The sequence below is a fragment of the Brevibacterium sp. XM4083 genome, from assembly GCF_006489205.2.
In the GTDB taxonomy this organism is placed as follows: Bacteria; Actinomycetota; Actinomycetes; order Actinomycetales; family Brevibacteriaceae; genus Brevibacterium.
Genome location: NZ_VFYR02000001.1, coordinates 343,786 through 459,128, shown reverse-complemented (window position 1 = coordinate 459,128; position 115,343 = coordinate 343,786). Strand labels below are relative to the sequence as shown.

The window sequence follows — 115,343 nt, the reverse complement described above, 5'->3', positions numbered from 1 at the left end:
GCTGACGCAGGAGCTCGGCGGCGAGCACATCGTCGTCATCCCCGACCTGTGGCGCTCCGACGCCACGAGCGAAGTCCTCGAACCGCGCACCCTCGACACCGAGGGCTGGACGCGTCTGGCGGCCGGCCATGACCGCCTCGGGAAGGCTCTGGAGGAGGAGTTCGGCCTCCACCAGCAGTTCCATTCCCATGCCGACTCCCACGTCGGCACCCATTCGGAGGTCGAGCGGTTCCTCGAACTCACCGATGAGGCGTACACGAACCTCTGCCTCGACACCGGGCACTTCTCCTACTACGGCGGGGACAACCTCAAGCTCATCGCCGACCATCCCTCGCGGATCGGCTACCTCCACCTCAAACAGGTCGACCCGGTGAAGATCTTCGATGTCCTCAAGTCCGACACCCCGTTCGCCGAGGCGGTCGCCGACGGGATCATGGTCGAACCGAACCAGGGCATCCCTCCGCTCGATCCGATCATCGAGGCGATCGCCGGGCTGGCTCCGGACACCTTCGCGATCGTCGAACAGGACATGTTCGGATGCAGCGTCGACGCCCCGTTCCCGATCGCCGAGCGCACGCTCTCGACGATCCTCACCTCCACCCCGGCCGCGGTCACCGACCGCTGAGCCGACCCACGACTCTGCACCGCAGCAGACGACCCGACCGAACTCAAGGAGAACCCCACCATGGCACAGTTCGACCCCACTGCCGACTTCCGCGTCGGAGTCGTCGGCGCCGGGATGATGGGCGCCGACCACGTCAAGCGCCTCACGCACACGATCAGCGGGGCGACGGTCTCGGCCGTCATCGAACCCGATGAGGGGCGAGCGCAGGCCGCTGTCGCCAACGCCCCCGGAGCGCAGGCCTTCTCCCGCGTCGAGGATGCGATCGCCGCCGGCGCCGTCGACGGACTCCTCGTCGCCACCCCCGGATTCCTCCACGAGGCCGTCCTCCTGCCCGCCATCGAGGCGGGGCTGCCCACCCTGTGCGAGAAGCCGCTGACGCCGGACCCGGAATCCTCGTGGCGGGTTCTCGAAGCCGAGCAGGCGGGCGGGAAGAAGCTCATCCAGGTCGGCTTCATGCGCCGCTTCGACCCCGAGTACCGGCAGCTGCGCGAGCTGGTGACCTCCGGGGACAGCGGCGAGCTGCTCATGCTCCGGTGCGCCCACCGCAATCCGGCAGTGCCGGACTCGTACCAGCAGGAGTCGCTCATCACCGACTCCGTCGTCCACGAATTCGACATCGTCCCGTGGCTCGCCGGCTCCCCCATCGCTGCCGTCGAGGTCCGCTTCGCCCGCCGGAACCGGCTCACCCCGGACCGACTGCGGGAACCGATCCTCGTGCTCATGGAGCTGGAGAACGGCGTCCTCGTCGACCTCGAGATGAACGTCAGCGTGCAGTTCGGCTACCAGGTGACCACCGAGGCGGTCTTCGAGTCGGGAATCGCGCGGATCGGTGAGCCCACCGGCCTGCAGCGGTGGTCCGACCGTCGGTTCACGATGGGCGAGCACGCCGATTTCACCACCCGTTTCGCGACTGCCTACGACGCGCAGGTCCAGGCCTGGGTCGATGCCGCCCGCCGCGGGGAGATCGCCGGACCCTCCGCGTGGGACGGCTACCGCGTCGCCGTCGCGTGCCAGGAAGGCGTCGCCTCCCTGGGCGGGGCGGGCAGGCGCCCCCTCGATGTCCCCGAGATGCCCGCGTTCTACGCGTGAGGAGCCGATCATGAAGCTCGCCTACGACCCCACCCCGTTGCACCACACGCACCGGCTGCTCGACTTCGCGGCCGCGACCGCCGACCTCGGGTTCGAGCACATGCAGCTGACCCCGCATCCGGACTTCGCGACGCACTTCCGCTACCCGAAGATGGACCGCGACCTCATCGCCCGGTTCGCTCGCAGCGTCGACGCCGCCGGCATCACGGTCCCCGCCCTGCTGCCGGTGCAGCGGATCGCCTGGCCGGATGAGGCGAAGAGGGATGCCGCGGTGAGGAACTTCCTCCGGGTCATCGAGATCGCCGTCGACCTCGGGGTGGAGACGATCAACACCGAATTCAGCGGCCGCCCCGAGTCCTTCGAGGAGTCCGAGGAGTCGTTCTACCGATCGATGGATGAGATCCTGCCCGTCATCGAGCGGGAGGGGCTCAGACTCAACTTCGATCCGCACCCCGACGACTTCGTCGAGGACGGGCACGAGGCGTGGCGGGTGCTGCGCGGCCTCGACTCGGACGCGATCGGCTTCGTCTACGTCGCCCCGCACACCTTCCACTACGGCGACTGCCTCGACACCCTCGTTCCCGAACTCGGCGATCGCCTGCGGGCCGTCTACATCTCCGACGCCTTCGACCACCGGGCCTCACACGGGCTGCGATACATCGCGAACCCGCCGACCACCTCGGCGCGGGTGCACCAGCACCTCAAGGTCGGCGACGGGGACGTCGATTTCGAGGCCCTCTTCAGCCGCCTCGGCGAGTCCGGGTTCCTCGACCGGCCCGATGCGCTCATCGTCTCCAACGTCTTCGGGGAGAACGAGAACAACGACGCGGTCACCCGGTACCAGAAGACGACGATCGACGACCTCGTCGCCCGGCACGGAGGCGATGCCGACTGACGACCGCACGCACCACCTGATCGCCTCGGGCTACCCGCCGCAGCCTCGGCGCTGACCATCCGACCACGCACCACCTGACCCCATCAGCCCTGTTCCCTGCGGGACCGCATCCGCGGTTCCGTCCCCAACCATTGCTCGAATCCAGGCACGGCGCCGCACGGGCGCCGGGACGCACGTCATTCGAAGGAGAGTGATCGCCATGAGCGGACAACAGAAATCCCTGGTGGACCTGCCCCCGGACACGAAGGGGCCGCACACCTCGCGACTGGGCATCATCGCCGTCGTCGCGACGTTCGGCGGCCTGCTCTTCGGCTACGACACGGGTGTCGTCAACGGCGCCCTCGAGCCGCTCACCCAGGACTTCGGGCTGACCCCGCGCACCGAGGGTCTCGTCGTCAGCTTCCTCACGATCGGCGCGGCCTTCGGTGCGATCATCGGCGGCCGGCTCTCCGACGCCTTCGGCCGACGCTCGAACATCCTGCTGCTCTCGTTCTTCTTCATCGTCGGCACGCTGGCGTGCGCGCTCGCACCGACGTGGGAGTTCCTCGCCGGTGCCCGGTTCGTTCTCGGACTCGCCGTCGGGGCGGCATCGACGACAGTGCCCGTCTATCTCGCTGAGCTCTCTCCGTTCGAGAAGCGCGGTTCGCTCGTCACCCGCAATGAGGTGATGATCGTTTCCGGTCAGTTCGCAGCCTTCGTCATCAACGCGATCATCTTCAACATCTGGGGTGAGCACGACGGAGTCTGGCGCTACATGCTCGCCGTCGCCGTGCTCCCTGCGATCGCGCTGCTCATCGGCATGCTCTTCCTCCCGGAGAGTCCACGCTGGCTGATCTCGAAGCACCGCGACGAACAGGCCTTCGAGGTGCTCAAGCAAGTGCGATCGACCGAACGCGCCGAGGCGGAGATGAAGGAGGTCGAACTGCTCGCCGAGGAGGAGGAGAAGTCGAAGACCGGCGGTCTCTCCGACCTCGCCTCGAAGTGGGTGCTGCGGCTCGTCATCATCGGCGTCGGGGTCGGAGTCGCCTCGCAGTTCTCGGGCATCAATGCCGTGATGTATTACGGCACGCAGCTGCTCACCGACGCCGGATTCTCCGCTGACGCCGCGATCGTCGCGAATACTCTCAACGGGCTGGCCTCGGTCATTGGCGTCACCGTCGGCATTCTGCTCATCAACAAGCTGCCTCGGCGGAAGATGCTCATCGGCGGCTTCATGCTGACGACCTTCTTCCACATCCTCATCGGCCTCTCGGCCGCGTTCCTCCCGGAAGGCCAGTTCAAGGCCTACGCGATCCTCGCATTCGTCATTCTCTTCGTCTTCTCAATGCAGGGGACGATCGGGCCGCTGACCTGGCTCATGCTCTCGGAGATCTTCCCGCTGAAGATCCGGTCGTTCGCGATGGGCATCTGCGTCTTCGCACTGTGGATGGCCAACGCCGCTGTCGCTCAGTTCTTCCCGCCGGTCGTGGCATCGCTGGGGATCTCTGCGACGTTCTTCCTGCTGGCAGGCTGCGGCGTCCTCGCGCTCGTCTTCCTCATCACGATGCTGCCGGAGACCCGGGACAAGACACTCGAGGACCTCGAGGAGGAGTTCCGCACAAAATACGGGCAGTGAGCTGGAGTGTCGACGCCCAGTTCTTCCCGGGCGTCGTCGCCGGCAGAGGCCTTCGCATCCTCCGCGCGGACGGTTGACCACGTGCTGTTCCGAGCCGCTTCGGCGAGAATGAGCGAAGACACGATCTGCCGGTACTCCCCGCCCGGCGCACCCACCCCGATCAGACCCACTCCGATCAGAAGGAGAAGCCATGGCCATCATGGTGGCAGTTCCCGACAACCAGACCGCCGAGGCGGCGTTGACGGCGGCGATCAGCGAAGCCCGCCATTTCGACACCGGCCTCATCGTCATCCCGCTCGGCATCCAGTCGACGTTCGACACGACGACGCTCGACGCCTCCGAGGTGCCGTACGAACTCGTCGACCGGCGCGGGAGGGGTGACCGTGATCCCGCCGAGGCGGTCCTCGACGAACTCGACGACCGCTCGGATGTCTCCCGCCTCGTCATCGGCATGAAGCGCCGGTCCCGCGTCGGCAAGGCCCTCATGGGATCGGTGAGTCAGCGCCTCCTGCTCGACTCCCCGGTGCCGGTGCTCGCCGTGAAGATCGGGGAGGAGAGCTGAGGAGACGCGGCACGGACCGGGCTGACCGCCTCGGTGTGCGGCAGACCTACTCCGCGTCCCACAGCTCGCGGTAGTACCGGATCCTCGGCTCGTCCGGGGCGATGCCGTAGGCGTCCCAGAAGACCGCCTCGTCGAACTCGTCGTAGTTCCAGCCGAACGACATCGTCGTCACCGCGAGGTCGGCCCAGCGGTCGGCGACGCCGAGGCGCTGCATATCGACGTGCCCGACGAACGTGCCAGTCGCATCGAGCAGGGTGTTCGGGGCACACGGGTCGCCGTGGCAGACGACGAGGCGGTCGATCTCCGGGGCCGGGCCGAGAGTGCTCGCCCGCTCGGCCTCGGCAGTCTGCAGTCGGTCCGAGACGGACCACGTCCACGGGCAGTCGTCGACGGGCAGCTCGTGAAGGCGGCGCAGGCCTTCGCCGATGGCCGCGATCGCGGTGTTCGCCCGCGCTGTGTTCACGGCGGCGACCGCGTTGGCGCCGGGGATCGCCTCGGTGATGAGGAACTCGGCATCGCCTCGACGGACATAGTCGACGACGCGCGGGGCGGGATGCCGGGCAGTCAGCCACTCGAGCTTCTCCCCCTCGAGCGCGAGATCCTCACTGCTCGGCAACGGGTTGCGCTTGAGGTACCGGAGGCGGGTGCCGTCTCCCGCCGTGTCACCGTCGAAGCGCACCGTCACTCCCCCGGCCTCATTGAGCCAGATCGGTTCGGGGTCCGGACCGGTGAACTCGAGGATATCGACCGGCAGTGCGAAGCCGACGGGGATTGTCGAGGCGAGTGTCGCCGGAACCTGCCTCGAGGATTCCGGGCTGTCGACGTCACTCATGCGGCCTCCGTGAACACATCATCCGTGACTCCACCTCCATGTCGCTCAGGACCTGGCCGTCGATCTAGCTGCTGGGCAACCGCTGATCGAGTTCGCCCCATGGAGCTGATCCGGCTTCAGCCAAGGGAATCGACGAAGGCCCCTCACCGGATCTTTCTCCTGGTGAGAGGCCTTCTGCGGTGCGCCACGAGGGATTCGAACCCCCAACCTTCTGATCCGTAGTCAGATGCTCTATCCGTTGAGCTAGTGGCGCATGTCGACCGGACTTCCGCCCTGCAACTCGAACAACTATACACAGGATGTTCACCCGACCTCAAATCCCCGGCAGTGCCCTTCGCCACAGTTTTCGCCGGGCTCGAGATGCGCAGCGGCGGGAGCCGTCGCCCGGGATCCCCGGAGCCGAGCGTCCTGTGAACACCAGTCGATCCCCGCGAACCGATTCTGCTGGCAATCGTGACCCTCGAGTGACCCAACCGGCGGGAAACGCCGGACAAACGGGCGGGCGGACAACCTCGGCGAGGTGAACGGTGATGCAATTTTCAACGAAAGTCAGGATCTGCAACTATCCGTCATTGCTATGCAAAAACACGTCGGTCAAATGATGCATTCACGTCAGCGACCCCGTCTTTGTGGCCCAATGCACATCTTCGGTTGCCGAAAACCGGTGATGTCCGCCTCTGCCGCCACCCTACCGTGGTTGTGTAACCACCGCTCGACATCCTCCCCAATGTCGTCAAACCCCGATCGACCAGGAGACCACTCATGACAGTCCTCGACCATGACGTCGTCGCTGACCAGCTGAAGAACGCACCGACGAAGAACGAGAAGGTGCTCTCGTTCGTCAGCCGGATCGCCCACCTCACGACCCCCGACGACATCGTCTGGATCGACGGCTCCGAGGGCCAGAAGGCCCTCATCACGCAGCAGCTCGTCGACGCCGGGACGCTCGTGGCCCTCACCGGCACGAAGGACTCCTACTACGCAGCCTCGGACCCCGAGGACGTCGCCCGCGTCGAGGACCGCACCTACATCTGCTCGGTCGATGAGAAGGATGCCGGCGCACTCAACAACTGGGTCGCCCCCGCCGAGATGAAGCAGACGTTGGACGGTCTCTTCGAGGGCTCGATGCGCGGACGCACGATGTACGTCATCCCGTTCGTCATGGGCCTCGCCGAGGCGGACCAGCCGATGTTCGGCATCGAGGTCACCGATTCGCCCTACGTCGTGCTCTCCATGCTCATCATGGCTCGCTCGGGCAAGTACGCCCTCGATGCGATCGACGCGCAGGACGCGGGCTTCGTCGAGTGCGTCCACTCCGTCGGCGCCCCGCTCGCCGAGGGCGAGGAGGACGTCGCCTGGCCGAACAACTCGACGAAGTACATCACCCATTTCCCGGAGGAGCGCTCGATCTGGTCGTTCGGCTCCGGCTACGGCGGCAACGCGCTGCTCGGCAAGAAGTGCTACGCGCTGCGCATCGCCTCGGCGATCGCCCACGACGAGGGCTGGCTGGCCGAGCACATGCTCATCCTCAAGCTGACGAACCCGGAAGGCGAGGTCAAGTACATCGCCGCGGCGTTCCCATCGGCCTGCGGCAAGACGAACCTCGCGATGATCGAGCCGACGATTCCCGGTTGGAAGGCCGAGACCCTCGGCGACGACATCGCCTGGATGCGCTTCGGTGAAGACGGCCAGCTCTACGCCGTCAACCCCGAGTTCGGTCTCTTCGGCGTGGCGCCGGGCACCGGCTACTCGACGAACCCGACCGCGATGCACGCGATCGAGGCCGGCGGCAACATCTTCACGAACGTGGCGCTCACCGACGACGGCGACGTGTGGTGGGAGGGCAAGACCGACGAGAAGCCCGCGCACCTCACCGACTGGCGCGGCAACGACTGGACTCCGGACTCGGAGACCCCGGCCGCCCACCCGAACTCGCGCTTCTGCACCCCGATCTCGAACGTGCCCACGCTCGCGCCCGAGTGGCAGAACCCCAACGGTGTGCCGATCTCGGCGATCCTCTTCGGCGGACGCCGCAAGACGACGATGCCGCTCGTCACCGAGACCCGCGACTGGAACCACGGCGTGTTCATGGGCTCGGTGCTCTCCTCGGAGACCACCGCTGCCGCGACCGGCGCTGTCGGCGTCGTCCGCCGCGATCCCATGGCGATGCGGCCGTTCATCGGCTACAACGTCGGCGACTACCTCCAGCACTGGCTCAACATCGGCCAGACCGACGGAGCGAAGCTGCCGAAGATCTTCTACGTCAACTGGTTCCGTCGCGACGACGACAACTCGTTCTTGTGGCCCGGCTTCTCGGAGAACTCGCGCGTGCTCAAGTGGGTCTTCGAACGTGTCAATGGCACCGTCGACGCCGCTGAGTCCCCGCTCGGCTTCACCCCGGCCGAAGGCGGCCTCGACACCGAAGGACTCGACTTCACCGAGGAGCAGCTGCGCAAGGCGCTCGCGATCAAGCCCGAGGAGTGGGAGACCGAGCTCGCCTCGATCGAGGAATGGTACGCCGAACTCGGCGATTCGGTTCCCGCCGAACTCCGCGCCGAGGTCGACAAGCTCCGCAAGCACCTGGGCCTCGCCTGAGGCTGAGCTCCTGACGCCGTCGGCTGAGCGCTTCGGCCTCGCCGTCGCCTGAACCGACAGATCCCCCGATCACCGCCGAGGTGGTCGGGGGATCGTCACATTCACCCGAGGTTCGCTGCGGCGGCGAACGGAGCGGGTGGCAAGCGGAGTGGGAGCGGAAGTCGCGTATTGATGTCCCGCACTCGGAGCTCGATGAACACCGCCTGCACGGGGAGCATTCAGCGCTCCACCGAGGAGGTGGCGAGCCACGAGCAGTGCGTGCCGCTGTGGGTTGTGCGTGCGGCTGTTAGTTGTGTGTGCTGTTGCGAGGCGTGCGTGGGCGAACTGAGCGCACTTGGCCTCTGAGGAGCCAGCGGCCCGGCCGGGGGCGCCTCGGTGACGGTGTGCTCAGCTTCCGCTGAGTGCCGGGACGATGAGATAGACGCCGTAGAGGACGAGGAGGCCGCAGACCCCGAAGACCGCCCAGTAGCCGAGCTTGAGCAGCGGGTTGGGATGGCCCTCCGCGATCTGGTCGATGTGCACGGCGCGCATGCGCACGGCAGTCGAGAACAGTCCGATGACGACGAGCGAGGACACCCACGTCGCAATGGCGACGACGGCGAAGGAGCTCCATTCGATCATTTCGCGTCTCCCTTGTCGTTCGAAGCGTCCCGGCCGATGGCATCAGCCCCGGTCAGATCGGCGGCATCGGTGCCGTCGGTTCGATCCGCGCCGCGCGCTCCTGCGTCAGCCACGCCGACACCGACTCCGTCAGCACCGACTCCGGTACCGCTGCCACTGCCGTTCCCCGCGCCATTGCTTCCCGGGCCGCCGTTCCTTGCGTTCCCGCGTCGTGCCTGCGCCTTGCGGGCCTGCTTCGCCGCCGCTTTCTTCTCCATCGCCTCGGTGCGGGCCTCACGCTTGGCCGCGGCGCGCTTGCGGTTGCGGTCCTGGCGAAGTTTGCGCTTGCGACCGCGGACGTTGACCGCCTCGCCGACGGTGTCGAAGTTCGAGATCTCGGTCTCCTTCGCCCGCCGCGAGCTGAGGTAGATCCACAGCACGACGGCGACGGCCACGGCCGTGTCGACGAGGACGCCGAAGAGACCGAAGTACGCGACGCCCGCGGCGGCGGCCCCGACGATGCCGGCGGCCGGGATCGTCAGCAGCCACCCCGAGGCGATCCGCCCGGCCGTCGACCAGCGGACGTCGGCGCCCTTGCGACCGAGCCCGGACCCGAGCACCGACCCGGAGGCGACCTGCGTCGTCGACAGCGCGAAGCCGAGGTGCGAGGAGGCGAGGATCGCCGCGGCCGTCGAGGTCTCGGCGGACAGACCCTGGGCGGGCTTGACGGTGGTGAGCTTCGTGCCGAGCGTGTCGATGATGCGCCAGCCGCCCACGTACGTGCCGAAGGCGATCGCGAACGCACACGTGACGATGACCCAGAACTGCGGACCGGTGCCGCCTTCCTGCAGGTTCGCGGAGATGAGGACGAGGGTGATGACGCCCATCGTCTTCTGCGCGTCGTTCGTGCCGTGGGCGAGCGCGACGAGCGAGGAGCTGAAGATCTGCCCGTACTTGAACGGCGCCCGGTGCGCGGTCTGGCCGTCACCGTTGCGCCGCGTGATGTAGTAGGCCAGGCGCGTGCACATGTAGGCGCTGATGCCGGCGATGAGCGGGGCGGCGATCGCGGGGATGACGACCTTGGAGAGGAAGACGCCGAAGTCGACGGAGTTCACGCCCGCGCCGACGATGGCCGCGCCGATGAGACCGCCGAAGAGCGCGTGCGACGACGAGGACGGCAGCCCGAAGCGCCACGTCGCCATGTTCCAGATGATCGCGCCGATGAGGCCGGCGAGGATGAACTCGGGAGTGATCTGGACTCCCCCGTTACCCTCTCTGATGATCCCGCCGGAGATCGTCTTCGCCACCTCGGTGGAGAGGAAGGCCCCGATGAGATTGAGGATCGCGGCGAGGGTGACAGCGGCCTTCGGCTTGATCGCGCCGGTGGCGATCGGCGTCGCCATCGCATTGGCCGTGTCGTGGAAGCCATTGGTGAAGTCGAAGAAGAGCGCCAGTGCGACGACGAGCACGACAACGAAGAAGATTTCCACTCAGCGACCTTGGATGTAGACACTATGAGGACGGGAGACGGCCGAGCCGACGGACTGCGAGCTCAACCAGGTGCGAGTCTACAGCGTCCGAAGTCGGAACTTCACCCACTTTTCAGCGCCTGGCCACCCAGTTCACCCTGCGTTCATCTCCCAACTGGAGAAACAGCAGAGCAAACGGTCCGACTGTATCAGCTTTCACATCCAGGGAGGTTGTCGCCCCGACCTCGCCGAGGCGGCCGACCTCGTCCCCGAGCAGCGGCCCGGGTGCCCCCGATGACCTCGCCGAGGCGGCTCCGCGTGATCTCGACCGTGCCACCCCGGCGCAGGCCGTCATCTCAGGTCAGTCGACGTACCGGTCGGCGATGCTGAGCGCCTCTTCGAGCACCGCGAGGCCCGCGCGCACCTCGGCGTCCGGGGTGTTGAGCGGCGGGACGATGTGGATGCGGTTGAAGTTCGCGAACGGGAGGACCCCGCCGGCCTTGAGCGCGGCGATGACCTCGTTCATCTCCGGCGAGCTCCCGCCGTACGCGGCCAGCGGCTCCTTCGTCTCGCGGTTGCGGACGAGTTCGACGGCCCAGAAGCAGCCCATGCCGCGGACATCGCCGACGGACGGATGCCGGGACGCGAGCTCATGCAGGGTCGGTCCGATCACCTCGGCGCCGAGGCGGTCGGCATTCTCCACCATCCCCTCCTCCCGCATCGCGCCGATCGTCGCGACGGCCGCCGCGCACGCGAGCGGATGCCCCGAGTACGTCAGCCCGCCGGGGTAGGCGCGATCTCGGAAGGTCTCGGCGATCGCGGCGGAGATCGCGACCCCGCCGAGCGGCACGTACCCGGAGTTGACCCCCTTCGCGAACGTGATGAGGTCGGGGGTGACATCCCAGCGGTCGACGGCGAACCAGCGGCCCGTGCGCCCGAATCCGGCCATCACCTCGTCGGCGATGTAGACGATCCCGTGCTTCGCGGTGAGCTCGCGGACCCCTTCGAGGTACCCGGCGGGCGGACCGTAGATGCCGGCGGTGCCGGGCACGGTCTCGAGGACGAGGGCGGCAATGTTCGCCGGCCCCTCGAGGACGATGAGGTCCTCGAGGTGGCGCAGCGCCCGCTCCGTCTCCTCGGCCTCGGTCGTCGCCCCGAAGTACGAGCGGTACTGGTAGGCGGGCATGAAGTGGACGACGCCTTCGGCCGAGTAGTCGTTGGGGAACCGCCGCGGGTCGCCGGTGACGTTGACGGCGAGCTGCGTGCCGCCGTGGTAGCTGCGGTAGGCCGAGAGCACCTTCGTCCGACCAGTGTGCAGGCGGGCCATGCGGATCGCGTGCTCGTTCGCGTCGGCGCCGCCGTTGGTGAAGAACACGTGGTCGAGGTCGCCGGGGGTGAGCTCGGCGATGAGTCGCGCGGCCTCGGAGCGGGCGTCGTTGACGTGCTGCGGGGCGATCGTGCACAGCCGCGCCGCCTGCTCCTGGACGGCGGCGACGACCGTCGGATGCTGGTGTCCGATGTTCGTGTTGACCAGCTGCGAGGAGAAGTCGAGGAGCTTCCGCCCCTCCCCGTCCCAGACGTGCGAGCCCTCCGCCGCGACGACGGTCATCGGGTCGAAGGTGCCCTGTGCCTGCCACGAGTGGAAGACGTGCCGGCGATCGAGGTCGTACGCGCGGCGCCCGGCGGCGAGCTGATCGGCGGTGATCGCCGAGGTGGGGGCCGCCTCGGTGGGGGTGGTCGGGGTGTCTGCGCTGTCGATGGTCGTCGTCATCGTCGTGTCCTTGTCAGTCGTGGGTCGGGAAGCCGAGGTTGAGGCCGCCGTGGCTGGGATCGAGCCAGCGGGAGGTGACGACCTTGCCGCGGGTGAAGAAGTGGACGCCCTCGTCACCGTAGGCGTGAGTGTCGCCGAAGAGGGAGTTCTTCCAGCCGCCGAACGAGTAGCAGCCGACGGGCACGGGGATCGGGACGTTGACGCCGACCATCCCGACCTCGACCTCCCGCTCGTAGCGGCGGGCGGCGCCGCCGTCGTTGGTGAAGATCGCGGTGCCGTTGCCGTAGGGGTTGGCGTTGATGAGGTCGAGTCCCTCGTCATAGCCGGGGACCCGGACGACGGAGAGCACCGGCCCGAAGATCTCGTCGGTGTAGATCGACATGTCGAAGGTGACGTTGTCGAAGAGCGTCGGATTGAGGAAGAACCCGTCCGCGGGCAGGTTATCGCGCCCGTCGAGGACGACAGTGGCCCCCGCCTCGGCGCCGGCATCGATGTACCCGGACACCTTGTCGCGGTGGGCTGCGGTGATGAGCGGGCCCATGTCCGGCTCGTCCCGACCGTCGCCGATGCGCAGGGTCCGCGTGCGTTCGGCGATCTTCGCCACGAGCTCATCGGCGATCGAGTCGACGGCGACGACGACGGAGATCGCCATGCACCGCTCCCCGGCAGCGCCGTACCCGGCGTTGACGGCGGCGTCGGCGGCAAGGTCGAGGTCGGCGTCGGGGAGGACGAGCATGTGGTTCTTCGCGCCGCCGAGCGCCTGCACCCGCTTGCCGCTCGCAGTGCCCGTCTCGTAGACGTACCGGGCGATCGGAGTCGACCCGACGAAGGACACCGAGGCGACGTCCGGGCTGGTCAGCAGTGTGTCCACGGCTTCCTTGTCACCGTGGAGGACGTTGAACACGCCGTCGGGCAGGCCGGCTTCCTGCCAGAGCTCGGCGAGCCAGTTCGCGGCACTCGGGTCCTTCTCGCTGGGCTTGAGGACGACGGTGTTGCCGGCGGCGATGGCGATGGGGAAGAACCACATCGGCACCATCGCCGGGAAGTTGAACGGCGAGATGATCGCGGCGACGCCGAGCGGCTGTCGCAGCGAGTGGACGTCGACGGTCGAGGAGACGTTCTCCGAGAAGCCGCCCTTGAGGAGACCTGAGATGCCGCACGCGAATTCGACGACCTCCTGGCCGCGGGCGATCTCGCCCATGGCATCGGAGAGCACCTTCCCGTGTTCGGCGGTGATGATCTCGGCGAGTTCGGCCTTGCGGGAGTTGAGCAGCTCCCGGAAGGCGAAGAGGGTCGCGGTGCGCTTCGCCAGCGAGGTGTCGCGCCAGGCGGGGAAGGCGGCCGCGGCCGCAGCGATCGCGGCGTCCGTGGTGGCCTTGTCGGCGAGCGCGACCTCACCGGTGACCTGTCCGGTCGCCGGGTTCGTCACCTGACCGAGGCGGGTGTCCGCACCGAGGGTCTCGGGGCGGCCGTTGATCCAATGGGAGATGGCGGGCATGAGGGGGTTCCTTCGACGTCGACGGCAGAGGTGCGTCTTCTCATCTTCGTCGCCGAGGCGCTGCGACGTCAGTGTCAGAGTGTCAGTATCGGCGAAGCCAGATTTACACTGTGTCAATGACGATCGATGGCGGTGAACAGGGCGCGAGGGACACCGCGGGGACGGCGGAGGCCGACCGTGCCGGTGGCCTCGTCGTCGCCGACGTGCTCGACTTCGGGGAGATCCGCGCCGGCGGTCCCGAGGTCCTCTCCGGTGGCGAGCGTCTCGACCGCCCGGTCCGGTGGATCCACATCGCCGATGCGCCCGAGGTCGAACGGTTCCTCGAAGGCGGGGAGCTCGTGCTCACCACGGCGCAGACGTTCCGCCGGTCGGCTGCGGCGATGGCGCAGTTCCTCGATCAGCTCGCGCACGCCGGCGCCGCCGGAGTCGTCGTCGAACTCGTCAACGACGACTCGACGCCTGATGACGCCGCGGTCGCGGTGCTCCGCGCCGCCGCCGAAGGCCGGAGCCTGCCCGTCATCTGCCTGCGGCGTCGGATCAAGTTCGTCCGCATCACCGAACTCGCGCATCGGGCGCTGCTCGGTCTGCAGCTCGGCCGTCTCGAACGGGCCCGGGAGATCCACGAGACGTACACCCAGCTCAGTCTCGAGCGGGCCGAGGTCGGGGTGATCGTCGCGCGCACGGCCGCCCTCCTCGGTGCCCCCGTCATCCTCGAGGACGTCAGTCACCGGGTGCTCGCGCATGCCGGTGACGGATCGGAGGCCCTTGCCGCCCAGTGGAAGGATCTCGTCGTCGAGACGGGTGCGGGACGCACGGAGAGCCGTGACCGCGTGGAGCCCGGCGGCCGCCTCGGTGCGGGTTCGTCGGTGCCCGGCGGTCACCTCGGCGTCGACCGCCGTTGGCATTCCCTGCCCGTGGGCCTGCGCGCCCGCCGCTGGGGCCGTCTCGTCGTGCCGGGTATCACGCGCACCGCTGTGCCGGATGTCGAACAGATCGTCGAGCGCGCCGCCCAGGCGCTCACGCTCACCCGGATGGCCGAACGCGATGAGCGTGACCTCGTCCTGCAGGCGCAGAGCGGTTTCGTCCGGGACATCCTCGATGCGCGCCACGACGACGAAGGTGAGGTGCGGGTTCGTGCGCGATCGCTCGGCTTCGATCCGCCCGCCGGGGCTCGTCTCGTTCCGGTCGTCGTGCGCATCGACCACGATCCGGCGGCCGATCCGACGCGGATTCAGCTCTGGGAGCGCGCTGTCATCACGGAGGTCACCGAGGCGGCCGCCCGGGCCGACCTCGCCGTCGTCTCCGCCCAGCTGCAGTCGGGTTCGTTCGGCCTCATCCTCGCGCTGCCCGGCCGTCGCGACGAGACGAAGGTCCTCGACCGCGTGTTCTCCGCGCTGCCCGACCTCGATGTCACGTGGACCGTGGGCGTCGGACGCAGCGACGTGTCGCTCATCGCGGCCATCGGCAGACTCCCCACTGCCGCGCAGGTCGCCGAGGCGGCCTCGACGCTCGAGGTCCGCGAGCGGCTCTTCTACCGTTCCGCCGATGTGCGGCTGCGCGGTCTGCTCGCCGTGCTCGGTGAGGACCCGCGCCTGCGGGCCTTCGCCGAGGGCGAGCTCGGGCCGCTGCTCGACGGGGATGAACAGATGCTCGATTTCCTCGACCTCGCCCTCACCCACGGCGGCAACAAGTCGGCGCTCGCGCGGGCAGGATTCCTCTCTCGCCCCGCCCTCTACGCGCGGCTGGCGAAACTCGAGGAGCGCCTCGGCGTCTCCCTCGACGACGCCGAGTCACGCACCGCTCTCCACGTCGCCCTGCTGTGGTGGCGGATGCAGGCACGGTGAGCGTTGGGCGGGGCTCGAACGGCTGCGTTCAAGACATCCCGGTTGAACTGCAGACCGCGCACGGCCACCTGCAGGCAAATGATGACCAGTCATTCCCCAGCGAGGAGAGCCCGTATTTCCTCAGACATGGGAATACCGCGCGCTTCAGCCGCTGCCCGGTTGGCATAGCGGCGATCGGCAGGGAGTCGGTCCATTCCAGCCTCCCTGAGCATGTCGATGAAGGAGGCGACGCGCTCGGGATAAGACTCGTTTCCTCCGCGCCGCGGATCGATGACGATGTAGAGCTGTCCGGTCCGGAATGTGTGTGCACCCGTGGGAGCCTCCATGTCGACTTCGTAAGTGAAGCTGCCGCCGGTCAGACCGGCGGCAAGCGTCTCGATCATCAGCGACAGCAACGCTCCCTTGTGTCCTCCGAACGGCCGCAATCCGCCACCATCGAGGATCGCTTTCGGGTCCTCGGACTCGTTTCCTGCAGCGTCGACACCAGTGTGCGGCGGCACGGCGACTCCGTCGGAAGCCGCGAGCTGGAGGTCACCATGTGACATCGACGATGTCGAGAAATCGAATACGAGGGGATCCGTGCCCGCGACAGGCGTGGCGAAGCCGAACGGGTTCGTACTGAAGACCGGCCTGCGCGCACCCTCGGGGACGACAGCGAGCTTTCCGCTCGCGATCATCGCCATCGCTGTGCACCCGTCCCTGGCAAAGACCTCGAGATCGGGCCACAGTGCACTGAAATGGTGCGAGTCGCGCAAGGCGACCACTGCAACTCCAGTGCCCTCAATCGCTGCAGTGATCGCAGGTTTAGCTGCGGCGAGCGCCGGCTGTGCGAATCCGTTCCGGCCGTCGACGCGGATGAACGAGTCGCCTGCTTCCTCGACCACCGGCATCGCCCGGCCGTCAGCCCAACCGCGGGTGAGCGAATCGATGTAGCCGCGAACCCGGAACACCCCATGGCTGAGAGTGCCGTCGCGTTCACATGACGCGCAGTTAAGTGCCAGTATCCGGGACACTTCAGAACTTGCCCCGGCTTGAATCAGACGGTTCTCGATTGCGGTCGAGAGCGCCGCGAAACCGATCGTCTCGAGAGGCTCTTCCGCTTCGCCGCTGGTCATCGCAACCCTCATCTCCCATTGTGCAATCGCTCAACAATTGTCATACAACCTAAGACAGTCACGCAGATCACGGCGCATGGCAACACTTCTGCGTCGAATTTCATTTAATGTGTCGCACATCACATCAATCCGCTATAAGGTCGATTGTATGACATGTGCGATTCCGCACTGCCATTCCCGACGATCGCCGGGGAGCATTCGGACAACGCAGTCCAGGGCTCGACGAGGGAGTCGAGCATGACGGTAAGAGGCAAAGATGTCCAAGACAAGTCAGATCATCATCGCCATCGTCGCGGTCATCGTGCTGGCCCTCGCCGGCGGCTATTTCGGCGCCGGCTTCCGGTCTGGCGGAGCCGCTGGAGGCACCGAGAACGGCGCCTGGCTCCAGAAGATCCGGGACCAGGGCGAACTGCGGGTCGGAATCGCCTCGGCTCCACCCATGACAGGCGAGCAGCCCGACGGCACGATGGGCGGACCAAATGTCCTGCCACTGCAGAACCTGGCTGACGAGATGGGTGTGAAGTTCACTCCGGTCGCCGCTGAATGGTCGAAGATGGTGTCCGGCCTCCAGGCCGATCGATTCGATGTCGGAGCCTACCTTGACGCCACGTCCGAAAGATCTTTGGCCATCCAGTTCACCGATCCCGTTTATACCTATGAGGGCGTGTGGATCGTCAAAGCCGACTCGGGGCTGAAGTCAACCGACGACATCATCAAATCCGGTCAGGGCATCGCGGTTGCCTCGGGAACTTCGTACGAACGTCGCGTCCAGGAATTCGACGTCGACATCGTCAGCGCCGAAGCCATTCCGCAGTCGATTACGGCGATGGAGGCTGGGCGGGCGGTCGCGGCGTTCGGTGACCTTCCGACACTCGCAGATGCCGCTCAGAAGAACTCATCCCTGAAGATCGTCAGACCCAACCCGGTGATCTTCAAAAGCGACTCGAACTACGGGGTCAGTTCCGATATCGATGATCGCTCGCTCCAGGTCCTCAACATCGCAATCCAGAATGCAAAGAATGACGGCTCGTTCCAAGCCGCCCTCGACAAAGCCGGCGTCATTGACCCGTCCGACCTCGGCGATCTCGAAATGAAGTGAGCGATGTGATCGGTGAGGAGCCATCATGAATTACCAATTCGACTGGTCGGTGATCACGAACAACTTCCCCCGGCTGCTCGAGGGCCTGGGCATGACATTGCAGATCTCGGTCATCGTCATCGTCCTCAGCATGGTTCTGGCCGTACCGGTGGCACTGCTGCGGATGTCGAACATCGAGGTGGTCCGCTGGATCACGCAGCTCTACATCGAGATCTTCCGGTGCACGCCGTTGCTGGTCCAGCTGTTCTGGGTCTACTACGCTCTGCCGACGCTGACCGGCATCACGATTCCCGGGACGATATCGGCGATCATCGCCCTCACCCTCAATCTCACTGCATTCATGGCAGAGGCTTACCGATCCGGTTTCCAAGCGGTGCCGGTCGAGCAGATCGAGGCGGGGAAGATGCTGCGACTGACCCGGTTCCAGCAGATCCGCTACATCATTGTCCCGCAGGCCCTCAAACAGCAGTTGCCTGTCATCCTCTCGCTCGACATATCGCTGTTCAAGGACACGGCTCTCGTGTCGACGATCGCAGTGGCTGACCTCATGTTCACTGCGAACAAGATCGCCACTGAGTCCTATCGCGCTCTTGAAATCCTCAGCGTCGCGGCGCTGATGTACTTCGCGATCGCATTCCCCGCATCGCTGATCCTCAGCAAGATCGAGCGCAACCTGATGATGGGCAGCAGTGTGCGGAAGAAGAGGGGCCTGGCAGTGCAGATGCTGCCCGGCGGAAAGGTCAAAGTGAAGCCATGAGCGAAACCGGCACCGTACCAAGCGGGTCAGGCAGGCGGATCACCGCCGCAAAAGGTGAAGTTCTCGTCTCCTGCCAGGGCCTGCAGAAGAGCTTCGGAGACCGCGAGGTGATGAAGAGCATCGACTTCGACATGAGGGCCGGCGATATCACTGTGATCATCGGGCGCTCCGGATCAGGCAAGTCGACCCTGCTCCGGGCTATCGCCGGCCTGACCGATCCCGACGACGGTCGAATGGTTTTCGACGGTGAGGTCGTCTTCGAAGATCAGAAGCGCACGCCGGCGTGGAAACAGGTCGACTCCCATGTCGGCATGATCTTTCAGAGCTACACTCTGTGGCCGCACATGGATGTGCTCAAGAACCTCACGCTGGCACCGAGGAAGAGGCTGGGAATGTCGGAGGCCGATGCACTCGCGCGGGCGGAGAAAGCTCTCGCCGAGGTGGGAATGTCCGATCACATCCGGTCGAAGCCCGTCCAGCTCTCCGGCGGCGAGCGCCAACGCGTTGCTATCGCCCGTGCCCTCATGATGCAGCCGAAACTGCTGCTCTGTGACGAGATCACCTCTGCCCTCGATCCGCCAGTGGCAGCTGAAGTCCTCGATGTCCTTCGCCGACTCAAGGAGGAGGAAGGCATTGCGGTTGCTCTCGTCACCCATGACATGGCGTTCGCTTCGAAGGCCGCCGACCGCGTCGTCTTCTTCCACCAGGGTGAGATCGCCGTCAATTCCACTCCCGACGAAGCGTTCAACCACACTGAGGACCCGGAACTGAAGAAGTTCATCGAGGCGGTGAGGTTCTGAAACCGGGGCAGCCTTCCGGGTCAGCCGTGCTCAGCGGACGTAGTCGGCACCGGTGACGTCGAGAGTGGCTCCAGTGAGATGGCGTGAGCGTCCGCTTGCCAGGAATGCTACAAGTTCGGCGATGTCCTCAGGAGGCGTCAGCTCTCTCAGTGGCAGTGTGCCCTCTGCCTTCGCGTCGACCGTGCCTGCAACAAGTCCGGTGTCGACCCACCCGGGCGCAATCGCATACGCGAGGATGCCGAGATGCCCGAACGCGCGTGCTAAGCCCTTCGTGAGGGCGAGGACGCCGGCTTTCGCCGCCCCGTACGCGAGGTGGTCGCCATCATCACCGCGATGGGCCGAACGACTCGTGATCGTGATGATGGCCCCACCGCCCTGAGCTTCGAAGTCGTGCACGGCGAGACGGCACAGGTCTGCGGCAGCACGGAGATTGAGTTGGAGATTCTCGGTCCAGCCGGCACTCCAACCGCAAGCGTCGCTGATAGGGGAGGCGATCCACGCCCCAGCATTGTTCACGAGGACATCGACTTCGCCGAGGCGATTCCGTGCCTCGTCCCACAATCGGGTCCCCGCGCTCGGGTCGGACAGGTCCGCGCCGACAGCGTGTACCCGGTGGCCGAGCTCAGCAGTGAGCGCGATCGCGGACATCCGGTCAGTATTGAAGTGGAGGACCAGGTTGGCGCCCTCGCGATGAAGTGCGCGGACGATGGCCGCGCCGATTCCCTTCGAGGCGCCTGTCACGAGAATCCGCTTCCCCATGAGCATGGCGCGCGGCAAATTGTCAGTGCGTGTGGTCATCGGCGCTCTCCCTTCGGTGGTGGGTTCGTTTGCGAGAAATCGGTGAGAACTGAGCGCAGTCATCCAACTTGTTGGGCACCGGTGATTTCGATCGCGGCACCGGAGATGAATGAGGCGCGCTCACTGAGCAGGAAGGTTGTGAGTTCCGCGACCTCCCGAGGTCTTCCGAGCCTGCCCAGCGGGATCGCTGCGGCGAGCTCGCTCTCTTTCGTCCCTGTTGTGGCGAGCTTCGACTCGACCATCGGGGTCAGAATCTCCCCGGGGCAGATCGAGTTGGCCCGAATCCCACGGGCCCCGAAGTCTCGGGCGAGACTGCGAGTCAACGACACTACGGCCGCCTTCGAACTGTTGTAGGCGATATGCCCGGCCGCAGGAACCAGCCCCCACTGCGAAGCGATCGTGACGATCGACGCCGTGTCATTCCCGGTGGACGATGCGAAGAGTGCGGGCAATGCGGCTCGGCACAACCGCATGACGGCATCGACGTTGACGGCGTACGCTGCTGACCAGTCTGCGAGGTCAATTGCGAGCAGATCGCCGCGCCGCATCACACCAGCGCAATTGACGAGCCCCTCAAGATCGCCGAGCTCGGTAATCACCTCGGCAATCAGGGAGTCTGTGCTTCCTGGATCCGTCAGATCAGCGACGAACGGCACTGCCTTGTCGCCGCAGCCGTCCGGCACCGGCGCCATGACACGATCGACCGCCGCGACGCGAGCACCCTGGCGCACGCAGGCAGCGACGATCGCCTGACCGATGCCTCCGGCCGCACCGGTGACGAGCACCTTCCGACCCGCAAGCTCGAGCTCCCGGCCGACATGTTCAGCCGAGGAATCACACACGCGACGATTCATCTTCCCTGCACCTGCTCCACCTCTTCGCCGGTCCCCCAAATGTCGCCGACGGTGTATCCCGTGGGAAAGGGATCGTCGGGTTCGAGAACCAGCTGGTGGTGGCCGGTAATCCAGCCGCGCCCGCTGATCGACGGGATGACAGCGGGCAGTCCTCCAACCTCGACCGGCGCGCGCACTGACGCGGCGAACGTCGTGCCGAGCATCGATTCGTGGACGAAGCGCTCTCCAACGGCAATCTCACCGCGCTCGTACATCGCCGCGATTCGCCCGCTCGTTCCGGTGCCGCAGGGCGAGCGATCGAGGGTTCCTGACCACGTTTCAGGATCGTCGAGAGCGACGATGCCATTGGGAAGCACGACGGCATTCCGCCCATCGGTGCCGGTCGTCGCCGGAGGACCGAAGAGCATCGGCAGACCGATGCCGCGGCTGTCCGGAAGCAACGGGTGAACGACGTCGAAGGCCTCGTCGGCGGCCTGCCGGAGGGCGCTGGCAGCGCGAATGATCGCCTTTGCGTTGCGAGGCTCGAGGGCGACTCCGAGGCGGTCGGCTCTCACTTGAACGTAGAACTGGCCGCCGAAGACGATGTCGACGGGGACTGTTCCGTACCCGGGCACCTCGAGCGGTCGATCGAGGTCGACGACGAACGAGGGAACGTTGTCGAAGGCCACCCGGACCGCCCGACCGGCGACCACCTCGGCGTGGACCGAAACGACGCCCACCGCAGTGTCGACACGGAGCTCGGTGACCGGTTCGGTGACGTCGACGGAACCGGTCTCGATGAGCGCAGTGACTGCGCAGATCAGGTTCGACCCCGACATCGGACGGAAGCCTCCCTGCTCCATGACGATCATTCCGACATCACAACTCGGATCGGACGGTTCGACGATGAGCGGGGCGCACAGTCCCGGGTACCCTCGCGGCTCCTGCAGAACAAGCCTGCGGAACCCGTCGAGGTGCTCTCGGCAGTAGGCAAGGCGCGCCGCCATCGTCTCTCCCCTCACCCTGAGCCCCGAGGCGAGGAGGACCCGCCCAGGCTCGCCCGCAGCGTGGACATCGACAGCCGGGATGATCTGCCTGGATGTCACCCCACGACCTCGACTCCTGCGCGTTGGAGCAGTCCGCGGAACTCCTCGACGTCGGCCTCGGCCAACGGCAGTATTGGCCTTCTGGTAGGGCCCGCATCGACTCCGACGAGGCGGACTCCTGCCTTGATAGCGCCCGCGTAGTTGTGAGCTTCGAGGAACACACAGATCGGATTGATGAGCGCCCAGAGAGCCCGACCCCTGTCGAGGTCGCGATCAATGACGAGAGCTCGATAGAGGTCGGCGCACAAGCGTGGAATCACGCTCGCAGCTCCCCAGACACCGGCCCGGGCGCCGAGAGCGAAGGCCGCGAAACTCAGTGTGTCCCAACCGTTGAGCGCCGTGATGTCCCCGGCATGGTCGAAGTGGACGCTCGTCAGTTTCGGGAAGTCGCCTCCGGTGTCCTTGAAGCAGGTGATTCCGGTCTTCCTGCCGAGTTCGGCGAACTCCGTGGGCGAGAGCTCGACGCCCGTCGCACCGGGAATGTTGTAGTACATGATCGGGATGTCGACGGCGTCGGTGATGGCACTGTAGTGGGCCACAAGTTCGGGGAAGCTCAGCACATCGTAGAAGGGCGGCACGATCATCGCGGCAGCTGCGCCGGCGTCGGCAGCATCGCGGGTGAGGTCGATGGTCTCAGCCGTGTTCAGCGCGCCGGTGCCGGCGATGACGGGCACACGCCCTCCGGCCGCTTCGATGTACGAGCGATTGACGGCCTTGCGCTCAATGGTGCTAAGTGCGGTGAACTCGCCGGTCGAACCGCCGGGGACGAGTCCGCCCACTCCTCCGGCGATAATGTGTTCAACCTGTCGACCGATGCCGTCATGGTCGACGGCGCACGCGTCGGGGGTGAACGGTGTGAGCACCGCAGCGAGCACTCCGGTGAACTGCGTCTGCATCATGATGCTGTCCTCGCGGTCATCGTCGTACGCCCTCTGGTGCGGTCACGAGTGAGTCGTACTTTGGTGAATCTCTTGGGCGAGACCCGATCGAGGATTTCACTCGGGAGTGTGACTTTTCGACCGGTCAGGAGCGCGGCAAGCAGGCGAGCTGAGCCGGGTGCAAGAGTGAGGCCGAGCATCGAGTGACCGGAATTCACGAAGACATTCGCGCGCACACCGCCGATGATCGGGAGACCATCAGGTGTCATCGGCCTTGCCCCAGCCCACGGTTGGGCTTCACCTGCAGAGGCGGCGTCATCGTCCCAACCCGCGAACGCCTCACGGGCGGACCTGCGAATCGCGTCGACTCGAGTTTCATCGACCCCCGCATTTCGACTGCCGAACTCCATCGTCCCCGCGAGACGGAGCATTTGGTCGAGGGGGGTGACGGCTACCCGTGCGTCTTCGAGGGTGAGTGAGGTCCTCAACTCGATCGGTGCGGGGGAATAATCGATGCTGTACCCTTTGCCCGCACGGATCGGCATTGTGCAGCCCAGTGACGCCAGCAGATCCGCAGTCCGAACTCCGGCGGCGATGACAACGGCGTCGGCGGAGACTACTTCGGCGTCGGTGGTGACGACCGCCGCTACCTTGCCACCGCGGCGGACGAATCCGCCGACCTCCACTCCTTCACGCACATCGGCTCCACGTGAAACCAGGCGGTGCCTCAGAGCATGCGTGAGCGAATCAGGTTCGATCTGACGGTCAGCGGGGAAGAAAAGACCATGGCGGATTCGCGAGCTCAACGCTGGCTCTATCTCACGGACATCATCGTCATGAAGGATCTGTGCACAGTGTCCGGCCGATTCGAACATCGGCAGAGACTCCGCGTGTTCGTCGAAGCGGCCCCTGGTCTCGAAGGCGAGCAGGACGCCCCGAGCGTGCATCTCAAAGTCGATGCCGTCGCGTCGATAGTCGTCGAAGAGGTCATTCGCATCGGCCCCCAGACGAAGGTGCACATCGAGTCCGGCTTCGAAGTCGCGCTTATTGCAGTGTCTAGCCATGCGGAGAAGGAAACCGATATACCCCGGCGCAACAGAAGGGTGGATGGACAGCGGACTGTCGGATCTGAACATCCAGCGGATTCCCTGCACGAGAACTCCGGGGCCCGGCACGGGTGCGCTCTCGGCCAAGGCAATCTTCGCAGCATTGCCATGGGAGGCGCCCGAGCCGCACCGAACGGCTTCGAGCAAAGTGACATCGCACCCTGCAGCCTCAAGTTCGTAAGCGGTCGTCAGTCCGACGACTCCGCCACCGACGATCACGACCTTCATCATGTGCTCCTTCGCTGCCGACTGTGGTCGTCTTCGGTCCCAGTCGCGCCTCTGCGCCGTTTGAATTGTATGACAATCAGGTGTCATCAACGCTACGCACGCAGATCGGTCCCGTCAATGGGGTACGGCCAGTCGAACGGCGGCCGATACGCATTTGATGCCGGCGAAGTCACCCGCAGGATCACCTTGGACCCATGCGCATTCGCAGCATTCACCAGACCTCAGCGACTGATGGCAGCCCACCTGCCGAAGTCAGCCGTCCGCGACGCCGGAGACGAGGAGCGAAAGCTCCTGTGCACTGTCGATTGTGTGAACTTTCAACGCCATCCTGATCCGGGAATGGTCACGACTGCGAATGGCATTTATCAGCGCGGAGTGAATCGCATGGGCTCGCTGCGGGTCGCGTCGGGTGAACTGATCGTATGCGAGCACGATCGTCATCTGCGCCTCGACTACGGGCCAGATCCGCATAAGCAGATAGTTGTCCGAGGCTTGCCAGATACCACGATGGAATCGAATGTGCGCGGCATGCATCGCCAACGGGTCGCCGTCAGAGTCCTCGGCCTCGAACTGCTCCCAGATCGCCTCGAGGGTCGCCAGACGCCTCCCGGTGGGATCTGCGAGAATCTCCGTGATCGCTTCAGTGTCGAGCGCCACGCGAATCCGCGCAATCTCAAGAAGCGAGTCGGCTTCGATGTCGGCCACACGCAAACCTCGATAGGCCTCTTGTATGAGGAAACCGTCACTGGCCATCTGGTTGAGTGCCTCGCGCGCGGTGGGACGGCTGACATCGAGTGAGGATGTGAGCTCGGCTTCGATAATCCGCTGCCCGGGTCTCAGCTCGCCGAGGACGATGCGGCGCTTGATCTCGTCGATGACCCGCTGCCGCCTCTCAGTGTTCGACGCCGGCGGCCGCGCGCCCTCCGCGGCTCTTCCTTGCAGTGATTCGGCTACGGCACCGGTCTCGTCAATCACGACCTCAGCGCCGCGAGCCTTAGACTGCGAGAACTCGCCCATTGACATTGCCCTCGACCGCCCGAATGAAGGCCATCGCGACCTCACTGTCGGTCACCGGAGTCATCCCGGCGAATGCGTCGTGATAGTGAGGCGAGTTCGCGAGAACGTTGGGGCTCACCGCGTTGATGCGGATACCTCGGGGCAGTTCGGGCGCCGCCGCCAGGACAAAGGATTCGACTGCCCCGTTGGCCATCGCGGCCGCAGCTGCCGTCGGAACGGATTCTCGTGCAAGCACTCCGGTGGTCACGGTGATCGACCCTCCGTCGGCAACGTGGTCGAGGCCCTGCACGACGAATTCGAGCTGCCCGAGGGTCTTCGAGACGAACCCGGACATGTAGTCCTCCCGTGTTAGCTCTGTGACCGGCTTGAATGGGACGGATCCGGCCGCGACGACGATCGCATCGACGATTCCGACAGCTTCCAGGAGCGCACGGATCGAAGCTGGATCAGAAGTGTTCACTGCGGGGTCGGTCGTGCGGGAAACGGCGAGGACCTCATGTCCTCGACCTTCGAAGGCATCTCGCGCGACTCCTCCGACATGCCCTCCGGCGCCCACCAGCAGTATTCGCATGGCATCTCCTCCTCGGTCTCAATCACCTCGATCTGGCGATTGACTGACAATGTCGAGCCTAGGCTATCGACCGTTCAGGCACCAGCCCTGGAACTGACAATCAATCAACCTTGTTGGATATCGACCCGGCGACATTTGACGGCCTCGCTTGCCGGAAACTCGGCACTATCAGCCGAACTCAGAGCGTTCCTGAAAGGGTTTCGTGGACGCGACGATCCCGGCAAGCAGCAGGTCGAGGCCGGCGATGAACTGCTCGCGATCATCGTGGTCGCGGAAGTCGGCGGACACGCGGTGGAGGAACGGGTGCGTCCGGGCATCCATCCGCTCCCATTCCGCGGCGCGCTTCTCGAGCCATGCGGCCTGCGACTCCCCTCCGGCCGCGACCCCCGCGTTGCGTGCCATCTGGGCAGCGACTCCGAGGACGTAGTTGAGGATCGCCGTCGCCTGGTAGAACTGCTCGTCTCGGGCCGCCCCCGCCTCATCGAGGAGGGTGCCGATGCGATCGAGGGCCGTGAGCAGACTCGGCGCCGAGGCGGCTCCCGCCAGGATGACCCCGGCCCAGGGATGCGCGTCGAGCGCGTCGAAGAGACTCACCGCGATCCCTCGAACGGCGGCAATGGGCTCCGGGATCGGTGTCAAGCCGCCCTCGCCTGCCGCCCCGGACTCGCCTGTCGAACCGGCCTCCTCCGCAACGGCGGCGAGCACGGCATCACACGCGAGCGCGAGCAGGCCGCTGCGGTCCCCGACGTGCCAGTAGATGGACCCGGGGCCCGTGTGCAGGCGCGCCGCGAGCGCCCGCACGGTCAACCCGGGCTCCCCCGCCTCATCGAGCAGCTCGATGGCGGCGGCGACGATCGCCGCGCGGGTCAGCGAATCGCTCTTCGGACGACGTCCGGACGGACGAGAAGAATTCATACCCACCATCTTGACACAAATGGATCAACGTTCCACTGTTGAGGAATGGAACACCGATCCAATAATCAGCGCCCACTCACTCCGGCGCCGACCTCAACTCCCAACCGGACTGCCAGCCCCGACACGAGCGCACATCCACGCCCACGCTCCCTGCGCGGCGCATGGCTCGCCCTCCTCGGGCTCTCCGCCGTCTTCCTCATCGAAATGCTCGACACCTCGGTGCTCAATGTCGCCCTGCCGACGATCGCGACCGACCTCTCCGCGAACACCTCGCAGCTGCAGTGGGCGTCGGGGGCCTATGCACTCGTCTTCGGCGGACTCATGCTCGCCTTCGGGGCCATCGCCGACCGCTTCGGTCGCCGCCGCGTCATGCTCATCGGGCTCAGCCTCTTCGGGCTCGCGAGCGCAGCGGTCGTCCTCGTCACCACCCCGCTCGGGCTCATCGTCGTGCGCGTGCTCATCGGAGTCGCTGCCGCGATGACGGCGCCTGGCGCGATGGCACTGTCGTTCCGGCTCTTCGACGAGGATGCCCTGCGTGTGCGCGCCACCGCACTGATCTCCACGGTCGGCCTCGTCGGACTCGCCATCGGCCCGACGCTCGGCGGCCTCCTCCTGGCGATCGCACCCTGGCAGGCCCTGCTGCTCATCAACGTGCCCATCGCCGTGCTCGCGTTCGTCGGGGTCCGCTTCGGCATCGCCGCCGACGACCCCACCGAACTCCATCGCGCCCCCATCGACATCCTCGGCGCGGCTCTCGGCACTCTCGCCATCATCGCGACCCTGCTCGCGCCCACCCTGTTCGTCGACCTCGGGGCGCAGGATCCGCGGCCGTGGATCATCGCGGTCGCAGCACTGCTCGGGATCGCCGCGTTCATCGTCTGCGAACGACGCACCGGCCACCCCCTCGTCGATCCTGCGCTCATCCGCCGGCCCGCAGTCTCGCTGGGCCTGACCTATCAGGCGGCGCTCGGGCTGGCCACGGCAGGACTCGGCTACACCGTGACCCTGCAGCTGCAACTCGCGTGGGGATGGCCGCCGGCCCTGGCCGCGCTCGGCTCGCTCCCCCAGGTGCTCACGATGATCCTCATCGGACCGTTCGTCGACACGGTCATCCGCCGCGTGGGCATGGAATCGGCCGGGCGCCTCGGCGCCGGGGCTGTCGTCGCGGGCCTGGTTCTCTACGCGGCGGTCGGTCACGTCCACTACGTGTGGATCGCCGCATCCCTCGTCCTCGTCGCCGCTGGCATGCGGGTAGTGATGATCGCCGCGACGATCAGCGTCATGAAGGGCCTGCCGAAGGACAGGACGTCGATCGGAGCCGCGCTCAACGACACCGCGCAGGAGATCGCCTCGGGCATCGGCATCGCCGTGACCGGCACGGTCATCGCCGCCACCGTCGCCGGATCGCTCACCGCTGCACGGTGGACCACGACTCAGGCGAGCGCTTTCGAGAGTGCAGTGACGACCGGCACTCTTGCACTCGCGGTCGGCGCAGCCGCCCTCATCGTGTCTGCGAACATCCGTGTTGCGCGAGCAGCGCAGACGAGCACCCCTGAAAACGAGCATCCTGAGCAGACGACCGACGGGACTCGTGCGGATGCGCAGCCTGAGAAGTCACCAGAACGATGACGCGAGACATACCCGGAACGATGTCGTGAGACATCAGGTGAAAAACCGGAACGATGTCGTGAGACATACCCGGGTCAGAAAAGAGAAATGTGCCGCGACATCGAGTGAACGATGTCGCGACACATCACAACGCGGAGCCGGTGGGATTTGAACCCACGGTCCCCAGTTCAAGGGACTTCACCTTAGCAGGGTGACGCTTTCGGCCGCTCAGCCACGACTCCAGATTTCGGCCCGAGAACTCGCGCATTCCGCGAACCTCGGCACCACAGTTGAGACTGCGAGAACCAGCCTATGCGAAAGGAAGCTCCGAGAGCAAAGTTCGCGCGCACGGAGTGGCCTTGATCATATGAGCTGACCTCAGTTCGTCCGCGATGCCGCACGTTGAGGCAGTTTCCCAGGTCATCGCTGATGCGAATACCAGCATTCATCAATGTACCGGCGTAAAATCGTGGTGATGTGACCCGTGATCTGCGCTTCGACACTCCCGTTCGTCCGCTCATCGCTGGGTACATCTGCGCCGCTGACCAGGCGTCAAGGGCCCGAGATGCGACGCACGAGAAGAGCAACAAGGAGTAGAGAACTTGCCGGAGTTTCCCCCTGACAAGAGAGGACCTCAGGGGAGCGACCCTGATTCCTCCTCCGCCGGTCGCCGTCTCCGTGCCTCGTCCCGCCCTCGTTTCCGCGGCGAAGCCGCCGCCAGCTCGACCGAGAACTCCGGTTCCCCGTCGTCGCCGAACACCCCGGCCTCTCCCCCGCAGCCTCCGTCCGCAGCGCACAAGGACACCCCGAACTATTCGCTCAATCAGTCGCGACGCAGCGACTCGTCCGCAGACACGCCCCCTTCTGCCCACGCCGACGGCCCTCGCAGCTCCGAGTCGCGCGGGAACAACCGCGGAACCGACCGCCGCAGTGCAGAATCCCCCCAGAGCGCCGACCATCGCGGAGACTCGAAGGCGCCGACCCCGCGCCCCGTCGCCCCTCGCACACGGCGTGAAGCACGAATGCTGCGCGCCGCCGCGGCAAGCGGCGCCAGCGCCGCCGGTGTCGCCGCAGCCGCCCAGCAGAGTCCCGCTGGCCAGCAGCCGCCCGCCGGCCAGCAGCACTCTCCCGCACAGGACCGGGCACATCGCGCCGCCGGCGATGACGACAGGACCGCCCGAGGCCGCACGGACGACGACCGCCGCCGCACCGACGGCGACTCCCGCCGCGCCAGCGCTGCCGCAGCCGCAGCCACCGGAGCAGCGGGCAACGCTCGATCACACGCCGCCACCGCCTCGGCGTCGGCACCGACCACGAACGCCGCAGCCGGCGACGCCCAATCAGGGGACGAGTCCCCGGCCACCCGCGGACCGGCACGGGCCCGCCGACATTCCTCCCGCCTCGGCGAGGGATTCCCCTCACTCGTCGGATGGACCTCGCTGAGCACGCTCCTGCCCGGCGTCGGCCTGCTGCGGACGAAGTTCCGGCCGCTCGGGCTCATCGTCTTCGGCGGCTTCGTCCTCACGATCCTCGTCGCGATCGGCTACCTCCTCATCAAGGGACCCGTCCACGCCGTCGCGACGATCATCGCGACCCCGACGCTGCTCAACGTCCTCGCGATCGGCGCGGTCCTCGTCGGTCTCATCTGGATCGTCGTCATCGTCATCTCCCACCTCGGCCTGCGCAAGGGCCATCGGTATGCGCCGTGGCAGAACCGGATGTCCGGCCTCCTCGTCGTCTCCCTCGTCCTCATCATCGGCATTCCCTTCGGCATCGGCTCCGTCTACGCCCGCGTCCAGGCCGACACGATCGCCAGCCTCTTCGGCGCGAGCACCGGCAAGACCCTCGACGCGCAGGAGCTGTGGAAGGACAAGCCGTTCATCAACGTCTTCCTCATCGGCCGCGACAACGGCGACGACCGCACGGGCACCCGCCCGGACACGATGCTCGTCGCCTCGATCGACACGAAGACCGGCAACGCCGCGCTCATCTCCGTGCCCCGCAACCTCGCCTTCCCGATCTTCCCCGCGGACAGCCCCGAAGCCCAGGTCTGGCCCAACGGGTTCCGCCCCACCGGCGACTCCTCCGTCGACCTCATCAACGCCGTCTGGCAGTGGGGCGAGGAGAACCCCGACGCCGTCGGTGAGACGAACGGCCTCGAACCCGGCATGTCGGCGACGATGGCCGCCGTCGAAGGTTCGCTGGGGCTCAACCTCGACTACTGGGCCTCGGTCGACATGGCCGGCTTCGAAGACGTCGTCGACGCGATCGGCGGAGTCAACATCGATGTCGAACGACCCATCCCGATGGGCGGCGGCAAATCGATGTCGGGCGTGCCGAACAAGGTCTTCGGCTGGATCGATCCGGGCCCGCAGAACCTCAAGGGCAAGAAGGCGCTCTGGTACGTCCGCTCCCGCGAGGGCAGCGACAACTACGACCGCATGTGCCGTCAGCAGCGGATGCTCAAGACGACTCTCGAGCAGATCGATCCGCAGGAACTCGCCGCCGCCTACCCGAAGCTCGCCGGTTCGGCGACGAAGAACATCGCGACCTCGATCCCCCAGAACGAGATCCCCGCGTTCATCGAACTCGCCGTGGCGATGCAGAAGGGCGACGTCACCACCGTCCAGATCAACAACGACGTCACCCCCACCTACGACCCGGACTTCGATGTCCTCCACGAGTGGATCCAGGGCGAGATCCAGGGTGCCTCCGACGGTGCCGACACCCCGCAGCCGACGAACGACCCCTCGCAGAACAACGGCTCCGACGCCGCTCAGGATTCGTCGGACTCCGGCACCACCGACGACTCCCAGGACACGGAGACCGGCACCGAGGCGCCCGCCGGCGACGGCGCGACCGCTGAGCCCACCCCGGAGACCGTTCCGGGCGAACCGAACGCGGCGGGCATGTGCTACCCGCAGGACTACCAGCCGGGCGACCCGTGGCCCGGCTACCCCGGCCCCGGTGCCGGCACGCAGGAGTGACCGCCGACAGCACGGTCGCGATCATCGGAGTCGGCCCCCGCGGGCTGAGCGTCCTCGAGAGGATCGTCGCCCTCGCCGCCGCCCGCTGGCCCGACTCCCGCGACCCCATCGCCATCCACCTCATCGACCCGTACCCGCCCGGTGCGGGCATCGTCTGGCGCACCGACCAGCCGGCGAGCCTGCTGATGAACACGACGATCGGCGAGCAGACGATCTTCCCGGATACCAGCTGTTCCTTCCTCGCCGAGGAGGGAGCCGGGTCCACTGCCAACGACTCCGATCCCGCCGAGGCGGCTGCGTCGTCCGCGACCCCCGACCCCGCTGAATCCTTCCGCTTCGGCCCGACGATGGCGCAGTGGTACCGCGCCCGCGGCGGCACCGAGCCCGTCGACTCGACCTTCCCGAGCCGCACCCTCTACGGCGAGTACCTGCGCGACGCCTACGAGCGGATCCGCGCTGCCGCGCCTGACTTCATCGAGATCATCGAACACCGCACCACGGTCGAATCCGTCATCGACCTGCCCGCCGTCGACCTCCCCGGTGACGACTCGGAGGCGACCGCGCCTCCGCAGCTCGTGCGCTGCGAGGACGGGACGACGATCATCGCCTCGGCGGTCGTCCTCGCCGTCGGGCACATCCCGAGCGCCCAGGCCGACGAACGCGCCCGCCTCGCCGCCTATGCCCAGCGCAACGGGGGACTCTACATGCCCCAGAGCCTGCCCGCGGAGGCACCGCTGGGCGAGGTGCCCGCCGGCGCCCGCGTCATCGTCCGCGGCATGGGACTCAACTACTTCGACGTCCAGACCCTGCTGACGATCGAGCGGGGCGGACGCTTCACCGCCGACGAGGGTACCGGCGCGGTCAGCTACACCCCGAGCGGGGAGGAACCGCTCCTCTTCCTCGGCTCCCGCCGCGGCATCCCCTACCGCAGCAAGCCGATCAGCCCCGAGCACCCGCGCACCTCCTGGCCGCTGCGCTACTTCACGACGGACAACGTCGCCCAGCTCGCCGGTCTCGACGACCTCGACGGCGATGCCAAGGCCGCCGCCCGCTTCAACGATCAGCTGTGGCCGCTCATCCTCGCCGACATCCGCTTCGCGTACTACCGGACGCTGGCCCGGACGCACCCCGATGCGTTCGCCGATGACCCCGGACGTCTGCGCGAAGCGATCGCCGAGGCGGTCTCCCGCCACCTCACGCGCCGCACCTGGCAGGAGACCCACCCCGATGCCGAGGACTCCGCCGAGTCCTCCCGTTCCGGACGCGTCACCCGCGAAGCCTTCGCGTGGGCCGAGATCGAAGAGGAGCTCGTTCCCGACCCGGCGCACCGGCTCTCCCTCCACGACCTCCTCGACCCCCTCGAGGACAAGGAGTTCGCCGGGCGCGCGCCGGGCGCGGAATCCTCACTCCACGACTGGATGCTCGACTTCCTCCGCACCGACCTCCGCGATTCCCTCGCCGGCCCCCACGGCAGCCCCGTCAAGTCGCTCTTCATGGTGCTCTGGCAGGCGCGGCTCCTCCTCAAGGAGCTCATCGCCGACGGCCACATCGACCCGGTGAGCACGGATATGGAGATCCGCGGCTGGTTCGAGAACTTCGTCTCCGGGATCTGCGACGGTCCCCCGCCGAGGCGGATCGCCGAACTCATCGCCCTCGCCGATGCGGGCATCGTCCGCTTCATCGGCCCGGACATGCACATCGCGGAGAACGATCCCGCTGGGGCCCCGTCCGGGACGGACCCCGCGGCCGCTGATGCGCTGCCGCAGATCTTCGCGGTCACCTCGGCGCGGGTCGAGGGGACGGTGACCGGCAGCGTCGTCATCGATGCCGCATCGCCGACGAACTCCGTCGCCCTCGCTGCCGACGTCCTCATCCACGGGATGCTCGACCGGGGGCAGCTCACCTCGGCGCGTCTGACCTTGGACGACGGCCGCGAGAAGCGGTTGAGCGGGCTCGCAGTGACGCCGCGGCCCTACCGCACGATCGATGCCTTCGGCACGGTCCATCCGCGCCGCTTCGCCCTGTCGATCCAACTCTCCGCGGTGCAGTGGGGGCTGGCGATCGCTGCGAACCCGGACACCGACGCCGCGACCCTGTGCGACTCGAACGCCGCCGCCGAGGCGATCCTCGACCTCATCTGAGCCCGCCTCATCCGAGCCCGCCTCATCTGAGCGTGCTCGCTGCACACGCCCTGCCGGCACACGCAGCCGGCAGGGCCGCACACACAACCGGCAGGGCCGCGCCCGTTGCCGGCAGGGCCGATGCGCGCTCGATCAAGCGGCAGTGCGGATGCGGGCGCGTGCACGGCCCGCTATCCGCGCTGCGGCTTGATCGACGACCGGCGACCACCAGACGCCGCCGGCGGGCGGCGCTACGCCATCGCCAGGGCTTCCTCCGGCTTCGTCGTCCGGGCCCGGACGATCGCGAGCAGCGACATGACGAGCCCGATGACCGCCCAGGCGAGCAGCCCGCCATAGGCGGCACCGAGTCCGCTCGTGCCCGCCGCGATCGCTGAGAATCCGTTCATCGCCGGGGTCAGCGGCAGCAGTGGGGCGACGAACTGGAAGAACTCGGGCACGGCCCCGATGGTGCGCCCGGCGACGGCGAGGACGACGGCGATGACCGACAGGAATCGGCCGACTCCGCCGAACCACGCGACGAGTGCGAAGTTGAGCACCATGAACACGAGCGCGGAGACGAACGTGAGCACCGCGATGTCGAAGCCCTGGATCGCGTCGATGTCCATGACGGTGACGGCGAGGATCGCGAGCACGAGCGCCTGAACGAGCCCGACGGCGAGCCCCGGGACGAGACCGCGCAGCCACACCGACACCGACGACCGGGTCGAGAGCAAAGTCGACGACGGAATCGGCTTGAGCACGGTGTAGGTGACGAGTCCGCCGACCCAGAGCGCGAGCATGATGAGCAGGGCGATCGTCGATCCGGTGAGGAGGTTCGTCACCGAATCCGTGTCCGGGGCTTCGATGTTCGCCGAGGCGACCCGGGAGAGCTTGTCCCGGTCCGGCGCCGAGTACGACGGCACTTCGTCAGCGCCGTCCTGCACGCCGTCGGCGAACTGTCCGACGCCGTCGGTGTACTCCTCGGAGCCGTCGGCGAGCTGGCCGAGCCCGTCGGCGAGGTCGGTCGAGCCCGTCGCCGCCTGCGAGACGCCCGTCGTGTACTGGTCGAGGCCGGTCGACAGCTGGCCGGCGCCGTCGGAGAGCTGACTCGCGCCGTCGGAGAGCTGGCTGGCACCGTCGGCGGACTGCGAGATGCCGTCGGTGAGCGCCGGCATGCCGTCGGCGAGCTGCTGGCTGCCGTCAGCGACCTGGGAGGCGCCGTCGGCGAGCTGTGAGCTGCCGTCGGCGAGTTCCGAGGCGCCGTCGCGCAGACCCTGCGAGGCTTCGAGCAGCTGCGGGGCGTTGTCGGCGATGTCCTGCATGCCGTCGGCGAGGTCGCCGAGGCCGTCCTCGAGCCCCTTGACGAACTCGCTCATCCCTGAGCTGAGATCATCGGCACCCGTGGCCAGCGACGCCGCCCCGCCGAGGAGGGACTGATCGTCGTCGGTCGAGCCGAGTCCCTCGACGGCCGAGTTCAGCCCACCCGAGGTGCCGGCGAGCAGACCCTGGGCATACGCCTGCTCCGCGCCCTGGCAGGCAGGCTCCGGGGTCCCGGCCGGGCACAGCTGAGCACGGATCTGGTCGGCCTGACCGCTGGTCAGCAGGCCGGCGCTGACGAGCGAGTCGAGACCGGTGACCGTGCCGCTCTGGGCGAGCTCGTCCGCGTCGTCGGCCCCGGACTGCAGACCGTCCCGATACTCGCCAAGGCCGTCGGACAGACCGTTGGCCCCTTCGGCGACGCCTTTCGCTCCCTTGTCGAGTTCCTGACCACCGGAGATGAGGTCGTCGAGACCGCCCTGACCCGAACCGCTGCCGGAGTCGCCCGACAGGCCCTTGATGATCTCGTCGATCGACGTCGTGTACTCGTCGACGCCGCTCGACAGGTCACCGGCACCGGTCGAGAGATCGCTCGCCCCGGACGAGAGATCGCCCGCGCCGTCGGCGAGCTGCTGGGTGTCATCGGGCAGACTCGCCGTCTCGTCCCGCATCGTGCCGAGGCCCGTCGACAGCTCACCGGCACCGGTGGCGAGCTCCCCCGCACCCGTGGCCAGGTCGCCGGCTCCGGAGCTCAGCTCGCCGCCGGCGCTGTCGAGTTCGCCCATGCCGGCGGCGAGCTCACCGGCACCGTCGGCGGACTGCCGGGTGCCTTCGGAGAGCTGCTGGGCGCCGTCGTCGAGTTCGCCGGCGGCGTCGCCGAGCTTGCGCATCTGCGTGCCCATGTCGTTGAACCCGACGTAGATGTTGTCGAGGTAGGTCTCCGTCATCTCCGTGTTGAAGGTCGTGCGCGCCACCTCGGCGACGGACCGGGAGATGAGCTGGTCCGATGCGGGCGCGACTCCGGACACGTCGACGTCGAGCTGCGTCTGCGTCGCGGTGTCGGCGTCGGAGACCGAGGTGACGGCCCGGGAGAAGCCGGCGGGAATCGTCAGCCGGGCGGCATACGTGCCGTCGGCCAGGCCCTTCTCCGCGTCCTCCTCGTCGGTGATGACCCAGTCGACGTTGTTGTCCTTCTCTCCGACGAGCCCACTCGTGAGCTCCCGTCCGATGGGCACCGTCTGACCGTCCACCTCGGCGCCCTCATCGTTGTTGACGATCGCGGCCTCGATCGTGTCGAGCCGGTCCCCGCTCTTCCAGGTCGCGAGGATGAACCCGGCGGCCACGATGATGGGGATGAGGACGAGACCGGCGAAGGACAGCCAGGTCACGGGCTTCTTGGAGTTCGCTCGCTCGAGTCTCACGACTGTACGCCTTCCGTGTGGTTCGTCGCGGCCGCGCCGGTGCGCGCGCCGCTGCTGTCGGTGCCCTCAGGAGCACGAGTGTCGTCGTCGGGGTCGATCGTCGCCGCGTCGAGATCGAGGTGGAGGTAGTCGGCGTGCGGCGGCAGGATCCCGCGCACATCCCCGTCCGGCAGGGCGAGCACGACGGCGGTGCCTTCGGCGGTGAGTTCGGGCAGGGCATCGGCGAGGTACCGGCCCTCGCTGCGGGTCAGCGCCTCGGCGCCGTCGATGACGAGCAGGGCGGGCACGTCCCGGCGCAGACGGGCGATCTCCTGCGCCCCCGGCGGCGGGGTCCCTCCCTCGCCGAGGTCGTAGAACGGCACCGTGCGCCTGACCTTTCCGGCATGCTCGGGCAGGACCAGCGCACCGATCTTCATCTCCCCGGCCGTGAGCGGGACACGACCGGTCATCGCGAGCAGGAGCGCGGTGCGATCCGCTCCGCTGACGACGAGGGTCTGCCCGGGCAGGAGCGAGACGTCGACGTGGGAGAAGCCGCGACCGTGGGCGCTCACCCCGACGCCGCGGCCGAAGATGCGGTAGGGCGAGTTCGGTTCGGGCCAGTCGCGCAGGGCCACTTCGTGGGCGAGGCCCTCCCCTTCGACGTCGAGCCGCGGCAGGATCCGATCGAGCCATTTCGGCAGCCACCAGGCCTTGTCGCCGAGAAGCTGCATGATCGCCGGCACGAGCGACATGCGCACGAGGAACGCGTCGACGAAGATGCCGGCGGCCAGGGCGAGCGCGATCGATTTGATGATCGGCTCACCGGCGGGCACGAACGCCGCGAACACGGAGAACATGATGACCGCGGCGGCCGCGACGACCCGGGCGGAGGAGAGGAACCCGGTGCGGATCGCCTGCCGGGCGCTCGCGCCATGGACGTAGGCCTCCCGCATCCCGGAGACGAGGAAGACCTCGTAGTCCATCGCGAGTCCGAAGAGGATGCCCATGAGGATGATCGGGAGGAAGCTGATGACCGGGCCCGTCTGGTCGATGCCGAGCGGGCCGGCGAGGTACCCGTCGTGGAAGACGAGGACGACGGAGCCGAACGACGCGAAGACCGACAGGAGGAAGCCGCCGGTGGCCTTGAGGGGCACGGCGATCGAGCGGAAGACGATCGTGAGGAGGATGATCGAGAGGCCGACGACGAAGATCCCGAAGGGCACGAGCGCCTGGCCGAGCTGGTCGGAGACGTCGATCTGGATGGCCGTGGCACCGGTGACGGCGGTGTCGTAGCCGTAGTCGTCCTCGATCTGCGTGCTCAGCTCGCGCAGCCGGTTGACGGTGTCGAGGGTGGCCGGGTCATCCGAGCTCGTCGTCGGGATGATCTGGAAGAGCGCGGTCGTCGCGTCCCGGTTCGGGGTCGCGAGCACGACCTGCTCGACCCCGGGGACCTCGGCGATGCGGGCCTCGATGTCGTCGACGTCGCCGAGCGGATCATCGGAGGTGACGATCTCGCTCGTCATGACGAGCGGACCGTTGTAGCCGGGACCGAAGTGCTCGTCGATGAGGTCGTACGTCGTCCGGGCCGGAGTCCCCTCCTCCTGCTGACCCGCTGTGGGCAGGGACAGCTGCAGCTGGGTGGCGGGGATCGCGAAGAGGCTCAGGCCCCCGACGATGACGACGATCGTGAGGATCGGGATCTTCGTCACCGCAGTCAGCCAGCCGGAGTAGAAGCGGTCCATGAACGTCTGCGGATAGGGTTCGCCCGCCTCAGCGAGAACGGTCCTGTCCGTGCTGGCATCGCGTCCCTCGGCCTCCGCCCTGGCCATGGCCCGGCGGTAGCGGCGGGAGGGCTTCGGGGTGATCTTCGCCTTCGCGAACCCGAGCAGGGCGGGCACCATCGTCAGGGAGATCATCACGGCGACCGCGACCGACCCCGAGGCTCCGATGCCCATGACGGTGAGGAACGGGATGCCCGCCAGCGAGAGGCCGAGCAGGGCGATCATCACGGTGATGCCGGCGAAGACGACGGCCGATCCCGCCGTCGCCACCGCCCGTCCGGCGGCTTCGATGGGTTCGTGGCCCTCGGCCAGCAGCGCTCTGGCCCGGGAGACGATGAAGAGCGCGTAGTCGATGCCGACGGCAAGTCCGAGCATGAGAGCGAGCATGATCGACGAGGAGTTGATCGCCCCGAACGCCGTCGCCCCGACGACGAGGAGGACGGAGATCGCCACACCGATGAGCGCCGTGATGAGCGGCATGCCGGCGGCGCGGAACGATCCGAGGGTGAGGAGGAGGACGACGAAGGCGATGATGACGCCGATCCCCTCGACCCAGGAGACGTGGACGCCGGTGATCTGGAAGAGCTCACCGCCGGCCTCGACCTCGGCGCCGGGCAGGTCCGCGCGGATTCCATCGAGCGCGGCGACGAGCTCATCGGCGGCCTCGGGTCCTCCGACTTCCTGGAGGGTGCCGTCGTATTGGACGGAGATCATCGCCGCCTGGCCGTCGTCGCTGATCGCACCTTCGACCATGTCGTCGAACGGTGAGGTCACGGCGTCGACGTTGGGCAGCTCGCCGAGGTCGTCGACGGCCTGCTCGATCCCGTCTCGGTAGTCGGGGTCGGTGACGGACTGTCCGTCGGGGGCGACGACGATGACCGACGCCGAGGTGCCGGCCGCCTCGGGGAAAGTCGCCTTCATCGCGTCGAGGGCGACCTGCGCCTCCGAGCCCGGGAGCGTGAAGTCGTCATCGAAGTCCTCGGCGAAGGCGGCGACGCCGGCGGCGACGAGGCCGAGGATGACCAGCCAGAGAGCGATGAAGCGCACCGGCTGGCGGAAGGCCCGGCGCCCGAGGGTGTAGAGAAATGTCGACACGAAGACCTCGATACAAAAGTGTATTGGATACAGTCATGTATTCTTGTGGACAACGCCTCTCGAGCGCAAATCAGTATGAGAGAATCGTGTGATTTCCCATGGGATGCCCAGTTTCGGCCGGGACGTCCCGGCCGGGAGGCGGACCAGCCGGGAGACGAGAGACGGGCGAGACTGACACGCGATGAACACCGAGAACCTCAGCGACCGCCGGCGCCGGACCCGATCGACCCTCGTCGAGGCCGGCGTCTCCGTGTTCGCGGTCAAGGGCATCGAAGGAGCGTCGATCGAGGAGATCTGCGAAGCCGGCGGCCTGACCCGCGGCGCGTTCTACTCGAACTTCTCCAGCCGCGACGACCTCGTCCTCGCGACCCTCGAGATCCGTGCCGCCGAGACCCTCGACCGCCTCGATGCGACGATCCAGCGGTGGAAGGAGCAGCTCGACGACACCGACGCCGCGGAGATCCGGCCGCTGCTCACGCAGTTCGTCGAGGAGATCTTCACCGAGAAGCTCCACACCGTCGCCGATGCGATCGCCGAGCAGGAGGTCGAACTCTACTGCCTGCGGGTCCCGGAGCTCTACGCGCGCTATCAGGAGCTCGACGCCGGCCGCCGGGAGAGGCTCGCCCGACTCGTGCGCACGGCGATCGAGAACGTCGGCGCGGTGCCGACGATCCCGCTCGACAGCCTGCTGACGATCCTCATCTCCCTCTTCACCCACCTCTCGCTGCAGTCCGCTGCCGGACGCGATCTGCGCGACCCCGTCGACATCGAACCGGACCTCATCGTCGAGGTTCTCCTCCGGTTCCTCGATTTCACCGACTGCGCGACCCCTGAGGCCTGAGCTCCAGCGGCTAAGGTGGAGGGCGTGACTGATCTTCAGCGTGAATACACGGCCTTCATCAACAACATGGACGTCCGCCTCGGCGCGTTCGTGCTCGCGGACCTCCCCCAGTCCGTCGAACAGGAGGACGGCACCCAGGCGCCCTTCCGCAAGGACATGAGCCCGGAGTCCCTGCCGCTCATCGAGCACTTCGTGCTCTCCCGGTTCGCCGACCCCGACGAGGTCGTCTCCCCCGATAACCACCGCTTCGTCGAGGGGCTCATCCGCTACCTCGGCGAGACGTATCTGCGCGCCGTCGGCGGGGCATGGGACCACGACGAGACGACAGGCAACGGGATGCCGTTCATCCGCCCCGACAATGCCGACGGGCCGACCAAGGGTGAGCCGATCCCCCTCGTCGCCGTCGTCCTCACCGCCGTCGACCAGCGCACCGGAGGGATCTTCACCGCCGTGCTCGACCGGGCCCGCCAGGAGCTCGGCGGCGACGGCAGCCCGCGGCGGACCTCGACGGGTCTGTCGATCGGGATGCTCACGTCCGAGAACTCCTCCGAGGAGGAGGTCGAGTTCCTCTCCCGCTTCCTCGGCACCGTCGAGCCGGGCATCGCCGCGTGGACGAAGGAGCAAGCCGACCCGCAGTCGTGGGCCCTCGACCGTGACAGCCTCGTCCGGCTCGGCAAGCAGCTGAACGTCCGGTACGACTCCCGCGACGAGATGATGGCCGACGACGAGATCGCCTTCGTCGGCGGGGCGATGCGCTTCATCGGCGAGACGATCCGGCGCATCGGACTCGGTCAGTGGCGCTACGGGGCCGAGCTCGAGGCCGACGACCCCCGCAGCCAGCAGCCGTTCATCCGCTTCGTCATCGGCGACCAGAACCTCGACATCGTCCCATGGAAGCTCGCACAGGCCGCCCTTGACGACCCCGAGGCGATCGCGAAGGGCCTCGACACGATCATCGAGATGCGCACCGAGGAGGCGGAGAAGTCCGCCGAATGAGGTGACGGCCCGCGCTCGTCAGGGCCGGCCGGTGCCGGTTTGCGCGGGTTGAACGCCGGTTTGCGCCAGTTGAATCTGAGATGGCCACGACCGGTAATGGCCATCTCAGATTGACCTGGCGCAAACTCGTCGGGACCCGGAGCGGCCGGCGCCGGGTCAGAGCTGGAAGCGGCGGTTGCCGTGGAGGCCGTCGGCCGGTGGCCCGGGTGCGAGCTCGATCGTCTTCGCGCCCGGGTCGATCTGCACCGTGACGAGGGTCGCCGGCCGATCCCCGTAGGCGGCGCCGGGCTCCGGCGTGCAGCTCACCGGCGGATCACCCGGTCCCGAGGTGAGGAGGGCGACGAGGTCGGCCGTCGTCTCCGGCGGATGCCCCGCGGTGATCGCGGCAGCGGCACGGGCGGCGAGGAAGTCATAGCGCGGCCGTGAGCTCGAGTCCGCGCGCAGCTCCATCGCTCCGGCCTGGAGGTCGGGGTGGAGGAAGTGGTTCGTGTGGACGAGGACGTCGGCCTCGGCGAGCACCGCCTCGGTGTCAGCAGTCCCCTTGTCGCCGCGCCCCACGGGGTCCCCGGGGCGGAGTTCGCGCTTGGACTCTCCGGCGATCTCGACCTGGACGGCCGCCTCGGCGGTGACGACGGTGATGACCGACGACGATGACGTCGGAGCGGAGCGGATGATCTCCAGCGCCTCGGTGAGGGTGTGCGCGGTCGAGAGCACCCGGTTGAGGACGGCATGGACGGGCACTCCCCCGGCCCGGTCGTCCGCGTGCTTGAGGATGTTGAGGTGGACGCCGACGCCGGCGTCGTTGAGGCCGATCTTGCCGAGCATCCCGTACTCGGCGATGCCGACGTGGCGCAGCTGGCCGGGCACGGCCCCGACGTCGCCGATGTGCCACAGCGTCGAGAAGTCGGCGAGCCAGTCCCAGGTCTGCGCCGAGACCGTCGCACCGTGCACGACCCGGGTCACCGTCGAGCACTCGGTGGGGGCGGCCCCCGCAAGCGTCATGATCTCCGTGCGGGCTATGACCTCCATGATCTCGGTGACCGTGCGCCCGGAGCCCTCGGCGACCGCGGAGATCTCAGCGGCGGCCTCCGGCGCCCACGCCTGCACGCGCGCATAGCTGTCGTCGGCGGCATGGCGGGCGTCGACCTCGGTGATGCCGAGGTGGGCGAAGTACCGCTGGTAGCCGGCGATCGCCGCGCCGATCCCGGTGCGCAGTTCGCGACCGCGCTGCAGCCCGCGCTGGATGTGGTCACCGGCGCGGGAGACGAAGACCTCCGGGCGCACCGCGGCGGCGGGCACGAAGTCCGGCCTCACGGCTGCCCCTGCCCGACGAGCGAGCCGGTGCCGACGTCGAGGTCGAGGTAGTGCATGTGCGCGGCGGTCTCGGCGAGCGCGGCGAAGAGGTTGAAGTGGTGGAGCTGGTCGAATCCGCGGGCCCAATGCAGGCCCTGGGCGATCGAGTAGACGGAATGGTCGTCGGTCTCGCTCATCCGCGCGTCGATCTCGGCGAGACGCTCGCGATGGTGCGCGACGAGCTCCCGCTGGCGCTCGTGGAGACCGCGGAACCGGAAGCCGTGCGCGGGCAGGACGGCGATGTCGGCAGCGAGCGCGCCCATCTTCTCGAGCGATCCGAGATAGTCGCCGAGGCTGTGCGTGATCGAGCCGCTGTCGAGGCCGATGTTCGGCGTGATCGTCGGCAGGACATGGTCGCCGGAGAAGAGGAGTTCGCCCTCGCGGACGAAGGCCGTGTGCCCGTAGGTGTGGCCCGGGGTCCACAGAGCATCGAGGCGTCCGGTCTCGAGCGGCAGCGTCGCCCCGTCCTCGAGGATGCGCAGCGTGTCAGGCAGCTGTGCGAGCTGGAGGGCGAAGGGATCGCGTCCGGTTCCGTCCTCGCGCTTCCCCGGCTTGCTGACCTGGAGGGATTCGACCTCGTGCCAGCGCTCCTCGGGCACCCCGTAGGCGCGGGCGATGTTGAGGTTCGGATCGGTGCCCGTGCCGAGGTCGACGGCCCGTGAGGCGAAGCGCTTGACCGCGCGCAGGTCCTCCCCGTGGAGTGCCACCCACATCGCCGGGTTCTCCTTGATGAGCGCGGGGACGAGCCCGATGTGGTCGCGGTGGTAGTGGGTGATCGCGACGCCGTGGATGTCGCGCACGGCGAATCCGAGGTCGGCCAGCGCCGAGGCGAGCGCGAGGTACTGGTCCCGCCCGTCCCAGCCGGGGTCGATGAGGACGACGCCGTCGCCGTCGGCGAGCGCATAGCAGTACGTGTAGACGAGGGGGTTGTTCGGAATCGGCACCGGGATCGCCCATACACCGTCTGCGGTCTGCTCGACCGGCGGGAGGACCCGATCCTTCCACGCGTGGGACTGCTGGGGGCTGAGCGTTTCGATCGGCATCGGTGCGTTTCTCTCCTCGTCGAGCAGTGATGATCCTCATCGGGAAGCGGTGAGCTCCTCCGCCCAACCTACTCCCAATCGCGGGAAACTGAAAGATCGTTCGACAATTGACTGAGCCACGGACCTTGCCGCCACTCAACCCGAACTCAACGCAACGGATTTCGCATTGCCGAGCGCAACCTCGGCGATCATCTCTTCTCTATCCGTGGTCGAGATTTCGCATTCAGTTGAATTGCTCTACCATCGACATGGCGCAGATCACGTCTGCGCCTTCGTGGGCGACGCTGCTCAGGCGCCGCCGACGGCAAGACTCATCGGGGAGGATTGATATGGCGGCATCAGGATCGCTCAAACGGAACCTGGGACTGTGGTCCATCGTCGGACTCGGGCTCGGGTACATGACGCCGACGGTCGTCTTCGACACGTTCGGCATCGTCTCGGACGAGACGAACGGTGCGGTGCCGGCGGCCTATCTCACCGCGCTCGTCGTCATGGTGTTCACGGCGTTCAGCTACGGGAAGATGGTCCGGGTCTTCCCCACGGCGGGCTCGGCGTACACGTATACGCGCGAGACGATGTCGCCGGGGCTCGGCTTCCTCGTCGGCTGGACCTCGCTCATGGACTACCTCCTGCTGCCGATGGTCAACTGCCTCATCATCCGCCTCTACATGGAATCGATGGTCCCCGACGCACCGCCGTGGATCTGGGTCGTCGCCTACACGGTCATCATGACCGGCATCGTCCTGTCCTCGATGCGGGGCACGGCGAACATCAACGCGCTCCTGCTCATCTTCTCCCTCGTCCTCATGGTCACCTACTGCGCGCTTGCGATCGCGCAGCTCAATGCCGGTGAGGGCGCGGGCACGGTCTTCAGCCCCGAGCCGTTCATCCATGACGGAGTCGAGTTCAGCGCGGTGCTCACCGGCGCGACGGTCGTCTGTTTCTCCTTCATCGGCTTCGATGCGGTGACGATGTATACGAACGAGGCCAAGCACGTCAACCTCATGCCCAAGGCGATCCTCATCACCGTCCTCGCCGGCGGTGGCATCTTCCTCGTCGCGAGCTACATCACGCAGCTGCTCTACCCGGACAACTCGCAGTTCACGATCGTCGACGATCCGCTGCCGGAGATCGGGCTGCTCACCGGTGGGCCGCTGTTCCAGCTCTTCTTCGTCGCCGCCGCGTTCGCGGCGACCGTGGCTTCGGGGCTCGCCTCGCACGCCTCGGTGTCGCGCATGCTGCTCGTCATGGGACGCAACGGGGTGCTGCCGCGCAAGGCGTTCGGCTACATCAACCCGAAGACGCACACGCCGGTGTTCAACATCGTCCTCGTCGGCCTCGTGTGCCTCTTCGCGATGTCGTTCAGTCTCGAGTTCATCTCCGCGCTCATCAACTTCGGGGCGCTCATCGCGTTCACCTTCGTCAACCTCACGGTCATCGCCCACTACGCGTTCCGCACGCGTCAGGTCGTCGACGCCAAGTCGGCGTTCAGCTACGTCGTCATGCCCGCCATCGGGGCGATCCTCACGGGAGTGCTCTGGGTGAGCCTGCATGAGACGGCGCTCATCGGCGGGCTCGTGTGGTTGGCGATCGGCGTCATCTACCTCGCGATCCTCACCCGTGGCTTCAAACGCACGGTTCGCAGCTTCGACGATCCCGAGGCCGACGCCGAGATGTCGGAGCCCGAGGTCCCGGAGCACGGTGCGGCGACGGAAGCAGGAACCGGCGCGGCGCCGGGTTCGGGGTCTGGCTCGGGGTCTGCTCGACCGGGGAAGACGGCCGACTGATCGGGGCGTCGGTCCGCGGACGCTGGGGCAGCGGTCTGCGGACGCTGGGGCAGCGGGTCTGCGGACGCTGGGTCGCGTCGGCCCACAGTCCTTGAGGACCGAAGCGCGGACGCTGGGGCATCCGCTGGGGCGATCGCGCAGGCTCGGAGCGTCGTTGCGCCGCCTCGCGGTGGGGATTGCGCCGGGTCGACGCGGGGGTGCTGCACAGCCTCTTCGCGGGGGCGAAGCGACCAGACCTTCGTAAGCTACCAACGTTCTCGAGCGCCCGCCTCACACAAAAGTATGAAATCGGCCCGGTTTCGCGTCACATTCCTCGCCGAGGCGGCCGGCCATATGAGGGTTCCGGCCGGTTCTCTGCGGGACCGGTCCGGTACGCAGAAATGCGCTGCGACATCCGTCGATGTCGCAGCGCATTTCGTCAGCGGAAGCGGTGGGATTCGAACCCACGGTACGGGGTTGCCGCACAACGGTTTTCAAGACCGTCTCCTTCGGCCGCTCGGACACGCTTCCAGTGGTTAACCCGGCCTGCTCAGCGCGGAGCTGAGCCAGAACAGTTTCTCACAGTCGCGCGAACAACTGCCAATCGCGTTGGCTCGCCGACGATCGGCGCCCTACAGCGATCGGTCGAGTGCGGCGAGCAGCGGCGTTCAGTGCTTGTTCTTGCCGTTCTTCGGCTTCTTCTCGCCAGGCACCTCGCGTGCCGGTCCGGCATCGTGCTTGTGCCGTTCGGTCGGGGCGCGGCCGGTGGAGTCCGCATCCGCCGAGGTGGCACCGCGGGCAGCGAACGTCGCCGGAACCCGGGAGACGACGAACTCGGACTCCTCCTCGTCGTCGAACTCGTCCTCGTCGGTGGTCACACCGCCCGGCGCGGGACGGCCGGGGCGCTGAGCAGGTCGAACCGGCGCTTCGGCGACACCGGAGTCCTCCTTCGCGGCATCCGCGTCAGCGGAGTCGGTGACCTCGTCAGCAGTGTCGGTGTCACGGGCCGGAGCCGGAACACTGTCGGCCCTATCCACGTTGCCGTCGCCGTCGATACGGTCGGCAGAGTCTGCGCTGTCGGCGACCGGCTCGTCGGCGGCGGAGACCGCTGACGCCGTCTCCTCCTCTTCGGCCACGCGCGGGGCGTCGGGCAGCATGTCCGGAGCGTACTCCGGCGGTTCGGGCGGCAGCGGCGGTGCGTCGGGCATCGGCGCAGTCCGCTCGACCGGCGGCTCTTCGGCCAGCGGCGGGGCATCGGCGGCGGCGCTCGATTCGGACTCGGCGTCAGTCCGCGATTCGAACTCGGTGTCGGTCGACGTTTCGGACTCAGCGACTGGCCGCGTTTCGGCCGAGGCTGCCGACTGGTCGAGCGCTTCGACGTCGGCCTCGACGAGGCCATCCGAGTCCCCGGATGCCAGTTCGCTGACGATGGGATCGACCTCGGGCACGCGTTCGTCGACCGGTTCGACCGCCTCGGTGGTCACCCCGTCGACGTACGAGCCCTCGGTGGTGAGGTCCGGACCGGCGGGTCCGCCCTTGGTCGACTCGTGCTGGATGAAGAGCGTCCGCGTCACCGTGGTTCCACGCACCGAGGTGGTCACCGCGTCATCTGCAGACGCGTCGTCCGCTGTCACCGCGGGGTACGGGTCGGAGGTGCGCCCGCCGGAGCGCTCGGAGCCGGCCTGGGCGTCGGTGGGTGCCTCGACACTCGGCTCGGTGAAGCCGCCGCCGTCGGCGACCATATCGGCGATCGATTCGTCAGTGGTCGACACTGCTTCCGCCGACACGGCGTCGACCGGGGTGTCATGAAGACCGACATCGCGCGGGGTGGTGGCCGCAGATTCGGAGCTCGCCGAGGCGGTCACAGCCTCATTCGTGTCCGAGCCATCGGCACCGGCGGCGCCGTCCTCGACGCCCGCGTCAGGCGCAGCGTCGACGTCGCTCGCAGAGCCGGTCTGTCCCGCAGAGCTGGAATCGTCCGCAGAGTCGGAGTCGTCGGCAGAGTTTGTGGCGCGCGATTTCGTGCGCCCGGTGTCAGGCCCGTCAGCATCGGACCCGTCTGCGTCGGAGCGTTCAGCATCGGAATCCTCTGAGGAGGCTGCCGCTGCGCCGGCGACTCCGGCCGCTCCGACGACTCCGGCCGCTCCGACGACTCCGGCAGCACCGGCGACGAAGGCCGCACCGGAACTCGAGAGTCGATCATCATCGCGGGCTGCATCATCGCGCACTTCAGCGCCGTCGCTCTCCGCGCCATGGGTCGTCTCAGGTTGAGCCGCATCCGATCCGGGCGAGGCCGGTCGTTCATCGGCGTCGGACGGGTCCGCACCCGCAGCTGCATCACCGGTCACACGGTCAGCCGAGGCGCCGTCAGCGTCCTTCGTCGAGTCACCAGACCCCGTGGCGGTCGCCTCGGCGTCGGTAGCGGTCTCACCGACTGCGTCAGCAACATCAGGTGAGCCAGCAGGCGTCGCATCGCTGGCGCCAACAGCGCCTGCACCGCCATCGCCGCTCTCGCCCGCAGCATCACCCGCACCGACAGAACCGGCGCCAGCGCCGCTTGCGGGCACACTGAGCTCCGCCTCGGTGGGGTCGCCGGCGCCGCGGGCGGGCTTGCCCTTGAGGATGAGCGTGAGGGTCGCCAACGGCACCGACAGCCAGTTCGGGCGGTTGCGCAGTTCGGTGACGGTCTCGACGAGGAGCCTGTCGATGAGGGACGCGCGCAGCACCGGATCGCTGAGGCCGATGCTCTCACCGCGCGCCCGGGAGTACCCGCTGAGCAGCGAGTTCTGCACCTGCGAGGCCCACAGGTACTCCGGCGAATCGTAGATCGCCCGCAGCGCTGAGGGCTTGTCGCCGAAGCCGTTGACGACGAGGCTGCCGTCCTCAGCGTTCAGCGCGTCTGTGCGCTGGAGCCGCGCGAACCCGGCGGCGTAGTCGACGCTGCGGAGCAGGGCGACGAGGTCGAGGGCGACCGGCCTGGGCTCCGAGTTCGACGCATCACTGAACTTGACGACCGCGTAGCCGTCGCTCGGGGAGCTGACGACATGGTCGAGCGTAAGCTCACCGTGGATCTTCTGCAGCTGCCCGATCGTGTCGAGCGAACGCAGCTTGGCCTTGTGCTGCTTGAGCTCGGGCACGAGCGCATCGAGCGCCAACGGTGCTCGGCCGAGTGCCCAGTCGATGCGCTCGACCCACTTGTCGACGAACTCCTTCGTCGGCGCACCCCGGCCCTCGACGATGCCGAACTCGGCTGCCATGTCGGCATGGAGTTCGCCGATCCGCCGGCCCATCTCCGCCGCCTGCGCGTTGTATCCGCCGATCGATCCCGAATCGACGGCGCACACGATGTCCACGGCTTCGCGCCACGCGGGTTCGGCCTCGACGTCGGCGCGGGAGAGCAGCGCCATCGGCGCCTCCATCTCCGTGACCTCGAACATGTCGTACCAGCGCCCCGAACTCCAGCCGATGACCTCGGGCACGCTGCGCGATCCCGCTTCCGTCAGCAGCACGGGGATCGTCAGCGATGACGGCATCCCGTTCTCGAGCACGCGGAAGAAGCTCAGCTCGATCGGCTCGTAGGCGTCGTGGATGACGACGGTCGACTTGTTCGCCCCCGAATCGGCGACCTCGATCGGGCGGATCTCGACGTCGATCTCGTCCTTGACCTCGGTGGCCGGGGGTGCCGTCGCCGGCTTCGGGGGGACCGCCTCGGCGCCGGAGTCCTCAGTCGATGCCCCTGCACTCGCCGAGGTGGCCGACCCCGACGTCGACCCTGACCGTCCCGCGGTCGGCAGGCTCCCCCGGTCGCGGCTGTGACGGAGGGATTCGGTGCTCAGCTGCCCGCCGTCGAAGACCTTGCGCTTGGTGATCGCGTCGGCGAGGAGGTTGACGAACACGGGGTCGGCGGCGCCGTCGTAGACGAAGACGCGACCGAGGGCGAGGTCGTCGACGGTGCCGATGAGGGCGTGGCGGAGGTGGATGTCCTCGGCCCCGCGCAGGGAGAGGGGGATGTTGAGGCGGCGCAGGGTGGGGCCGTCGCCGACGGAGATCACGGTGACGAGGCCGGAGAACCCGCCGAGCTCCTCGGCGGTGAAGGTGAAGGCGCGAGCGACCGACATCGGCGTGATGTCGGGGTCGGTGCCGAAGTCAGCGGCGAGCTTCGGGAACCACGACTGCCGGGGAATCCAGCTGGCTAACAGTTGTTCCAGCTCACTGCTGATGGCCATGTCGCCTCCTTGAAGGGATTACGGGCATCTACCATCCAACCACGATATCGGCCTCCCGCGACCGAGGGCGCACCCGAAAACCCTGAAGTCAGCGGGGTCGCAGGGCCGCGACGAGTGGTGCGACAGGCGGACAGCGCGTTTGCGATGCGGGACGGTTTGCCAGATGGCAAGACACAGGGCGCACAATGGAGGAGTGTTGAAACAAGACGAATCACCCCAGAAGCAATCACTCGCGCACGAGGTCGATGCGGCCGCTGCGCGAATTGCCGACTCCGTGATCACGTCTCCGCTCCAGATTTCGGAGCGGCTGTCCGCCGCGACCGGTGCCACCATCTACCTCAAGCGCGAGGACCTCCAGCCGGTGCGCTCGTACAAGATCCGCGGTGCCTTCAACTTCATGCTCCAGCTCGATGACGATGAGCGCGCCCGCGGCGTCGTCTGCGCCTCGGCGGGCAATCACGCGCAGGGCTTCGCACTCGCATGCCGGCAGCTGGGCATCCAGGGCACGATCTTCGTCCCGAAGACGACGCCGCGGCAGAAGATCGACCGCATCCGCCATTTCGGCGGCGACCGGGTGACGATCGAGATCTCCGGGTCGACGTACGACGACGCCTCGGCGCTCGCGCACCGCTTCGCCGACCGGAACGCAGCCCTCCTCGTCTCCGCCTTCGACGACCCGCGCACGATCGCCGGTCAGGGCACCGTCGCCGTCGAGATCGCCGAGCAGCTCAAGCCGCACCCCGATTACATCATCGTGCCCGTCGGCGGCGGCGGGGTCATCGCCGGCATCGCCGCCTACGCTGCCGAGCACATGCCCAACACCACGGTCATCGGCGCCGAACCTGCGGGCGCCGCCTCGATGATCGCCGCGCTCAAGGCCGGCCACCCGGTGACCCTGGAGAACATCGACCGCTTCGCCGACGGCACCGCGGTCAAGCGCGCCGGCACCATCACCTACGAGATCATCTCCGACCTCGGCGTCGACGTCCGCCCCGTCCACGAAGGGGCGGTGGCCACGGAGATGCTCGCGATGTACCAGGTCGACGGCATCATCGCCGAGCCCTCCGGGGCGCTGGCCTCCGCGGCAATCGGGGCGGCCGGCAGCGGCAAACCCGTCATCGTCGAACCCGGGTCGAGCGTCGTCTGCCTCGTCTCCGGCGGCAACAACGACATCTCCCGCTACCCGGAGATCCTCGAGCGCTCCCTCGTCCACGAGGGCCTCAAGCACTACTTCATCGTCGACTTCCCACAGGAGCCCGGTGCCCTGCGCCGCTTCCTCAACGAGATCCTCGGCCCCGACGACGACATCGCGATGTTCGAGTACGTCAAGCGCTCCGACCGCGAGACCGGGCCGGCGTTCGTCGGCATCCAGCTCGGCGCCGCGGAGGACCTGCCCAACCTCCTCGAGCGCATGGAGTCCTCCCACATCGAGATCGAACGCGTGCACCAGAACTCCCCGATGTTCCGGCTCTTCGCATAGGTCATCGGTCAGCGTCGAGCACCGCGGTGAGACCCGCCCGCAGGTCGTCGACGAAGTGCTCGGGCATCTCGAGGGACGGGAAGTGCCCTCCGCGCACGGGTTCGCGCCAGCGCACGATCCGCCGGTACCGCTGCTCGGCCCACGGTCGGGGACACTTCGACGAGACGTCGACCGGGTACATCGTGATCGCCGCCGGCACGTCGATCCGCAGAGCCGGATCGAGGGAGTTGTGGCTCTCGGCGTAGATGCGGGCCGCTGAAGCACCGGTGCCCGTCAGCCAGTAGAGGGTGATGTTGTCGAGCACACGGGTCCGCGACATCGTCTCGAACGGACCGTTGTCGGTATCCGACCATTCGGCGAACTTGTCGAGGATCCACGCCATCTGGCCGACCGGGGAGTCGACGAGGGCGTACCCGACCGTCTGCGGACCCCATGCCTGCGCTTTCGCATACCCGGCGCGGTTCTGCCAGAAGTCGCGATGGTCATCGACCCATGCCCGCTCGGCGGCGGTGAGGGTGTCCGGATCCAACCCGGGAGGCGCCTCGGCGAACGTCGAATGGATGCCGAGGACATGGTCCGGGAACCGGCCGCCGAGGATCGTCGTGATCACACCGCCCCAATCGCCGCCGTGGGCGAGGAAGCGGTCGTAGCCGAGCCGGGCCATGAGCTCGACCCACGCCGCCGCAGTCCTCTCCGTACCCCAGCCCGTCTCCGCCGGCCGGTCGCTGAAGCCGAAGCCGGGCAGGGAGGGGATGACGACGTGGAAGGCGAGAGCCTCGGGATCCGGCGGGTCGGCGATCTCATCGACGACGTCGATGAACTCGGCGATGCTGCCGGGCCACCCGTGGGTCATGATGAGCGGCACGGCATCCGGCCGGGAGGACCGGCGGTGGAGGAAGTGGATGCCGAGGCCGTCGATTCTCGTGCGGAACTGCCCGATCTCGTCCAGGCGGGTCTCGAACGCCCGCCAGTCGTAGTCGACGGCCCAGACCTCGGCGAGAGCGACGAGGTTGGCGAGCGGAACGCCCTGCCGCCAGCGATCGGCTCCGACCGCGGTCGGAGCCAGCGGCTCGGGTTCGGGCCACCGGGTCGCGGCCAGCCGGGCGCTCAAGTCACGCAGCTCCGCCTCCGGCACGGTGTAGCTAAACGGGTGGATGGCGCTGTCGTGCAGTGGCATGGGTCCTCCTCGACCGAATGCTCGCCTCGTGCTCCGAGACGGCGAATTCTCTGTCACCGGACGTCGACCGCGCCGTCACGGACCGATGGCGAGAGTTGATGAACCAGCTATGACGGTTCTATCATCGGACACCGGCCCCGCACAAGGGTCCAGCACACGGACCGAACACGGGTCCACGGCGTTTAAGGTGAGTCCATGGGTGATGCATTTCCGGAGTTCCGGTTCGGCACGGTGCTCGCGACGAGCTTCACGGGAACGCTCACCGAACGGCAGGGCGAACGCCGCGAGCGGATTCCCACTCCGGCACGACTCCTCGATTGGCTGGCGGTCGTCGGCCTCGACGTCGCCGGGTGCACGGAGGAAGAACTCGCCCTCGCCCAGCAGCTGCGCGAGGCCATCCACCACGCGGCCACCGCAGCAGCCCTCGGTGAGCCGCTGCCCGCCTCGGCGCTCGATGTCGTCAACGACGCCAGCCGACAGGGGTGGGCGGCACCCGTGCTCACCGGTGACGGGAAGCGCCGGTGGCAGCTGAGCAGTGCCGCCGCTGTCGCCGATGCGCTCAGCGTCATCGCCGCCGACGCGATCGACATCATCGCCGGCACCCGCGACGGTCGCCTGGCCCTGTGCGCCTCACCGACGTGCCGCGCGGCGTTCTTCGACACCAGCCGCAGCCGCTCGAGGCGCTGGTGCGATATGAACACGTGCGGCAACCGGGAGAAGAAGGCCCGGTTCAATGCGAAGCATCGGTCGTGACCACTCACCGGTTTCGGATCGGATTCACCGCCGGGCACCCCTGCCGGCCGCACCCCCACGGTCTACAGTGGTCACATGCGCGCTATCACGATTCCCACCCCCGGAGATCCCGAGGCACTGCAGCTCACCGACGTTCCCAACCCTGAGATCGGACCGGACGAGGTCCTCGTCAGAGTCCACGCCGCCGGAGTGAATCGCGCCGACCTCCTGCAGCGACAGGGCTTCTACAACCCGCCCCCGGGTGCGACGGAGATCCCCGGCCTCGAGGTCTCGGGCACGATCGTCAAGCTCGGCGCCGACGTGAAGAACTGGAGCGTCGGCGATCGCGTGGCCGCTCTGCTCTCAGGCGGCGGCTACGCCGAGGAGGTCGCCGTGCCCGCCGGTCAGCTCCTCGCGGTGCCCGACACCTTCGACCTCACCGCCGCGGCCGCCCTGCCCGAGGTGCTCGCGACCGTCTACTCGAACGTCGTCGGCCGCGGTCGCGTCCGCATCGGCGAATGGCTGCTCGTCCACGGCGGCGGATCGGGAATCGGCACCGCCGCGATCCAGGTCGCGAACCTCCTCGGCGTGAAGATCGTCGTCACCGTCGGCTCCGCGGAGAAGGCGAAGTTCTGCCGCGACCTCGGCGCCGACGCCGTCATCAACTACCGCGAAGAGGACTTCGTCGCCCGCGTCCACGAGATCTGCACCCACCCGGATGGGGCGACCGGCGCCGATGTCATCCTCGACATCATCGGAGCCAAATACCTCGAACGCAACATCGCCGCGCTCGCCACCGACGGTCGCCTCGTCGTCATCGGCATGCAGGGCGGCACGACCGCCGAACTCGACCTCAGCACGCTCATGCAGGGACGCAAGACGATCACCGCGACGACCCTGCGCGCTCGACCGCAGTCGCAGAAGGCGGAGATCATCTCCGACGTCGGCGAACAGCTGTGGCCGGCCGTGATCTCCGGGGACATCCGCCCGATCATCGACACGACGGTGCCGCTCGCGGACGCCGCGAAGGCCCACCGCCTCCTCGAGGACGGAAAGACCATCGGCAAGGTGCTCCTCCGCGTCGACGGCGATGACTCTGCACAGGACGACTCAGCACGGGACGACTCAGCACACGACGAAGGAGCGCGCTCATGACCGCAGACGCCACGCCCACCGCGCCCGGTGCCGCTGATCCGCAGGGCGCCCAGGACGGCCTGCAGGCTGCCCAGTCCGATCAGCAGAGCGCACAGGCCCAGCATGGAACCCTGCAGAGCGCACAGGCCCAGCATGGAGCCCCGCAGGACACCGGCACCGAGTCGACCGGCAGTCCCGCAGACCGCGCCGAGGTGCCGGTGACGGCCGGCTCCGAACCGGACCAGGCCGGTCTCGCCCGCGGCGAGACCCTCACGGATGCCGCCGCGCATCCGGACGCCGCAACCGCGGCGGGCACCGGCGATCCGCGCACGGCCGCCGCGGCCAGCGCGGCACCTGCGTCCGCGTCCGGACCTGAGTCCGACTCCGACTCCGAGGCCAGCTCCGAGGCCGACTCGGAGGCCGCCGAGGAAGGCGACATCGCCTCACCGGGCAAGGTGATGCGCATCGGCACGATGGTCAAACAGCTGCTCGAGGAGGTCCGCAGCGCCGACCTCGACGAGAAGGGCCGGCAGCGGCTCGCGGAGATCCATCGCCGGGCCATCGCCGAGCTCGAGGACGGCCTCTCCGCCGAACTCGTCGCCGAACTCGGCCGCCTCGACCTCCCGTTCGACACCGCCGACGAACCCCCGTCGACCTCCGAGCTGCGCATCGCCCAATCGCAGCTCGTCGGCTGGCTCGAAGGCCTCTTCCACGGCATCCAGACGGCGATCATGACCCAGCAGGCGATGGCGAAGCAGGAGACTCCCCCACCCGGCGGGCTCGTTCCCCAGGGTGGACCGGCGGCCGAGGGCGCCGATGACAAGCGCAGGACCGGCAACTATCTGTGAAGAAGCTCTTCTCGTTCCGCAGACGGCGCGCTGACGGTCCCGACGAACAGTTCGGCACGGGCCTGTGGCGCCACAACCACGACCGGTTCCTCCGCGCCGTCGATCGCTACTACACGACCGCGCTCGCGATCCACACCGCTGCCCCGACCGACGCGGCAGGTGAGGGCTCGACCCCTACCACCGCCGCCGAACGCTCCACCCACGACCCCGGCACCACCGCGCCCGAGCCGGCAGCCGCCTCGGCGCGGGATGCGATCATGGCCGGCACCCACCGTCTCAACGACCTGGCGACGGAGATCGATGAGATCACCGCGTGGCTGCACACGCACTGCCCCGTCGACGGCCAGGTCGTCCCCGGCCCCGCCCGCCGGGTCGTCGGGGACACCCCCGAACTGCTCACACGGGCATCGTCGAAGGTCGCCGAGGCGGTCCTCGCTGCCTCGATGGCGCGCGCGGGGACCGCGACACTGACCTCGACGGCCACCGCCACGGACCGCTACATCACCGACGCCGCCGAGCTGCTCGCCCAGGTCAGGCGCACCCTCGCCGAGGCGGACGCCCGATGAGCGCGCTCACCTCACCGCCGCCGGACTTCGAGCTCGGACTCGTCGCCAGCGACATCGACGGCACCCTGCTCACCGACTGGCAGCCGATCTCGCAGGTGACGATCGATGCGATCCACCGCTGCCAGCGGATGGGGATCCCGTTCGTCCTCGTCACCGGCCGCCCGATCCGGTGGCTGGCCCCGATCGCCGAGCAGATCCCCGACCTCGGTCGTGTCGTCTGCCTCAACGGCGCCGTCGTCTACGACATCGCCACGGACACCGTCGTCGATGCGCACCCGCTCGAGCAGGCCGGGGTCGAGGAGATCGTCGCGGCCATCGGCGCCGCCCACCCTGAGGCGCGCTTCGCGTTCGAAACCCTCACCGGGCTCTTCGTCCAGGACGGTTTCGTCTCACGCTCCCCGCACGAGGCCACGGTCATCGGCGACCTCGGAGAGCTCGCCGAGACCGACGTCGTCAAGATCCTCGTCAGCCTCGGCACGACCGACTCGGAGGCGCTCCACGACCTGCTCGGACCGATCGTCACCCGCTCCTGCCACGCCTCGTTCTCCGACCCGGACAACGGCCTCGTCGAACTCGCCCCCGCCGGGATCACGAAGGCGAAGACGCTCGAATCGGTGTGCGACCACCTCGGCGTCGGTCGGGACCGGGTGATGGCGTTCGGTGACATGCCCAACGATCTCGAGATGCTCACGTGGGCGGGCCTGGGGGTCGCGATGGGCAATGCGCTCGATGTCGTCAAGGACACCGCCGACGCCGTCACGGACCCGGTCGATGACGACGGGGTGGCGCACTTCCTCAATGCAGCCCTCGACGCCGTCCCCTCCCGCTGAGGGCGATCACCCTCGGACCCACCTGCTGTGATCGTCCCAGCGACGCGAAGGGGGCTGAGTGCAGAGCGCTACGGACCGGTCGGCCGGGAGCCCTCGACGTCGAGCACTGCGGGGTCGAGGCCGAAATGGTCGACGAGCGCGACGGCGAGCCCGTCGTCCTCGACCGGATCGGTGACGACGCTGCCGAGGACCTTGAGCTCGTCCTTCGCCTGGCCCATGACGATCGAGTGGTCGGCCCATTCGATCATCTCGAGGTCGTTGAGGCCGTCACCAGCGGCGACGGTCCGCTCGTGGTCGATCCCGAGCTCCGACTCGACGAGCGCGAGCCCACTGGCCTTCGACACCCCGTCGGGGGCGATGTCGAGCCAGTTGCTCCACCCCACGGAGTAGCTGACTTCGTGGAGCCCGAGCCGGTCGACCGCCTCGGCGAACTCCTCCGCCGTGCCGTTGACGTCGCGCATGACGATGCGGGTGGCCTGCTTCGTCAGCAGTTCGTCGAAGCCGACGATGTCGAGGGTGTCGGATTCGGAGAGCTCCCCGGGCGGGAACGCCCCTGACGCCCACCGGTGCAGGTCCGGGCCCTCGACGAGGAAGAGGGCCGTCGGCAGCACATCGCGCATGCGCTCGAGCGCGGGCCGCGGGTCGAAGGAGACGACATGGTGCATCTCCCAGCCCAGCGGCGACTCCGGATCGAGCTTGACGACGACCGAGCCGTTCGAGCACACGACGAATCCCTCGGTGAGTCCGAGCGCCCGGACGATCTCGAGGGCTCCCGGCAGGGCCCGGCCCGTCGAGATGACGATGTGGTGGCCCGCCTCGGCGAGGTCGATGAGCACCTGCCGCACCGCCTCCGACAGCATCCCGTCATAGCCGATGATCGTGCCGTCGATGTCGAGGGCGATGAGGTGTGCGGGCACTGCTTCTCCTTGGCCGGCGGTGGGGCTGCTCAGAATCGCGGACCCTCCGGTCCCTGGGCCACCATGCCGCCGAGGTAGGGGCGCAGGGCGACGGGCACCGTGACGGAGCCGTCGGCCTGCTGATGGTTCTCGAGGATGGCGACGAGCCAGCGCGTGTTCGCCATCGTGCCGTTGAGCGTCGCCACCGGACGGGTCGCACCGTCATGGCGTTCGCGGATCTGCAGGCGCCTGGCCTGGAACGTCGTGCAGTTCGAGGTCGAGGTCAGCTCGCGGTAGGTCTCCTGCGTGGGGACCCAGGCCTCGTTGTCGAACTTCCGCGCCGCGGAGTCGCCGAGGTCGCCGGCGGCGACGTCGATGACCCGGTAGGGCAGTTCGCACAGCTGGAGCATCTTCTCCTGGAGTTCGAGCATGCGGGCGTGTTCGGCCTCGGCGTCTTCGATCGCGACGTAGGAGAACATCTCGACCTTCTGGAACTGGTGGACGCGGATGATGCCGCGGGTGTCCTTGCCGTACGACCCGGCCTCACGGCGGTAGCACGAGGAGATGCCCGCGTACCGCAGCGGTCCGTCGCTGAGGTCGATGATCTCGTCCATGTGGTAGCCGGCCAGCGGCACCTCGGAGGTGCCGACGAGGAAGAGGTCGTCGGCTTCGAGGCGATAGACCTCGTCGGCGTGCTCGCCGAGGAAGCCGGTGCCCCGCATCACCTCGGGCTTGACGAGGGTCGGGGTGATCGTCGGACTGAACCCGGCCTCCTCGGCGACGTCGCGGGCGAGGTTGAGCAGCGCCATCTCGAGCTTCGCGCCGAACCCGGTGAGGTAGTGGAAGCGCGCTCCCGAGACCTTCGTGCCGCGCGTCGTGTCGATGGCCCCGAGCGTCTCACCGATCTCGAGGTGGTCGCGCGGGGTGAAGCCCTCGGCGGCGAAGTCACGGGGCTGACCGACGGTCTTGAGGGTCACGAAGTTCTCCTCGCCACCGGCGGGGATGCCTTCGATGATGAGGTTGGGCAGCTTCGAGGCGAGGCTGTCGAAGGCGAACGCGGCCTCGTCGGACTCCGCCTGCAGGGCCTTGACCTTGGCGGACTTCTCCTTGCCCTCGGCGATGAGGGCGGGCTTCTCGTCCTTGGGAGCTTTGGCGATCTGGGAGGAGAAGGACTTCTGGTCGGCGCGGGCGTCTTCGAACGCCGTGATGGCCGCACGCCTCGCGGTGTCGGCCGCGAGCACCTCGTCGACGAGTTCGACGGAGGCCCCGCGAGCCCGCTGCGATGCTCTGAACAGGTCCGGGTTGTCTCTCAACTGCGCTAGATCGATCACCTCCTCAGCTTAACGGGGCGACCTGGGTTTGCGATATTCGACCGCTGGGCCCGCGCTCAGGTGCGTCAGAGTAGATTTGTGCCATGACCCTCGACCTCGATCCCGCCATGATGTGGCTTGTCATCGTCGGTCTCGTCGTCATCGTCGGCACTGCGTTCCTCCTCGGCAATCGCATCGGCTCGCGGCGCATCCTCAAACGGCTGCGCCGGTACTCCCGTCGTCCCGAACTCGACGACGACGGAGTCGAGGAGTACGCCCCCAACCGCTACCGCGCCGCCCTCATCGTCAATCCGACGAAGGCGGGCGCCGGGCGGCTCGCGTCGACCGCCGAGGCGATCTGCCGTTTCGAGGGCTGGAGCCCTCCGCTCATCCTCGAGACCACCCCCGAGGACGCCGGTGAGGGACTGGCGCGGGTCGCCCTCGAGGAAGGGGTCGACGTCGTCATCGCCGCCGGTGGGGACGGCACCATCCGCGCGGTCGCCTCGGCGCTGGCCGGCACGTCGACGCCGATGGGGATCGTCCCGCTGGGCACGGGCAACCTGCTCGCCCGCAACCTCGACCTCGTCCTCGACAAGCCCGAATGGGCGCTGCGGATCGCCCTGTGGGGGCGCAATCGCGCCGTCGACGTCGGCACGGCGCAGATCAGCCGGGGCGGACCGACGCTCGTCTTCATGGTGATGACGGGGCTCGGCTTCGACGCCGAGGTGATGGCGAAGACGACGGCGAACGCGAAGAGCCGACTCGGCTGGCTGGCGTATCTCGAGGCCGGGTCCCGCACGCTCGTCGGCCGTCCCAGCCACGTGAAGATCACGTACGACGACGACTACCGGGTGACCGCGCGCGTGCGCTCGGTCATCGGCGGCAACTGCGGCAAACTCCAGGGCGGGATCCAGCTGCTGCCCGAGGCGATCATCGACGACGGACTCCTCGACGTCCTCGTCGTCAGCCCGAAGAACCTCGGCCAGTGGGTCGGAGTCGTCGCCTCGATCATCGGGCGCCGGACGACGAAGGGTCTGCACACCGACATCCGCAAGTGCCACAACGTCGTCATCGAGTCCAAGGATCCGCTCGAGGTCCAGCTCGACGGCGATCCCCTCGGCACGACCGGGTATCTCGCGATGGCGGTGGATCCCGGTGCGATCATCGTGCGCGTGCCGACGACCGAGCAGCGTCGGGAGATCCGCGCCGAGGCGTGGCCCGTGTGAGCATCGGCGCGGCCTACTCAGAGGTAGGTCACGAACAGGTCGCGACAGCACCCTTGTGTTCACCAAAGCGTTACCGTAATTCCGCTCGACCAAAACGTACAAAAATAGTTCTGAGAATTGCCTGTATCTAGGATGACTTCCAGATGTGCACCCCCTCACACAGATAGAAGGCACTCCAATGAAGAAGCTCATCCTCGCGCCGGCTGTGGCCCTCGCGTTCTCCGGACTCGTCGCCGCCCCTGTCGCCGCGGCCGAAACCCCCTCCACCCAGTCGGCACCGACGAAGGCCGAGAAGGAGCAGGCGGAGAAGGAGAAAGCCGAAAAGGAAGCGGCGGAGAAGAAGGCCGCCGAGAAGAAAGCCGCAGAGAAGAAAGCTGCGGAAAAGAAGGCCGCTGACAAGAAGGCGGCTGAGAAGGAAGAGGCCGAGAAGAAAGCTGCTGACAAGAAAGCTGCGGAGAAGAAAGCAGCTGACAAGAAGGCGGCCGAAGACAAGGCCGCGAAGGACAAAGCGGCCAAGGACGCGAAGTCGACACCCAGCCCCTCCCCCAGCGACAAGGGCGCTGAGCAGCCGAAGGATGAGGAGAAGCCCGAGGAGATCAACGCCGATCTCAGCGTCTCCGCCGGCGAGGTGTCGGCCGAGGACCTCGCGAATCCCTCGAAGGGCGTGACGGTCACCGTCACCGGCCTGGAGAAGGGCGACAAGCTCAGCGTCTCCGGCCTCACGGCTCAGGCGGCGACCGCAACCGGCAGCTCGAAGTCGCTGCGCGTCTACTACGCCGGCGATGCCGAGGACCTCAAGTCCGGAACGAAGTCGTTCTCCGTCAAGGTGCAGCGCGCCGGCGTCTCGAGCGCCACGCTCGAGGAGTCGGTCGAGGTGCAGGCGGCGCCGAAGCCGGAATCCGCCTCGCTCGTGGTTCCCTCGGGCGACATTCCCGCCGAGGACCTCGCGGACAAGTCCAAGGGCGTGACGGTCACGGTCAACGGCCTCGAGGAAGGCGATCTGCTCACTCCGCTGACCGGTCTCACGGGCGAGCCCGTCACCGCGACCGGCTCCTCGGCGACGATGAAGCTCTACTACGACGGAGACCCCGCAGAACTCCAGGACGGCCCGCTTCCGTTCTCGATCGATCTTCAAGGGGCGAACGGGTTCGACACGCTCGAAGGCACGGTCAACGTGGCCGCAGCCGACGACGGCGAGGTCGACCCGATCGAGGCCACGCTCAAGGTCGATCCGACGGAGATCACCGCTGAGGATCTTGTGGACAACACCAAGGGCATCGAAGTGACGGTCTCCGGCGTCCAGGCCGGCGACATTGTGACCGACTCCCTCACGGGCGAGAAGAGGGAGGTCAGCGCGGACGGCGACTTCTCGTTCAGGGTGTATCGGGAAGGCAACGCGGACGACGTCGAACCCGGCAAGGTTCGCTTCACAGTGACCATTGAACGCGAGGGCACCGAATCGGTCACGCTCAAGGGCGAATTCACCGTCGTCGATGATGACGCCGTCGATCCGATCGAGGCCTCGCTCAAGGTCGACCCCAAAGAGATCACCGCGAAGGACCTCGCGACCAAGGAGAAGGGCGTCACCGTCACGGTCTCCGGGGTCAAGGCCGGCGACAAGATCACCGACTCCCTCACCGGTGAGACCGAGACCGCGGAGAAGGACGGCGACTACGTCCTCCACCTCTGGTACAAGGGCAACCCGGACAACCTCGAGCCCGGCAAGGTTCCGTTCACGGTGACCATCGACCGCGAAGGCACCGAGTCGGTCACGCTCAAGGGCGATATCACCGTCATCGACGAGAAGCCCGAGGCACCGGCCGAGGCCTCGCTCACCGTCTCACCGAAGTCGATCGAAGCCGACGACTTCATCAACGAGAAGAAGGGTGTGACGCTCTCCGTCAAGGACTGCAAGCCCGGTTCGGACGTGCGCTTCATGGTCATGGCGGACGGCAACTCGCGCATCACCGCCTACGACCGCACAGTCCAGGCGGACAAGGACGGCAAAGCCTCGGTGAGCGTCTTCGGCACCTCGTCGGACGCCTCGGCGTACGTCGGCGGGTACTCCGTGACTGCGACCTGCGGCGACGACACGATGAAGGACTCCTTCAAGGTGACCGCCGGAGCGAACGCCGGCGGTGGCGGTGACGACGGCAGTGGCGGCGGTGACAACGCCGGCGGCGGCAACGGCAGCGAACTGCCCCGCACCGGTGCCGAACTCGACGGCCTCGCCGCAGGTGCCCTGCTCCTGCTCGTCGGTGGAGCCGCAGTGACGATCACGATGCGCCGCCGGAAGGGCGACTTCTCACCGTCGTACGTGTGACAAGACTGCGCTGAGTCGCGCCGTTCCTCGCCGAGGCGGGACCGGGCAGCCAGCCTGAGCGAAATGGGTCGGGAATCCTCCCGGCCCATTTCGCGTGCCCGGACGACTACGTGTGCGCAGAAACTGTGATCGGGCCGTGATCAAATCGGGGTGTCGGCGACTATATGCTTCTGTAGTTGCCGAATTCCGGCATCCACCCCTCGAGAGGACCTCATAGCCCCATGCCCAAGAAACTTGCGCTCATTCCCGCGCTGGCTCTGGCCATCGCCGGCCTCGGCGCGGCCCCGGCAGTCGCCTCCCCCGCCGACGCCGACACCTCGCTCTCCGCCCCGGTTGCGGCGACGACCCCGGACACCGCCGCCGACGAGACCCCCTCGTCCGACGATGCGGCTCCGGCCGCACCGGCGCCCGAGACCACCGACACGGACGCCGATGACACCCCGGCACCGGAAGCCCCCGAGACCCCGGCTCCGGACGACTCCGCAACCGGATCGGACGAATCTGATGACGAGGTCACCGAGGATCCGGAACCCACTGAAACCGCCTCGGCGCCCATCGCGGCCACGGTCGACGTCGAGCCGGGAACGATGACGGAATCGGAGTTCTACTTCGACGGCGTCATCATCACGGTCTCCGGCCTCGAGCCCGGCGACATCGTGACGAACTCGCTCACCGATGACGTGAAGAAGGCCAAGGGCAGCTCGGTCGAGTTCGAGTACTACGACGAGGAGGGCACGATCGAGGGCCCGCAGACCGTCGATTTCACGGTCACCGTCGAGCGCAAGGATCAGGCGCCCGAAGAGTTCCCGGGGAGCTTCGTGATCACCGAGGATGAGGAGTTCGAGGAAGGCTCCCTCACGCTCGGCACCGATTCGATGAGCGTCTCCGCGTTCATGAAGAAGGGCATCTCCTTCACCGGTGAGGGCTTCGTCCCCGGTGAGCAGGCGATCGCCGTGGCCGCGAAGTTCGAGACTGACGAGATCATCTACCTCGACGAGAATGTCGAGGTCTCTGATGAGGGCGTGGTCTCCGGGGTCATCCGTCCGACGGAGACCGATGAGGTCAAGCCCGGCGACTACATCGTCTACGTCGGCGGGGAGGAGTTCGGGTCCACTGCCGAGTTCACCCTGACTGCTGACGCCGCACAGGACGCCTCGCTGAGCGTCTCCCCGAAGTCGATCGAAGCCGCTGACTTCGTCAAGAAGGACAAGGGTGTGACGCTCTCCGTCAAGGACTGCAAGCCCGGTTCGGATGTGCGCTTTGTCGTCAACCCGAAGGGCAACTCGAACGTCACCGCCTTCGACAGCACGGTGACCGTGGACGAGACCGGCACCGCCTCGGTGAACGTGTACGGCACGTCGGCGAACGCGTCTGCCTACGTCGGTGACTACTCGGTGTCGGCGACCTGCGGCGATGACGTGCTCAAGGGACCGTTTGAGGTCACCTCGGGTGCCGCGGCCGGCGGCTCCGGCGGCAGCGACAGCGGATCCGGCAGCACGGGCGGCCAGCTCCCGCGCACCGGCGCCGAGCTCAGCGCCCTTGCCGGCGGTGCCGCGCTGCTCCTCGTCGGCGGCGCTGTCGTCGCCCTGACGGTGCGTCGCAGGAAGTCAGCCGAATCGCTCTGATCCGACGTTGAACGCGTAAACGCCTGTGGCCCCGACTTCGGTCGGGGCCACAGGCGTTTTTCGGCCATGACCGCCTCGGCGGGATCATCGCCCGGGGAACGACCGCCTCGGCGGGGTCATTGCACGGGAGACGCTGATTCGGCGAGGTCGGCGCACGTGCGCCACCGCCTCGGCGGGGTCACCGCACGCGCAGCGCCGCGGGCTCGATCGTCACGTCGATCTTCTCCGTCTCGCCGACCTCGTCGCCGTCGACCTCGACGACGCGCGGCTGCTCGAGTTCGATCGTCAGCGAGGAGACCCGCTGGTGGATCGCGCTCTCGCTGCTCTGCGCCGAATCATCCTTCGACATCATCCGACGCAGGCCGTTGTCCCAGACCATGTTCTTCATCGTGTCGAGCCACCCGGTGACGCCCTCGGCCTTGAGGATGAGGACGTCGAGCTCGCCGTCGGAGGGATCGGCGTCGGGCAGCAGGGTGATCCCGCCCTGCAGGGTGCCGCAGTTGCCGACGATGAGGGTGTGCGCCGCCTCGTGGCCGATCCGCTCACCCTCGCGCGAGAGGTTGATCTCCATGACATCGCTGGCCGAGACCGCACGACCGAGCGACTCGACGTAGGCCAGCCATCCGGCCTTGTCCTTGAGGTCGTCGTTGGTCTCGGTGATCATGTGAGCGTCGATCCCGAAGCCGGCCATGACGACGAAGGGCTCACGATTCGTGCCGTCGGCAAGGGTGACCTCGACCCAGCCCATGTCGATGTCGCGGGCCGTGCCGTTGAGGGCGCGCTCCATCGCCTCGCCGAGGTTGTTGAGCGGGACGTCGAGATTGCGGGCCAGGAGGTTCCCCGTTCCCAGCGGAACGATGCCGAGCTCGGCGTCGGAACCGGTCTCCGCGAGGTGGCCGGCCACCGCACGGACCGTACCGTCCCCACCTGCGGCGATGACCACCTCGGCGCCGGCATCGAGAGCGGCCTGGGTCGCGGACTTGCCGGGATCGTCCTCCTCGGTCTCGTGCCAGGTGATGGTGAGGTCGGGATTGTCCGGAAGGGCGGCCTCGAGGTCCTCCTTCTCGGTCTTGGACGGATTCCACACGATACCGACGTGATGGGCACTCATTTCAGGTCCTTTCGCAGACGTCCTGCTGGCGGTGCTGCTCGCGGTGCTGTTCGATCATCGGCCGCTGCCTGGCGGCGTCAGATCACAGACTAACGCAGTCTTCTCAATGTGCCGCGGAATCAATCCATCTTGTCGTATCGGGACCGCAGCATGAGGAAGACGCCGTAGAGGACCAGGCCGACGCCGACGCCGAGGAGGAGGTAGGTGCCGAAGGGCTGCTCGCGCATCGCCTTGAGGGCGCCGTCGACACCGGTCGACTTCTCGGGGTCGCCGGTGACGCCGGAGACGATGACGAGGACGCCGACGGCGATGAGCGTGGCGCCCTTGCCGAGGTAGCCGAGCACGCCGGTGATCGTCAGCAGCTTCGCCACGGCGCTCGAGCGCGGAGTGCGCACGTCGTCCTTCCAGTTGCGCCGAATGCCGTTGACGCAGAACACGATGCCGATGATCGTCACGACTGCGCCGATGACGACGAGGAGGAGGATGCCGCCGGGGGCCTGTGCGAGGGTCGACGAGGCCTGCTGGGACGACTGGCCCGAATCGGAGCCCTGGCCGAAGACGAACTTGCCGAAGAGCACGGCCACTGCCGCGTACGTGATGCCCTGCGCGATCGCGAGGATGAAGTCCTTCCAGCGGTCGCGGCCGTGTTCGTCGCGAGGATCGTTCGAGCCGTGACCGCGCAGGGTGGCCGTGCCGAAGAACGCGTTGGCGAGGTTCCACAGGGCGAGCAGGGCGCAGCCGAGCATGCACAGCCACAGCAGCACCATGCCGAAGGGCTGGGAGGCCATCTGCTGCATTGCGCCGGACTGTTCGGCTTCGCCGCTCTTGCCGAGCGCGAGGCCGGCGGCGGTGGCGCCGAGGATGATGTGGACGAGTCCGTTGGCTACGAAGCCGACTCGGGCGACCCGTTCGAACCACTTGCTGTCAGCGGCGTTGACTGCCGCGTCGTCGGCCTTGCTGGCCGCCTTCTTCATCGTTGAGTCTCCAGTCACAGGACATATTCTGACACTGTTTCGCCCAAGTGTCATTGGCCCCAAAGGCACTATTCAGAGCCGGTGTGAGCGGGGGGGTGGAGTGGCGGGTGGGGTGGTGGCTCAGCTGACGGGCGGGAGGGCTGTCCGACCGGCGGGTGGCGTCGTATGTGGTGTGGAGAAGCAAGCAGTGCGAGTGGCGGCGGGCACGCTGCCGGAACGGCGATCACGGGACGGCCAAGGTTTCGCAACGACCAGGCGACAACGAGCGTGGTGCGGGGAACCGAGCAACGCGACGGGTAGCGCACGGGCAGCCGGCGTGCTGTCGGAACAGAGATCACGGGACGGTCAAGGTTTCGCAACGACCAGGCGACGGCAAGGGGCCAGCGTCCTCTGCCGGGCGGCAAAGGCAGGCTGGCGTGAATCCCAGCACTGCTCTGGCCGGCGCTGTTCTTCCCAGCACTGTTCCGAAGAATTCACGTGACCAAAACGTTCTAAACTATGTGCGTCGTGAATGTGTCATTACTGTTACTTTCGGAAGCTCTCCTCCCTCCGCATTTCGAAGGACAGAAATGAAGAAACTCGCCCTCGCCCCCGTGGTGGCCCTCGCCATCACCGGCCTGGCAGCATCCCCGGTCATCGCCACCCCGAGCACGCAGGCTCCAGAAGGCCCGGCCTCGATTCAGCAGGCACCGTCTCCCGCCGACGCTTCGGCCTCCGAGGGCACGATCGCCGTGTCGTCGGCGAGCGTGACGACCGACGAGTTCGCCGATCCCGGTGTCGGCATCTCGGGCGCCGGACTCGCACCCGATGCCAAATTCACGATGGTGGTCACCCCCACGTCCGGTCAGAACGTCGCTCCGTACGAGGAAACCGTCACCACCGACGAGACCGGCGCCTTTGAGACCGGTGTCAACAGCCTGGGCACGGCCAGCGATGCATTCATCGGCGGGTACTCCGTGACTGTCACCAATGTCGCTGATGAGAACGAAACGTACAGCACCAATTTCGAGGTGACCGCCGGCGGCGACGAGACCGAAGAGCCCACCGCTCCGGCCGTCGACCCGAAGGCGAGCCTCGAGTCGAAGGAGATCTCCGCTGCAGATCTTGAGAAGTGGGGTCTGACCTTCACCGGAGAGGGATTCACCCCCGGCGGAGATGTGAGCATCGAAGGCGTCGACGCCGACGACACCGTCGTCGCCAAAGCCGACGACAAGGGCAACGTCGATGGGACCTTCACTGCGAAGGGCGTCAAGCCCGGCAAGTACACGGTCACGTTCATCGACGACGAGTCGGGTGAGAAGACCGAGCCGCAGGCATTCACCGTCGTCGAGGATGCCACCGAGACGCCGACCACCCCGGCCGCCGAGGCGAAGCTGATCGTCTCTCCCGAATCCGTCACCCCGAAGGACTTCGTCCAGAAGGACAAGGGCGTCAAGCTCGTCGTCGAGAACTGCGAGCCCGGCGAAGACGTGCGCTTCGTGGTCAACCCCAAGGGCAACTCCTCGGTGACGGCGTTCGATGAAACTGAGAAGGCCGACGATGAGGGCAACGCCTCCGTCACGGTCTACGGCACCTCGGCGTCGAACCCGAGCGCGTACATCGGCGACTACGACGTGACCGTGACCTGCGGTGACGACGAGCTCACCGGCAAGTTCTCGGTGGAAGAGGACCCGAACGCCGGCGGCAGCGACGGCAATGATGACGGTGGCTCCGATGGCGGCAACGGCGGCGGAAACGGTGGAGGCGACCTGCCCCGCACCGGTATGGAGCTCACCGGCCTCGCAGCCGGTGCCGGCCTCCTCCTCGTCGGCGGCACTGCGATCTTCCTGACGAAGCGCCGCAAGAAGGGTGTCCCTTCGCCCTCGGACATCTGATCCGGCCGGCGGACTCATCTCGCTGAGCTGAGTCCCCGGAAGCCCTGAGGCGCCTGGTTCGACACTGTCGGACCAGGCGCCTCAGTCAGTTCCAGGACGCGTGAGGCTGAGGTCGGGCGAGAAAACGACGGCCGCCACCGCTGCGGCTCAGGTCAGTTCGAGCGGCTCTGTTCAAAACGTGAGCCGCCCGAAACAGGCTGAGCCGAAACGACGTTCGGGTCGGCGGAGCGCAGAGGACCAGCGTCCTCCCCACTCCTGGTTGCCCACGGAATTCGCGTTGGGCCGCGGTTTGCGCCAGGTGGGACAGAGAAGGCCGAGGCTGCCTTGGCCATCTCAGAGCGAACTGCCCACAACCCAGTCTGGCCGCGACGGCGTGCTCCCATAATTCGAAGGCGAGGCGACCAGTGCAGAGAGGCGAACAGCGCCGCCGAGCATCACCTGTCACTCGCCGCGGGCCCCTCTCCCACCTCGGCGCTCAGAACTTTCCCGTCGTCCCTGCGTTCAGCGGTTGCCGCCCGTCGTCGCGCTGTGAGAAGAGCCGCGACAGCGATGAGCACGAACAAGCCGGTGGCGACGAACCCGGCGTACTCCGTATCCGGGGCGGGAAGGGTGAACGTCGCGGTCTCCACCCCCGCCTCGGCGACACCGGCGATGACGACGATGGCCGCGATGAGCACTGAGAGTCCGGTGACGATGAGGTTGTAGCGGCGGAATCGCCCGCCGTCACCGGCGGCCCAGCGATAGAGCCTCGCCATCATCACGCTGTCCCCGGTGTCGCACGCCGCCATACCTGCAGCGAAGAGCAGCGGAAGCGACAGAGCGAGAAGCGGCGACGTGCTCGCGGCCGTTGCACCGGCCGCGATCATCAGTCCGATCGTCGCCGCGGTGTCGAACCCGAGCCCGAAGAGGAGCCCGATGGGATACATCCGCGCCGGTCGATCGACGGTGCCGATGAGCCGGGAGAAGACTGTCGTGAGAGGTCCACGGGGCGCAGAACCGGCTCCAGTGTCACCGTTCGGATCTGCCGCGGGCGCTCCCCCAGTGCGACGGTCGCGCAGAAGGCGGATGAACGCGACGAGGTTGACGATCCCGAAGACCCCCACGACGCAGGTCGCGAACAGCAGTCCCCACATCCCGAGACCGGCACGCAGATCGGAGTCCTCACTCACGACGAGGCTGCGAGCCGCGGCGGCACCGGCGGTGACGAGGGCAGCGGTGATGATGACGACGCTCGAGTGCCCGAGCGCGAACCAGAATCCGACGGCACCACCACGAAGCCGGGATTGGTCAGCGGTCGCGAGTCGCCGGGTGACGTTGTCGATGACGGCGACGTGGTCGGCGTCGAAGGCATGGCGAGCGCCGAGGAGCACGGCTGTTGCCGCCAGACCCCAGGCTGCGGCGTGGCCGATCTCGTTCGTCGAGGCGAGGACTAGGCTGATCCCTGCGATCGCGAGCCCCGCGATGACGATCAACGGCGTCCGCATCCGCCACCAGTCCGCATCGAATCGGGTGCCGTCCACCTGCCCCGTTCTCGACCGTCCCGCTGTCGTCGTATCCATTGTCGGTCCCTTCGTCTCCACCTTCGGTGTGCCTGTATCCATTGCGTCCCTCACTTGTTCGCCTTCCCGGTCAGGTGTGGCACTCCGGCCGCCTGTTCCATGCCCCGGCAGCTCACCGTGAGCAGTTGTCGCATGCTCACTCGGTCGGTCGGGTCCACCGCTGCCACACGGAGTCGACGTGCGACTCGTGAGCGGCGGCACCGATCGCTCTCGCGATCGTCCCGGGCCGTGCGAGTTCGAGTATTCGCACTGTCGTCCCGCCGCCCACGTCGTCACCCGCAGTCGGACCGGCGGCTTCGTCTCTCCTGCCGAAGAGCATCGCCGTGTCGAGGACTGAGGCGGATCCGAGGACGCCCGGCAGCGGATCGGTCCCGTCGACATCGAGGTCCTCGACGAAATACGGCCTCCCCGCGCAGTCGCGCACATCGGTGCTGCTCCGCAGAGCCCCGCCGACTTCGCCCGACCGCCCGAGCACGATCGTCTCCCGCAGATGCACCGTCGCCTCGGCGCCGACGCGCACCCGAGTCGACCGTCGCACCCGCGCCCCCGACGCGACGACGAACGGGTACGTCTCCCAGATGAGACTGCCGGCCGCGCCCACCTCGATGTCGACGTCCCACCGCGACTCCGCCGCATTGGTCGGGTAAGCGACTGTGCCCCCGACGTCTTCGATGATGAGCCGGCATCCGTGCCCGACCCGGATGCCGATCGTCACCGCATCCCCGCCGAGGAGCGCCGCGCCTCCGGCGACGATCGCCACATGCGCGCGCCCTCCGGCCGCGCGGGAGATCAGCCGCGGTTGCATGAGACCGGGAGTCAGACGCACCTGCGGAAGCTTGCGTCCGGCGACCCGTTCGACGGCGATATGGGTCATCCCCGACCATCTGCAAGTACCCGATCCGCTGGGATCCGGTCTCCGCCCTCTGCATGCTCCCGGGGGTCGGGGCCGCCGGCACTGTCGTGGTCGGAATCGGCATGATTGGGATCGTCCGCGTGCCCGTGGCTCTCACTTTCGGCGTGCGAGTGCACGTATCCCCCGTCATCATCGGCATGGAAATGCGGTGCCATCGGACCCGGATCCTGCGGTTCGTGCGCCCCGGACCGGTGCGTCTCGAGCAGGGCAAGCAGCCATGACCGCAGACGCGCGACGGATTCCTTGTCGGTGCGCGACAGCCCGAGCACCGGGCCCTGCTCGCGTGCCGCCTCGGCGTCGGAGATCATCTGCTCGACATCAACGCCCACGTACGGCGCGAGGTCGGTCTTGTTGACGACGAGGAGATCGGCGCGCCCGATTCCGGGCCCGCCCTTGCGCGCTACATCGCCACCGCCGGCGACGTCGAGGACGAAGATCTGGGCGTCGATGAGAGCCGGCGAGAACGTCGCAGTGAGGTTGTCCCCGCCGGATTCGACGAGCACGAGGTCGAGCGGATCGAAGGCGGCTTCGAGCTCCTCGACTCCCGCGAGGTTGGCCGTGACGTCGTCGCGGATCGCCGTATGAGGGCACGCCCCGGTCTCAATGGCGCGGATCCGGTCGGGATCGAGGACCCCGGCAGCCCTGAGCAGCCGGGCATCCTCGTCGGTGTAGATGTCGTTGGTGATGACCCCGATGCGGATCTCGTCGGCCAGGGTGCGGCAGATCATCGCGATGAGCGAACTCTTGCCGGTGCCTACGGGTCCGGCGACTCCGAGTCGCAGGGAACGGTGCGGGGTGGGGATCTCAGGCACGAAACAGCCTCCTCGGCAGTGCGGACTGGGCCTCTGCCCAGTCCTCGATGAGCGGTGCCCCGGCAGCGGGAATCGCTGCGGGGTCGGTGAGCGTCGCCAGATCGGCGACACAGGGCTCGAAGGCGGTGCACGCCTCGAGCACCCAACCGGTGGCCGCAAGCGGATCCATCGGTTCGAGTTTGAGCATCGCAGCAGCGACCGTCTGCGCATCGTCGTAGGCGACGAGGCGCACGAGGTCGGCTGCCGGAATCCCGGCGGCTGCGGCGATGGAGCCGAGCACCACAGGACGCGGGAGTCCGCGCCGCGGCATCACCGGGTTCAACTTGGGCCACAGCGTGACCGCCACGCGACGCAGTCCCGCTCCGAGCGCCTCGGCGATCTCCCGCAAGGCCGGGCTGGGAGTTCGCGCTGCCCATTCGTCGCCGATGTCAGCGAGGATCGCACTGGACTCCCGGTCGCTCCTGCTGCCGCGGTCGACCTCATCGCCGTCGACGACGCGAGTGTCGGTCAGGGCATGGCGGGTGACGACGGCGGTGCCGGCTTCCACGCGGACGACGGTGCGCATCCGTGCGCGCATGTAGGCCGCGACCTCCCCCGTCACGAGCCCGTGGCGCAGACCGGCTTCGACGCCGTTCGAGGTCACGTGTGCTCCCGCGGGCAGGCGGGCGTCGGCGAGGAGCATGATGATCGCCGAGGCGGCCCCGGGCCCCAGCGCGTTGAGCGTCACCGTGTCCATCAGAACATCTGGTAGAGCTGGGCGAGCGGCAACGCGTGTGCGGGTGCCGCGGTGACGAGGTCGCCGTCGATGGCGATCTGGAACGTGTCCGGGTCGATGTCGATGGTGGGACGGACGTCGTTGTTGCGCATGTCCGCCTTTCCGATCCCCCGTGTTGGAGCGACGGCTCGCAGCTCGCGGCGCAGGCCCAAGCGCTCGCGCAGGCCGCTGTCGAGCGCGGCCGGAGCGACGAACGACACCGAGGTCGTCGCCCCGAGGGCATTCCCGAACGCAGGCCGCATGAGCACTGGCTGCGGTGTCGGGATCGACGCGTTCGGATCGCCGAGGCCGGCCCAGGCGATCGTTCCGCCCTTGATGACGAGGTCGGGACGGACGCCGAAGAAGCGCGGATCCCACAGCACGAGATCGGCCATCTTCCCGACTTCGACGGAACCGAGGTGAGAATCGACCCCATGTGCGATGGCCGGATTGGTCGTGTACTTCGCCACGTACCGGCGTGCCCGCTCATTGTCTGCCGGCATCGTCTCGCCGAGGCGCCCCCGCCGCAGCTTCATCGCGTGGGCGACCTGCCAGGTCCGTGTGATGACCTCGCCGATGCGGCCCATCGCCTGAGCGTCCGAGGAGGTGATGGACAGCGCGCCGAGGTCGTGGAGGATGTCCTCGGCGGCGATCGTCGTCGCCCGGATGCGCGATTCGGCGAAGGCGAGGTCCTCGGGCACGCTGGGGTTGAGGTGGTGGCAGACCATGAGCATGTCGAGGTGCTCCGCGACGGTGTTGACGGTGTGCGGAAGAGTCGGGTTGGTCGATCCGGGGATGATGTTCTCCAGCGCGGCGATCGAGAGGATGTCGGGCGCATGGCCGCCGCCGGCGCCTTCGACGTGGAAGGCATGGATGCTGCGCCCGGCGATCGCGGCGATCGTCGACTCGACGAAACCCGACTCGTTGAGTGAGTCCGAGTGGAGTGCGACCTGCAGACCGTGATCGTCGGCGGCGCGCAGGGCGGCGTCGATCGCGGCCGGTGTCGCACCCCAGTCCTCGTGGATCTTGTATCCCGCCGCCCCGCCGAGGGCCTGTTCGGCCAGACCCGCGGCGGAGACGGTGTTGCCCTTGCCGAGGAGGAGGACGTTGATCGGCAGTGCGTCGAGGGCCCGCAGCATCATCCCCAGATGCCACGCTCCGGGCGTCACCGTCGTCGCCTTGCTCCCCTCCGACGGCCCTGTTCCGCCGCCGACCACGGTGGTGATTCCGGTGGCGAGCGCCTCATGGATCTGCGACGGCGACAGCAGGTGGACGTGCGAGTCGATCCCGCCGGCGGTGAGGATTCGGCCCTCGCCGGAGATGATGTCGGTCGACGGGCCGATCTGCAGACCCGGATCGACCCCGTCCGCGATGTCGCGGTTGCCCGCCCGGCCCAGAGCCGTGATCTCGCCGCCGCGGATGCCGACGTCGGTGCGGATGATCCCCCACCAGTCGAGGACGATGACATTCGTGATCACGGTGTCCGGTGCCCCTTCCGCGCGCGTCGTCGGGCCCTGGAGCATCGATTCGCGAATCGACTTGCCCCCACCGAAGACCGCTTCGTCACCCCCGAAGGTCCGGTCGTCCTCGATCTCGATCCACAGGTCGGTGTCACCGAGGCGAACCTGGTCCCCGGTCGTCGGTCCGTAGAGGGAGGCGTAGCGCTGAGCGGAGATCTCAGCCATCAGAGCCGTCCGTGCGAATCCGCAGACCGGGCACCCGGGCACGACCGCCGAGGCGGACGATCGGCACGGTCCGCGACGCCCCCGGTTCGAACCGGATCGAGGTTCCTGCCGGAATGTCGAGTCGGCAACCATCGGCCCGTGCCCGGTCGAACGCCAATGCGGCGTTGACGTCGGGTAGGTGGAAGTGCGATCCGATCTGAACCGGACGATCTCCCGTGTTCTCGATGGTGATGCTGCCGATCTCTGCCCCGGCAGCGCGTGCGTTGAGGTTGCGGGTTCCCTCGCGCACCCTCACGGCACCGGGCCCGTGGTCTCTCATGCCTGCCATGAAGCGGTCCTGTCAGTCGATGGGGTTGTGGATGGTGACGAGTTTGCGCCCGTCGGGGAACGTGGCCTCGACCTGGACGTCGTGGAGCATCGGCGCCACATCGTCCATGACGTCGTCGCGGCTGAGGACCTCTCGTCCGGTGACCATGAGCTCCTCGACTGCGGCCCCCTCACGTGCTCGCTCGATCACCCAGGTGCTCAGCAGCGCAACGGATTCGGGATAGTTGAGCGGAACGCCCCGCGACAGGCGATCGCGGGCGACCATGCCGGCGACGGAGAGCAGCAGCTTCTCCGTGTCCCCCGGTGTGAAGTGCATCAGCGCTCCCGGACCGGGTCGGCAGGCAGGACATGTTCGCCGAGGCGATCGGTCGACAATGCCAGAGAGCTGAGATAGAGCGTCTCCCCGTTCGGTCCGGTCTTCGCCGAGGCGATCATGTCGGGACGCTCGAACTCCATCTCCGTGACGTGGCACCACAGGGTCGCATCCGTGGGGTTGCCGTCGTCGTCATACATCGGCACGTCGATGCCGTCGTCCTGTCGACGCAGATAGAAGCGCCCCCGGGTGATGATCGCCATGAGCGGAGTGGCGACGATGGCGATGCCGACGGCGAAGAGCGGGGAGAACGGCTGGACTGCGGCCCCGAAAGCACCGAAGTAGATGGCGATGGACACCCCACCGGAGAGCACGAGGGAGACGACGCCGACCGGGTTCCAGTCGTAGAGCATGCCGCGGCGGAACTCCGGAGTCTTCGGTGAGAGTCCCAGCACGTACTTGTTGATGGCGATGTCCGCGGCGACGACGCAGATCCACGACATCGCGAGGTTGGCGTAGAAGCTGAGGATCGCGTTGAGGAAGTCGAACATGTTGAGTTCCATGAGCGCCAGAGCGAAGAGCAGGTTGACGACGAGGAAGGTGATCCGCCCCGGGTAGCGCTTGGTGATCCGGGTGTACGCGTTCGTCCACGCCAGCGACCCGGAGTAGGCGTTCGTCACGTTGATCTTCACCTGGGAGATGACGACGAGGACGACGGCGAGCAGTAGGGCGAGCCATTGCGGCATCATCTGCTCGTAGGTGGCGAGCAGTTGCTGCACCGGTTCGGTCGCGAATCCGGTGGCTCCAGGCACGTTGGCGATGAGGTAGACGGCGAGGAACATGCCGATGATCTGCTTGATCGCCCCGAAGATCACCCAGCCGGGACCGGCGAGGATCACCGCCGTCCACCAGCTGCGATGGTTAGCCGGAGTGCGCGGGGGCATGAATCGCAGGTAGTCGATCTGCTCGGCGATCTGGGCGATGAGCGAGAGGCAGACTCCAGCGGCGAGCATGGCCGAGGCGAAGTTCGCGCTCTCGCCGCTCTCGCCCTGGTACGCGAAGAAGGTGCTCACGGATTCCGGTTGGAAGGCGATGAGGTAGCCGACGGGGACGACCATGAGGACGAGCCAGAGCGGTGTCGTCGAGACCTGCAGTCGAGCCAGCGCCTTCATGCCGAAGATGACGAGCGGGAAGATGAGGACTGTGGAGATGAGGTAGCCGATCGGACGCGGAATGCCGAGTCCCAAGTAGAGTCCCTGGGCCATGATCGAACCCTCGAGGGCGAAGAAGATGAACGTGAAGGTGGCGAAGATGATGTTCGTGATCACCGAGCCGTAGTACCCGAACCCTGCTCCGCGGGTGATGAGATCGAGGTCGAGGTTGTAGCGTGCGGCGTAGAAGGCCAAGGGCCAGCCAGTGAGGAAGATGATGATGGCCGCCGTGAGGATGCCGAGGATGCCGTTGGCTGTGCCGTGTGCCAGACCGATGCTCGCACCGATTGAGAAGTCAGCGAGATACGCGATGCCTCCCAGCGCACTCGTCGCCACCACAGCCGGTGCCCACGTGCGGTAGGAGCGCGGCGCGAATCTCAGGGTGTAGTCCTCGAGACTCTCGCGCGCTGCGGCTTTCGCCTCGCTGCTCGTCCCCGGCGGTGCCGTCGACTTGTCTGCAGACATCGTCATGATGGTCTCCTCGGTCGCTCGTCGATCTCAACAGCGCCCATCCTGACAGTCGATTGTTTCGTCCCGTGGTGAGCAACGTTTCGCTAGTGTTTCGACTGCAGTCAGCGTCCTGTGCAGGGTGACCTGTCGGAGGCGACGTGCTTCGACTACTCCGGGTGCCGGAGGGCGACCTGCCGTGATTTCTCGGCCCCTGTGAGTCGCTCCTTCAGAGTCCTGCACCCTCAGAGCCTCACGTTGCGGCTCAGGTCAGTTCGAGCGGCTCTGTTCAAAAGGTGAGCCGCCCGAAACAGGCTGAGCCGAAGCGACGTTCGGGCCGGCGGAGCGCAGAGGACCAGCGGGAATCCGACGGAGTTTCGGGCACGAAGAAGGGGCGGATCGCTCCGCCCCTGGAAATGATGCCCTGCCCCTGGTCACAGCCGCTCTGTGTCGCTCAGGTTGCCGTCGCAGTCGCTCAAGTTGCCTTCGCAACCGCTCAAATTACCGTCGCAACCGCTCAGGTTGCCGTCACGGCCACTCGGTGCCACCCAGATCGCTCTCACGCCTTCGCCGGACCGCGCACTCGTCGGGTGGTGAAATCGTCGTAGAGCACGACGGCACCGGCCTCCGATTCGGCGGTGACCTTCGGTCGCCGGCCGCGTGCGATCGAGACGACGTCGCCGCCGGAACCGGCAGCGAAGACACGCGAATCGCGTTCGCGTGCCGCCGCCTCGGCGAGGACTTCCTCCTCGAGTTCCCGGTTCCGGCTGCGCAGGGCGTCGATCTGGTTCTGCATCTCCATGATCTTCTTGATCCCGACGAGGTTGACGCCCTCGTCCTTCGAGAGATGCTGGATCAGGCGCAGCTTGGCGATGTCCCGCCCCGAATAGCGTCGGCCCTTGCCGGCCGTGCGCTGCGGGGTGACAAGACCCATCCGGTCATACTGCCGCAGAGTCTGCGGGTGCATCCCCGCCAATTCCGCCGCGACCGAGATGACGTAGAGCGCCGCGCTCTGAGAGAACTGCATCCTGCCTCACTGCCTCAGCTTGCCTTGGCCCGATCGAGCAGGCCGGCCCGCGGATCCTCGGATTCCGTCGCGGTCTTGTACGCTTCGACGGCTTCCTTCGCTTCCTTCGAGAGGTTCTTCGGCGCGACGATCTCGACGGTGACGAGCAGGTCGCCTGTTCCCTTCTTCGTCTTCACGCCCTTGCCGCGCACCCGCAGGGTCCGGCCGGAGGGCGTGCCCGCCGGGATCTTCACCTTCACCGGCTGACCGCCGAGCGTGGGCACCTTGACCTCGGCGCCGAGCGCCGCCTCGTCGAAGCTCACCGGCAGGTCCATCCGCAGGTTGTCGCCGTCGCGGGTGAACACCGGGTGGGGCTTGACGTGGACGGTGAGGATGACGTCACCGGGATCGCCGCCGTTCGGGCTCTGCTTGCCCTTGCCGGCCAGTCGGATCTTCTGCCCGTCCTTGACCCCGATCGGGGTGCGCACGGTCAGCGGCTTGCCACCGGGCATCTGCAGCTTCACGGATGCGCCGTTGGCCGCCTCGGTGAAGCTGAGGTTCGTCGAGGACTTGATGTCCCCGCCCTTGACCGGTGGCGAGTATCCGCCGCCGAAGCCCGTGTCGTAACCGCCGCCATAGCCGCCGTACGACCCGCCGCCGAACCCGTTGAGGAGGTCGGCGAGGTCCGGGGGCACGTCGCCGTAGCCGCTGCCGCCGCCGAACCCGCCGCCGCTGTAGGTCGTCCGGGTCCGAGTGCGCCCGCCGCCTCCGAAGAGGTCGGAGAACACGTCGTCGAAGCCGCCGCCGGCTCCCCCGGCACCACCGGCGCCGGCGCTGAACCTGGCACCGCTGCCCATGGCGCGGACCTGGTCGTACTGTTCGCGCGATTCCTTGTTCGACAGCACCTGGTGGGCCTGTCCGATCTCCTTGAACTTGGCCTCCGCCTCGGCGTTCCCCGGATTCGCGTCCGGATGGTACTTCCGCGCGAGCTTGCGGTAGGCCTTCTTGATCTCGGAGTCCGACGCGTCCTTGGAGACGCCGAGGGTCTTGTAGAAGTCCTTCTCGAACCAGTCATTCTGCGGTCCGGTACTCATCTGGCACCTCCCTTCTTCTCAGTCCTGTTGTGCCTGCCGGTGCGTGGCCGCCCCGGCTCTGTCATTCGTCCGTTCATCTGTCTGCTCACAATCCGCAATCCCCGCGAAGGCTTCCCTCCCGGTGATTCCGGACCGTCGCCGAGGCGGTCCCCGCTCCCAGCGTCCGTGGCCGGACGCTGGGGTGGCGGGTCACCTCGGCGAAGGTGGAACGGTCAGTCCTCTGGCTGCTGCACGCCGACGCGGGCCGCGCGGATGATGCGATCACCCATGCGGTAGCCCGGCTGCATGACCATGAACACCGTCGGCACCTCGACTTCGTCCGACGGCTGCTGCATGAGTGCCTCATGCAGGTGCGGATCGAACTCGTCGCCGACTGCGCCGTACTGCTCGACGCCGACCTTGGCCAACGCATCGATGAGCTTGTTGACGTGGGCCTCGAAGGGCCCGGAGACGTCGCCGTTCTCCTGCGCCAGACGCACCTCGTCGAGGACGGGAACCAAGGCCTCGACGACCTTGACGGTTCCGCCCACCGACGCCCGCTCGCGTTCGCGATCGGCGCGCATCCGGTAGGCCGCGTACTCGGCATTGATGCGCTTGAGGTCGGCGAGGTGGGCCGCGGCCTCGGAGCCGGGAGCGGGTTCGCTGCCGGCCGCCTCGGTGTCATTGAGCGATGAGGCATCGGCCGGAATCTCGACACCGAGGTCGCTGGCATCGGCCAGCACCTCCTCGGTGTCGGCTCCCTCACCGGACTCCCCCGAAGCCGACTGCGGGTCGGCTTCGGGACGGAGCTCACCGGTCTCGGGATCGACCCGACGCTTGTCATGGAAGGTGAAGCCTGGCTCCTCGGACGACGGATCGTTGCCCTCGGTCGTCATTACTTCTTCCCCTCGTCCTCATCATCATCCACGACCTCGGCGTCGACGACGTCGTCGTCGGCACCGGTGCCTGCGTCACTGCTGCCCTGGTCGGCACCACCGGCAGCGCCACCGGCCGCGCCGGACTCCTGCTGCTGGTAGATGGCCTCACCGATCTTCTGCTGCTTCTCGGTGAGCGTGTCGAACGCCTTCTTCACGGCGTCGTCGTCTTCACCGTTGAGAGCTTCCTTGACAGCGTCGACGTCGCCCTGGAGCTCGGACTTGATGTCCTCGGGCAGCTTGTCGGCGTTGTCGTCGAGCAGCTTCTGCGTCTGGTAGGCGAGGTTCTCCGCGTTGTTGCGGACGTCGGCGGCCTCACGGCGCTTCTTGTCCTCTTCCGCGTGCTCCTCGGCCTCACGCACCATGCGCTCGATGTCCTCCTTGGGGAGGGCCGAGCCGCCGGTGATCGTCATCGACTGCTCCTTGCCGGTTCCCTTGTCGGTGGCCGAGACATGGACGATGCCGTTGGCGTCGATGTCGAACGCGACCTCGATCTGCGGCACGCCGCGCGGAGCCGGCGCGATGCCGGTCAGCTCGAAGGTGCCGAGGTTCTTGTTGTCCCGAGTGAACTCGCGCTCACCCTGGAACACCTGGATGGACACCGAGGGCTGGTTGTCCTCGGCCGTGGTGAACGTCTCCGAGCGCTTGGTCGGGATCGGGGTGTTGCGTTCGATGAGCTTCGTCATCACGCCGCCCTTGGTCTCGAGTCCGAGCGAGAGCGGGGTGACGTCGATGAGGAGGACGTCCTTGCGTTCGCCCATGAGCACACCGGCCTGCACGGCGGCGCCGATCGCGACGACCTCATCGGGGTTGACGCCCTTGTTGGGCTCCTTGCCTCCGGTGAGCTCGGTGACGACCTGGGTGACGCCGGGCATACGGGTCGAACCGCCGACGAGGACGACGTGGTCGATGTCCTTGACGGACACGCCGGCGTCCTTCATCACAGCGTGGAACGGCGCCTTGGTCCGCTCGAGGAGGTCCTTGGTCAGATCCTCGAACTTCGCCCGGGTGAGGGTCTCGTCGAGGTGGATCGGACCGTTCTCGCTCATCGAGAGGTACTGCAGGGAGATGTTGGTGCTCGTCGCGGACGAGAGCTCCTTCTTCGCCTGCTCAGCGGCCTCCTTGAGACGCTGCATCGCCGTGGAGTCCTTGGTCAGGTCCACGCCGTAGTTGTTCTTGACCTGCTCGACCAGCCAATCGACGATCCGCTGATCCCAGTCGTCGCCGCCGAGGCGGTTGTCGCCGGAGGTCGCACGGACCTGAATGGTCGAGAAGCCGTCGTCGTCCTTGCCGACTTCGAGCAGCGAGACGTCGAAGGTGCCGCCGCCGAGGTCGAAGACGAGGATGAGCTCGTCTTCCTTGCCGCGTTCGAGGCCGTAGGCCAGGGCCGCAGCGGTGGGCTCGTTGATGATGCGCAGGACGTTGAGGCCGGCGATCTCACCGGCATCCTTCGTGGCCTGGCGCTCTGCGTCGTTGAAGTAGGCCGGCACGGTGATGACCGCGTCGGTGACCTTCTCCTGCAGGTACTCCTCAGCGTCGTGCTTGAGCTTCTGGAGGATGCGGGCGGAGACCTCGGGAGCGGTCAGCGTCTTGCCGCCGATCTCGGTGTTCCAGTCGGTGCCCATGTGGCGCTTGACGGACGCCACGGTGTTCTTCACGTTGGTGACAGCCTGGCGCTTGGCGATCTCGCCGACCAGGGAGTCTCCGTTCTTGTTGACTGCGACGACGGACGGGGTCGTGCGACCGCCTTCCATGTTCGCGATGACCTTGGGGTCGCCGCCCTCGAGGACAGCGACGACGGAGTTCGTGGTTCCGAGGTCGATTCCAACTGCACGTGCCATATCGTTTCTCCTTAACTCTCAGAGTCGTCTCGGGCTGAATGCGAGCGGCCGAACCGGAGGGCCCGATCGCGCACATTGAGTCTGATGGACTCAAGTATTCTCTTCCCGGCTGAGATCGTCAATCCCCGCCTCATCAAAGTTGCGTACACTAGACTCAACTTTGTGGAGCGCCGGGTTATTCCTCATGTGGAGAATTTTTCTCAGATTCTTTCCTGTAGGCCCTCGAAGGGACTACCAGTCCGATCGCCCAGATCCTGTGCACGTCAGCGTCACCACCCAGATCTGCTCTGGTCTGCGACCACGGGCGGCCACGGGCGACCACGTACCGCATGAAAGTCGGTGAGGGCTCTAACCGGCAAGAGCTGAATGGGTCAGGGTCGCCGGCAAGGGTCTGCTTCAGTCGAGCAGTACGCTGGGCGCAGGCCTGCGGTACTGCCGTGAGTGCTGAAGTGCGTACCTCGGACAGGTTTCGTTGCGTTCTGGTGTTCATATCGTGGACGTCATGATTACAGCTGAGAACCTGACCAAGAGATATGGCGCGACGACTGCCGTCAATGATCTGTCTTTCACTGTTCGTCCTGGGGTCGTCACTGGGTTCCTTGGGAGGAACGGTGCCGGGAAATCTACGACGATGAGGATGCTTGTCGGGCTTGATCGGCCGACGACGGGACGAATCAGCATCGATGGCAGGGACTACCGTGAGTTCAACGATCCGCTTCGGCACGTGGGTGCGATGCTCGATGCTCGGGGTGTGCACCCGGGACGCAGCGGTTACGACCACTTGTTGGCCGTGGCGTATTCCAACGGGATACCGAGGCGGCGCGTCGAGCAGGTCGTGGAAATGGTCGGTCTCCGGTCGGTTGTCTTCCGGCGAGCTGGTGGTTTCTCCTTGGGGATGGGCCAACGTCTCGGGATCGCGACTGCGCTGCTCGGAGACCCGGAGATCCTGGTGCTCGACGAGCCGACGAATGGTCTCGATCCGGACGGCATCTTGTGGTTGCGCACGCTGCTCAGCCGGATCGCGGCGGAAGGGCGGACGGTGTTCTTGTCCTCGCATCTCATGAGCGAACTCGCCCTTATCGCCGAAGACCTCGTCGTCATCGGCGGTGGCGAGTTGCTGGCCGTCGGATCGGTTGATGCGGTCGTTGCTTCGGTTTCGCCGGAGACTGTCCGCGTCATCACACCCGAAGCCGGGGCGTTGGCCAGAGCTCTGCAGGGGCCGGGTGTGAGTGTGTCATCGACCGATTCCGAAACTCTCGATGTGCAAGGTCTCGCTGCGCGCGAGATCGGAAGCATCGCCGCGGGGGCACGTATAGTGTTGTACGGGCTCGAGACACATCAGGCTTCGTTGGAGGAAGCCTTCATGCAGATCACGCAAGGCGCCCCTGTGCACGGCGCACACCTTCAGGAGGTCGCGGAATGAACGGCGCGGCACAGAATTCCCTGGCCACGACTCTCTCGAGGCCACATCAGGACGACCTGGGAGCCGCCCGGGTCACTGCGCTCGGGCTGTTGCTCTCTGAATGGACGAAGCTGCGGTCGGTGCGTTCGCTCGTGTACACCGTGCTGACGGCGTTTGTGGCGACCACTGCCATGACGGCTTACCTCATCATCGATGGGACGAAGTTCTCCAGCGGGGAGGCCGGGGATATCCCCTTCGCCTTCACGTCAGTCTACCCCCTCGGGATGATCGTGCTGATTATCGCGGGCGTTCTCGCGATAACCAGCGAGTACAGCAGTGGCTCCATAGGAATGAGTCTGATTGCTGTCCCTCGCCGCACTGGGATGTTCATGGCGAAGGCGGCTGTTCTCGCGGCTGTGACTGCAGTGTTGGCGATGGTGATGTCGTTGCTGCTCTATGTCATCGTGCAGATCACCGGCACTGTTCCCTCGGCCGATGGGATGTCATTGTTTGATCCTCGGATGTTCTGGGGCGTTCTCGGAGCTACAGCTGCCTTGCCGTTCGGGGCCGTGTTCGGTCTGGCGTTGGGAGGTCTGACGCGCAATGCCGCCGCGGCCATCTGCCTGTACTTCGGCGTCTTCCAGCTTGGACCGCAGCTCTTACCCTCTCTCGTGCCCGACAATGTCGCTGGCCTCGCTGACTTCATGCCCCTGGCCGCGATCAATGTGATCCGCTCCGGTGGCTTGATCGCGGATCCGTATGGCAGCGGGACGGCAGCCATAGTCCTGCTCGGTTGGTTGGTTGTGCTCGGCGGGGCGGCCTGGTTGTTGTTGAAGCGGCGGGACGTGTGATCGTCCCGGATGTAGGGGTAACGTGAGCGGATTGTTGCGTTGGGTGCGTGCTTTCGACCGGAGGCACCCGTTGTGGTGGGACCTGGTGGTGGCTCTTGTGCTCATGGTCATCTCGGCCAATGGCTCCGGACTGCGCGACGGGATCGGGATTGCGCTCTGCTTGGTTGTCGGCGGGGCGACACTGTGGCGGCGCCGTACACCCCAGCGCGCTCTGGCGGTGGCCCTCGGCGGCGTGATTGTGATCGCGCTGCTGACACCGTTGACAGATCTCGACCTTCCGTGGGTCTATCCCATGGTGTGGTTGCTGGTGTTCAACGTCGGTCTGCGTCACGGTGACCGAGGGCTCATTCGCATGGCGGTGGTTGTGGCCGTCACAGGCCTGGCCGCGTTCGTCGCCCCCGCCGATTCGACATCTGGAATGCCTGACCGCGTCTACTCGTCGTTCGCGGTGGCGGCAATGTGCGCCACAGCGTTTCTGGGCGGGGTACACATCCACCTCCAGCGGCGGAGAGTTTCCGAGCAGCGCGAGCATGCCGCTAGAGCGGCCGTCGCGGCTGAGCGTTCTCGTATTACCAGGGAGTTGCACGACATCATCGGTCATAACCTGTCGGTGATGATCTCTCTGGCGACCGGCGGCGTTGTCGCCGTGCAAAACGCGCCGCGGGATGCCGAGCGTGCATTCGAGGCAATCGGGAACGCTGGCCGGGCCTCGATGCACGAGATGCGGCATGTGCTCGAGGTCCTCCGATTCGATGAGAGCCCTGCCGGTGCACCGCTGACTCCGAATCTGGGCATCGGCGGGGTGGATGACCTCGTCGAGTCCGTGCGCGGGGCCGGTCTCCGTGTCCGCTTGGAGCGTGTCGGTTCGTTGGACGACATCTCTGGCGGGATCCAGTTGGCCGTTTACCGCATCGTGCAAGAAGCTCTGACGAACACGCTGCGATACGCCGGTGAGAGCGCGCAAGTGAGCGTCAGTATCGAACGCGACGACCTGCAGGTCCTGGTGCGGGTAGAAGACAGCAACGCTGCTCCCGTTCAGGTCTGCCACTCTGGCCCAGGATCGGGCCAGGGGATCGTGGGCATGCGCGGTCGGGCCGAAGCTTTCGGCGGCACTCTTGCGGCTGGCCCCACCGCTTTTGGGTGGCGGGTCGTTGCAAGCATCCCGATCAGCGGTCACCGCGAGTGGTCGGACCGGCACGGCGGAGGTGGAGTTTGACCATCACAATCCTGATCGCCGATGACCAGCCGTTGCAGCGAATGGGCATGAGCATGTTCCTGGCGGGGCAGGACGACATCGAAGTCATCGGCGAAGCCGGCGACGGTGACGAAGCCGTTCAGCTCACAGAATCACGAGAACCGGACGTCGTACTGATGGACGTTCGGATGCCCGGGACGGACGGCATCGCCGCGACACGGGCGATCATGGAGCAGAAGAACTCGTCGCCGTTCGGCCCGAAGGTGCTCCTGCTGACAACCTTCGATCTCGACGAGTATGTGCTCGATGGCCTTCAGGCCGGCGCTAGTGGATTCTTGACCAAGGACGCCGAGCCCGGCGATCTGCTCTCAGCCATTCGCGCTGTCGCTATCGGTGATGCCGTGATCGCCCCATCTGCCACCAGACGACTGATCAGTCGTCTGGTGGCAGATGGGGCGCACCCTGCACGCCGACATTCGCGCGTCGAGTCCACAGCTGTCAAACGTCTGACCGCCCGGGAAAGAGAGATCCTTGTCGAGATCGGGCACGGTGCCACGAACTCCGAAATCGCCGCACGGTTCGTGCTCGCGGAATCCACAGTCAAGAACTATGTGGGGCGGATCTTCACGAAAATCGACGCGCGCGACCGCGTGAACGCCGTGATCATCGCCTTCGAATCCGGCTTGATCGGAACGGATCATCGGGACGATGCCGGTTAGTCGCAGTCAATTGCGTGTGCTGGCAGCTGAAGGGTGGATGGCTCTTGCCAAGACGTGCTAACGGCCTTAAGAAGACGTGCTCCCGGCCTTAAGAACAGGCATGGTCATGTTGGGTATGTGCCGTGTTCGCCTGGCCGGAGCATCACATCATCGGTCGCCGGTGGAATCGGTGACGTCATGACTTGGCTCTGCCGCGACGTCATGGTTTTCACTATTCCAAATGAAGTCAACTGCGACTCTGTTATGACAAGCTCCGCGGGATCTTAAACTGCCGCCGAGGCGGCTGCGGCGCATTCGGGCCCGCCAGCACTGGGCAGAGGGCGGGATCCGCGGAAGGTTCAGGGCGGCGCACTGGAATCCGCGGAAGGTTCAGGGCGAAATCGACTCCGAAATCGCCATCGAGGTGGCGCAGAATCACCGTGGAAGTGGCGCACACCCTGTTACCGGGCAGCACTGGCCTCATTCGGGAGGCTAGGACTCACTCGAACCCCTCGCGGGCGGCCTACTCGAATCCGCGAAAGGCTCATGACCACCCACCTGAATCCGCCGAAAGTCCATGGCGACGCACTCGAATCCGCGAAAGGCTCTTGGCCGCCCACCTGAATCTGCGGAAAGTCCATGGTGACCCACTGGAATCCGCGGAAAGTCCATGGTGACCCACTGGAATCCGCGGAAAGTCCATGGCGACGCACTGGAATCTGCGGAAGGTCCATGGCGAAATCGGCTCCGAAATCGCCATCAAGCTGGCGCAGAATCACATCGCCCCCGCGCCGAACTACAAGCTGAGGGCTAGTCGTGACTGAAAAGGTGCAACATTCTGATCACCACATACCTCCACGTCAGCGGTGATGACTACACTTCTAATGTGAAGGGGCAACTTAAGCGTCGACGAGTCGGCGGTGATGCCACAGCAGCCCCTTCACCAAGCCGCTAAGGAGCTCATCTAGCCATGCCAGTCATCATTGTCCTCGTCGTACTGATCGTGTTGGTTTTCCTAGTGGTCCAGTTCTGGCCACTTGCGTTGGCTATTGCGATCATCTGGGCGGGCGCGGTCATCATCCCCAAAATCGTGCGCAACATTCGCAAGAATCGGTATTTTGCCAGTGATGAGTTCCAAACTCACAAGCAGGCACTGTCATCATTCGTGGCCGAGCACAATGCGGTCTCCAACTATACGTCGGAGATACGTGCGCAAGGGTCGTTCGATCTGGGTGTCTCTACCACAGGTCGACACGCTCATCTAGCAACATTTGAGAACACAAGTCACCACAACTATCGTCGCGATAGGAACATCGCCGATTACCAGTCGGATCACGTTCATAACTGTTCACTTCAGGTCGTGCGCAACGCCAGCGGTGATCCGATCAAATACATGATGAAGTACTTCGAGGTGCCTATCGATGAAGAGAGCCTGAGAGACGCCGAACGGCTTGGGAACGATATATCTCGTCTGGAATCGGCCATTGAAAATCTGTACATGCGCGAGTCAAGCATTCGCAGGTCGATCAATCCACCAGCCTTCATCCTCAAATACTTCGCAGACGAGTTCAATGAGCAGGTGGGAGTCGAGGTCTCTCCCGTGACCGTCCCGTACCCAGTCTATGTGTTTGAGTACGTCAGTGCTGGTGGAAACAGTTCGCAACGCACTACGATTACACTCAACTCGGAAACAGTTGATGCTCTAATTGAACGCATCGACGAGAAGCTTAAGTTCAGGAAGAGTGCCGCTGGCCAGAGAGCACTGATGACGGCCAGTCTCCGAAATTTCATCAAACGCCGAGACAACCACACGTGTCGCTATTGTTCAGTCTCGCTCGCCGCCGAACCCCATCTACTGCTCGAAGTAGACCATATCAAGCCGATCTCCAAGGGCGGACTCTCGGAGATTGAAAATTTGCAAACTCTCTGCTGGCGATGCAATCGGTCGAAATCAAACAAGTTCTAATCCCGACCCGAGATGGTTGAACTCAGTGAGTAGACGCGGATCAAGTGTCCAGAGTCAACCAAGATCACTCCCCTCAAACGCGCTCTTTAGTCAGTTGCCGGGCACTTCGCAGTCATGAACACTTGAAGCTTGACCCCTGCCCGACCCCTACTTGACGACGAGCACCGGGCAGTCGGCTTCGAGGATGACACGCTGGATGCTCGACCCGAGCAGCAGCTTCATCATCGTCGACCGCCGCCGGGTGGAGAGGACGATGAGTTCGGCCGCCCACTCCTCGGCGAGGTCGAGGATCTGGGAGGCGACGTCGGCGTCTGCGCGCTGGATCTCGAAGGGCAGCCCCGCCTCGGCGAGGATCCCGGCCAGCTCCTCCGTCTCCGCGGGGTCGTTGTCCATCGGACCGGCGGGACTGTCGGTGGAGAAGACGACGATCCGCAGCGCCGCCTCCTCCCGTCGCGCCGCGGCGATCGCCTGTGTGAGCACGGCCGCGGGGGCATCGTTGCGGTAGGCGACGACGACGGTCTTGGCGATGTCGTCGACGTCGGCCGAGCCTGCGATGCGCAGCGACGGCACGGGCCTGTGCCCGGTCGGAGTCGAGTAGAAGTCGGTCATGAGCAGCGGTCCCCTATCCGATCGCGATGACGCCGATGAGCACGCCGACGGTGAGCATGACGAGCGAGACGATGAGCGCCCTCCACAGCACTTTCTTGTGGTGGTCACCGAGGTCGACGCCGGCGAGCGAGACGAGCAGGAGGATCGCGGGCACGAGCGGCGACTGCATGTGCACCGGCTGACCGGTGATCGAGGCACGGGCCATGTCCGCGGCCGAGATCCCGTAGTGCGCGGCGGTCTCGGTGAGGACGGGCAGGATGCCGAAGTAGAACGCGTCATTGCTCATGAAGAACGTCGCCGGGATCGACAGGAGACCGGTGATGACGGCCATGTACGGTCCCATCGCCTCCGGGATGACGTCGACGAGCCACGCGGCCATCGCGTCGACCATGCCGGTGCCGCTCATGATGCCGGTGAGCACACCGGCGGCCATGACCATGGCGACGACGGCGATGATCGCCGAGGCGTGCGAGGCGAGCTCCTCCTGCTGGTCCTTGATCTTCGGGAAATTGACCATGAGCGCGATGACCATGGCGATCATGAACAGGTACGGCAGCGGCAGGACGTCGAGGACGAGGGTGACCATGACGGCCACTGTGAGCGCGAGGTTGAACCAGAAGAGGTGCGGGCGCAGGGTCGCACGGTTGGGATCGAGTGCGGTGTTGGCCAGGGAGGAGTTCCCACTCGCCGAGGCGGCCGCAGCGTTCCCGTCGGCACCGTCGTCGGGTCCGCCGACCGAAGCACCCGTGCCGGTGGCGCCGGCGCTTCCCGAACCGGCGGCGGTGCCGGCCGAGCCGGAGCCCGCGGCGGCGCGGGCCACGGCGCCGACGAGCTCGGACTTCCGCGACGAGGGACGCCCGGTGCCGAGCCCGGTCACCCAGGTGACGCCGTTCTTCGCGAGGCGGCGGCGCTCGGAGAGTCCGAGGAAGTAGGCGAAGACGAAGCAGACGAGAAGGCCGACGACGAGCGAGGGCACCATCGGGGTGAAGATCTCGTTGGCGTCGATCTGCAGCGCCGAGGCGGCCCGGGCCGTCGGTCCGCCCCACGGCACGATGTTGAGCGTGCCGTTGATGAGGCCGGCCACACATGTGAGGACGACCGGCGACATCTCGAGCCGCTGGTAGATCGGCAGCATCGCGGCGGTGACGACGATGAACGTCGTCGACCCGTCGCCGTCAAGGGAGACGGCGCCGGTGAGCAGGGCGGTGCCGAGGACGACCTTGACCGGGTCGTTGCCGGCGATCCTGAGGATGAACTCGACGAGCTTGTCGAACAGCCCGACATCGATCATGATGCCGAAGTAGATGATGGCGAACAGCAGCAGCGCCGCCGTCGACGACATCGATGCGATCGCTTCCATGACCATCTCGCCGATTCCCAGACCGGCGCCGGCGAAGAGACCGAAGATGGTCGGGACGATGATGAGCGCCAGGATCGGCGAGAGGCGTTTGGTCATGATCAGCGTCATGAAGACGATGATCATGGCGAAGCCGAGGATGACGAGCACGGACTTCTCCTTCGAAGACGTTTGTGAACCGCCTGTGGATTTTGTGAGGCGCGATACACGCTAGGGCCGACCGACCGGACGGCGCGCGTTTAAGTGCACTGATCGCGTTCTGCCCGTTCTGTCCCTTTTGCGCATTCTGCTCAGCACTGGCTACTGTGGAGGAGTGCCACGCTCCTCCCGAGCCTTCTCGCGCCGTGTCCTGCTCAGCCAGCTCGCGGTCATCATCGCGACCCTCGCCCTGGTCACCGGTGTGTTCTCATGGATGGCCGCCCAAGCGGTGACCGATGTCAGCGAGACCGAGGCACTCGCCACCGCCCGCACGCTCGCCTCGGCGTCCGCCGTCCGGGAGGGCGCGACCCGCGCCTCGGCGACGGAGGAACCGGCGTCGGCGGAGATCACGGACCCGCTCGGCGAGATCGCCCGCGACGTCCGGACCCGGTCGGACATCGAATTCGTCGTCATCACCGACGACCACGGCCTGCGCCTGACCCACCCCAACCAGGACCTCATCGGCCAGCGCGTCTCGACCTCCCCCGAGGCGGCGCTGGCCGGACGCGAAGAGGTCACGCAGGAGGCGGGCACGCTCGGCAGCACGGTGCGGGCCAAGGTTCCGATCTACTCGAGCACCGAGGACGGCACCGTTGTCGGCGAGGTGTCGGTGGGCATCCACACCTCCGTCCTCAACGCCGACCTGCGCCGGGAGTTCATCGCCCTCGGCTCGGTCACCGTGCTGGCCCTGGGCATCGGCATCTTCGCCTCCTTCGCCCTCGGCCGCCGACTGCGACGGGAGACCCTCGGCGTCGGACCCGAGGAGCTCGCCGAGATGGCCCGCGATCAGGGTGCGGTCCTGCGCGGCCTCGATGACGGTGTGCTCGGCTTCGACTCCGACAACGAGCTCACCCTGAGCAATGCTGCGGCCCGTGACCTCCTCGCCGGCGACGCCGACATCGACGACGAGCGCCGCCGCACGATCGACGACGTCCCCCAGGCGATCCGGACGATGATGGTCGAGGCTCCCGAACGCGGGGCGCTGCGCCGGCGGGTCAGCGTCGGGGACAAGATCCTGCTGGCCACCGCCGTGCGCGTGCGCCGCGACGGCGTCGAGGTCGGCGGTGTCGTCACCCTGCGCGATGAGACGACGATGCTGACGATGGCCCGGCAGCTCGAATCGGTCACCGCGATGGCCGAGGCGCTGCGCGCCCAGCGCCACGAGTTCGCCAACCGGCTCCACACCGTGCTCGGCCTCGTCGACACCGGCGCCACCGACGAGGCCCACAGCTACCTCGAGTCGATCCTCGGCACTGGCCCCCTGACCACCCCGGTCGAGGGGATCGAGACGATCACCGACCCGTACCTGCGCGCCGTGCTCGAGGCGAAGGGCACCACCGCCGCCGAGGCGGGGGTGAGTGTGCGCGTGGCCCCCGACTCCCTCGTCGTCGGGCAGGTCACCGACCCCGAGGATGTCACCCTCGTCCTCGGCAACCTCATCGACAATGCGGTGCGCGCCGTCGTGCGCAGCCGGTCCGCCGACCCGGCAGCCGATGGCACGGCCGCGGCCGCGTCCTCCCCGGACGCGGCACCTGCGGACAGTGCGACGGAGCGGGGAACCGCCTCGGCGCGAGGGCCCTTCGAGGGCCGGGACCCGGCGACGGCGAAGCTGCCGAGCGGCAACGGCGACCAGGTCGTCGAGGTTCAGCTGCTCAGCGCCGACGGTGAGCTGCACGGCCTCGTCACCGACACCGGGATCGGCATCGAGGCAGCCGATGCCGAACGCATCTTCGACGAGGGCGTCAGCGGTGACCGCGAAACCCAGCAGTCCACCGGCGGTGATGGCGTCGAAGCCGCGCACGGGCACGGCCTCGGTCTGGCGCTGTGCCGCCGGGTGGCGAAACGACATGGAGGGCGGGTGTGGCTCGTCGACGGCCACGACCCGGTGATGGGCGGCGCGAGCTTCGGCGTCATCCTGCCCGACGTCCTCGTCGACGACGCAGACGATGTGCAAGGAGTGAGCTGATGGTCAATGTTCTCGTGCTCGACGACGACTTCTACGTGGGGCAGATCCACTGCAAGTACGTCAATGACGTCGCGGGCTTCCGCGCCCTCGACCCGGTCCAGGATCTGCGCACGGCGCGCAAGGTCCTCGCAGAAGAGGAGGTCGACCTGCTCCTCGTCGACTACGTCCTGCCAGAGGGCACCGGCGTCGATCTCATCCGCGAGACCGATGTCGACGCGGCCGTGCTCTCCGCCGTCGCCGACCCGCAGATCGTCCGCTCGGCCCTGCGCGCGGGCGCCCTGACCTACATCGTCAAGCCGTTCGCCGCCGATCATCTCCACGGCTTCCTCCGCCGCTACGCCCGCTACCAGCGGTTCTGGGAGCGGGAGAAGGTCGCGCAGTCCGACCTCGACCGGCTGCTCCGCAGCCTCCACGACACCGCCGCCCCGGGATCGACGTCGTCACCGGGCACGAAGTCGTCGACGACCGGGCGGATCCTCGATGCCCTCGAGGCGACGAAGCAGCCGATGACGGCCTTGGAGATCGCCGAGGCGGTCGGCGCGTCCCGGGCGACCGCGCAGCGGCATCTCGCGAAGCTCGCCGAATCCCGGGCGGTCACCGTCACCCTGCAGTACGGCAGCACCGGTCGCCCGGAGCACCTCTACCAGACGGGCTGAGCCGCGACCCCGCGGTCAGCCGAGTTCGCGTTCGACGTCGTCGATGGCCTGCCGGTCGTCGCGGCTGAAGCGCTTGAGCTGCGTGACGTGGCGCGGTTCGAGTTCGGCGATCGTCGAGACCTGGAGGAGCTTCATCGTCCGCTCGATCTGCTCGCGGAGGATCGCGATCGTGCGGTCGACGCCCTGCCGTCCCCCGGCCATGAGCCCGTAGAGGTACGCGCGGCCGATGAGCGTGAAGTCCGCGCCCAGGGCGAGCGAGGCGACGATGTCGGCGCCGTTGCGGATGCCCGTGTCGAGCATGACCTCGATGTCGTCGCCGACCTCGCGGACCACCTCGGGGAGGAGTTCGAACGGCACCGGTGCGCGGTCAAGCTGCCGGCCTCCGTGGTTGGACAGGACGATCGCGTCGACGCCGAGGTCGGTGAGCTTCTTCGCATCGGCGAGCGTCTGGACGCCCTTGACGGCGAATTTGCCCGGCCACATCTTCCGGATCGTGGCGAGGTCGTCGAAGTCGATCGTCGGGTCCATTGCGGAGTTGATGAGCTCGCCGACGGTGCCCCCGGTCTCCGACAGGGACGCGAACTCGAGCTTCTCCGTCGTCAGGAAGTCCCACCACCACCAGGGTCGGGGGATCGCGTTGAGGACGACCTGCGGGGTCAGCTGCGGTGGGATCGAGAACCCGTTGCGGCTGTCGCGCAGACGGGCCCCGCCGACGGGGGTGTCGACGGTGAAGAAGAGGGTGTCGAAGCCGGCTGCGGCGGCGCGTTCGACGAGGCCGTAGGAGATCTCGCGCTCGCGCATGACGTAGAGCTGGAACCAGTTGCGGCCGTACGGGTTGGCGGCCCTGACGTTCTCGATCGAGGTCGTGCCGAGCGTCGAGAGCGTGAAGGGGATGCCCGCGGCACCGGCGGCCGAGGCTCCCGCGATCTCTCCCTCGGTCTGCATGAGCCGCGTGAACCCGGTGGGAGCGATCCCGAACGGCATCGCCGAGCTGCCGCCGAGGATCTGGGTCGTCGTGTCGACGTGGGAGACGTCGTTGAGGATCGCGGGATGGAACTCGATGTCCTCGAAGGCCTGCATCGAGCGCTGCATCGAGATCTCGCCCTCGGCGGCGCCGTCGGTGTAGTCGAACGCCGCGGCGGGGGTGCGCCGTTTCGCGATCTTCCGCAGATCCTCGATCGTCAGCGCCGCATCGAGCCGACGCTTCCGACCGTCGAGTTCGAACTTCTTGAACTTCATCAGCTCGAAGATCTCCGCGGGCTTGGGGATCTGCCGCTTCATAGGTGGGCTCCTTCGGATCGTCGCATGCGAATCGTCGAATGCGTATGACATTTATGAGGTCAGACCATTAATGTGAGCATAGGACTGTGGTCGGGAGCGCGTCAAGAGCATCCCGGCGCCGAGGCGGTGGCCGACGAAGGGAAGGGACGAGGAGTGAGCACGTCGAGCGAGAGCATGAACGGCAGGCCCCCTGCGTCAGGCGACCCCAGTACAGGGCAGGCACCTGACAGGACGCCCGAGCCGGCACCGGACAGCGCGGAGGCGTCGGCACCGGCGTGGAAGCAGGTCGTGCGCCCGAGCACGCATGAGCTCGTCATCGATGCGATCGAGGAGCAGATCATGGCCGGGTCTCTCTCCGTCGGGGACCCGCTGCCGGCCGAACGGGAGCTCGCCTCCCAGCTCGGGGTGAGCCGGGCGAGCGTCCGCGAAGCTCTGCGCGTGCTCGAGAGCCTCGGCGTCGTGCGCTCGAGCGGAGGATCCGGACGCGGGGCGGGCACATTCATCGCCTCCCTGCCGAGGGAGGCTCTCACCCGATTCCTCCGACTCCACGTCGCCCTGACGAACTTCAGCGTCGACGAGGTCATCGAGACCCGGATCCAGCTCGAGCGCTCGAGCGCGGCACTGGCCTCCGCGGCCGCCGACGACGATGCACTGGCCCGGATGAACGCGTCCCTGGCGATCATGGACACCCCGGGAGTCAGCCTCGAGGTGTTCAACGACGCCGACACCGCGTTCCACGTCGCGATCGCCCAGGCCACGGGCAATCAGCTCTTCTCCGACCTCACCGGGGCGATCCGCAGCTCGCTGAGGCGACCGATCCTCGCGGCCTTCCGGGCCGTCGACGATCCGGCCGCGCTCATGGACGCACTCCAGGAGCAGCACCATGCGATCATGGCGGCGGTCGTCGCCCACGACCCGGAGCGCGCAGCGCAGCTGACCGAGGAGCACATCCTCACCGCGGCCGCCGCGCTGCCGGCTCTCGCGGAACCCCGCGGCGGCTCCGGCACCTGAGCACCGGCCCTCTCCGAGGACATCCAGCACAGCTCATCCAACCCGGGCCCCGCCTCGGCGCATCCAGCACCGGAGCTCCGCACGGGAGGTCACTCGGCCGCGTGACGGCCGGTCACCTCGGCGGTCTCCTCGTCGATCCGCTGCTGTTCGGCTGCGCGCTTCGCCTCGTCCTTCTCCGCCCTGCGCGCCGCCCGGCGCTCCTTGCGCCTCTCGACGAGGAGGTAGAGGGCGGGGACGAGGATGAGGGTGAGGACCGTCGACGAGGTGAGCCCGCCGATGACGACGATCGCCAGCGGCTGGGAGATGAACACTCCCCCGCCGGTCAGCCCCAGTGACATCGGCACGAGCGCGAACACCGTGGCAGCCGCCGTCATGAGGATCGGGCGCAGGCGCAGGCGGGTGCCGTGGACGATCGCATCCTCGAGCCCCATGCCGTGCTCACGGAGTTTGTTGATGAGGTCGATGAGCACGATCGCATTGGTCACGACGATGCCGATGAGCATGAGGAGACCGATGAGCGACGGGATGCCCAGCGGAGTGCCCGTGAGCAGCAGGAGCAGCACGGCGCCGGTCGCGGCGAACGGAATCGACACGAGGAGGATGAGCGGCTGGATGAAGCTGCGGAACGTCGCGATCATCACGAGGAAGACGAGCGCGATCGCCACGAGCATCGCGAAGCCGAGCTGACTGAACGACTCCGCCTGCTCCTGGCTGGCACCGCCGACGTCGAAGCTCACCCCGGCGGGCAGGTCCATCGTCGTCGACACCTGCGCGGCTGCGGCGGTGACGGCGTTGAGCTGGCCCTCGGCGGGCGTGGCGAACACCGTGACCTGGCGGTCGCCGTCCTCGCGGGCGATCGTCGCCGGCGTCGTCGTCTCCGTCACCTCGGCGATGTCGTCGACGGTGATGGGGTCGCCCTTGATGTCGGGGATCGCCTCTTGTTCGTCGGCGAGGCGCTCGTCGGCGGCCTGGGACTCACGGGCTTCGGCCTGGCCGTCGATGATGTCGTCGATCGCCTGGTTGGCATCGCGCAGACCCTGCTCCGCCTGATCGACGCCCTTCTGCGCCTGGTCGATCTGGTCCTGGCGCATCTCGTCGGGACTCTGCGGCGGTGGGGGATTCTGCACGTCGCGCAGCGCCTGCCGGGCCTCTTCGAGGGCGTCGGCGGCGTTGTCGCGGGCTTCGCGGGCGGACTCGAGCTGCTCGGCCGAATCGTCCTCGGCCTTGCGCTTGGCCTCGTCGGCCCGTCGATCGGTCTCCTCCTTGACGCGGTCGGTCGCGTCCTCCTGGGCATTCTTCGTCTGGACCTCGGTGACGGGCAGCTCGAGGGCGCGGATCTCGTCCGGTGAGGCATCGGGGTGCGTGGGCGCGATGAAGATGTCGCGCTCCTTGCCCTCGAGGGTGAGCGTTCCGGCCTGCGCTCCCTGGAGTGCTGCGGACACGGCTTGACCGACCTCGGCCTGACTGAAGCCGAAGTCCGCTGCCTTCTCCCGGTCGACGTCGACTGAGATGATCGGCTGATCGGCGGCGAGGTCGTTGCGGGCGTTCGACACCCCCGGCGTCTCGGCCATCCGCTTGGTCACGGCGTCCGCGGCCTCGCCGAGGGCGCCGAGGTCGGAGCCGGAGAGCTTGATCTCGACGTCCTCGTTCGCCCCGCCGCCGGCGCTCTGGACGTTGATGTCCCCGGCGTCCTCCCCGAGGCCCTCGAGCTGGCTGCGGATCCGGTCGGTCGCCGCCTGCGCGTCGGAGTCCTCGGCGAGGGTGATGTTGAAGGAGTTCTCCGCACCGGTCTCGGGCCCGTTGACCGTCGTCGAGTACGCCTCGACGTCGCCGTCACCGGCGAGGACGTCCTCGACCCGCTTCGCAGCGATGTCACTGGCCTCGAGGGAGGCGCCGGCGGGCAGGGTCTGGGTGACAGCCAGCGAGTTCTGCCCGGCCGACCCGAGCAGGTCGGTCTTGAGGAATGAGGCGAGGACCATCGTGACGAGGAAGATGACGACGGAGAACGCGATCGTCCGGCCCGGGTGGCGGAGGGCGGCGAGGATCGCCGGCAGACCGCGCTGCTGGAGCCGGTCGATCCGGTCGGAAGCCTCACCGTCGCCGGGGACGGGGCGGACCGTGGCCACCGGTGCGGCGGCCGGCAGCGGCTCCCGGCCCTTGGCGACGCGCTTCGCGTTCCGCTTGTCGATTTTCGCCTGCCGGCGCTCAGCCCTCTTGGCCGACTTCTCGTCCTGACGCTGCGCCCATTTCTCAAAGCGCTCGTCGGCGGCGGCTTGGCGCTTCGGCGAGAGCGGTTTGGGGCTGCGGCGCAGCACCCAGTAGCTGAAGACCGGCACGATCGTCAGGGCCACGAGCAGGGAGGCGAGCAGTGCGAGGGTAACGGTGACGGAGAACGGGCGGAAGAGCTGGCCGGCGATCCCGTCGACGAAGGCGATGGGCAGGAACACCGCGACCGTCGTCAGGGTCGAGGCGGTGATGGCCCCGGCGACCTGCTTGACGGAGGCGACGATGTCCGCGATCGTCAGGTCGGAGGTGCCCTGGCGCCGCCGGATGTTCTCGATGACGACGATCGAGTCGTCGACGACACGGCCGACGGCGATCGTCAGGGCGCCGAGGGTGAGGATGTTGAGCGTGTAGTCACCGACCATGAGACCGATCATCGCGATGAGCAGCGACATCGGGATGGAGATCGCTGCGACGATCGTCGATCGGAACGATCCGAGGAACGCGAGGATGACGAGGATCGCGAAGAGGAGGCCGAGGCCGCCTTCGACGGAGAGGTCCTTGATCGACTTCTCGATCTCCGGGGCCTGATCGAAGATCGTCGTGAACTCGACGTCGGAGCCGAGCTTCGGCCCGACGGTCTCAAGGACCTCGCCGACCCGGTTCGAGACCTCGACGACGTTGTCGTCCTGGCCCTTCGTCACGGCGACGGTGACGGCATCCTTGCCGCCTGCACGGGAGAGCGAGGTCTTCTCGACCGAGTCGAGGGTGACATCGGCGACGTCCTTCAGCAGCACCGTGCCGTCGGCCGTGCGGATGGGGGTGTTGCCGATCTGGTCGACGGCGTCCATCTGGGTGCCGACCTCGACGGCGAGCGACCTGTCGCCCTGCCCGCTCTGACCGGCGGGCACGACCGTGGTCGCCCCGGTGAGCTCATCGGGCACCGAAGCGGTGACGACGCCCTTGTCGTTGACGTCGTCAGGGCGGAAGGTGATGTCAACCCGCTGCTCGGCCTGGCCGGTGACCTCGACACCGGCGACGCCGTCGACGGCCTGCAGCTCGGGGACGAGGTCGGTTTCGAGGCGATCGCCCAGGGTCTGCGCATCCCCACCGCCGGAGACGGCGAACATCACGACGGGGAAATCGTCGATCTGCTGGGAGAGGACCTCGACCTCGGCGTCGTCGGGGAGGTTCGACTTCGCGGCATCGACGGCGGAGCGGACGGAATCCGTCATCTTCTCCGAGTCCTTGCCGAACGGCCAGGTCACCGAGGCGGTCATCATTCCCGACGACATCGTCGTCTGCACGGAGTCGAGGTCGCCGACAGCGTCGAGAGCCGTCTCCAGCGGCTTCGTCACGGTCTCCTCGACGACTTCGGGAGAGGCGCCGGGGACCGTGGCCTGCACCGTGGTGCCCGGCAGGTCGATCGACGGCATCGTCTCCTGGTTGAGCGAGGTCGTCGCGACGACGCCGAAGACGGCGATGACGAGGGTGAGCAGTCCGATGATGAGCCGGTTCTTCAGGCTCATCCTGGTCAGCTGGGACACGGGTTCCTCCGGGTCGTAACGGGTTTCGGGCGCGCGGCAGCGCCGAGCGTCAGGCGGGAAGTGCGCGGCGGCAGGCGGTGGCCCGGCTCGCCGTCAGTCAGTCTTTCATTCGGGCGGGGGTGTGCGCGTCACCCGAAAGTTGCCAATCGCCTCCACCCATCGGGGGATATTCGACGTCGCATTCAGCAGTCTCACGGGGGATGCTCATGATTCGAGCATAGGGTCGCGCCGATCACGCCACAGGGGTGTTATCCCCCGTCTTCGACCTGCGGAAACGTCCCGGACTCCCCTCCGGGCGGGGTGCTCGGGGGCTCTGCCGGACGGGTCGGCGCGGTCGGGGTGCCCGGGACCTCGGCTGCCGACGAGGGCTCGCGCTATTCCCGGTCGAGCCGCGCGCGGATCGCGGCGAGTTCCGCCTCGGTGTCGAAGTCGACGACGACCTCGGGGTCGACGTCGATGAGGCGGGGTTCGCCGTCATCGAAGAGCAGCCGGACGGCCTTGTTCTCGGGGTCGCCGATCCGCGCGAGTCGCTGTCGCAGCAGGGAGTGCGGCCACGCCGCGCAGAGGAACTGCGCCTTCCCGCGATCGTCGGTGCCGGTCACCGGTCCGCCAGAGGCCTCACTGAGGGAGACGATCTCGCCGAGGTGGGCCGCCGTGACCAGCGGCATGTCTCCGGCGATGATGAGGGTGGTGCCCTCGGTCGAGCCCATCTGCTCCGCTGCCGCAGCGATTCCGGCGAGGGGCCCTGCGAATTCCGGATCCTCGCGCACGGCGCTCACCGACTCCGCCTCGGCCTCGCTCAGACCCTCGGTCGTACCGGCCACCCACACCTCGGCGTCGGCATCGAGCGCGCGCACCGCTGCGAGGATGCGGGAGATCACGGTGCGTCCGCCGAGGTCGACACCCGGTTTGTGGACCCCGCCGAAGCGACTCGACCGGCCGCCGCTGAGGATGATCGCGCTCACTGCCATGGCTCGATCCTACGGTGCGCGACCGGTCAGCGACCCCGTCAGGCGGCAATCGATCTTGTCCTCGCAGCGCCGCCTCCGACGGAAATCGAAGCCCCGCCTCGGCGCGTCTGGGCGATACTGGTGGGGCACCCCCAGCACTGACCCACCGAAGGAGCAGCGAGAATGACGAAGTTCGACGTGGTCGAGGCCTCCATTGCGACTCTGCGCGCGGCGCTCGAGTCCGGGGAGACCACCTCGGCGGAGCTGGTCGATGCCTACCTCGAGCGCATCGCCGCGTTCGACGGCCCGGACACCGAGACCAGGCTCAACTCCGTCATCGTCGCCAATCCCGAGGCCCGCGCCGAGGCGGCCGCCGCCGACGAGCGCCGCGCCCGCGGTGAGACGCTCGGTCCGCTCGACGGGATTCCCTACACGGCGAAGGACAGCTACATGGTCGCCGGGCTCACCGTCGCCTCGGGGTCGCCGGCCTTCGCCGATCTCATCGCCCAGAAGGACGCCTTCACGATCGAACGCCTGCGGGCGGGCGGGGCGATCTGCCTGGGCCTGACGAACATGCCGCCGATGGCCAACGGCGGCATGCAGCGCGGACTCTACGGCCGCGCCGAGAGTCCCTACAACGCGGAATGGCTGACCAGTGCGTTCGCCTCGGGGTCGTCGAACGGTTCGGGAACGGCGACGACGGCGAGCTTCGCGGCGTTCGGCCTCGGGGAGGAGACCTGGTCATCGGGCCGCGCCCCGGCCTCGCACAACGCACTCATCGCCTACACCCCCTCCCGGGGTGTCATCTCCGTGCGCGGGAACTGGCCGCTCGTGCCCACGATGGACGTCGTCGTCCCCCACACCCGGACGATGGCCGACCTCGCCGAGGTCCTCGATGTCATCGTCGCCGACGACACCGAGACCCGCGGCGACTTCTGGCGCGTCCAGCCGTGGGTCGAGATCCCCGCGGCCTCCGAGGTCAGGCCCGACTCGTACGCCGCGCTGCTGCCTGCCGACCGCGCCGCCGCGCAGGACGTGCTCGCGGGCAAGCGCCTCGGCGTGCCCCGGATGTACATCAACGCCGATGAGGAGGCCGGCACCAACCCCGACGGCGGGATCGGCGGCCCCACGGGTCAGCGTGTCGAGACCCGCCCCTCGGTCATCGACCTGTGGGAGGCGGCCCGCCGCGACCTCGAGGCCGCCGGCGCCGAGGTCGTCGAGACCGACTTCCCCGTCGTGACCAACTACGAAGGCGACCGTCCCGGCGCGCCGACGATCCGGACCCGCGGCTTCGTCTCACCCGAGTACCTCGAGCGGGAGATCGTCGACCTCTCCGCCTGGGCGTGGGACGACTTCCTCCGCGGCAACGGCGATCCGCACCTCTCCACGCTGACCGAGGTCGACGGCGCGGACATCTTCCCGCATCCGGCCGGTGCGCTGCCCGACCGCTACACGGGCTTCGACGACGACATCGCCGAATACCCGGAGCACGTGCGGACGCATCCGTACGCCGCGATGACCGACATCCCGCTGCTCGAAGAGGGCGTGCACGGCCTAGAGCTCACCCGCCGCATCGACCTTGAGGCGTGGATGGACGAGAACGACCTCGACGCCGTGATCTTCCCGGCGATGGCCGACGTCGGCCCCGCCGACATGGACGTCGACGAGGCCTCGGCCGACCTCGGCTGGCGCAACGGCACGTGGGTCGCCAACGGCAACCTCGTCCCCCGCCACCTCGGGATTCCCTCGGTGACGGTGCCGATGGGCACAATGGCCGACACCGGGATCCCCGTCGGCCTGACGATCGCCGGCCGCGGCTGGGACGATTCGGCGCTCATCGAGCTCGCCGCCGCCTTCGAGGCCACCGGTGACCGCCGCGACGCACCCCCGCGGACCCCGCGCCTCTGAGGTCGCGCGCTGGTCGCGCCCCGACCGCAGAACGTCCCGGACCGATTTCTGCCACCAGGATCCGACCGGGACGTCCTGCAGTCTCACCCGCGCCTACCCGAATCACTGCTCGTGCCCGGGCCTGCCGCCGCGGCGGTTTCTGAGACCTTCGGGTGAACACTGGCGCGGCGGGCCGATGTGATGGAACAGTGGGCACCATGACTGACTTCACTGTGCTCGCCGAACGCGCCTCCGCCCTCCTCGACGCCCACCACCAGGCCAAACCCGTCGTCCTGCCGACCGTCTGGGATGCCTGGTCGGCCGGTGCGATGGTCGAGGCCGGGTTCACCGCGCTGACGATCGGATCGCACCCGCTCGCCGACTCCCTCGGCTACGCCGATGGGGAGAACATGCCCCTCGAGGAGGCCCTCGACGGCATCGCGCGGATCACCTCCTCCGTCGACGTGCCCGTCAGCGCCGACCTCGAATCCGGCTACGACACCGATGCCCCCGATCTCATCGCCGGTCTCCTCGAAGCCGGCGCGGTGGGCCTCAACATCGAGGACACCGTCCACAGCGCCGGTCGGCTGCGCACTGCCGAGGAGCATGCCGAGTACATCGGCGACCTGCGCCGCGCCGCCGACGCCCAGCGCGTCCACGTCGTCATCAACGCCCGCACCGATGTCTTCAAATCGCCCGAGGGCTTCGCCGACCCGACCGCCGAGGTGATCCGTCGCCTCAATCTCTGCGCCGAGGCGGGCGCCGACTCCGTCTACCCTGTGGCGATGCCCGACACGGAGACTCTCAAGCGGGTCGTGTCCGAGGTTCCGCTGCCGCTCAACGTCACCGCGCGTCCCCTCGAGGGCGCCATCCCCGATGGGCTCAGCCTCGTCCAGCTCACCGAGATCGGCGTCAAGCGCGTGTCCTTCGGTCCACTCCTCCAGGCGACCCTGCGCCCGCAGTTCGCCGAGGTGACCCGCGCCTGGCGCTGACGACACCGCACCGTCCGGCTGCGCCACCGGACCTGCCGGATCGTGCCCACAGACCTCTCTCACCAGCTACGATCATTCCAACAGACGACCCCCGTCTGCGCACCCGCCAGGAAGCATCACGAAGAGGAGCTGCCATGCCTGATAATCCCCGTCAAGGACAGCCGGTTTGGATCGACTACGTCTGCCAGGACTTCGATGCCATGAAGAACTTCTACACCGAGGTCTTCGGGTGGGAGATCGTCGACCAGGGACCCGATTTCGGTCACTACCACCAGGCGTACAAGGACGGTGCGCCCGTCGGTGGGTTCATGCGAGCGATGACGATGGACGGGAACCCGGATCCGACGATGCCGACCGCCTGGTCGACGTACCTCTACACCAGTGACATCGACGGCACGTTTGCGAAGGCCACCGCAGACGGCGCCTCGCCGGTCGTCGGTCCGATGGCGGTCGGCCCCCTGGGCTCGATGGCCGTTGTCGTCGATCCCACCGGCGCCCCGATCGGCATGTGGCAGTCCGACCAGTTCACCGGGTTCGAACTGCCGCTCGTCCCGGGCACCCCGGTGTGGTTCGAGCTGATGACGACGGACTACGACACTGCGTGCGAGTTCTACGTCGACGCGTTCGACTTCCAACTCGTCGAGGTCGAGGGCCAGGAGATCAAGTACGCGACCTACGGCGCCAATGAGACCGCCGTCGCCGGCATCTGCGATGCCAGCCAGTGGACCCCGAATTCGTACTGGCGGACGTACTTCAACGTCGCCGATGTCGACGCCGCCGCGGCGAAGGTCGTCGAACTCGGCGGCACCGTGCTCGACGGTCCCATGGATTCGGAGTTCGGCAGGGTCGCCACTGTCGCCGACCCCGAGGGAGCGACGTTCCAGCTGCACCAGGATCTCTGATCCGGAGTGCTCCCGTTCACGCCCGCAGCGCGAGCGCGAACGGGAGCACCGCGGTCGCTCCGGCCTGCCGCAGCGCGCGGGCGGCGATCGCCATCGTCCACCGGGAGACGATCTCGTCGTCGACGAGGAGGACGGACTTTCCGGCGACCGCCTCGGCGACCTCCGGGGGAACGACGAACGCATCGTGGAGGTCCTTGACGCGGAAGGCACTGTTGACGTCGGGCGTCCCATGGTCGTGGACCTGGAGCAGCTCACCGCCGTCGATCAGACGTCCCGCGGACGCGAGGTTCGCCGCGAGCGAGCGGATCGTCTCGGGCCGGCGGGCGCTCGGAATCGACACGACGACCTCGGGCCGGTCCTCCCAGTTCCATTGCCCGAGCACCTCGAGGCACCACCGGCCGATCTGCGCAGGCACGTCGGCGTCGGGGGCATCGGGGGCGAGGAACTCCCGCAGCACCTGTCCCTGTCCGAGGTCGGAGAGTCGGGCGATGACGCGGCCTTCGGCGGCGAGCTCCTCGGCGGGGATCCTGCCCTTGAGGGAGACGCCGATGTTCGCCATCCCCGAGGGCCACGTGCTCCGCGGTTCGATCGGCAGGCCGATCCGGTGGAGGGTTCCGGCGGTCTCCCGCTGCGTCTCCGCGGAGATCTCCGTCGACCACCACACGCCTGCGCAGTTGTCGCAGCGTCCGCAGCGCTGCGGGTCGGGATCGTCGAGCTGCCGGATGAGGAACTCCATCCGGCACTCCCCCGTCGCCTCGTAGTCGAGCATCGCCTGGGCCTCGAAGGCGCGCACCTCGGCGACCTTCTCGTAGCGCTCCCGGTCATACGTCCATCCTCGACCGGTCGAGACGTATCCGCCGCGGACCTTCTCCACGGCCTCCTCGACCTCGAGGGTCTTGAGCAGCAGCTGCAGGCGGGTGCGCTTCGTCCCGACGAGCGTCTCCAGGCGAGCCACGGACAGGGGGCCGTCCGCTTCGGCGAGCGCGGTGAGGACGGCATCGGCATCGGCCTGACTCGGCATCGACGCGGTCGCGAAGTACTCCCAGATCTCGGCGTCCTCGGAGCCGGGAAGGAGGAGGACGTCGGCGGAATCCGTCGCACGACCGGCGCGACCGACCTGCTGGTAGTAGGCGACGGCCGAGGACGGCGCCCCGACGTGGACGACGAAGCCGAGGTCCGGCTTGTCGAAGCCCATCCCCAGCGCCGAGGTCGCCACCAGCGCCTTGAGCCGGTTGTCCTTGAGCTGCTGCTCGAGGTCAGCGCGCTCCTCGGCGTCGGTGCGGCCGGTGTACGCGCGCACCTCATGCCCCTGGTCACGGAGGATGCGGGTGATGTCCTCGGCCGCGCTGACCGTGAGCGTGTAGATGATGCCCGATCCCGTGAAATCGCCGAGGTGGGAGCTCAGCCACGCGATCCGAGCACTGGGATCGAGGCCGGGTTGGACGCCGAGGCGCAGCGAATCGCGAGCGAGTTCGCCGCGCACGACGGTGGTGTCGTCGCCGAGCTGTTCGGCGACGTCGGTGACGACGCGGGAGTTCGCCGTCGCCGTCGTCGCGAGCACCGGGGTGTCGGTTGTGAGGTCGGAGAGGATGTGGCCGATCCGGCGGTAGTCGGGGCGGAAGTCATGGCCCCAGTCGGAGATGCAGTGGGCCTCGTCGACGACGATGAGCCCGAGGATCTGAAGGAGCTGAGGGAGCACCTCGTCGCGGAACTGCGGGTTGTTCAGCCGTTCCGGGGAGACGAGGAGGACGTCGATGCTCCCGGCGCGCAGATCGGCGAGGACGCCGTCCCATTCGGTGACGTTCGAGGAGTTGAGTGTCGCCGCCCGGACTCCGGCACGTCCGGCCGCGGCGATCTGGTCGCGCATCAGGGCGAGCAGCGGGGAGATGATGAGGCTCGGCCCCGCACCCTGGGCGCGCAGCAGTCGGGTGGCGACGAAGTAGACCGCGGACTTGCCCCACCCGGTGCGCTGGACGACGAGGACGCGTTTGCGCCCCTCGACGAGGTCGCTGATCGCCTCGAGCTGACCGTCGCGGAACTGGGCGTCGGGGTTGTTCGTCAGCTCCGCGAGGACGGACTGCGCGCGGGCGTCGAAGTCGGTGAGCTGCGTGGTTTCCGTCATGGGGTCAGTCTAGGTGCCGGCACTGACACGGCCCGCCCGGAGCGGAATCCAGAACTCAGCAGACACCGCTCGTCCTGCCGCACTGGGTCGGCGAAATGGTCAGGCGGGTATGACCGTTCTGCCGACCTGAGGGCATCGCGGAATCATCCCGTCAGCGGGGCGAAATGACTTCGAGGCCCACCGACCGTGCCGCCTCCTCAAGGCGCTTGTCATAGGTCAGAAGGGCATCGACATCCAATCGGAGCGCGGCCTCCAGGTGCAGCGCATCGAGGGTCCGCAGATACGGCATGGACAGAAGTCCGGCCGAGCGAAACACCGCCCGATCGAGAGCGGCGATGGAGACTCCATCGAGGAGCACAGAGACTTCTGCCTGCTCGCGCTCCTCTCGCACGGCCATTCGACGCAGTTCGGTTTCGACCAGGTCGCTCGACACGAGTTCTGCTGAGGTTCCATTCAGCCAGCCGACCAGAGCGTCCGACTCCGGCTGAGCCACTAGAAGAGCCCCGAGTGCAGAGGTGTCAACGTAGACGATCGACGGGTCGCTCACAGACGCTCCTCACGGAGCTCGTCAATGATCTCCGTCATGACGCGGTTGTCGCTCGACGGCCGGCGATCACGCGCAGTCCAGCCACCCACTCTTCTAGCCGGTCGAGCGATCGTCAGCCGAGGAGCAGGAGCGTCCAACGGAACGATGCGCCCAACCGGCACACCCCGATTGGTCAGCACGAACGAATGCCCTTCACTGACCGCGCGAAGGACCCTCCCGGACTCATTGCGCAGCTCACGCTGCGAAAGGCTTTCAGCCTGCACTCCCTCTGCATTCATCAGCAAATTGTAGCACCAGTGCTACAAGCTCAGTGAAGGTCCGCCTCGGCGGCCCATCACCGCAACGCGGCGTTGATGCCGAGGGTCGCGAGCACACCGAAGAGGACGCCCCAGAGGATGATCGAGATGATCTGCCAGAACGCGACGACGTTGCGGTTGGCGCCGAAGCTCACCATCGCCATCGACGTGATCTGCGAGGGCAGGACCGTCTGGCCGAGCAGGGAGACGCCGGGGACGCCGAACTTGTCGAACATGCGCTTGAGCCGCTGCCGCCTCGGCGAGGTGGCCTTCTCCCTGTTCTTCGTCGCCCTGTCGCGGATCGCGCCCGCACCGTAGACGAACGCGAGCATCGAGACGACGTTGCCGATGACGGCGACGAGGATCGCGACGACCGGGCTCAGTCCGATGGCGACGCCGATGACCGAGCCGAAGTACGACTCGACGAACGGGATCGCGGAGACGAGCATGACGCCCAGCCATTGCAGCCAGTCGGGGAACGAATCGGCGAAGTTCTGCAGGTTCTCGATCATGGTGTGCTCCGTTCTCGCGGGTTCTCGATGATCCTAGTACAGCGTACTAGTACACTGTACTATACCTGCTGAGTAGAGTGAGGCGAAAGAGAGGAGGGTGATGTCCCGACGCGATGAGATCATCGAGGCCGCGATCCGCCTCGCGGAGACCGGCGAACCGCGCAGGACGACGCTGAGTGTGCGCGCGGTCGCGAAGGAGGCGGGGATCGGCGCGTCGACGCTGCGCCACTACTTCCCGACCCAGGCCGATCTCTACATCGAGGTCGCCCGTCGATCGATGCAGATGAACATCAGCGACTTCCGCATCGAGGACGCGAGCATCCCACCCCGCGAGCGTCTCTACGAGGTGCTCTCGCAGTTCCTCACGACACACGAGCACCGCGATGCCCAGCTCGAGCTGTGGCTGGCGATGCACTTCAACGCGCTCGGACCGAATCCGCGCGAGGGGTCGCAGGCGCTGCTCGACTACGCCCATGAGATCACCTACGACTGCCTCCACCGCTGGCTCGGCGTCCTCGCCGACGAAGGGCACCTCGATCCCGCCGAGGTGGGACGCGCCGCGACGATCCTCTTCACCGCGATCGACGGCATGGGCCTCCACTCGATCATCTCCCCGGACCGGATGACCGTCGACGAGATGCACGCGAACATCAAGTGGCTCATCGACCGACTCCTCGCCTGAGGCACGGCTTCTCCCGAGGCACCGGCCCCGCCCGATGCACTGACCTCCTCCGACAGGCTGACCCCGCCCGAAACGCCGGCGTCAGCGCATCTGCTCGGCAGCGCGGGTGAGCGCCGAGGTGAGGCGGGAGAGCCGCTCCGAGGCGAGCTTCCAGTGCTGCCAGTAGAGCGGAACGTCGACGTCCGGGGCGGCGGTGATCGGCACGAGGTCGGTGTCGATCTCGCTCAGCTGCATGACCGGGATCATCCCCCAGCCCACACCGGAGGCCACGGCGACGGCGAACTCCGCCGAGCTCGGCACCACCGACATCGGCGGCATCGTCGTCACTCCGTGCCGGCGGAGGAAGTCGAGCTGGAGGTCGTCGTCCTTGCCGAAGTTGACCATCGGCAGGGTCGCAAGGTCCACCTCGGCGAAGGAACCGTCGCCTGTTTTCGCCGACGACGCCTCTTCCCCCTTCGCCGACGCGGGGCTCGCGCCATTCTTCTCCGCGGGGCTCGTGCCCGTCCAGCCGTGCCGGGCGAGCAGACCAGGGGCCGCGACGGCGAGGTAGCGCATGGTGCCGAGCCGTTCGACGCGGGTGCCGTACGGACTCGAGGCCGCCGAGGTGATCGTCCCGAGCACCTCCCCCGACGTCAGCAGCGGCAGGAGTTTGTCCTGGTCGGCGACGACGAGCCGCAGGACGGCATCGTCCCACGTGGCCGCCTCGGCGAAGATCGGACGGAACCACGTGGCGAGCGAGTCGGCGTTGACTCCGATGCGCAGCACGGTCGGCTCCCGCCGCGCCCCGGCCTCACCGGTGCCGATGCCGTCAGGAGCGTCGACGGCGATGCCGTGGAGGCGGTCCATCGCCTCGGATTCGAGGAGTTCGACCTGGCGCGCGTAGCGGAGGACCGCGGCGCCCGCCTCGGTGACGGTGACGGGGTTGGACCGCCGGAGGAGGACCTGGCCGAGCCGGGATTCGAGGGCGCGGATGCGCTGGCTCGCCGCCGAGGCGGTGATGCCGAGGACATACGCGCCGCCTTCGACGGTGCCTTCGTCGACGGCGGCGGCAAGTCCTCTGACGTGATCGAGGTTCATGAAGATATTCTGCATCAGATGTAGATTGTTTTGTTTTTCTTCACTCGCCGATCGTCCTACTCTGGCGATATGGTCACTCACGCACTCAGCGGTCTCCTCGCAGGCTGGTCGCTCATCATCGCCGTCGGGCCGCAGAACGCACTCGTGCTGCGGCAGGGGATCCGTCGCGAGCACCTCGGCGTCGTCCTCACGATCTGCATCCTCGCCGACGTCCTCCTCATCGGGGCGGGGTCGGTGGGGATCGGCGCGATCGTCCTGCTGGCACCGTGGGCGCTCGAGATCCTCCGCTGGCTCGGGGTGGCCTACCTCCTGTGGTTCGCGTGGACGAGCCTGCGATCGGCCCGCGAGGCGACCGGGCTGCGGGCCGACACCGAGCAGCGCGGCCTGCGCGGGGTCATCGCGACGACGCTCGCCCTGACGTTCCTCAATCCCGGCGTCTACCTCGACACCGTCGTCATGCTCGGCAACCTCGCCAACCAGCAGGGCCCCGGCGGCGTGCTGCCGTTCACGCTCGGGGCGATGGTCGGGTCGATCACGTGGTTCCTCGGCATCGGCCTCGGTGCCCGGGCGCTGTCGGGCTGGCTCGCGCGACCGCGGGTGTGGCAGGTTCTCGACGTCATCATCGCCGTCGTCCTCGTCATCCTCGCCGTGCGGCTCGCGCTCGGCTGATCCTCGCCGAGGCGGTCGTGTCAGGTGTTCGCGCTACCCTCGGTGCCATGGATCCCCGAGTCTCCCTCCCGCTGCGGTCGGTCGCCGCGCACGCGCACTCCCCACCGCAGCTGCCCGACTGGCTGGCCGACATCCCGGCGGTCGGTGATCTCCTCGCGGGGTTCGAGTTCGAGGCGACGACGATCTTCGTCGGCGAGAACGGTGCGGGGAAGTCGACGATCATCGAGGCGATCGCCACCGCGCTCGATCTCCCGCACGGCGGCGGCTCGGCGTGGGAGGTGCGTGAGCACGCCGAGGACACACCTGTGCTCACGGAGCACCTGCAGATCATCAAGGGTGCGACGACGAATCGGCAGGGCTTCTTCCTCCGTGCCGAGACGATGCACGAGAGCATGGCGCACCTCATGGAGATCGGCGCGCCGCGCGGCTTCGAGCTCTCCCAACGGTCACACGGCGAGACGTTCGTCGACACGCTGAAGGGCACATTCCTCGACTTCGGTCTGTGGATCCTCGATGAGCCCGAGAGCGCGTTGTCATTCACGTCCTCGCTCACGCTGCTCCAGCTCATCCGGCAGCGTGAACGGGCCGGACTGCAGACGGTCATGGCCACCCACTCCCCCATCCTCGCGAGCGCCGAGGGCGCCCGACTCGTCGAACTCGGCGAGTGGGGCATACGGGACTCGACCTGGGACGACCTCGACATGGTCGCGCACTGGCGCCGCTTCCTCGACGAGCCGAGAAGGTACACCCGGTACTTCGACGAGGAGTGAGACGCCGGGTGGCGAAGCAGACCTGGCTCGAGCGGACGGGCGCTGGTCAGTGCGACGGTCGCCTGAGGCCGCGGTCGAGGTTCCCGCAGTTTGGCGCACCGCCGTCTGGCGCACCGCGGTTTGGCGTGCCGCGGCCTGCCTCACCGCGGCCTGTCGCCTCAGAGCGACAGGCTCGGGTGGAGCTGCGTGAGGGTGACCATCCGTTTGCGGCTGCACACGAGGACGGTCGCGAGCAGACAGATCCCCGTCATGAGCAGGAGCACGGCCGCTGACTGCACGGCGATGATCATGTCCCCGCCGGCGATGAGCGTGCGCAGACCCGTCACGGCGTAGGTCATCGGCAGGAACGGCGAGATGATCTGGAAGATCTCCGGTGCCGTCTGCACCGGGTAGGTGCCTCCCGCCGAGGCGATCTGGATCATCAGCAGGACGAGCGCGATGAGCCTGCCGACACCGCCGAGGGCGGCCACGCAGAGCTGGTGGACGGCGTGGAAGCTCGCCGCGATGAGGATCGAGAACACCAGGGTGCCCAGCCACGCGCCGGCCGAGAAGTCCAGGGCGAACCACAGCACGCCGTAGAGCACGGCGACCTGCGCGATGCCGAAGAGGAGACCCGGAACGTAGCCGGCCCAGGCGATGCGGTTCGACTTCGCCGTCGAGGCGAGCGCACGGTACGGAATCGCGTTGAGCACCATGTAGGTGATCATGCCGCCGATCCACAGGGCCAGTGAGATGAAGAACGCGGCCAGTCCCTCGCCGTATGTACCCACCGCATTGTTCTTCACCTTGTCGGCGTCGACGGGCACCGCAACGACATCGGAGCGCTTCTCACGATCCTGCTTGTCATACGTCGGGATCTGCTCGGCGCCCTTCGTCAGCTGGTCGGCGAGCTCCCCCGAACCGTCGTCGAGCTTGCCCGCACCCTCATCGAGATCGGTCGCGCCCTTCGCGAGCTGGGACGACCCGTCCTTGAGCTGGCCGACACCGTCCTTCGCCTTCGCCGTCCCGTCTTTGAGTGCGACGGCGCCGTCATGAAGGTCGCCGGCACCCTTGGCGAGGTCATTGGCGCCCTTGTCGAGCTTGACGAGACCGGAGTGGAGATCGTCGGCACCGTCGGCGACCTGCTGCGCCCCGTCGTCGAGCTCGCCGATCTTCTTGTCAGCGTCCCGGATCTTCTGCATCACCCCGTCGACGGCATCCTTGACCGGCTTCTCCAACCCACGCGCGTCATCGGCGGCCTTCGACGCCCGCTCGTGCGCGGAGTCGAGGTCGTCGCCCAAGGTGCCGACCTCCTCGGCGAGCTTCTGGACGTTCGGATCGTCCGGGTAGTCCTTCTCCAGCTGGTCGATGCGATCGGCGACGTCACCGCGGACCGAGGTCCGCGCGGTTTCGAAATCCTTCTCCGCATCGTCGAGCTTCGGTCGGGCGCTCTCGACGAGGTCGTCGGCCTTGCCCTTGAGATCCTCCGCCTTGTCGGTCGCATCGTCGGCGACGCCGCGCAGCTGGCTCGTGCCGTCAGCGACCTGACCGGCGCCCTTCGCAAGCTTCTTCGCTCCGGTCTCGGCATCTCCCGTGCCCGTGGCGAGCGTGTCGGCACCGTTCTCGAGGTCCCCAGCACCCTTCGCGAGCTTGCCCGCGCCGTCGTCGAGGTCCCCGATCCCCTTCTGGAGATCGCCGACTCCCTTGTCGAGATCGTGCGCGCCCTTCGCGAGCTTGCCCGACCCGTCGTGGAGTTCGACGGCGCCGTCGTGGAGGTCGGAGGCGCCGTCGGCGGCTTTGACCATGGAGGACTGGATGTCGTTGAAGCCGACGTAGACCTGGGAGACGTACTCGGCCGTCGTCGTCTCGTTGAGTCCCGCCTTGATCTCGGAGAGCACCGTGCCCGCGAGCTGCCCGACGATGAAGTTATGGGCATCATCGGTGCGCAGTTCGAGTCCCGCCTGCTCGGGGTCGTCACCGCCGGTGGAGACGAGGCGCTGCGAGAAGTTCGAGGGGATCTCGAGGATCGCGAAGTACGTGCCGTCGGCGAGCCCCTCATTGGCTTCCTGCAGCGAGGTCTCCTGCCAGTCGAAGCCGCCTTCGCCCTTCGGGGTGATCTTGTCGACGAGTTCGTCGCCGGCATTGAGCCGCTCACCGTCGGAGTCCGGCTTCTCCGCACCGGTGTCCTCGTTGACGACAGCGGCCTGGAGTCGGTCGATGTTGTCCGTCGGCGACCAGTTCGACGCCAGGTAGAGCCCGCCGTAGATCGCGGGAATGACGGCGACGACGATCATCGCCAGACGCGTGATCGTGTGACGTTTGAACCGAGTGAGTTCGAGCCAGGGGAGGGAGAACATCGAAGAATCACCTTCACAAGAATCTGTGGTGCCGAAGGTCGAGCGCAGACCGGGGCCTGCCGGGTCTATGGAGCTGAGGTCAGGAGGATTGCGGGGTCAGGTTGAGTTCGGTCACCGAGGCGGGATGCACCTGGGTGGAGAGCTGGTCGAAGGCGAGATCGATGTCCGAGGAATCCTCGCACGTGACGATGAGCGTCAGCGGCTTCTCCGGGTCCCGCTCCCGGCGCAGCTCTTGGTAGATGAGGAGAGCGGCCCATGCGCGGGCACGGTCCTCACGTTCCCGGAGGAAGTCGATGTTGTCGATGACGATGACGGGCTTCTGGGCCAGGGAGGCGAGCCCGAACTCGAGGAGGAACTTCTGCAGCTCGCTGAGTTCGGAGACGAAGGTGTCACCGTCGGCGTCGACGAGGAAGTCAGCGCTCTTGGCGTCACTCGAGGTGAACGTGTCCTTCGGGAGGCGGCCGATCACCTCGGTGGCGGAGTCGAAGGTCTCCCTGATGACGTCGATGACCTCCCGCAGGGACTTCTTCGACACCCACGGCTTGTACCAGGGCTGGAGCATGATGAGGCGTTCGGCGATGTGCTGGGCGACCGTGAAGTCGTTCTCGAGGTCCGTCAGTCCGGCGACGTGCCCGATCGACACGGTTTCGCGGACCGCGCGGGCCTGTCTGCGGATGTTGAGGTCGAAGACGTGGCCCTCACCGGAGTCGACGCGCATCCGTCCTGCGATCGACAGCAGCAGCGAGGTCTTGCCGGAGCCCGCCGCTCCGCGGATGATCGCCAGCGATCCGCTGGCGACGGTGAGGTCGATGTCGGAGAACACCGGGCCCTGCTTGCCCGACATCCCCCAGTCGCGCAGGGTCACTGCCGCACGGTCGACCTCGGTCGGGGCCGCGAGCGTGTGCGAATCGCTCTGCATTGTCCTGCTCCCTCACATGTCTCGCAAGCGTCATTCGATCATGCCGATGCCAGCGGACCGCGCTGCCTGCTTGTCAGCACATTACGGCAAACATGCGGCCTTGGCTCTATGGCGATTGGTGCGGCGGATGCAGCCGCGGAATGTTACCAGTAAGTAACTATACGACTCGAACCTGGGAATCGGCCAGATCATGCGGGCAGATGTCTTCAAGGACACACTCGAGCCGGTGGGTGCCTGAGATGGCTCGAGCGGTGGACGCCTGAGATGGCTCGAGCGGTGGGTGCCGGCGATAGCTGCCGCAACCGACGCGCGGCGAGGCGATCCACCCGAATGCACCGGCTGTGCCTGAACACCGCAGCCGAGGCCCGACACAGCGAAGCGGCCGGTCTGCGCAGGATGAATCCTGCGCAGACCGGCCGCTCGGCGAAACCGGATCACGCTCACGTGTCGAAGCGTCGACCTTCCGGCTTCGACGGCAGAATCATCAGCACGAGGACGATGAGGCTGCCGACGCTGGGAATGAGGTTGAGGAACCAGAACGGTCCGGCGAGGTTGGCATCGTGGAGTCGCCGCCAGCTGATCGCCAGGTTGGGGACGAGGAACGCCAGGGCGATGATGACGACGAGTATGGCACCGATCAGGGCCAGCGTGGAGCCAGCCGGATTCGGCTCGGCCGTCGGCGTGCCGTAGGGCGAGTACGAACTGCTCGCCGCCGTCGCCGCCACCATCGACAGGCCGACGGTCCAGAGGATTGCCGGAATGAGCATGACGAGCGCCTGGAACAGGTAGGCGAACCAGTACTCGCTGCGCGAAGCCCGGCCCGAGAAGACCGAGAACTTCTTCCAGAAGCGACGGACGGCCTGGCCGAAAGTGGCTCCGTAGAGGGGGCGGGACAGATCGTCGGGGCTCTTGGCGCCATCGAGGTCGGCTCCGAAGGCAGCTCCCGGTCCGTATCCGGCGCCGGGAGCATTCTCCGCACCGGACCCGTAGGCGTTGTTCGCGTCGTAAGTCATGATGGCTTCCTGGTCGAGGGGTGAAGCGCCGCCACGGTGACGGGCGCCTTGTTCTCACCATTCTTACACCTGACTGCGATGAATGACGGAGAAATCGTGTTTCGGATCTGCCACAGACAGCCGTCGCCCGTCACCCGAGAGGCAGCGGTGGCCTCTCCGGTGACGGGCGACGACGGCATGCACCGTCCGGGAACTGCGAGGGGTCAGGCGTCTCCGCCGGTGATGGCGTAGGCCTCATCGACGGGGGATTCGTCGATGTGGCCGTCGATCCGGCGCAGCGCCTTCCACCCGAAGGCGAGCACGAGGATCGAGAGCACGACCGCCGCAGCGCCGAAGAGGTAAGGAGAGCCTGCACCCAGCGATTCGGAGACGGCGCCGGCGACGATCGGGGCGACCGCACCGCCGAGGAACCGCACACCCGAGTACGAGCCCGAGGCCACCGGCCGCGGGAGATCACTGACCTCCATGGCCGATTCTGTGAACACCGTGTTGAGCACGCCGAGGATGAGTCCGGCGACGATGACGCAGATGATCAGCCCGATGAACGACTCGGCGAGGAACGACATGACGACGAGGAGCACGGCGAGGACGATGAGAGCGGTGATGAGGCTCTTGCGCCGCCGCAGGCGATGCGTGAGCAGGGGTGCGCCGAACACCGAGGTGATCGCCAGGCAGATGCCCCACCCGAAGAACACGTAGCCGAGGCCCATCGCTCCGAAGTTCTCGATGCCGGCGGCCGCGGCGGCTGCCTCGACCGGGAACGGGCTGTAGGCGAGGAGGATGAAGAAGCCGAAGTTGTAGAGCAGTGCGGCGACGGCGACGACGCCGACTCCGGGGTGGGCGAGCGCACGGAAGGTCGCGCTCAGCCTGACCGGCTCACGTGAGGTCTGGAGCGCCTGCCCGCCGGTCTTCGAGTTCGGCAGCAGGATGAGGATGGCGATGAAGCCGATGGCCATGAGCACTGCGGTGCCGAAGAACGGTCCGCGCCAGGAGATTCCGCCGAGGACGCCGCCGAGCAGCGGACCGGTGGCGATGCCGACGCCGAGCGCAGCCTCGTAGAGGATGATCGCCTTGTCCGCACCGCCCGCGGCGGCCCCGACGACGGTGGCCAGAGCGGTGGAGATGAAGAGCGCATTGCCCAGACCCCATCCGGCGCGGAAGCCGATGATCTGGTCGACGCTGCCGGAGAGACCGGCGAGCGCGGAGAACGCGACGATGAGGATGAGTCCGATGAGCAGCGTCGTCTTCGCACCGATGCGCGAGGAGATGAAGCTCGTGAAGAACATCATGCCGCCGGTGATGAAGAGGTAGCTCGTGAAGAGCAGCATCGACTGCGCCGGGCTGGCATCGAGTTCACGTGAGATGGCGGGAAGGATGGGGTCGACGAGGCCGATGCCCATGAACGCGATGATGCACGCGAACACCACCGCCCACACCGCTTTCGGTTGGCGCAGGATGGATCCCTGCTTCGCTTCGTCCTGTGTGGTGTCTCCGTCTGCTGCTCTCATCTCTTCGACCGTGCGTCCTTTCCGTTGGTGGTGCTGATGTCGGCTGATGGGGATCCGTCGGGGGCGTCGTCGGTGTCGACAGGGTGCTCATTGCGCAGGTAGTCGCCGACGAGTCGCAGCGCCCGGTGCACGCTGAGTCGGTCCTCAGGGGTGAGCGCCTCGAAGTAAGGCACCATCTGGTCGACCATGATCTCGCGGTTGACCGCGAGCCTGGCCCGACCTTCGTCCGTGAGCGAGAACTGCGACGCCCGGCGATCGGTGGGACTCGCCTCTCTGACGACGAGCCCGTCGTCCTCGAGCCGCGCGAGAAGTTTCGTCGCGGCCGGCTGCGAGCTGAGGTAGCCCTGCGCGAAGTGACCGACGCGCACGGGCTGATACTGCTCGACGACAGCGAGGGCGCGCAGAGTGACGAGTTCACTCTCATTGCCGATGAGCCTCCTGAACGCCCTGGTCAGGCGTGAGGAGACGACGACGAGACCTTTGACGATCTCCTCGGGATCCACATCTTCCATAACTCATGTATATACCTAGGTTATATTTATATGCAACCTCGTCCCACGGCACGTGACTGCGCTTTCCCGCACCACCGCCTCGGCGAGAGGTCGGCACCACCGCTCCGCGGGCCCGGTCCACGTGACGGACGCCATAGGACCGCCGATCGGCGGCGTGCTAGCCTGATCCCAACATGTTCCGGGGACGGTGAAATTCCGTGCCGGCGGTGACAGTCCGCGACCCGAACGCGTCGAACGCGATCGGCTGACTCGGTGAGATTCCGAGACCGACAGTAAGAGTCTGGATGGGAGGAACATGGCGACCGCGGTCGTCGTGTCAGCGCTGGCAAGCGCACCACGCAGACGCCCGCGAACCGCGATGGCTGCACCCGCACGCTCCTCCCTCCCGGCATCGGCTCGGGAGGTTTTCTCATGGGCGCACCCGCCCACGACCACGCGGCGATGTCCGCCGCACTCACCGCTGCCCGCGACGGACGCCGCGGCGCGAACCCCCTGGTGGGGGCCGCCGTCCGCGCCGCCGACGGGCAGATCGTCACCGGCCGCCACCTCGGCGCCG

93 protein-coding genes, 3 tRNA genes and 1 riboswitch (2 of these 97 only partly in view) are annotated in these 115,343 nt (G+C 67.2%); of the genes, 42 read left to right on the top strand and 54 right to left on the bottom strand.

Features of this window, described 5'->3' with window-relative positions; all coding sequences use genetic code 11:
• The 5 genes from FJ887_RS01925 to FJ887_RS01905 form a co-directional block, all read left to right on the top strand.
• Positions 1-625, top strand: partial view of a sugar phosphate isomerase/epimerase family protein gene (locus tag FJ887_RS01925; RefSeq protein WP_137825391.1) — the 3' portion only. It extends 326 nt beyond the left edge of the window; the window shows 625 of its 951 coding nt (coding positions 327-951); its start codon lies off the left edge, out of view; it ends in the stop codon at positions 623-625.
• 60 nt (positions 626-685) lie between these two features.
• Positions 686-1,714 (top strand): Gfo/Idh/MocA family protein, encoded by a 1,029-nt coding sequence (locus FJ887_RS01920; RefSeq protein ID WP_137825392.1) that lies wholly within the window; start codon positions 686-688, stop codon positions 1,712-1,714.
• A 10-nt stretch (positions 1,715-1,724) separates the two neighbouring features.
• Complete coding sequence (locus FJ887_RS01915; RefSeq protein ID WP_137825393.1) at positions 1,725-2,609, top strand: sugar phosphate isomerase/epimerase family protein; 885 nt, start codon at positions 1,725-1,727, stop codon at positions 2,607-2,609.
• Positions 2,610-2,808: 199 nt separating this feature from the next.
• Entirely contained in the window at positions 2,809-4,224 is a 1,416-nt protein-coding gene (locus tag FJ887_RS01910; RefSeq protein ID WP_137825394.1) for a sugar porter family MFS transporter, read from the top strand.
• A 190-nt stretch (positions 4,225-4,414) separates the two neighbouring features.
• Positions 4,415-4,786 (top strand): universal stress protein, encoded by a 372-nt coding sequence (locus FJ887_RS01905; RefSeq protein ID WP_137825395.1) that lies wholly within the window; start codon positions 4,415-4,417, stop codon positions 4,784-4,786.
• A 46-nt stretch (positions 4,787-4,832) separates the two neighbouring features.
• Here FJ887_RS01905 and FJ887_RS01900 read toward each other — a convergent pair whose 3' ends face one another.
• Together FJ887_RS01900 and FJ887_RS01895 are read right to left on the bottom strand one after the other, a co-directional pair.
• Positions 4,833-5,618 carry an aminoglycoside 3'-phosphotransferase gene (locus FJ887_RS01900; RefSeq protein WP_137825396.1) on the bottom strand — a complete coding sequence of 262 codons (786 nt, stop codon included), beginning with the start codon at positions 5,616-5,618 and terminating at the stop codon, positions 4,833-4,835.
• Positions 5,619-5,798: 180 nt separating this feature from the next.
• Positions 5,799-5,871 (bottom strand) — tRNA-Arg (locus tag FJ887_RS01895).
• 509 nt (positions 5,872-6,380) lie between these two features.
• Here FJ887_RS01895 and FJ887_RS01890 point away from each other — a divergent pair.
• Positions 6,381-8,213, top strand: coding sequence for a phosphoenolpyruvate carboxykinase (GTP) (locus FJ887_RS01890; protein WP_137825397.1), 1,833 nt, complete (start codon positions 6,381-6,383; stop codon positions 8,211-8,213).
• 387 nt (positions 8,214-8,600) lie between these two features.
• Here the strand turns inward: FJ887_RS01890 and FJ887_RS01885 are convergent, their stop codons facing one another.
• The 4 genes from FJ887_RS01885 to FJ887_RS01870 form a co-directional block, all read right to left on the bottom strand.
• Positions 8,601-8,834, bottom strand: coding sequence for a hypothetical protein (locus FJ887_RS01885; protein ID WP_137825398.1), 234 nt, complete (start codon positions 8,832-8,834; stop codon positions 8,601-8,603).
• A complete protein-coding gene (locus FJ887_RS01880; protein ID WP_137825399.1) occupies positions 8,831-10,303 on the bottom strand; it encodes an inorganic phosphate transporter in 1,473 nt (490 codons plus the stop codon). Before FJ887_RS01880 ends, FJ887_RS01885 begins: the two co-directional genes overlap by 4 nt.
• Before the next feature lie 340 nt (positions 10,304-10,643).
• On the bottom strand, positions 10,644-12,053 hold the full coding sequence (locus tag FJ887_RS01875) for an aspartate aminotransferase family protein (protein WP_249356742.1): 1,410 nt from the start codon (positions 12,051-12,053) through the stop codon (positions 10,644-10,646).
• Between the two features lie 13 nt (positions 12,054-12,066).
• Positions 12,067-13,551, bottom strand: a complete 1,485-nt coding sequence (locus tag FJ887_RS01870) for a CoA-acylating methylmalonate-semialdehyde dehydrogenase (RefSeq protein WP_137825400.1) — start codon at positions 13,549-13,551, stop codon at positions 12,067-12,069.
• A gap of 116 nt (positions 13,552-13,667) precedes the next feature.
• Here FJ887_RS01870 and FJ887_RS01865 point away from each other — a divergent pair, with 116 nt between their 5' ends.
• Positions 13,668-15,395 carry a PucR family transcriptional regulator gene (locus FJ887_RS01865; protein WP_137825401.1) on the top strand — a complete coding sequence of 576 codons (1,728 nt, stop codon included), beginning with the start codon at positions 13,668-13,670 and terminating at the stop codon, positions 15,393-15,395.
• 89 nt (positions 15,396-15,484) lie between these two features.
• Here FJ887_RS01865 and FJ887_RS01860 read toward each other — a convergent pair whose 3' ends face one another.
• A complete protein-coding gene (locus FJ887_RS01860) occupies positions 15,485-16,510 on the bottom strand; it encodes an Ldh family oxidoreductase (RefSeq protein ID WP_137825402.1) in 1,026 nt (341 codons plus the stop codon).
• Between the two features lie 256 nt (positions 16,511-16,766).
• Between FJ887_RS01860 and FJ887_RS01855 the strand changes: the two genes are divergently transcribed.
• The 3 genes from FJ887_RS01855 to FJ887_RS01845 are packed head-to-tail and all read left to right on the top strand — an operon-like array spanning position 16,767 to position 19,166.
• A complete protein-coding gene (locus FJ887_RS01855) occupies positions 16,767-17,609 on the top strand; it encodes a substrate-binding periplasmic protein (RefSeq protein ID WP_137825403.1) in 843 nt (280 codons plus the stop codon).
• 49 nt (positions 17,610-17,658) lie between these two features.
• Complete coding sequence (locus tag FJ887_RS01850; protein ID WP_181365616.1) at positions 17,659-18,366, top strand: amino acid ABC transporter permease; 708 nt, start codon at positions 17,659-17,661, stop codon at positions 18,364-18,366.
• Positions 18,363-19,166: an amino acid ABC transporter ATP-binding protein gene (locus FJ887_RS01845; protein WP_137825405.1), complete on the top strand. Its 804-nt coding sequence runs from the start codon at positions 18,363-18,365 to the stop codon at positions 19,164-19,166. The genes FJ887_RS01850 and FJ887_RS01845 overlap by 4 nt, the downstream gene beginning before the upstream one ends.
• Before the next feature lie 30 nt (positions 19,167-19,196).
• Here the strand turns inward: FJ887_RS01845 and FJ887_RS01840 are convergent, their stop codons facing one another.
• The 8 genes from FJ887_RS01840 to FJ887_RS01805 all read right to left on the bottom strand — a co-directional run bounded on the left by FJ887_RS01840 (position 19,197) and on the right by FJ887_RS01805 (position 26,618).
• The gene (locus FJ887_RS01840) at positions 19,197-19,964 is read right to left on the bottom strand and encodes an SDR family NAD(P)-dependent oxidoreductase (RefSeq protein WP_250786142.1); all 768 of its coding nucleotides are present in this window, start codon (positions 19,962-19,964) and stop codon (positions 19,197-19,199) included.
• Positions 19,965-20,023: 59 nt separating this feature from the next.
• A complete protein-coding gene (locus FJ887_RS01835; RefSeq protein ID WP_137825406.1) occupies positions 20,024-20,818 on the bottom strand; it encodes an SDR family NAD(P)-dependent oxidoreductase in 795 nt (264 codons plus the stop codon).
• Entirely contained in the window at positions 20,815-21,903 is a 1,089-nt protein-coding gene (locus FJ887_RS01830; protein WP_137825407.1) for a proline racemase family protein, read from the bottom strand. The genes FJ887_RS01835 and FJ887_RS01830 overlap by 4 nt, the downstream gene beginning before the upstream one ends.
• The gene (locus FJ887_RS01825; RefSeq protein ID WP_137825408.1) at positions 21,900-22,802 is read right to left on the bottom strand and encodes a dihydrodipicolinate synthase family protein; all 903 of its coding nucleotides are present in this window, start codon (positions 22,800-22,802) and stop codon (positions 21,900-21,902) included. Before FJ887_RS01825 ends, FJ887_RS01830 begins: the two co-directional genes overlap by 4 nt.
• Positions 22,799-24,118, bottom strand: coding sequence for an FAD-dependent oxidoreductase (locus tag FJ887_RS01820; protein WP_249356744.1), 1,320 nt, complete (start codon positions 24,116-24,118; stop codon positions 22,799-22,801). Before FJ887_RS01820 ends, FJ887_RS01825 begins: the two co-directional genes overlap by 4 nt.
• A gap of 249 nt (positions 24,119-24,367) precedes the next feature.
• On the bottom strand, positions 24,368-25,090 hold the full coding sequence (locus FJ887_RS01815; RefSeq protein WP_249356745.1) for a GntR family transcriptional regulator: 723 nt from the start codon (positions 25,088-25,090) through the stop codon (positions 24,368-24,370).
• A 19-nt stretch (positions 25,091-25,109) separates the two neighbouring features.
• A complete protein-coding gene (locus FJ887_RS01810) occupies positions 25,110-25,703 on the bottom strand; it encodes a short chain dehydrogenase (protein WP_137825411.1) in 594 nt (197 codons plus the stop codon).
• A 168-nt stretch (positions 25,704-25,871) separates the two neighbouring features.
• On the bottom strand, positions 25,872-26,618 hold the full coding sequence (locus FJ887_RS01805; RefSeq protein ID WP_171007030.1) for a TetR/AcrR family transcriptional regulator C-terminal domain-containing protein: 747 nt from the start codon (positions 26,616-26,618) through the stop codon (positions 25,872-25,874).
• A 45-nt stretch (positions 26,619-26,663) separates the two neighbouring features.
• Between FJ887_RS01805 and FJ887_RS01800 the strand changes: the two genes are divergently transcribed.
• Positions 26,664-28,247 carry an MFS transporter gene (locus tag FJ887_RS01800; protein ID WP_137825413.1) on the top strand — a complete coding sequence of 528 codons (1,584 nt, stop codon included), beginning with the start codon at positions 26,664-26,666 and terminating at the stop codon, positions 28,245-28,247.
• 132 nt (positions 28,248-28,379) lie between these two features.
• On the opposite strand, the gene FJ887_RS01795 is transcribed toward FJ887_RS01800, so the two are convergent.
• Positions 28,380-28,468 (bottom strand) — tRNA-Ser (locus tag FJ887_RS01795).
• Between the two features lie 780 nt (positions 28,469-29,248).
• Between FJ887_RS01795 and FJ887_RS01790 the strand changes: the two genes are divergently transcribed.
• Together FJ887_RS01790 and FJ887_RS01785 are read left to right on the top strand one after the other, a co-directional pair.
• Positions 29,249-31,213 (top strand): LCP family glycopolymer transferase, encoded by a 1,965-nt coding sequence (locus FJ887_RS01790; protein WP_137825414.1) that lies wholly within the window; start codon positions 29,249-29,251, stop codon positions 31,211-31,213.
• Positions 31,210-33,354, top strand: a complete 2,145-nt coding sequence (locus FJ887_RS01785) for an FAD/NAD(P)-binding protein (protein ID WP_137825415.1) — start codon at positions 31,210-31,212, stop codon at positions 33,352-33,354. Before FJ887_RS01790 ends, FJ887_RS01785 begins: the two co-directional genes overlap by 4 nt.
• 230 nt (positions 33,355-33,584) lie before the next feature.
• On the opposite strand, the gene FJ887_RS18480 is transcribed toward FJ887_RS01785, so the two are convergent.
• Both FJ887_RS18480 and FJ887_RS01775 read right to left on the bottom strand, forming a co-directional pair.
• Positions 33,585-36,071, bottom strand: coding sequence for a YhgE/Pip domain-containing protein (locus FJ887_RS18480; RefSeq protein ID WP_137825416.1), 2,487 nt, complete (start codon positions 36,069-36,071; stop codon positions 33,585-33,587).
• Complete coding sequence (locus tag FJ887_RS01775) at positions 36,068-38,926, bottom strand: MMPL family transporter (protein ID WP_140954834.1); 2,859 nt, start codon at positions 38,924-38,926, stop codon at positions 36,068-36,070. The genes FJ887_RS18480 and FJ887_RS01775 overlap by 4 nt, the downstream gene beginning before the upstream one ends.
• A gap of 181 nt (positions 38,927-39,107) precedes the next feature.
• Here FJ887_RS01775 and FJ887_RS01770 point away from each other — a divergent pair, with 181 nt between their 5' ends.
• Both FJ887_RS01770 and FJ887_RS01765 read left to right on the top strand, forming a co-directional pair.
• Complete coding sequence (locus FJ887_RS01770; protein WP_137825418.1) at positions 39,108-39,767, top strand: TetR/AcrR family transcriptional regulator; 660 nt, start codon at positions 39,108-39,110, stop codon at positions 39,765-39,767.
• A gap of 24 nt (positions 39,768-39,791) precedes the next feature.
• Entirely contained in the window at positions 39,792-40,763 is a 972-nt protein-coding gene (locus FJ887_RS01765; protein WP_137825419.1) for a hypothetical protein, read from the top strand.
• Positions 40,764-40,919: 156 nt separating this feature from the next.
• Here FJ887_RS01765 and FJ887_RS01760 read toward each other — a convergent pair whose 3' ends face one another.
• Both FJ887_RS01760 and FJ887_RS01755 read right to left on the bottom strand, forming a co-directional pair.
• Positions 40,920-42,077: a C45 family autoproteolytic acyltransferase/hydrolase gene (locus FJ887_RS01760; protein ID WP_137825420.1), complete on the bottom strand. Its 1,158-nt coding sequence runs from the start codon at positions 42,075-42,077 to the stop codon at positions 40,920-40,922.
• Entirely contained in the window at positions 42,074-43,159 is a 1,086-nt protein-coding gene (locus tag FJ887_RS01755; RefSeq protein WP_137825421.1) for an MBL fold metallo-hydrolase, read from the bottom strand. Before FJ887_RS01755 ends, FJ887_RS01760 begins: the two co-directional genes overlap by 4 nt.
• A gap of 329 nt (positions 43,160-43,488) precedes the next feature.
• On the opposite strand from FJ887_RS01755, the gene FJ887_RS01750 reads away from it, so the two are divergent.
• Complete coding sequence (locus tag FJ887_RS01750) at positions 43,489-44,946, top strand: APC family permease (protein ID WP_249356746.1); 1,458 nt, start codon at positions 43,489-43,491, stop codon at positions 44,944-44,946.
• 422 nt (positions 44,947-45,368) lie between these two features.
• Here the strand turns inward: FJ887_RS01750 and FJ887_RS01745 are convergent.
• Together FJ887_RS01745 and FJ887_RS01740 are read right to left on the bottom strand one after the other, a co-directional pair.
• Positions 45,369-45,456, bottom strand: a tRNA-Ser gene (locus FJ887_RS01745).
• 137 nt (positions 45,457-45,593) lie between these two features.
• Positions 45,594-49,151, bottom strand: a complete 3,558-nt coding sequence (locus tag FJ887_RS01740) for a maltokinase N-terminal cap-like domain-containing protein (RefSeq protein ID WP_137826704.1) — start codon at positions 49,149-49,151, stop codon at positions 45,594-45,596.
• 196 nt (positions 49,152-49,347) lie between these two features.
• Here FJ887_RS01740 and ilvA point away from each other — a divergent pair, with 196 nt between their 5' ends.
• Complete coding sequence (gene ilvA, locus FJ887_RS01735) at positions 49,348-50,631, top strand: threonine ammonia-lyase IlvA (RefSeq protein ID WP_137826716.1); 1,284 nt, start codon at positions 49,348-49,350, stop codon at positions 50,629-50,631.
• Position 50,632: 1 nt separating this feature from the next.
• On the opposite strand, the gene FJ887_RS01730 is transcribed toward ilvA, so the two are convergent.
• On the bottom strand, positions 50,633-51,808 hold the full coding sequence (locus FJ887_RS01730; protein WP_137826705.1) for an epoxide hydrolase family protein: 1,176 nt from the start codon (positions 51,806-51,808) through the stop codon (positions 50,633-50,635).
• A gap of 195 nt (positions 51,809-52,003) precedes the next feature.
• Between FJ887_RS01730 and FJ887_RS01725 the strand changes: the two genes are divergently transcribed.
• The 5 genes from FJ887_RS01725 (at position 52,004) to FJ887_RS01705 (ending at position 55,918) form a co-directional block, all read left to right on the top strand.
• Complete coding sequence (locus FJ887_RS01725; RefSeq protein WP_137826706.1) at positions 52,004-52,561, top strand: CGNR zinc finger domain-containing protein; 558 nt, start codon at positions 52,004-52,006, stop codon at positions 52,559-52,561.
• A gap of 75 nt (positions 52,562-52,636) precedes the next feature.
• A complete protein-coding gene (locus FJ887_RS01720; protein WP_137826707.1) occupies positions 52,637-53,695 on the top strand; it encodes an NAD(P)H-quinone oxidoreductase in 1,059 nt (352 codons plus the stop codon).
• On the top strand, positions 53,692-54,522 hold the full coding sequence (locus tag FJ887_RS18630; RefSeq protein ID WP_140954835.1) for a proteasome activator: 831 nt from the start codon (positions 53,692-53,694) through the stop codon (positions 54,520-54,522). The genes FJ887_RS01720 and FJ887_RS18630 overlap by 4 nt, the downstream gene beginning before the upstream one ends.
• On the top strand, positions 54,519-55,088 hold the full coding sequence (locus FJ887_RS01710; RefSeq protein ID WP_137826709.1) for a hypothetical protein: 570 nt from the start codon (positions 54,519-54,521) through the stop codon (positions 55,086-55,088). Before FJ887_RS18630 ends, FJ887_RS01710 begins: the two co-directional genes overlap by 4 nt.
• Positions 55,085-55,918 (top strand): Cof-type HAD-IIB family hydrolase, encoded by an 834-nt coding sequence (locus FJ887_RS01705; protein WP_137826710.1) that lies wholly within the window; start codon positions 55,085-55,087, stop codon positions 55,916-55,918. The genes FJ887_RS01710 and FJ887_RS01705 overlap by 4 nt, the downstream gene beginning before the upstream one ends.
• 68 nt (positions 55,919-55,986) lie before the next feature.
• Here the strand turns inward: FJ887_RS01705 and FJ887_RS01700 are convergent, their stop codons facing one another.
• The gene (locus tag FJ887_RS01700; RefSeq protein ID WP_137826711.1) at positions 55,987-56,835 is read right to left on the bottom strand and encodes an HAD family hydrolase; all 849 of its coding nucleotides are present in this window, start codon (positions 56,833-56,835) and stop codon (positions 55,987-55,989) included.
• 29 nt (positions 56,836-56,864) lie between these two features.
• Entirely contained in the window at positions 56,865-58,145 is a 1,281-nt protein-coding gene (serS, locus tag FJ887_RS01695; RefSeq protein WP_137826712.1) for a serine--tRNA ligase, read from the bottom strand.
• An 83-nt stretch (positions 58,146-58,228) separates the two neighbouring features.
• Here serS and FJ887_RS01690 point away from each other — a divergent pair, with 83 nt between their 5' ends.
• The 3 genes from FJ887_RS01690 (at position 58,229) to FJ887_RS01680 (ending at position 63,298) form a co-directional block, all read left to right on the top strand.
• Entirely contained in the window at positions 58,229-59,350 is a 1,122-nt protein-coding gene (locus FJ887_RS01690) for a diacylglycerol/lipid kinase family protein (RefSeq protein WP_249356892.1), read from the top strand.
• A gap of 178 nt (positions 59,351-59,528) precedes the next feature.
• Positions 59,529-61,673, top strand: a complete 2,145-nt coding sequence (locus FJ887_RS01685) for a hypothetical protein (protein ID WP_181365617.1) — start codon at positions 59,529-59,531, stop codon at positions 61,671-61,673.
• Positions 61,674-61,894: 221 nt separating this feature from the next.
• A complete protein-coding gene (locus FJ887_RS01680; protein WP_137826713.1) occupies positions 61,895-63,298 on the top strand; it encodes a hypothetical protein in 1,404 nt (467 codons plus the stop codon).
• 178 nt (positions 63,299-63,476) lie between these two features.
• Here the strand turns inward: FJ887_RS01680 and FJ887_RS01675 are convergent, their stop codons facing one another.
• Positions 63,477-64,409: a diacylglycerol/lipid kinase family protein gene (locus FJ887_RS01675; protein WP_137826714.1), complete on the bottom strand. Its 933-nt coding sequence runs from the start codon at positions 64,407-64,409 to the stop codon at positions 63,477-63,479.
• 119 nt (positions 64,410-64,528) lie between these two features.
• Positions 64,529-65,401 (bottom strand): DUF1206 domain-containing protein, encoded by an 873-nt coding sequence (locus tag FJ887_RS01670; RefSeq protein WP_137826715.1) that lies wholly within the window; start codon positions 65,399-65,401, stop codon positions 64,529-64,531.
• A gap of 551 nt (positions 65,402-65,952) precedes the next feature.
• On the opposite strand from FJ887_RS01670, the gene FJ887_RS01665 reads away from it, so the two are divergent.
• Positions 65,953-67,257, top strand: a complete 1,305-nt coding sequence (locus FJ887_RS01665; RefSeq protein ID WP_137824526.1) for an LPXTG cell wall anchor domain-containing protein — start codon at positions 65,953-65,955, stop codon at positions 67,255-67,257.
• Between the two features lie 434 nt (positions 67,258-67,691).
• On the opposite strand, the gene FJ887_RS01660 is transcribed toward FJ887_RS01665, so the two are convergent.
• From FJ887_RS01660 to dnaK, 12 genes are all read right to left on the bottom strand, one after another.
• On the bottom strand, positions 67,692-68,816 hold the full coding sequence (locus tag FJ887_RS01660) for a HoxN/HupN/NixA family nickel/cobalt transporter (RefSeq protein ID WP_171006960.1): 1,125 nt from the start codon (positions 68,814-68,816) through the stop codon (positions 67,692-67,694).
• 136 nt (positions 68,817-68,952) lie between these two features.
• Positions 68,953-69,690: an urease accessory protein UreD gene (locus FJ887_RS01655; RefSeq protein ID WP_137824524.1), complete on the bottom strand. Its 738-nt coding sequence runs from the start codon at positions 69,688-69,690 to the stop codon at positions 68,953-68,955.
• A complete protein-coding gene (gene ureG / locus FJ887_RS01650; RefSeq protein WP_137824523.1) occupies positions 69,687-70,541 on the bottom strand; it encodes an urease accessory protein UreG in 855 nt (284 codons plus the stop codon). Before ureG ends, FJ887_RS01655 begins: the two co-directional genes overlap by 4 nt.
• Entirely contained in the window at positions 70,534-71,277 is a 744-nt protein-coding gene (locus FJ887_RS01645) for an urease accessory UreF family protein (protein ID WP_212743277.1), read from the bottom strand. The genes ureG and FJ887_RS01645 overlap by 8 nt, the downstream gene beginning before the upstream one ends.
• Positions 71,277-72,980, bottom strand: a complete 1,704-nt coding sequence (locus FJ887_RS01640; RefSeq protein ID WP_137824522.1) for an urease subunit alpha — start codon at positions 72,978-72,980, stop codon at positions 71,277-71,279. Before FJ887_RS01640 ends, FJ887_RS01645 begins: the two co-directional genes overlap by 1 nt.
• Entirely contained in the window at positions 72,973-73,308 is a 336-nt protein-coding gene (gene ureB / locus FJ887_RS01635) for an urease subunit beta (protein ID WP_137824521.1), read from the bottom strand. The genes FJ887_RS01640 and ureB overlap by 8 nt, the downstream gene beginning before the upstream one ends.
• Positions 73,309-73,320: 12 nt before the next feature.
• Positions 73,321-73,623 carry an urease subunit gamma gene (locus tag FJ887_RS01630; RefSeq protein WP_137824520.1) on the bottom strand — a complete coding sequence of 101 codons (303 nt, stop codon included), beginning with the start codon at positions 73,621-73,623 and terminating at the stop codon, positions 73,321-73,323.
• On the bottom strand, positions 73,623-75,296 hold the full coding sequence (locus FJ887_RS01625) for a purine-cytosine permease family protein (protein ID WP_250786164.1): 1,674 nt from the start codon (positions 75,294-75,296) through the stop codon (positions 73,623-73,625). Before FJ887_RS01625 ends, FJ887_RS01630 begins: the two co-directional genes overlap by 1 nt.
• 541 nt (positions 75,297-75,837) lie before the next feature.
• On the bottom strand, positions 75,838-76,305 hold the full coding sequence (locus FJ887_RS01620; RefSeq protein WP_137824518.1) for a heat shock protein transcriptional repressor HspR: 468 nt from the start codon (positions 76,303-76,305) through the stop codon (positions 75,838-75,840).
• 14 nt (positions 76,306-76,319) lie between these two features.
• Entirely contained in the window at positions 76,320-77,378 is a 1,059-nt protein-coding gene (locus tag FJ887_RS01615; RefSeq protein ID WP_137824517.1) for a DnaJ C-terminal domain-containing protein, read from the bottom strand.
• Between the two features lie 212 nt (positions 77,379-77,590).
• On the bottom strand, positions 77,591-78,253 hold the full coding sequence (locus FJ887_RS01610) for a nucleotide exchange factor GrpE (protein ID WP_137824516.1): 663 nt from the start codon (positions 78,251-78,253) through the stop codon (positions 77,591-77,593).
• Positions 78,253-80,133 (bottom strand): molecular chaperone DnaK, encoded by a 1,881-nt coding sequence (gene dnaK, locus FJ887_RS01605; protein WP_137824515.1) that lies wholly within the window; start codon positions 80,131-80,133, stop codon positions 78,253-78,255. Before dnaK ends, FJ887_RS01610 begins: the two co-directional genes overlap by 1 nt.
• 502 nt (positions 80,134-80,635) lie before the next feature.
• Between dnaK and FJ887_RS01600 the strand changes: the two genes are divergently transcribed.
• The 6 genes from FJ887_RS01600 to FJ887_RS01580 all read left to right on the top strand — a co-directional run bounded on the left by FJ887_RS01600 (position 80,636) and on the right by FJ887_RS01580 (position 86,245).
• Positions 80,636-81,556, top strand: coding sequence for an ABC transporter ATP-binding protein (locus FJ887_RS01600; protein WP_137824514.1), 921 nt, complete (start codon positions 80,636-80,638; stop codon positions 81,554-81,556).
• Positions 81,553-82,386, top strand: coding sequence for an ABC transporter permease (locus FJ887_RS01595; protein ID WP_137824513.1), 834 nt, complete (start codon positions 81,553-81,555; stop codon positions 82,384-82,386). Before FJ887_RS01600 ends, FJ887_RS01595 begins: the two co-directional genes overlap by 4 nt.
• A gap of 88 nt (positions 82,387-82,474) precedes the next feature.
• On the top strand, positions 82,475-83,602 hold the full coding sequence (locus FJ887_RS01590) for a sensor histidine kinase (protein ID WP_140954837.1): 1,128 nt from the start codon (positions 82,475-82,477) through the stop codon (positions 83,600-83,602).
• A complete protein-coding gene (locus FJ887_RS01585) occupies positions 83,599-84,300 on the top strand; it encodes a response regulator (protein WP_137824511.1) in 702 nt (233 codons plus the stop codon). Before FJ887_RS01590 ends, FJ887_RS01585 begins: the two co-directional genes overlap by 4 nt.
• Positions 84,301-84,980: 680 nt before the next feature.
• A complete protein-coding gene (locus FJ887_RS18245) occupies positions 84,981-85,103 on the top strand; it encodes a hypothetical protein (RefSeq protein WP_283202122.1) in 123 nt (40 codons plus the stop codon).
• A gap of 146 nt (positions 85,104-85,249) precedes the next feature.
• Complete coding sequence (locus FJ887_RS01580; RefSeq protein ID WP_212743276.1) at positions 85,250-86,245, top strand: HNH endonuclease; 996 nt, start codon at positions 85,250-85,252, stop codon at positions 86,243-86,245.
• Positions 86,246-86,392: 147 nt separating this feature from the next.
• On the opposite strand, the gene FJ887_RS01575 is transcribed toward FJ887_RS01580, so the two are convergent.
• Both FJ887_RS01575 and FJ887_RS01570 read right to left on the bottom strand, forming a co-directional pair.
• On the bottom strand, positions 86,393-86,854 hold the full coding sequence (locus FJ887_RS01575; RefSeq protein ID WP_137824510.1) for a universal stress protein: 462 nt from the start codon (positions 86,852-86,854) through the stop codon (positions 86,393-86,395).
• Positions 86,855-86,867: 13 nt separating this feature from the next.
• Entirely contained in the window at positions 86,868-88,361 is a 1,494-nt protein-coding gene (locus FJ887_RS01570) for a CitMHS family transporter (RefSeq protein WP_140954838.1), read from the bottom strand.
• Between the two features lie 163 nt (positions 88,362-88,524).
• Here FJ887_RS01570 and FJ887_RS01565 point away from each other — a divergent pair, with 163 nt between their 5' ends.
• Positions 88,525-90,375 carry a sensor histidine kinase gene (locus FJ887_RS01565; protein ID WP_137824508.1) on the top strand — a complete coding sequence of 617 codons (1,851 nt, stop codon included), beginning with the start codon at positions 88,525-88,527 and terminating at the stop codon, positions 90,373-90,375.
• On the top strand, positions 90,375-91,031 hold the full coding sequence (locus FJ887_RS01560) for a response regulator (RefSeq protein ID WP_137824507.1): 657 nt from the start codon (positions 90,375-90,377) through the stop codon (positions 91,029-91,031). The genes FJ887_RS01565 and FJ887_RS01560 overlap by 1 nt, the downstream gene beginning before the upstream one ends.
• 15 nt (positions 91,032-91,046) lie before the next feature.
• Here the strand turns inward: FJ887_RS01560 and FJ887_RS01555 are convergent, their stop codons facing one another.
• Positions 91,047-92,312, bottom strand: coding sequence for an alpha-hydroxy acid oxidase (locus tag FJ887_RS01555; RefSeq protein WP_137824506.1), 1,266 nt, complete (start codon positions 92,310-92,312; stop codon positions 91,047-91,049).
• A 288-nt stretch (positions 92,313-92,600) separates the two neighbouring features.
• On the opposite strand from FJ887_RS01555, the gene FJ887_RS01550 reads away from it, so the two are divergent.
• Positions 92,601-93,323 carry a FadR/GntR family transcriptional regulator gene (locus tag FJ887_RS01550; RefSeq protein WP_249356569.1) on the top strand — a complete coding sequence of 241 codons (723 nt, stop codon included), beginning with the start codon at positions 92,601-92,603 and terminating at the stop codon, positions 93,321-93,323.
• An 89-nt stretch (positions 93,324-93,412) separates the two neighbouring features.
• Here FJ887_RS01550 and FJ887_RS01545 read toward each other — a convergent pair whose 3' ends face one another.
• Together FJ887_RS01545 and mobA are read right to left on the bottom strand one after the other, a co-directional pair.
• Positions 93,413-97,093 (bottom strand): efflux RND transporter permease subunit, encoded by a 3,681-nt coding sequence (locus FJ887_RS01545; RefSeq protein ID WP_487896113.1) that lies wholly within the window; start codon positions 97,091-97,093, stop codon positions 93,413-93,415.
• 374 nt (positions 97,094-97,467) lie between these two features.
• Positions 97,468-98,064 carry a molybdenum cofactor guanylyltransferase gene (mobA, locus tag FJ887_RS01540; protein ID WP_137824505.1) on the bottom strand — a complete coding sequence of 199 codons (597 nt, stop codon included), beginning with the start codon at positions 98,062-98,064 and terminating at the stop codon, positions 97,468-97,470.
• Positions 98,065-98,226: 162 nt separating this feature from the next.
• Here mobA and FJ887_RS01535 point away from each other — a divergent pair, with 162 nt between their 5' ends.
• The 3 genes from FJ887_RS01535 to FJ887_RS01525 all read left to right on the top strand — a co-directional run bounded on the left by FJ887_RS01535 (position 98,227) and on the right by FJ887_RS01525 (position 101,824).
• Positions 98,227-99,951 (top strand): amidase, encoded by a 1,725-nt coding sequence (locus FJ887_RS01535; RefSeq protein ID WP_137824504.1) that lies wholly within the window; start codon positions 98,227-98,229, stop codon positions 99,949-99,951.
• A 197-nt stretch (positions 99,952-100,148) separates the two neighbouring features.
• Positions 100,149-100,922: an isocitrate lyase/PEP mutase family protein gene (locus FJ887_RS01530; protein ID WP_137824503.1), complete on the top strand. Its 774-nt coding sequence runs from the start codon at positions 100,149-100,151 to the stop codon at positions 100,920-100,922.
• A 134-nt stretch (positions 100,923-101,056) separates the two neighbouring features.
• The gene (locus FJ887_RS01525; RefSeq protein ID WP_137824502.1) at positions 101,057-101,824 is read left to right on the top strand and encodes a VOC family protein; all 768 of its coding nucleotides are present in this window, start codon (positions 101,057-101,059) and stop codon (positions 101,822-101,824) included.
• A 16-nt stretch (positions 101,825-101,840) separates the two neighbouring features.
• On the opposite strand, the gene FJ887_RS01520 is transcribed toward FJ887_RS01525, so the two are convergent.
• From FJ887_RS01520 to FJ887_RS01505, 4 genes are all read right to left on the bottom strand, one after another.
• Entirely contained in the window at positions 101,841-103,946 is a 2,106-nt protein-coding gene (locus tag FJ887_RS01520; RefSeq protein WP_137824501.1) for a RecQ family ATP-dependent DNA helicase, read from the bottom strand.
• 151 nt (positions 103,947-104,097) lie between these two features.
• A complete protein-coding gene (locus FJ887_RS01515) occupies positions 104,098-104,493 on the bottom strand; it encodes a type II toxin-antitoxin system VapC family toxin (protein ID WP_137824500.1) in 396 nt (131 codons plus the stop codon).
• Positions 104,490-104,771, bottom strand: coding sequence for a type II toxin-antitoxin system Phd/YefM family antitoxin (locus FJ887_RS01510; RefSeq protein WP_137824499.1), 282 nt, complete (start codon positions 104,769-104,771; stop codon positions 104,490-104,492). The genes FJ887_RS01515 and FJ887_RS01510 overlap by 4 nt, the downstream gene beginning before the upstream one ends.
• A 56-nt stretch (positions 104,772-104,827) precedes the next feature.
• Positions 104,828-105,301, bottom strand: a complete 474-nt coding sequence (locus FJ887_RS01505) for a hypothetical protein (protein ID WP_137824498.1) — start codon at positions 105,299-105,301, stop codon at positions 104,828-104,830.
• 100 nt (positions 105,302-105,401) lie between these two features.
• Between FJ887_RS01505 and FJ887_RS01500 the strand changes: the two genes are divergently transcribed.
• Positions 105,402-105,983, top strand: a complete 582-nt coding sequence (locus FJ887_RS01500; RefSeq protein ID WP_137824497.1) for a TetR/AcrR family transcriptional regulator — start codon at positions 105,402-105,404, stop codon at positions 105,981-105,983.
• 81 nt (positions 105,984-106,064) lie between these two features.
• Here FJ887_RS01500 and FJ887_RS01495 read toward each other — a convergent pair whose 3' ends face one another.
• A complete protein-coding gene (locus FJ887_RS01495; RefSeq protein WP_137824496.1) occupies positions 106,065-107,060 on the bottom strand; it encodes an ArgP/LysG family DNA-binding transcriptional regulator in 996 nt (331 codons plus the stop codon).
• A 69-nt stretch (positions 107,061-107,129) separates the two neighbouring features.
• Between FJ887_RS01495 and FJ887_RS01490 the strand changes: the two genes are divergently transcribed.
• On the top strand, positions 107,130-107,729 hold the full coding sequence (locus FJ887_RS01490; RefSeq protein WP_137824495.1) for a LysE/ArgO family amino acid transporter: 600 nt from the start codon (positions 107,130-107,132) through the stop codon (positions 107,727-107,729).
• A 47-nt stretch (positions 107,730-107,776) separates the two neighbouring features.
• Positions 107,777-108,499 carry an AAA family ATPase gene (locus FJ887_RS01485; protein ID WP_171006959.1) on the top strand — a complete coding sequence of 241 codons (723 nt, stop codon included), beginning with the start codon at positions 107,777-107,779 and terminating at the stop codon, positions 108,497-108,499.
• 158 nt (positions 108,500-108,657) lie between these two features.
• On the opposite strand, the gene FJ887_RS01480 is transcribed toward FJ887_RS01485, so the two are convergent.
• From FJ887_RS01480 to FJ887_RS01460, 5 genes are all read right to left on the bottom strand, one after another.
• Positions 108,658-110,835: a YhgE/Pip domain-containing protein gene (locus FJ887_RS01480; RefSeq protein WP_137824493.1), complete on the bottom strand. Its 2,178-nt coding sequence runs from the start codon at positions 110,833-110,835 to the stop codon at positions 108,658-108,660.
• A gap of 79 nt (positions 110,836-110,914) precedes the next feature.
• Entirely contained in the window at positions 110,915-111,754 is an 840-nt protein-coding gene (locus FJ887_RS01475) for an ATP-binding cassette domain-containing protein (RefSeq protein WP_137824492.1), read from the bottom strand.
• A gap of 440 nt (positions 111,755-112,194) precedes the next feature.
• Complete coding sequence (locus FJ887_RS01470) at positions 112,195-112,767, bottom strand: DUF805 domain-containing protein (protein WP_137824491.1); 573 nt, start codon at positions 112,765-112,767, stop codon at positions 112,195-112,197.
• Positions 112,768-112,970: 203 nt separating this feature from the next.
• Positions 112,971-114,275, bottom strand: a complete 1,305-nt coding sequence (locus FJ887_RS01465) for an MFS transporter (RefSeq protein WP_137824490.1) — start codon at positions 114,273-114,275, stop codon at positions 112,971-112,973.
• On the bottom strand, positions 114,272-114,787 hold the full coding sequence (locus tag FJ887_RS01460) for a MarR family winged helix-turn-helix transcriptional regulator (RefSeq protein ID WP_137824489.1): 516 nt from the start codon (positions 114,785-114,787) through the stop codon (positions 114,272-114,274). Before FJ887_RS01460 ends, FJ887_RS01465 begins: the two co-directional genes overlap by 4 nt.
• A gap of 170 nt (positions 114,788-114,957) precedes the next feature.
• Positions 114,958-115,087: riboswitch (FMN riboswitch) on the top strand.
• A gap of 111 nt (positions 115,088-115,198) precedes the next feature.
• Between FJ887_RS01460 and ribD the strand changes: the two genes are divergently transcribed.
• Positions 115,199-115,343, top strand: partial view of a bifunctional diaminohydroxyphosphoribosylaminopyrimidine deaminase/5-amino-6-(5-phosphoribosylamino)uracil reductase RibD gene (ribD, locus tag FJ887_RS01455; protein WP_249356561.1) — the 5' portion only. It continues 890 nt past the right edge of the window; the window shows 145 of its 1,035 coding nt (coding positions 1-145); it begins with the start codon at positions 115,199-115,201; the stop codon falls past the right edge of the window.

What these genes read in the sequence shown, in the direction of transcription:
- FJ887_RS01855 (WP_137825403.1), top strand. Translation starts at nt 16,767, where the DNA reads ATGTCCAAGACAAGTCAGATCATCATCGCCATCGTCGCGGTCATCGTG.
- FJ887_RS01900 (WP_137825396.1), bottom strand. Translation starts at nt 5,618, where the DNA reads ATGAGTGACGTCGACAGCCCGGAATCCTCGAGGCAGGTTCCGGCGACA.
- FJ887_RS01530 (WP_137824503.1), top strand. Translation starts at nt 100,149, where the DNA reads ATGACTGACTTCACTGTGCTCGCCGAACGCGCCTCCGCCCTCCTCGAC.
- FJ887_RS01915 (WP_137825393.1), top strand. Translation starts at nt 1,725, where the DNA reads ATGAAGCTCGCCTACGACCCCACCCCGTTGCACCACACGCACCGGCTG.
- FJ887_RS01495 (WP_137824496.1), bottom strand. Translation starts at nt 107,060, where the DNA reads ATGAACCTCGATCACGTCAGAGGACTTGCCGCCGCCGTCGACGAAGGC.
- FJ887_RS01510 (WP_137824499.1), bottom strand. Translation starts at nt 104,771, where the DNA reads ATGAATGCAGAGGGAGTGCAGGCTGAAAGCCTTTCGCAGCGTGAGCTG.
- FJ887_RS01660 (WP_171006960.1), bottom strand. Translation starts at nt 68,816, where the DNA reads ATGGATACGACGACAGCGGGACGGTCGAGAACGGGGCAGGTGGACGGC.
- FJ887_RS01860 (WP_137825402.1), bottom strand. Translation starts at nt 16,510, where the DNA reads ATGACCAGCGGCGAAGCGGAAGAGCCTCTCGAGACGATCGGTTTCGCG.
- FJ887_RS01620 (WP_137824518.1), bottom strand. Translation starts at nt 76,305, where the DNA reads ATGCAGTTCTCTCAGAGCGCGGCGCTCTACGTCATCTCGGTCGCGGCG.
- FJ887_RS01920 (WP_137825392.1), top strand. Translation starts at nt 686, where the DNA reads ATGGCACAGTTCGACCCCACTGCCGACTTCCGCGTCGGAGTCGTCGGC.
- FJ887_RS01885 (WP_137825398.1), bottom strand. Translation starts at nt 8,834, where the DNA reads ATGATCGAATGGAGCTCCTTCGCCGTCGTCGCCATTGCGACGTGGGTG.
- FJ887_RS01475 (WP_137824492.1), bottom strand. Translation starts at nt 111,754, where the DNA reads ATGCAGAGCGATTCGCACACGCTCGCGGCCCCGACCGAGGTCGACCGT.
- FJ887_RS01535 (WP_137824504.1), top strand. Translation starts at nt 98,227, where the DNA reads ATGACGAAGTTCGACGTGGTCGAGGCCTCCATTGCGACTCTGCGCGCG.
- FJ887_RS01865 (WP_137825401.1), top strand. Translation starts at nt 13,668, where the DNA reads ATGACGATCGATGGCGGTGAACAGGGCGCGAGGGACACCGCGGGGACG.
- FJ887_RS01555 (WP_137824506.1), bottom strand. Translation starts at nt 92,312, where the DNA reads ATGAAGCGGCAGATCCCCAAGCCCGCGGAGATCTTCGAGCTGATGAAG.
- FJ887_RS01875 (WP_249356742.1), bottom strand. Translation starts at nt 12,053, where the DNA reads ATGACGACGACCATCGACAGCGCAGACACCCCGACCACCCCCACCGAG.
- FJ887_RS01560 (WP_137824507.1), top strand. Translation starts at nt 90,375, where the DNA reads ATGGTCAATGTTCTCGTGCTCGACGACGACTTCTACGTGGGGCAGATC.
- FJ887_RS01740 (WP_137826704.1), bottom strand. Translation starts at nt 49,151, where the DNA reads ATGGCCATCAGCAGTGAGCTGGAACAACTGTTAGCCAGCTGGATTCCC.
- FJ887_RS01675 (WP_137826714.1), bottom strand. Translation starts at nt 64,409, where the DNA reads ATGAGTGCCCATCACGTCGGTATCGTGTGGAATCCGTCCAAGACCGAG.
- FJ887_RS01485 (WP_171006959.1), top strand. Translation starts at nt 107,777, where the DNA reads ATGGATCCCCGAGTCTCCCTCCCGCTGCGGTCGGTCGCCGCGCACGCG.
- FJ887_RS01610 (WP_137824516.1), bottom strand. Translation starts at nt 78,253, where the DNA reads ATGACGACCGAGGGCAACGATCCGTCGTCCGAGGAGCCAGGCTTCACC.
- mobA (WP_137824505.1), bottom strand. Translation starts at nt 98,064, where the DNA reads ATGGCAGTGAGCGCGATCATCCTCAGCGGCGGCCGGTCGAGTCGCTTC.
- FJ887_RS01465 (WP_137824490.1), bottom strand. Translation starts at nt 114,275, where the DNA reads ATGAGAGCAGCAGACGGAGACACCACACAGGACGAAGCGAAGCAGGGA.
- FJ887_RS01770 (WP_137825418.1), top strand. Translation starts at nt 39,108, where the DNA reads ATGAACACCGAGAACCTCAGCGACCGCCGGCGCCGGACCCGATCGACC.
- FJ887_RS01625 (WP_250786164.1), bottom strand. Translation starts at nt 75,296, where the DNA reads ATGTCTGCAGACAAGTCGACGGCACCGCCGGGGACGAGCAGCGAGGCG.
- FJ887_RS01755 (WP_137825421.1), bottom strand. Translation starts at nt 43,159, where the DNA reads ATGCCGATCGAAACGCTCAGCCCCCAGCAGTCCCACGCGTGGAAGGAT.
- FJ887_RS01845 (WP_137825405.1), top strand. Translation starts at nt 18,363, where the DNA reads ATGAGCGAAACCGGCACCGTACCAAGCGGGTCAGGCAGGCGGATCACC.
- FJ887_RS01725 (WP_137826706.1), top strand. Translation starts at nt 52,004, where the DNA reads ATGGGTGATGCATTTCCGGAGTTCCGGTTCGGCACGGTGCTCGCGACG.
- FJ887_RS01575 (WP_137824510.1), bottom strand. Translation starts at nt 86,854, where the DNA reads ATGACCGACTTCTACTCGACTCCGACCGGGCACAGGCCCGTGCCGTCG.
- FJ887_RS01600 (WP_137824514.1), top strand. Translation starts at nt 80,636, where the DNA reads ATGATTACAGCTGAGAACCTGACCAAGAGATATGGCGCGACGACTGCC.
- FJ887_RS01870 (WP_137825400.1), bottom strand. Translation starts at nt 13,551, where the DNA reads ATGCCCGCCATCTCCCATTGGATCAACGGCCGCCCCGAGACCCTCGGT.
- FJ887_RS01835 (WP_137825406.1), bottom strand. Translation starts at nt 20,818, where the DNA reads ATGAATCGTCGCGTGTGTGATTCCTCGGCTGAACATGTCGGCCGGGAG.
- FJ887_RS01890 (WP_137825397.1), top strand. Translation starts at nt 6,381, where the DNA reads ATGACAGTCCTCGACCATGACGTCGTCGCTGACCAGCTGAAGAACGCA.
- FJ887_RS01820 (WP_249356744.1), bottom strand. Translation starts at nt 24,118, where the DNA reads ATGATGAAGGTCGTGATCGTCGGTGGCGGAGTCGTCGGACTGACGACC.
- FJ887_RS01480 (WP_137824493.1), bottom strand. Translation starts at nt 110,835, where the DNA reads ATGTTCTCCCTCCCCTGGCTCGAACTCACTCGGTTCAAACGTCACACG.
- dnaK (WP_137824515.1), bottom strand. Translation starts at nt 80,133, where the DNA reads ATGGCACGTGCAGTTGGAATCGACCTCGGAACCACGAACTCCGTCGTC.
- FJ887_RS01525 (WP_137824502.1), top strand. Translation starts at nt 101,057, where the DNA reads ATGCCTGATAATCCCCGTCAAGGACAGCCGGTTTGGATCGACTACGTC.
- FJ887_RS01750 (WP_249356746.1), top strand. Translation starts at nt 43,489, where the DNA reads ATGGCGGCATCAGGATCGCTCAAACGGAACCTGGGACTGTGGTCCATC.
- FJ887_RS01790 (WP_137825414.1), top strand. Translation starts at nt 29,249, where the DNA reads ATGCTGCGCGCCGCCGCGGCAAGCGGCGCCAGCGCCGCCGGTGTCGCC.
- FJ887_RS01665 (WP_137824526.1), top strand. Translation starts at nt 65,953, where the DNA reads ATGAAGAAACTCGCCCTCGCCCCCGTGGTGGCCCTCGCCATCACCGGC.
- FJ887_RS01645 (WP_212743277.1), bottom strand. Translation starts at nt 71,277, where the DNA reads ATGGACACGGTGACGCTCAACGCGCTGGGGCCCGGGGCCGCCTCGGCG.
- FJ887_RS01800 (WP_137825413.1), top strand. Translation starts at nt 26,664, where the DNA reads ATGGAACACCGATCCAATAATCAGCGCCCACTCACTCCGGCGCCGACC.
- FJ887_RS01705 (WP_137826710.1), top strand. Translation starts at nt 55,085, where the DNA reads ATGAGCGCGCTCACCTCACCGCCGCCGGACTTCGAGCTCGGACTCGTC.
- FJ887_RS01690 (WP_249356892.1), top strand. Translation starts at nt 58,229, where the DNA reads ATGACCCTCGACCTCGATCCCGCCATGATGTGGCTTGTCATCGTCGGT.
- FJ887_RS01720 (WP_137826707.1), top strand. Translation starts at nt 52,637, where the DNA reads ATGCGCGCTATCACGATTCCCACCCCCGGAGATCCCGAGGCACTGCAG.
- FJ887_RS18630 (WP_140954835.1), top strand. Translation starts at nt 53,692, where the DNA reads ATGACCGCAGACGCCACGCCCACCGCGCCCGGTGCCGCTGATCCGCAG.
- FJ887_RS01840 (WP_250786142.1), bottom strand. Translation starts at nt 19,964, where the DNA reads ATGACCACACGCACTGACAATTTGCCGCGCGCCATGCTCATGGGGAAG.
- FJ887_RS01470 (WP_137824491.1), bottom strand. Translation starts at nt 112,767, where the DNA reads ATGACTTACGACGCGAACAACGCCTACGGGTCCGGTGCGGAGAATGCT.
- FJ887_RS01810 (WP_137825411.1), bottom strand. Translation starts at nt 25,703, where the DNA reads ATGCGAATACTGCTGGTGGGCGCCGGAGGGCATGTCGGAGGAGTCGCG.
- FJ887_RS01680 (WP_137826713.1), top strand. Translation starts at nt 61,895, where the DNA reads ATGCCCAAGAAACTTGCGCTCATTCCCGCGCTGGCTCTGGCCATCGCC.
- FJ887_RS01640 (WP_137824522.1), bottom strand. Translation starts at nt 72,980, where the DNA reads ATGGCTGAGATCTCCGCTCAGCGCTACGCCTCCCTCTACGGACCGACG.
- FJ887_RS01655 (WP_137824524.1), bottom strand. Translation starts at nt 69,690, where the DNA reads ATGACCCATATCGCCGTCGAACGGGTCGCCGGACGCAAGCTTCCGCAG.
- FJ887_RS01500 (WP_137824497.1), top strand. Translation starts at nt 105,402, where the DNA reads ATGTCCCGACGCGATGAGATCATCGAGGCCGCGATCCGCCTCGCGGAG.
- FJ887_RS01580 (WP_212743276.1), top strand. Translation starts at nt 85,250, where the DNA reads ATGCCAGTCATCATTGTCCTCGTCGTACTGATCGTGTTGGTTTTCCTA.
- FJ887_RS01825 (WP_137825408.1), bottom strand. Translation starts at nt 22,802, where the DNA reads ATGATGCAGACGCAGTTCACCGGAGTGCTCGCTGCGGTGCTCACACCG.
- FJ887_RS01490 (WP_137824495.1), top strand. Translation starts at nt 107,130, where the DNA reads ATGGTCACTCACGCACTCAGCGGTCTCCTCGCAGGCTGGTCGCTCATC.
- FJ887_RS18245 (WP_283202122.1), top strand. Translation starts at nt 84,981, where the DNA reads ATGGCGACGCACTGGAATCTGCGGAAGGTCCATGGCGAAATCGGCTCC.
- ureB (WP_137824521.1), bottom strand. Translation starts at nt 73,308, where the DNA reads ATGGCAGGCATGAGAGACCACGGGCCCGGTGCCGTGAGGGTGCGCGAG.
- FJ887_RS01630 (WP_137824520.1), bottom strand. Translation starts at nt 73,623, where the DNA reads ATGCACTTCACACCGGGGGACACGGAGAAGCTGCTGCTCTCCGTCGCC.
- FJ887_RS01805 (WP_171007030.1), bottom strand. Translation starts at nt 26,618, where the DNA reads ATGAATTCTTCTCGTCCGTCCGGACGTCGTCCGAAGAGCGATTCGCTG.
- FJ887_RS01460 (WP_137824489.1), bottom strand. Translation starts at nt 114,787, where the DNA reads ATGGAAGATGTGGATCCCGAGGAGATCGTCAAAGGTCTCGTCGTCGTC.
- FJ887_RS01520 (WP_137824501.1), bottom strand. Translation starts at nt 103,946, where the DNA reads ATGACGGAAACCACGCAGCTCACCGACTTCGACGCCCGCGCGCAGTCC.
- FJ887_RS01505 (WP_137824498.1), bottom strand. Translation starts at nt 105,301, where the DNA reads ATGATCGAGAACCTGCAGAACTTCGCCGATTCGTTCCCCGACTGGCTG.
- FJ887_RS01685 (WP_181365617.1), top strand. Translation starts at nt 59,529, where the DNA reads ATGAAGAAGCTCATCCTCGCGCCGGCTGTGGCCCTCGCGTTCTCCGGA.
- FJ887_RS01595 (WP_137824513.1), top strand. Translation starts at nt 81,553, where the DNA reads ATGAACGGCGCGGCACAGAATTCCCTGGCCACGACTCTCTCGAGGCCA.
- FJ887_RS01910 (WP_137825394.1), top strand. Translation starts at nt 2,809, where the DNA reads ATGAGCGGACAACAGAAATCCCTGGTGGACCTGCCCCCGGACACGAAG.
- FJ887_RS01615 (WP_137824517.1), bottom strand. Translation starts at nt 77,378, where the DNA reads ATGAGTACCGGACCGCAGAATGACTGGTTCGAGAAGGACTTCTACAAG.
- FJ887_RS01905 (WP_137825395.1), top strand. Translation starts at nt 4,415, where the DNA reads ATGGCCATCATGGTGGCAGTTCCCGACAACCAGACCGCCGAGGCGGCG.
- FJ887_RS01730 (WP_137826705.1), bottom strand. Translation starts at nt 51,808, where the DNA reads ATGCCACTGCACGACAGCGCCATCCACCCGTTTAGCTACACCGTGCCG.